General features: G+C 63.7%; 98 protein-coding genes and 1 tRNA gene (1 of these 99 running past the window's edge). 55 read left to right on the forward strand and 44 right to left on the reverse strand.

Going from position 1 to position 115,343, the window contains the following annotated elements:
• Positions 1-6 precede the first annotated feature (6 nt).
• Entirely contained in the window at positions 7-510 is a 504-nt protein-coding gene (locus tag LSO07_RS11330) for a DUF2199 domain-containing protein (RefSeq protein ID WP_151094205.1), read from the forward strand.
• A 59-nt stretch (positions 511-569) separates the two neighbouring features.
• Entirely contained in the window at positions 570-1,214 is a 645-nt protein-coding gene (udk, locus tag LSO07_RS11335) for a uridine kinase (RefSeq protein ID WP_070260278.1), read from the forward strand.
• A gap of 38 nt (positions 1,215-1,252) precedes the next feature.
• Here the strand turns inward: udk and LSO07_RS11340 are convergent, their stop codons facing one another.
• The 7 genes from LSO07_RS11340 to LSO07_RS11370 all read right to left on the reverse strand — a co-directional run bounded on the left by LSO07_RS11340 (position 1,253) and on the right by LSO07_RS11370 (position 16,149).
• Positions 1,253-2,422, reverse strand: coding sequence for an HlyD family type I secretion periplasmic adaptor subunit (locus LSO07_RS11340; protein WP_151094207.1), 1,170 nt, complete (start codon positions 2,420-2,422; stop codon positions 1,253-1,255).
• On the reverse strand, positions 2,419-4,563 hold the full coding sequence (locus tag LSO07_RS11345; protein ID WP_208672459.1) for an ATP-binding cassette domain-containing protein: 2,145 nt from the start codon (positions 4,561-4,563) through the stop codon (positions 2,419-2,421). Before LSO07_RS11345 ends, LSO07_RS11340 begins: the two co-directional genes overlap by 4 nt.
• Positions 4,564-4,591: 28 nt before the next feature.
• Positions 4,592-5,887: a TolC family protein gene (locus LSO07_RS11350; RefSeq protein WP_151094209.1), complete on the reverse strand. Its 1,296-nt coding sequence runs from the start codon at positions 5,885-5,887 to the stop codon at positions 4,592-4,594.
• Between the two features lie 110 nt (positions 5,888-5,997).
• Positions 5,998-13,143, reverse strand: coding sequence for a hypothetical protein (locus LSO07_RS11355; RefSeq protein WP_151094211.1), 7,146 nt, complete (start codon positions 13,141-13,143; stop codon positions 5,998-6,000).
• A 758-nt stretch (positions 13,144-13,901) separates the two neighbouring features.
• Positions 13,902-14,903: a hypothetical protein gene (locus LSO07_RS11360; RefSeq protein ID WP_151094213.1), complete on the reverse strand. Its 1,002-nt coding sequence runs from the start codon at positions 14,901-14,903 to the stop codon at positions 13,902-13,904.
• A complete protein-coding gene (locus LSO07_RS11365; RefSeq protein WP_151094215.1) occupies positions 14,900-15,772 on the reverse strand; it encodes an ABC transporter ATP-binding protein in 873 nt (290 codons plus the stop codon). Before LSO07_RS11365 ends, LSO07_RS11360 begins: the two co-directional genes overlap by 4 nt.
• Positions 15,769-16,149: a GntR family transcriptional regulator gene (locus LSO07_RS11370; RefSeq protein ID WP_034784016.1), complete on the reverse strand. Its 381-nt coding sequence runs from the start codon at positions 16,147-16,149 to the stop codon at positions 15,769-15,771. The genes LSO07_RS11365 and LSO07_RS11370 overlap by 4 nt, the downstream gene beginning before the upstream one ends.
• A 166-nt stretch (positions 16,150-16,315) precedes the next feature.
• Between LSO07_RS11370 and LSO07_RS11375 the strand changes: the two genes are divergently transcribed.
• Entirely contained in the window at positions 16,316-18,631 is a 2,316-nt protein-coding gene (locus tag LSO07_RS11375) for a hypothetical protein (RefSeq protein ID WP_151094217.1), read from the forward strand.
• Here the strand turns inward: LSO07_RS11375 and LSO07_RS11380 are convergent.
• The 4 genes from LSO07_RS11380 to LSO07_RS11395 all read right to left on the reverse strand — a co-directional run bounded on the left by LSO07_RS11380 (position 18,628) and on the right by LSO07_RS11395 (position 21,477).
• A complete protein-coding gene (locus tag LSO07_RS11380; protein ID WP_151094219.1) occupies positions 18,628-19,371 on the reverse strand; it encodes a DUF72 domain-containing protein in 744 nt (247 codons plus the stop codon). The two genes, LSO07_RS11375 and LSO07_RS11380, sit on opposite strands and share 4 nt — an antisense overlap.
• A gap of 69 nt (positions 19,372-19,440) precedes the next feature.
• Entirely contained in the window at positions 19,441-20,196 is a 756-nt protein-coding gene (locus LSO07_RS11385) for a UDP-2,3-diacylglucosamine diphosphatase (protein ID WP_151094221.1), read from the reverse strand.
• A gap of 86 nt (positions 20,197-20,282) precedes the next feature.
• Positions 20,283-20,774 (reverse strand): peptidylprolyl isomerase, encoded by a 492-nt coding sequence (locus LSO07_RS11390; protein WP_092610294.1) that lies wholly within the window; start codon positions 20,772-20,774, stop codon positions 20,283-20,285.
• Between the two features lie 73 nt (positions 20,775-20,847).
• A complete protein-coding gene (locus LSO07_RS11395; protein WP_174718096.1) occupies positions 20,848-21,477 on the reverse strand; it encodes a peptidylprolyl isomerase in 630 nt (209 codons plus the stop codon).
• Positions 21,478-21,755: 278 nt separating this feature from the next.
• On the opposite strand from LSO07_RS11395, the gene cysS reads away from it, so the two are divergent.
• From cysS to LSO07_RS11450, 11 genes are all read left to right on the forward strand, one after another.
• Positions 21,756-23,153 carry a cysteine--tRNA ligase gene (gene cysS, locus LSO07_RS11400; RefSeq protein WP_151094223.1) on the forward strand — a complete coding sequence of 466 codons (1,398 nt, stop codon included), beginning with the start codon at positions 21,756-21,758 and terminating at the stop codon, positions 23,151-23,153.
• Positions 23,153-23,872, forward strand: coding sequence for a DNA-3-methyladenine glycosylase family protein (locus LSO07_RS11405; protein ID WP_225317449.1), 720 nt, complete (start codon positions 23,153-23,155; stop codon positions 23,870-23,872). Before cysS ends, LSO07_RS11405 begins: the two co-directional genes overlap by 1 nt.
• Positions 23,873-23,926: 54 nt before the next feature.
• Positions 23,927-24,901: an acetyl-CoA carboxylase carboxyltransferase subunit alpha gene (locus tag LSO07_RS11410; protein ID WP_034756951.1), complete on the forward strand. Its 975-nt coding sequence runs from the start codon at positions 23,927-23,929 to the stop codon at positions 24,899-24,901.
• A gap of 145 nt (positions 24,902-25,046) precedes the next feature.
• Positions 25,047-26,465 carry a tRNA lysidine(34) synthetase TilS gene (tilS, locus tag LSO07_RS11415; RefSeq protein ID WP_151094225.1) on the forward strand — a complete coding sequence of 473 codons (1,419 nt, stop codon included), beginning with the start codon at positions 25,047-25,049 and terminating at the stop codon, positions 26,463-26,465.
• A gap of 196 nt (positions 26,466-26,661) precedes the next feature.
• Positions 26,662-27,909 (forward strand): aspartate kinase, encoded by a 1,248-nt coding sequence (locus tag LSO07_RS11420; protein WP_034784049.1) that lies wholly within the window; start codon positions 26,662-26,664, stop codon positions 27,907-27,909.
• A gap of 110 nt (positions 27,910-28,019) precedes the next feature.
• Positions 28,020-28,112: transfer RNA gene (locus LSO07_RS11425), tRNA-Ser, on the forward strand.
• Between the two features lie 339 nt (positions 28,113-28,451).
• Positions 28,452-30,497, forward strand: coding sequence for a multicopper oxidase family protein (locus tag LSO07_RS11430; protein WP_191909647.1), 2,046 nt, complete (start codon positions 28,452-28,454; stop codon positions 30,495-30,497).
• Between the two features lie 67 nt (positions 30,498-30,564).
• Positions 30,565-32,268 carry a tyrosinase family protein gene (locus LSO07_RS11435; RefSeq protein ID WP_191909648.1) on the forward strand — a complete coding sequence of 568 codons (1,704 nt, stop codon included), beginning with the start codon at positions 30,565-30,567 and terminating at the stop codon, positions 32,266-32,268.
• Entirely contained in the window at positions 32,265-32,624 is a 360-nt protein-coding gene (locus tag LSO07_RS11440) for a hypothetical protein (protein WP_070259248.1), read from the forward strand. The genes LSO07_RS11435 and LSO07_RS11440 overlap by 4 nt, the downstream gene beginning before the upstream one ends.
• Positions 32,625-32,671: 47 nt before the next feature.
• A complete protein-coding gene (locus LSO07_RS11445; RefSeq protein WP_151094231.1) occupies positions 32,672-34,858 on the forward strand; it encodes a LodA/GoxA family CTQ-dependent oxidase in 2,187 nt (728 codons plus the stop codon).
• Complete coding sequence (locus tag LSO07_RS11450) at positions 34,858-36,006, forward strand: FAD-dependent oxidoreductase (protein ID WP_151094233.1); 1,149 nt, start codon at positions 34,858-34,860, stop codon at positions 36,004-36,006. The genes LSO07_RS11445 and LSO07_RS11450 overlap by 1 nt, the downstream gene beginning before the upstream one ends.
• Positions 36,007-36,013: 7 nt before the next feature.
• Here the strand turns inward: LSO07_RS11450 and LSO07_RS11455 are convergent, their stop codons facing one another.
• Together LSO07_RS11455 and LSO07_RS11460 are read right to left on the reverse strand one after the other, a co-directional pair.
• Positions 36,014-36,322, reverse strand: coding sequence for a hypothetical protein (locus LSO07_RS11455; protein WP_151094235.1), 309 nt, complete (start codon positions 36,320-36,322; stop codon positions 36,014-36,016).
• Positions 36,319-37,149 (reverse strand): PoNe immunity protein domain-containing protein, encoded by an 831-nt coding sequence (locus LSO07_RS11460; RefSeq protein WP_191909649.1) that lies wholly within the window; start codon positions 37,147-37,149, stop codon positions 36,319-36,321. The genes LSO07_RS11455 and LSO07_RS11460 overlap by 4 nt, the downstream gene beginning before the upstream one ends.
• 172 nt (positions 37,150-37,321) lie before the next feature.
• Between LSO07_RS11460 and LSO07_RS11465 the strand changes: the two genes are divergently transcribed.
• The 7 genes from LSO07_RS11465 to LSO07_RS11495 all read left to right on the forward strand — a co-directional run bounded on the left by LSO07_RS11465 (position 37,322) and on the right by LSO07_RS11495 (position 42,550).
• Positions 37,322-37,939 carry a hypothetical protein gene (locus LSO07_RS11465; protein ID WP_151094239.1) on the forward strand — a complete coding sequence of 206 codons (618 nt, stop codon included), beginning with the start codon at positions 37,322-37,324 and terminating at the stop codon, positions 37,937-37,939.
• A 274-nt stretch (positions 37,940-38,213) separates the two neighbouring features.
• Positions 38,214-38,753: a DUF2325 domain-containing protein gene (locus LSO07_RS11470; RefSeq protein WP_170846451.1), complete on the forward strand. Its 540-nt coding sequence runs from the start codon at positions 38,214-38,216 to the stop codon at positions 38,751-38,753.
• Between the two features lie 58 nt (positions 38,754-38,811).
• Positions 38,812-39,648, forward strand: a complete 837-nt coding sequence (locus tag LSO07_RS11475) for a TlpA disulfide reductase family protein (protein ID WP_151094241.1) — start codon at positions 38,812-38,814, stop codon at positions 39,646-39,648.
• A 123-nt stretch (positions 39,649-39,771) separates the two neighbouring features.
• Positions 39,772-40,047 carry a metal/formaldehyde-sensitive transcriptional repressor gene (locus LSO07_RS11480; RefSeq protein WP_151094243.1) on the forward strand — a complete coding sequence of 92 codons (276 nt, stop codon included), beginning with the start codon at positions 39,772-39,774 and terminating at the stop codon, positions 40,045-40,047.
• A 10-nt stretch (positions 40,048-40,057) separates the two neighbouring features.
• Positions 40,058-41,023, forward strand: a complete 966-nt coding sequence (gene dmeF, locus LSO07_RS11485; RefSeq protein ID WP_151094245.1) for a CDF family Co(II)/Ni(II) efflux transporter DmeF — start codon at positions 40,058-40,060, stop codon at positions 41,021-41,023.
• Between the two features lie 91 nt (positions 41,024-41,114).
• The gene (locus tag LSO07_RS11490; protein ID WP_034784061.1) at positions 41,115-41,456 is read left to right on the forward strand and encodes a zinc ribbon domain-containing protein YjdM; all 342 of its coding nucleotides are present in this window, start codon (positions 41,115-41,117) and stop codon (positions 41,454-41,456) included.
• A 68-nt stretch (positions 41,457-41,524) separates the two neighbouring features.
• Positions 41,525-42,550 carry an RNA methyltransferase gene (locus tag LSO07_RS11495; protein ID WP_151094247.1) on the forward strand — a complete coding sequence of 342 codons (1,026 nt, stop codon included), beginning with the start codon at positions 41,525-41,527 and terminating at the stop codon, positions 42,548-42,550.
• 56 nt (positions 42,551-42,606) lie between these two features.
• On the opposite strand, the gene LSO07_RS11500 is transcribed toward LSO07_RS11495, so the two are convergent.
• Complete coding sequence (locus LSO07_RS11500) at positions 42,607-43,011, reverse strand: hypothetical protein (RefSeq protein WP_151094249.1); 405 nt, start codon at positions 43,009-43,011, stop codon at positions 42,607-42,609.
• 286 nt (positions 43,012-43,297) lie between these two features.
• Here LSO07_RS11500 and LSO07_RS11505 point away from each other — a divergent pair, with 286 nt between their 5' ends.
• The gene (locus LSO07_RS11505) at positions 43,298-43,975 is read left to right on the forward strand and encodes a phosphoribosylanthranilate isomerase (protein ID WP_151094251.1); all 678 of its coding nucleotides are present in this window, start codon (positions 43,298-43,300) and stop codon (positions 43,973-43,975) included.
• On the opposite strand, the gene LSO07_RS11510 is transcribed toward LSO07_RS11505, so the two are convergent.
• The 7 genes from LSO07_RS11510 to LSO07_RS11535 all read right to left on the reverse strand — a co-directional run bounded on the left by LSO07_RS11510 (position 43,972) and on the right by LSO07_RS11535 (position 52,986).
• The gene (locus tag LSO07_RS11510; RefSeq protein WP_151094253.1) at positions 43,972-44,880 is read right to left on the reverse strand and encodes a LysR family transcriptional regulator; all 909 of its coding nucleotides are present in this window, start codon (positions 44,878-44,880) and stop codon (positions 43,972-43,974) included. The genes LSO07_RS11505 and LSO07_RS11510 overlap by 4 nt on opposite strands.
• Before the next feature lie 198 nt (positions 44,881-45,078).
• The gene (locus LSO07_RS11515) at positions 45,079-45,594 is read right to left on the reverse strand and encodes a 4'-phosphopantetheinyl transferase family protein (RefSeq protein ID WP_191909650.1); all 516 of its coding nucleotides are present in this window, start codon (positions 45,592-45,594) and stop codon (positions 45,079-45,081) included.
• Between the two features lie 11 nt (positions 45,595-45,605).
• Positions 45,606-49,661: a Pls/PosA family non-ribosomal peptide synthetase gene (locus tag LSO07_RS11520; RefSeq protein ID WP_151094257.1), complete on the reverse strand. Its 4,056-nt coding sequence runs from the start codon at positions 49,659-49,661 to the stop codon at positions 45,606-45,608.
• 148 nt (positions 49,662-49,809) lie between these two features.
• Positions 49,810-50,517 carry an anaerobic ribonucleoside-triphosphate reductase activating protein gene (locus LSO07_RS11525; RefSeq protein WP_151094259.1) on the reverse strand — a complete coding sequence of 236 codons (708 nt, stop codon included), beginning with the start codon at positions 50,515-50,517 and terminating at the stop codon, positions 49,810-49,812.
• Positions 50,507-50,707, reverse strand: a complete 201-nt coding sequence (nrdD, locus tag LSO07_RS28355; protein ID WP_092712624.1) for an anaerobic ribonucleoside-triphosphate reductase — start codon at positions 50,705-50,707, stop codon at positions 50,507-50,509. The genes LSO07_RS11525 and nrdD overlap by 11 nt, the downstream gene beginning before the upstream one ends.
• The gene (locus LSO07_RS11530) at positions 50,704-52,452 is read right to left on the reverse strand and encodes a ribonucleoside triphosphate reductase (protein ID WP_151094261.1); all 1,749 of its coding nucleotides are present in this window, start codon (positions 52,450-52,452) and stop codon (positions 50,704-50,706) included. Before LSO07_RS11530 ends, nrdD begins: the two co-directional genes overlap by 4 nt.
• 123 nt (positions 52,453-52,575) lie before the next feature.
• Positions 52,576-52,986, reverse strand: a complete 411-nt coding sequence (locus LSO07_RS11535) for a hypothetical protein (protein WP_151094263.1) — start codon at positions 52,984-52,986, stop codon at positions 52,576-52,578.
• A 162-nt stretch (positions 52,987-53,148) separates the two neighbouring features.
• Here LSO07_RS11535 and ubiU point away from each other — a divergent pair, with 162 nt between their 5' ends.
• The 3 genes from ubiU to ubiT are packed head-to-tail and all read left to right on the forward strand — an operon-like array spanning position 53,149 to position 55,640.
• A complete protein-coding gene (gene ubiU / locus LSO07_RS11540) occupies positions 53,149-54,186 on the forward strand; it encodes a ubiquinone anaerobic biosynthesis protein UbiU (RefSeq protein ID WP_412101868.1) in 1,038 nt (345 codons plus the stop codon).
• A gap of 9 nt (positions 54,187-54,195) precedes the next feature.
• Positions 54,196-55,092 carry a ubiquinone anaerobic biosynthesis protein UbiV gene (gene ubiV, locus LSO07_RS11545; RefSeq protein ID WP_099388543.1) on the forward strand — a complete coding sequence of 299 codons (897 nt, stop codon included), beginning with the start codon at positions 54,196-54,198 and terminating at the stop codon, positions 55,090-55,092.
• A 20-nt stretch (positions 55,093-55,112) separates the two neighbouring features.
• The gene (ubiT, locus tag LSO07_RS11550; RefSeq protein ID WP_081345836.1) at positions 55,113-55,640 is read left to right on the forward strand and encodes a ubiquinone anaerobic biosynthesis accessory factor UbiT; all 528 of its coding nucleotides are present in this window, start codon (positions 55,113-55,115) and stop codon (positions 55,638-55,640) included.
• Between the two features lie 53 nt (positions 55,641-55,693).
• Here ubiT and LSO07_RS11555 read toward each other — a convergent pair whose 3' ends face one another.
• Complete coding sequence (locus LSO07_RS11555) at positions 55,694-55,957, reverse strand: heavy-metal-associated domain-containing protein (RefSeq protein WP_070259219.1); 264 nt, start codon at positions 55,955-55,957, stop codon at positions 55,694-55,696.
• A 248-nt stretch (positions 55,958-56,205) separates the two neighbouring features.
• Here LSO07_RS11555 and LSO07_RS11560 point away from each other — a divergent pair, with 248 nt between their 5' ends.
• The 9 genes from LSO07_RS11560 to LSO07_RS11600 all read left to right on the forward strand — a co-directional run bounded on the left by LSO07_RS11560 (position 56,206) and on the right by LSO07_RS11600 (position 67,846).
• Complete coding sequence (locus LSO07_RS11560; RefSeq protein WP_151094265.1) at positions 56,206-57,072, forward strand: substrate-binding periplasmic protein; 867 nt, start codon at positions 56,206-56,208, stop codon at positions 57,070-57,072.
• Between the two features lie 261 nt (positions 57,073-57,333).
• Positions 57,334-59,016, forward strand: coding sequence for an aspartate-alanine antiporter (gene aspT, locus LSO07_RS11565; RefSeq protein WP_151094267.1), 1,683 nt, complete (start codon positions 57,334-57,336; stop codon positions 59,014-59,016).
• Between the two features lie 56 nt (positions 59,017-59,072).
• The gene (gene aspT / locus LSO07_RS11570; RefSeq protein WP_151094269.1) at positions 59,073-60,761 is read left to right on the forward strand and encodes an aspartate-alanine antiporter; all 1,689 of its coding nucleotides are present in this window, start codon (positions 59,073-59,075) and stop codon (positions 60,759-60,761) included.
• A 56-nt stretch (positions 60,762-60,817) separates the two neighbouring features.
• Positions 60,818-62,428 (forward strand): bifunctional aspartate transaminase/aspartate 4-decarboxylase, encoded by a 1,611-nt coding sequence (locus tag LSO07_RS11575; protein WP_151094271.1) that lies wholly within the window; start codon positions 60,818-60,820, stop codon positions 62,426-62,428.
• Between the two features lie 177 nt (positions 62,429-62,605).
• Positions 62,606-64,015 carry a TolC family protein gene (locus LSO07_RS11580; RefSeq protein WP_225317275.1) on the forward strand — a complete coding sequence of 470 codons (1,410 nt, stop codon included), beginning with the start codon at positions 62,606-62,608 and terminating at the stop codon, positions 64,013-64,015.
• A gap of 2 nt (positions 64,016-64,017) precedes the next feature.
• Entirely contained in the window at positions 64,018-64,992 is a 975-nt protein-coding gene (locus LSO07_RS11585; RefSeq protein ID WP_151094273.1) for an HlyD family secretion protein, read from the forward strand.
• Positions 64,993-64,998: 6 nt separating this feature from the next.
• A complete protein-coding gene (locus LSO07_RS11590) occupies positions 64,999-66,180 on the forward strand; it encodes an ABC transporter permease (RefSeq protein WP_151094275.1) in 1,182 nt (393 codons plus the stop codon).
• The gene (locus tag LSO07_RS11595) at positions 66,177-67,325 is read left to right on the forward strand and encodes an ABC transporter permease (protein ID WP_151094277.1); all 1,149 of its coding nucleotides are present in this window, start codon (positions 66,177-66,179) and stop codon (positions 67,323-67,325) included. Before LSO07_RS11590 ends, LSO07_RS11595 begins: the two co-directional genes overlap by 4 nt.
• 2 nt (positions 67,326-67,327) lie before the next feature.
• A complete protein-coding gene (locus LSO07_RS11600) occupies positions 67,328-67,846 on the forward strand; it encodes a hypothetical protein (RefSeq protein WP_151094279.1) in 519 nt (172 codons plus the stop codon).
• On the opposite strand, the gene LSO07_RS11605 is transcribed toward LSO07_RS11600, so the two are convergent.
• Entirely contained in the window at positions 67,843-68,727 is an 885-nt protein-coding gene (locus LSO07_RS11605) for a LysR family transcriptional regulator (RefSeq protein ID WP_151094281.1), read from the reverse strand. The genes LSO07_RS11600 and LSO07_RS11605 overlap by 4 nt on opposite strands.
• A 99-nt stretch (positions 68,728-68,826) precedes the next feature.
• Between LSO07_RS11605 and LSO07_RS11610 the strand changes: the two genes are divergently transcribed.
• From LSO07_RS11610 to LSO07_RS11650, 9 genes are all read left to right on the forward strand, one after another.
• A complete protein-coding gene (locus LSO07_RS11610; protein WP_151094283.1) occupies positions 68,827-69,684 on the forward strand; it encodes an alpha/beta fold hydrolase in 858 nt (285 codons plus the stop codon).
• Complete coding sequence (locus LSO07_RS11615; protein WP_151094285.1) at positions 69,681-70,286, forward strand: glutathione S-transferase; 606 nt, start codon at positions 69,681-69,683, stop codon at positions 70,284-70,286. Before LSO07_RS11610 ends, LSO07_RS11615 begins: the two co-directional genes overlap by 4 nt.
• Positions 70,287-70,361: 75 nt before the next feature.
• Positions 70,362-71,942, forward strand: a complete 1,581-nt coding sequence (locus tag LSO07_RS11620) for an AAA family ATPase (RefSeq protein ID WP_070259207.1) — start codon at positions 70,362-70,364, stop codon at positions 71,940-71,942.
• A complete protein-coding gene (locus tag LSO07_RS11625) occupies positions 71,939-72,424 on the forward strand; it encodes a hypothetical protein (protein ID WP_151094287.1) in 486 nt (161 codons plus the stop codon). Before LSO07_RS11620 ends, LSO07_RS11625 begins: the two co-directional genes overlap by 4 nt.
• A 9-nt stretch (positions 72,425-72,433) precedes the next feature.
• Positions 72,434-73,405, forward strand: a complete 972-nt coding sequence (locus LSO07_RS11630; RefSeq protein ID WP_151094289.1) for a hypothetical protein — start codon at positions 72,434-72,436, stop codon at positions 73,403-73,405.
• Complete coding sequence (locus tag LSO07_RS11635; RefSeq protein ID WP_151094291.1) at positions 73,402-75,165, forward strand: vWA domain-containing protein; 1,764 nt, start codon at positions 73,402-73,404, stop codon at positions 75,163-75,165. The genes LSO07_RS11630 and LSO07_RS11635 overlap by 4 nt, the downstream gene beginning before the upstream one ends.
• 1 nt (position 75,166) lies before the next feature.
• A complete protein-coding gene (locus LSO07_RS11640; RefSeq protein WP_092610396.1) occupies positions 75,167-75,760 on the forward strand; it encodes a hypothetical protein in 594 nt (197 codons plus the stop codon).
• A 2-nt stretch (positions 75,761-75,762) separates the two neighbouring features.
• A complete protein-coding gene (locus LSO07_RS11645) occupies positions 75,763-77,124 on the forward strand; it encodes a capsule biosynthesis protein CapK (RefSeq protein ID WP_225317276.1) in 1,362 nt (453 codons plus the stop codon).
• Positions 77,121-78,164: an AAA family ATPase gene (locus LSO07_RS11650; RefSeq protein WP_151094295.1), complete on the forward strand. Its 1,044-nt coding sequence runs from the start codon at positions 77,121-77,123 to the stop codon at positions 78,162-78,164. Before LSO07_RS11645 ends, LSO07_RS11650 begins: the two co-directional genes overlap by 4 nt.
• Here LSO07_RS11650 and LSO07_RS11655 read toward each other — a convergent pair.
• Complete coding sequence (locus tag LSO07_RS11655; protein ID WP_151094297.1) at positions 78,121-78,699, reverse strand: TetR/AcrR family transcriptional regulator; 579 nt, start codon at positions 78,697-78,699, stop codon at positions 78,121-78,123. The two genes, LSO07_RS11650 and LSO07_RS11655, sit on opposite strands and share 44 nt — an antisense overlap.
• Before the next feature lie 166 nt (positions 78,700-78,865).
• On the opposite strand from LSO07_RS11655, the gene LSO07_RS11660 reads away from it, so the two are divergent.
• Positions 78,866-79,669: an SDR family NAD(P)-dependent oxidoreductase gene (locus tag LSO07_RS11660; protein ID WP_099388544.1), complete on the forward strand. Its 804-nt coding sequence runs from the start codon at positions 78,866-78,868 to the stop codon at positions 79,667-79,669.
• Between the two features lie 18 nt (positions 79,670-79,687).
• Here LSO07_RS11660 and LSO07_RS11665 read toward each other — a convergent pair whose 3' ends face one another.
• From LSO07_RS11665 to LSO07_RS11720, 12 genes are all read right to left on the reverse strand, one after another.
• Positions 79,688-80,680, reverse strand: coding sequence for an AraC family transcriptional regulator (locus LSO07_RS11665; RefSeq protein ID WP_208672477.1), 993 nt, complete (start codon positions 80,678-80,680; stop codon positions 79,688-79,690).
• A gap of 49 nt (positions 80,681-80,729) precedes the next feature.
• Positions 80,730-82,016 (reverse strand): O-acetylhomoserine aminocarboxypropyltransferase/cysteine synthase family protein, encoded by a 1,287-nt coding sequence (locus tag LSO07_RS11670; RefSeq protein WP_151094299.1) that lies wholly within the window; start codon positions 82,014-82,016, stop codon positions 80,730-80,732.
• Between the two features lie 94 nt (positions 82,017-82,110).
• Positions 82,111-83,022, reverse strand: a complete 912-nt coding sequence (locus LSO07_RS11675; protein ID WP_151094301.1) for a carbohydrate kinase family protein — start codon at positions 83,020-83,022, stop codon at positions 82,111-82,113.
• A complete protein-coding gene (locus LSO07_RS11680) occupies positions 83,019-84,698 on the reverse strand; it encodes an alpha-amylase family glycosyl hydrolase (RefSeq protein ID WP_225317277.1) in 1,680 nt (559 codons plus the stop codon). Before LSO07_RS11680 ends, LSO07_RS11675 begins: the two co-directional genes overlap by 4 nt.
• Positions 84,656-85,546, reverse strand: a complete 891-nt coding sequence (gene malG / locus LSO07_RS11685) for a maltose ABC transporter permease MalG (RefSeq protein ID WP_070259183.1) — start codon at positions 85,544-85,546, stop codon at positions 84,656-84,658. The genes LSO07_RS11680 and malG overlap by 43 nt, the downstream gene beginning before the upstream one ends.
• Before the next feature lie 10 nt (positions 85,547-85,556).
• Positions 85,557-87,068: a maltose ABC transporter permease MalF gene (gene malF, locus LSO07_RS11690; RefSeq protein WP_099393161.1), complete on the reverse strand. Its 1,512-nt coding sequence runs from the start codon at positions 87,066-87,068 to the stop codon at positions 85,557-85,559.
• A gap of 140 nt (positions 87,069-87,208) precedes the next feature.
• Positions 87,209-88,429 carry a maltose/maltodextrin ABC transporter substrate-binding protein MalE gene (gene malE, locus LSO07_RS11695; protein ID WP_191909651.1) on the reverse strand — a complete coding sequence of 407 codons (1,221 nt, stop codon included), beginning with the start codon at positions 88,427-88,429 and terminating at the stop codon, positions 87,209-87,211.
• A gap of 98 nt (positions 88,430-88,527) precedes the next feature.
• The gene (locus LSO07_RS11700; RefSeq protein ID WP_151094303.1) at positions 88,528-89,613 is read right to left on the reverse strand and encodes an ABC transporter ATP-binding protein; all 1,086 of its coding nucleotides are present in this window, start codon (positions 89,611-89,613) and stop codon (positions 88,528-88,530) included.
• 221 nt (positions 89,614-89,834) lie between these two features.
• Positions 89,835-91,472, reverse strand: a complete 1,638-nt coding sequence (locus tag LSO07_RS11705) for an alpha-amylase family glycosyl hydrolase (protein ID WP_151094305.1) — start codon at positions 91,470-91,472, stop codon at positions 89,835-89,837.
• 291 nt (positions 91,473-91,763) lie between these two features.
• Positions 91,764-92,777 carry a substrate-binding domain-containing protein gene (locus LSO07_RS11710; protein ID WP_151094307.1) on the reverse strand — a complete coding sequence of 338 codons (1,014 nt, stop codon included), beginning with the start codon at positions 92,775-92,777 and terminating at the stop codon, positions 91,764-91,766.
• A 312-nt stretch (positions 92,778-93,089) separates the two neighbouring features.
• Positions 93,090-94,307 (reverse strand): maltoporin, encoded by a 1,218-nt coding sequence (locus tag LSO07_RS11715; protein WP_034783044.1) that lies wholly within the window; start codon positions 94,305-94,307, stop codon positions 93,090-93,092.
• Between the two features lie 238 nt (positions 94,308-94,545).
• On the reverse strand, positions 94,546-96,120 hold the full coding sequence (locus LSO07_RS11720) for an MFS transporter (protein ID WP_151094309.1): 1,575 nt from the start codon (positions 96,118-96,120) through the stop codon (positions 94,546-94,548).
• A gap of 115 nt (positions 96,121-96,235) precedes the next feature.
• On the opposite strand from LSO07_RS11720, the gene LSO07_RS11725 reads away from it, so the two are divergent.
• From LSO07_RS11725 to LSO07_RS11735, 3 genes are all read left to right on the forward strand, one after another.
• Positions 96,236-97,162 carry a LysR family transcriptional regulator gene (locus LSO07_RS11725; protein ID WP_151094311.1) on the forward strand — a complete coding sequence of 309 codons (927 nt, stop codon included), beginning with the start codon at positions 96,236-96,238 and terminating at the stop codon, positions 97,160-97,162.
• 313 nt (positions 97,163-97,475) lie between these two features.
• Positions 97,476-98,597, forward strand: a complete 1,122-nt coding sequence (locus LSO07_RS11730; protein ID WP_052140181.1) for a patatin-like phospholipase family protein — start codon at positions 97,476-97,478, stop codon at positions 98,595-98,597.
• Between the two features lie 79 nt (positions 98,598-98,676).
• The gene (locus LSO07_RS11735; protein WP_151094313.1) at positions 98,677-100,323 is read left to right on the forward strand and encodes a methyl-accepting chemotaxis protein; all 1,647 of its coding nucleotides are present in this window, start codon (positions 98,677-98,679) and stop codon (positions 100,321-100,323) included.
• A gap of 247 nt (positions 100,324-100,570) precedes the next feature.
• Here the strand turns inward: LSO07_RS11735 and LSO07_RS11740 are convergent, their stop codons facing one another.
• The 5 genes from LSO07_RS11740 to LSO07_RS11760 all read right to left on the reverse strand — a co-directional run bounded on the left by LSO07_RS11740 (position 100,571) and on the right by LSO07_RS11760 (position 105,773).
• Positions 100,571-102,277, reverse strand: coding sequence for a serine hydrolase domain-containing protein (locus LSO07_RS11740; protein ID WP_191909652.1), 1,707 nt, complete (start codon positions 102,275-102,277; stop codon positions 100,571-100,573).
• Positions 102,278-102,326: 49 nt separating this feature from the next.
• Entirely contained in the window at positions 102,327-103,469 is a 1,143-nt protein-coding gene (locus tag LSO07_RS11745) for a nuclear transport factor 2 family protein (protein WP_151094317.1), read from the reverse strand.
• Positions 103,470-103,746: 277 nt separating this feature from the next.
• Positions 103,747-104,862, reverse strand: coding sequence for an AraC family transcriptional regulator (locus tag LSO07_RS11750; RefSeq protein WP_151094319.1), 1,116 nt, complete (start codon positions 104,860-104,862; stop codon positions 103,747-103,749).
• Between the two features lie 227 nt (positions 104,863-105,089).
• The gene (locus tag LSO07_RS11755) at positions 105,090-105,509 is read right to left on the reverse strand and encodes a hypothetical protein (RefSeq protein WP_151094321.1); all 420 of its coding nucleotides are present in this window, start codon (positions 105,507-105,509) and stop codon (positions 105,090-105,092) included.
• A 3-nt stretch (positions 105,510-105,512) separates the two neighbouring features.
• Positions 105,513-105,773: a hypothetical protein gene (locus tag LSO07_RS11760; protein ID WP_231773006.1), complete on the reverse strand. Its 261-nt coding sequence runs from the start codon at positions 105,771-105,773 to the stop codon at positions 105,513-105,515.
• Positions 105,774-105,890: 117 nt separating this feature from the next.
• Between LSO07_RS11760 and LSO07_RS11765 the strand changes: the two genes are divergently transcribed.
• The 6 genes from LSO07_RS11765 to LSO07_RS11790 all read left to right on the forward strand — a co-directional run bounded on the left by LSO07_RS11765 (position 105,891) and on the right by LSO07_RS11790 (position 110,489).
• Entirely contained in the window at positions 105,891-106,358 is a 468-nt protein-coding gene (locus LSO07_RS11765) for an SRPBCC family protein (RefSeq protein ID WP_225317278.1), read from the forward strand.
• Between the two features lie 272 nt (positions 106,359-106,630).
• Positions 106,631-107,401 (forward strand): creatininase family protein, encoded by a 771-nt coding sequence (locus tag LSO07_RS11770; protein WP_099393171.1) that lies wholly within the window; start codon positions 106,631-106,633, stop codon positions 107,399-107,401.
• 55 nt (positions 107,402-107,456) lie between these two features.
• Positions 107,457-108,728 (forward strand): YVTN family beta-propeller repeat protein, encoded by a 1,272-nt coding sequence (locus LSO07_RS11775; RefSeq protein WP_151094325.1) that lies wholly within the window; start codon positions 107,457-107,459, stop codon positions 108,726-108,728.
• A gap of 108 nt (positions 108,729-108,836) precedes the next feature.
• Positions 108,837-109,208: a VOC family protein gene (locus LSO07_RS11780; protein ID WP_170846428.1), complete on the forward strand. Its 372-nt coding sequence runs from the start codon at positions 108,837-108,839 to the stop codon at positions 109,206-109,208.
• A 26-nt stretch (positions 109,209-109,234) separates the two neighbouring features.
• Positions 109,235-109,570 (forward strand): hypothetical protein, encoded by a 336-nt coding sequence (locus LSO07_RS11785; RefSeq protein WP_151094327.1) that lies wholly within the window; start codon positions 109,235-109,237, stop codon positions 109,568-109,570.
• Between the two features lie 280 nt (positions 109,571-109,850).
• The gene (locus LSO07_RS11790; RefSeq protein WP_070279068.1) at positions 109,851-110,489 is read left to right on the forward strand and encodes a phasin family protein; all 639 of its coding nucleotides are present in this window, start codon (positions 109,851-109,853) and stop codon (positions 110,487-110,489) included.
• Positions 110,490-110,594: 105 nt separating this feature from the next.
• On the opposite strand, the gene LSO07_RS11795 is transcribed toward LSO07_RS11790, so the two are convergent.
• Together LSO07_RS11795 and LSO07_RS11800 are read right to left on the reverse strand one after the other, a co-directional pair.
• Complete coding sequence (locus tag LSO07_RS11795; protein WP_151094329.1) at positions 110,595-111,626, reverse strand: alpha/beta hydrolase; 1,032 nt, start codon at positions 111,624-111,626, stop codon at positions 110,595-110,597.
• Positions 111,627-111,731: 105 nt separating this feature from the next.
• The gene (locus LSO07_RS11800) at positions 111,732-112,622 is read right to left on the reverse strand and encodes a LysR family transcriptional regulator ArgP (RefSeq protein ID WP_099379669.1); all 891 of its coding nucleotides are present in this window, start codon (positions 112,620-112,622) and stop codon (positions 111,732-111,734) included.
• Between the two features lie 202 nt (positions 112,623-112,824).
• Between LSO07_RS11800 and LSO07_RS11805 the strand changes: the two genes are divergently transcribed.
• The gene (locus tag LSO07_RS11805) at positions 112,825-113,430 is read left to right on the forward strand and encodes a LysE/ArgO family amino acid transporter (protein WP_034785705.1); all 606 of its coding nucleotides are present in this window, start codon (positions 112,825-112,827) and stop codon (positions 113,428-113,430) included.
• A 4-nt stretch (positions 113,431-113,434) separates the two neighbouring features.
• On the opposite strand, the gene LSO07_RS11810 is transcribed toward LSO07_RS11805, so the two are convergent.
• Positions 113,435-114,862 (reverse strand): coniferyl aldehyde dehydrogenase, encoded by a 1,428-nt coding sequence (locus LSO07_RS11810; RefSeq protein ID WP_151094331.1) that lies wholly within the window; start codon positions 114,860-114,862, stop codon positions 113,435-113,437.
• Positions 114,863-115,009: 147 nt separating this feature from the next.
• On the opposite strand from LSO07_RS11810, the gene trxC reads away from it, so the two are divergent.
• Positions 115,010-115,343, forward strand: partial view of a thioredoxin TrxC gene (gene trxC / locus LSO07_RS11815; protein WP_151094333.1) — the 5' portion only. 119 nt of this gene lie beyond the right edge of the window; 334 of the gene's 453 nt are visible here — the first part of the coding sequence; its start codon is at positions 115,010-115,012; the stop codon falls past the right edge of the window.

Consider the following 115,343-nt stretch of genomic DNA (forward strand, 5'->3'; position numbering starts at 1 on the left):
TCCCACATGACTTTTTCCTTCCTGTGCCGCTCCTGCGGCGAGACCCACACGGGCATGCCCAGCTTCGGCGCCGACGCACCGTGGCTGTACCAGCAGATGGCGCCCGCCGAACGCGAAGCGCGCTGCCAGCTCGACAGCGACGCCTGCATCGTCGACGAAGCGCACTGCTTCGTGCGCGCCACCCTCGACATCCCCGTGCATGGCGCGGATGAGCCATTCAGCTGGGGCGTGTGGGTATCGCTGAGCGGCGACAGCTTCGACGCATGGGACGCCTGCTTCAACGATGCCAAACGGGCGCACATCGGCCCCTTCTTCGGCTGGCTCAGCACGCAGCTGCCCGTGTATCCCGCTACCCTGAACCTGAAGACCCGTGTGCACCTGCGCGACGATGGCATGCGTCCGGCCATCGAGCTGGAACCGACCGATCACCCGCTGGCGGTGGAACAGCGCGACGGCATCACGGCAGAGCGGCTGGCCGAGCTGTATGCACGACTGATGCATGGCGATTGACAGGCCCGGCTTTTCAGCCCCTCCCTGTCGGTCCGCGCACGTTTCCGGTATCATTCGGCATGAATACTATTTCCTTCCAACCGTTTGTTATTGGTGTCGCTGGCGGAAGCGGCAGTGGCAAGTCCACCGTATCCCAACAAGTGCTGGCGTCCTTTGGCGCCGACATGGTCTCGGTCGTGATGCAGGACGACTACTATTGCGACCAAACCCATCTCTCCCCTGAAGTGCGCAGGCAGCAGAATTACGACCATCCGCAGGCGTTCGAGTGGCCATTGCTGGTGCAGCACATCCAGGCATTGCGCAATGGCGAGGCGATCGAGATGCCCGAGTACGACTTCACGCTGCACAACCGCTCCGACAGGACCATCTTGGTCAAGCCGGCGCCGGTGATCGTGATCGAAGGCCTGTTTGCCCTGTATGACGAAGACTTGCGCAACATGATGTCGCTGAAGATCTTTGTCGACACGGCCTCCGACGTGCGCTTCATCCGCCGCATGCAACGCGATATCACGGAACGCGGCCGCTCGGTGGAAAGCGTCATCGAACAGTACCTGGAAACCGTGCGCCCGATGCACAAGCAATTCATCGAGCCGACAAAGCGCAATGCCGATGTCATCCTGCCGCATGGCGCCAACGGCCCCGCGGTCGACATGATCACGGCCAAGGTGGCCAGCGTCATTGGCCGATTGAAACCGGCCGGCTGAAGCCTGCCGGCTGAAGCAGGCTGACGCAGCCCGCTGCGTCAGCGTTCCCCCATCGACTCCGAGAACGTCTTGGTGATCGGTTTCGTCAGGTAGCGCAAGACCGTCTTGCGGCCCGTGTTGATTTCCACGGTGGCCGTCATGCCGGGCTGGATCAGGATCGGCTCGCCATTCTTGCCCATCAGGTTGCGCCCGCTGGTCTTGATCTGCACGCGGTAGTACGGCTGCTCGTTGCCCTTGTTGTCTTCACTTAAGGTGTCCGCGCTGATGTAGCTGACGGTGCCGCGCAGGCGGCCGTAGATGCCGTAGTCGTAGGCGTCGAGTTTCACGGCCGTGGGCAGGCCGGGCTTGATGAAGGCGATGTCGGCCGGCTTGACTTTCGCCTCGATGATCAGGTCATCGTCCGTGGGCACGATCTGCAGGATTTCCTCGCCCGGCTTGGCCACGCCGCCCAAGGTAGTGAGGCGCACGTTGCGCACGATGCCGTCGGTGGGCGCGTAGATGTCCGTCGAGCCCAGCTGCTCCTTGCGCTGCGTGACCGTCTGCAGCACGCCGGCCAGGTCTTCCTGGGCTTTCACCAGGTCCGTCTGGCTGTCCTGCAGGTATTTGTTGCGCCGGTTGGTGATCTGCGCCTGGATGTCGACCACCTGCCGCCGCAGTTTCAGCACTTCGGCGCGGCTGACATCGCCCGTTTCCAGCAGCGGCAGATTCATTTCCAGCTCTTCCTTGATCAGCTTCATGGCGCTTTCCAGCGAGCTTACTTCCGCCTGCACGGCACCCTGGCGCTTGCTGAACAGGGCCAACTGGTTGGCGCGAAATTCCGGGAACGCCTGCAGTTCGGGCGGGAACTTCGGCGCGCCTCCAAACACTTCCGCCTGCAGGCGCGCCACGGCCGCCTTCAATCCGGCTGCCTTGGCCGTGCTTTCCAGGTAGCTCGTCTCGGCCCGCGTGCGGTCGAAACGGGCCAGCAATTCGCCCTTTTTCACGATGCTGCCTTCATGCACGCGCAGTTCGGCCAGCACGCCGCCATCGGCCACCTGGATGATCTGGTTGCGCGAACTGGCGATCACCTGGCCGTTGGCGCGCGTGACCTGGTCCAGCTCCGCCCATGAAGCCCAGGCGATGACACCGGCCAGCGCCGCCGTGCAGCTCCAGATCAGCACCCGGCCCCGTTTCGCTTCTGCCCGCGCTTCGACCTTGGCCAGTTTCATGCGACCGCTCCTTGCGCCACCGGCGCTGCTTGCGGTGCCGGGGCAGGGGCGGGTACTGCTTGCGGCTTGCCCGACAGCTTGGCCAGCACGGCATCGCGCGGGCCGTCCAGCAGCACCCGTCCCGCCTGCAGCACCACCAGGCGGTCGAGCAGGGGCAAGAGGGCGTTCTTGTGCGTGGTGGCGACCATGGTCACGCCTTCGGCCGCCAGTTCGCCCAACAGCCCGACGATGCGCGCTTCCGTCTTCGCATCCATGGCCCCAGTCGGTTCATCGAGCAGCCAGATGCGCGGCTTGGCCAGCAGCAAGCGCGTGACGGCGATCAATTGCCGCTGGCCGCCCGACACGCCCCGTCCGCCTTCGGTGATGCCCAGCGCCAGTCCCCGTGGCTGGCCCAGTATCAGTTCGATCAGGCCCGTGCGTTTGGCGGCCGCCAGGATCGCTTCCTCGCCCGGGTCGGCCAGCCCCAGTAGCAGGTTGTCGCGCAGGGTGCCGCTGAACAGCCGCGTTTCCTGCGGCAGGTAGCCGACCATTTCGCGCACCACGGCCGGCGCCAGCAGGGCCATGTCGACGTCGCCCAGGTACACCTTGCCTTCGGCCGGCTGGTACAGGCCCGAGGCCAGTTTCAGCAGGGTGCTCTTGCCCGAGCCGATGGCGCCCACCAGGCCGACCCGTTCGCCGGGGCGGATGGCCAGGCTTTCCACTTCCAGCGCCACCTTTTGCGCGCCGCCATACGTAAAACGGATGCGTTCGAAGCGCAGGCCCGTATCGAGGCTGCGCGGCGTCAGCGCGAACTGCGCGTTGTCCGCTTCGTTGGGCAGGCTGATGACCTGTTCCAGGCCGTCGATCGAGGCGCGCGCATGCGCCCACTGCACCATCACGGCGGGCAGCTGCACGATGGGCATCAGGGCGCGGTTGCTGATGATGGTGCACGCCATCAGGGCGCCCATGGTCATCTGGTTCTCCGCCACGAACCACGCGCCCATGGAGATCAGCGCCACGTTGGTCAGCTGCTGGAAGGCGGCTGTGATGTTTTGCGACAGGGCCGCATAGTCGCGGATATTCTGCTCCGCGTGGCTGCTCTCGGCCACCAGTTCGCCCCAGCGCGCCTGCATCATCCATTCGGCGCTGCTGCCCTTGAGCGTTTCGACGCCGTCGACGGCTTCCACCAGCAAGCCCGCCTTGCGATTGCTGGCGTTGAGGTTCTTGCGCGTATGGCTTTCGATGGCGCGCTGGAACATCAAACCGCACACGAGGGCCAGCGGCAGGGCCACCAGCGGCACCACCACCAGCCAGCCGCCGATGATGGTGATCATGGCGAGAAAAATCACGGCGAAGGGCACGTCCGTCAGCACGAACAGCGATGTCGATGTCAGCACGCCGCGCACCATTTCAAAGCCTTTTACCTGCGCCGCCAGGGTGCCGACGGAAGCGGGGCGCGCCTCCATGCGGATGCCCAGCATGCGCTGGAAAAACCACTCGGACAGTTCATGGTCGACGTCATTGCACGAGTGGTCGACGATGCGGCTGCGCACCTGCTTGAGGATGAATTCCAGGCCGATCGACAGGGCCACGCCCACCACCAGCACCCACAGGGTGCTGAAGCTCTGGTTCGGGATCACGCGGTCGTACACCTGCATGGAAAACAGCGAAGTGGCCATGGTCAGCAGGGTCACCAGCGCGGTGGCCAGCACGGCGTCGACAAACACGCTTTTCTTCAGCCACAGGGCGTTGCGCACGAGGCCCAGGGCGCCGGGGCGGGCGCCGCTTTTTTCGCTGCGGCGCGGCAGGCCCACGCAAGCCAGGCCGGCCAGTGTCGCCAGCTGCAAGGCGCGCCCATCGATGCCTTCGCCGCGCCAGGCGCCGTTGGCACCGCGCGACTGCAGCAAGCCCCAGCCCGTGCTGGCGCTGTAGACGGCGAATGGCAGCTCGCCCGGCGTCGGCTCGTGCAGCGGACGCGCCGCGCCTTCCAGCCCGGCCGCCTGCCAGAGGGTGGTCAGCACCATGGCGGGCGCGCCGCTGTCGTCGGCGTCATCGAGCTGGCGCTGCAGATCGGCCAGGCGCGCGGTGGGCACGTGCTGGCCCGTCAGGCGGGCGGCGCGCTCGATGAGTGTCAGCAAGCCATGTTTGATGGAGGTATCCACGCTGTCTCCTGTGTGCATCATGTCGGTGTCAATTCGCGCGCGCCATGCCTGCCGGCGCCGTGCGCCCGGCCAGGGTGCCCGTTTGCGCGGCCAGGCGCAGGCTGGCGGCGATGGCTTGCGCGCGCGTGTCTTCCAGTGAAAACTGCGCCTGGGTCGCTTCGCGCACGGCATTGAGCACGTCGTTCCAGCTCTTGCGGCCGATCACGTACTGGCGCGCATACGATTCGAATACCTGCGTCGAGGTGGTGCTGGCCTCGCCCGCGTTGCCCAGGCGCTGGCGGCTCGCTTCGGCTTCGTTCCAGTCCAGGGTAAAACGCTCGCGCACCTCGCGTTCTGCCACGTCGTGCGCGGCGCGCGCGCCTTCGCGCCGGGCCACGGCGGCATCCACGCCAGCCTTGGCCGACAAGCCCGCGCCCGGCTGCGCCTGCAGCACCAGCATGGCGCGCGCGCGGTTGTCGGCATTGATGCCGCCGCCTGTGGGCTTTTCCATGCGCAGCACCACCTTCGGCATGTAGGCCGAGCGCTGCATGGTGATCTCGGAATCGGCTGCCTGCGCCTCGAAATCGAGGCGGTGCAGGGTGGGGGAATAGGCTATGGCCTGGCGCATGACCCGCTCCAGGCTGGCGTCGGGCAGCGGTTCGCCCACGCCGATGCCCGTGCCGCTGACGAGGCGCACGGGTTTGCCTGCCAGTTGCGACAGCTGCGCCAGCGCGTTTTCCAGCGCCTGGCGCGCATTCGATACGTCGTTGGCCGCCTGGTAGGCGCGCGATTCGGCCAGGCGCTGGTCCGTCTGCGAGCTGACCGACTGCACCACGCGGCGCTTGATCATGTCCAGCAGGCGCTGGTGCTCGGCCAGGCCCGCCTCCGCGGAGCGCACGCGCGCCGTCTGGCGCAGCGCTTCCGTGTAGGCGGCGATCACGCGCAAAGAGAGGGTCAGGCGTTCTTCCTCGATGGCGGCGCCGGCCGCATCGACCCGGCTGCCGGCGGCATCGATGCCGGCGTCGATGCGTCCGCCGCTCCACAGCGGCTGCTCGATGCGCACCACGCCGCCCGTTTCCTGCGAACCGGTGGGCACTTCTGCCGACAGGCTGGGAAAGCGCTGCCATTGCGCGCCATCGAGTTCGGCGCGCGCGGCAGCCTGCGCCGAACGCTTGCCCTGCACGGCGGGATGGCTTTGCAGCGCCTGCTGCAAGACCTGGTCGAAGCTCCAGGCGGTGGCGCCCTGGGCGCTGGCAAAGGACGATACCGATGCCATGGCCACGGCCGCCAGCAAGGCCGCGATGCGTGGCAGTGAGGATAGTGCTGGGAAACCGCGTAATCTCATCCCGTATTTTTCCGGCCCGAGGCCTGACGCATTTCAATGTGTGGCGGGAGCGCGCTGTCTTGCGCTCCCGCCGCCGTGCCAGGCGCGGCGCCTGGCGTGGGTGCCCTGCTTCAGACGACGAAGTTGGCCGCTGTCAGTTGCGTGATGTTCACCCCGCTCAGCAGCACCAGCGCCGTGTCGATGGCATTGGCGTTGCTCAGGTCACTCGAGTGATACACCGTCACGGCGCCGCTGTTTTGCGCATCGGCGATGACGATGTAGCCCTGGCCCGACAAGACGCTGTCGTCGGCTGCGATGGCGCTGGCCGCCGCGCCGATCGACACGGACGTGCCGTCGAAGATGAACAGGTTATTGTTGCTGAAGTCCGTGCCCACGTTGACGCCCACGGCCACCGACGCCGTCAGGTCGGCGATGGCCGACATGTCGATCACGTCGCCGCCGGCAGCCGGCAGGCCGGTGCTGAAGTCGGCCACCGTCAGCGGGTTGTGCAGGGCATTCTGGCTCAGCACGAACAGCTGGCTCGCGTCCGTCAGGTCGGCCTGGGCCTGGGCTGCCGCCGCTGCGGCGGCATCGGCATTCGCCGCCACCGTCAGCGAGCTGGCGTCCGTCAGGTCCGCCTGCGCCTGCGCCTGCAGGGCGGCGGCTGCTGCCGCATCGGCTGCCAGGTGCAGGGCATTGGCGTCCGTCAGGGCGGCTGTCTGCGCCGCTGCCAGCGCCGCTGCCGCTGCCGCATCGGCAGCCTGGGTGAGGGCCACGGCATCGGTCTGGTCGGCCAGCGCTTGCGCGGCGGCGGCGTTGGCGGCGTCCGCATTCGCCACGATGGCCAGGGCACTGGCGTCGGTCTGCGCGGCGATGGCGTTCGCCTGTGCCAGGGCCACGTCGGCAGCCTGCGCGTCGGCATTGGCCTGGGCCGCTGCCGCATCGTCCGCATACGCGGCACTCGCATTGGCGTGCGCTTGCGCCGCTGCCGCTGCCGCGCTGGCGGCGGCCGCATCGTCGGCTTGCGCCGCTTGCAGGGCAAGCAGGGAAGCGGCGGCCTGCGCCTGCGCCAGCGGCGCTGCCGCATCGGCCGCATGGGCGGCAAGTGCCGCTGCCGCCGCGTTGTTGGCGTTGACCGTGGCTGCCGCTGCCGCCGCATCGTCGGCCTGAGCCGCCTGGGTGAGCGCCAGCGAGATGGCGGCTTGGGTGGCGGCTGCGGCGGCCGCGTCGTCGGCGTTCTGCGCCGCCGTGGCTGCAGCCAGTGCGCTGGCCGCCGTTGCTGCCGTGCTGACGGCCAGCGCATCGGCGGCGATGGCGGCCGTGTGCGCGGCGGTGGCGGCGGCGGCATTGGCCGCTGCCTGATTGGCTGCCGTGTCGTCGGCCTGCGCCGCCTGGGCGGCGAGCAGTGATGCTGCCGCTGCGGCGGCGCTGGCGCTGGCGGCAGCATCCGCGGCTGCCGCTGCCGTGGCAGCCGTTTGCGCCAGCGCTGCCGTGGCGGCGGCATCCGCAGCTGCCTGGTCGTCGGCGACGGCGGCGTCGTGCGCTGCCTGGGCGTTGGCGGCATTGGCCGCTGCCAGCGCGGCTGCCGCGTCGTCTGCCTGCGCCGCTTGCGTGGCTGCCAGGGTGATGGCAGCGGCAACGGCCGCTGCCGCTGCCGCAACATCGGCATCATGCGCGTTTTGCGCCGCCAGCTGGGCGGCCGCTGCCGCGGCCGCGGTGGCGGCGACGTTGGCGTCCGCTGCCAGGGCTGCGTCCAGGGCCAGTTGCGCATTGGCGGCGGCCGTGGCGGCCGCTGCCGCGGTGGCGTCATCCGCCTGGGCATTGAGGGTGGCGGCCAGGGAAATGGCCGCTTGCGCCGCTGCCGCTGCCGCAGCGGCATCGGCGTTTTGCGCCGCGACGGCCGCCGCATGCGCGGCAGTCGCATTGGCGGCAGCGGTGGCAGCCGCCGCATCGTCGGCCTGCGCCGCCGCCAGCGCCGCATGGGCGGCAGCCGCATTGGCATTGGCCTGGGCCGCGTCATCGGCCGCACCCTGGGCGGTGAGGAGGAGGTTCAGTTTCAGCGTCCTGTCATTGTCGGCATCCAGGGCGTTGGTATCGGCCGTTACCGCCGCGTTCAGGTTGGCGATGGCCGCATTGAGCGCGGCATGGGCATTCAGGGCTGCCGTATCGGCCAGCTGCGCCGCCAGGGTGGCGGCCGCCGAAAGCGCTGCCGTGTGCGCGGCATTGGCGGCGGCATCGTCGGCGGCCAGCGCTGCGCTGGCTGCTGCCAGTGCATTGTTGGCTGCCGTTGCGAGCGCGGCCAGCCCTGCATCGGCCAGCAGCGCGGCATCGGCAATGAGCTGGGCCGCTGCCGCTGCCGCCGCCGTGCTTGCCGCCGTGGCGTCGTCGGCCAGGGCGGCATTCGTGGCGGCGAGCGAGGCGCTGGCCGTCAATATCGCCGCGTTGAGTGTGGTCGTGGCGGTATTCAGGGCCGCTTGCGCGTTGGCCGCCGCCGTGGCTGCTGCCGCGGCAAGGCTATCGTCGTTCAGGGCCTGGTTCAGCGCGGCCAGCGCGCTCGCCGCCGCTGCCGCGGTCGTGCCGACAGCCGCATCGGCGGCCTGCGCGGCCAGCGTGGCTGCCAGCGAGACGGACGCCGTGAGGGCGGCGGCGGCAGCGGCGATATCGTCCGCTTGCGCATGTTGCGTGGCGGCGGCCGAGATGGCTGCCACGGCGGCGGCCGCAGCGGCAGCTGTATCGGCGGCGGCAGCGGCAACGGCGGCGGCCGTTGCATTGGTGGAGTTCAGTACAGCCGCAGCGGCCGCGGCATCGTCGGCCAAGGCCGCATTCAGCGACGCCAGCGCGTTGGCGGCGATGGTGGCGGCGCTGGCGGCGGCATTGTCGGCCAGCTGCGCCGCTTGCGCGGCCGCTTGCGAGACGTTGGCGACAGTGGCGGCCGTCGCAGCGGCCAGATCGTCGGCGACGGCGGCGGCGGTGGCCGTACTCGCCGTGATGGCGGCGGCGGCCGTGGCGGCCGCATTTGCGTCCGCCTGCAGGGCCGCATTCAAGGCGGCCAGGGCGTTGGCCGCCGTCGCTGCCGTCGCGGCGGCGGCGGCATCGGCTGCCTGCGCCGCCTGTGCCGCTGCCAGCGAGGTGGCGGCCACGCCGGCGGCGGTGGCCGCCAGCGTGTCGTCCAGCGCCGCCGCGGTGGCCGCCGCCTGGGACGTCAGGGCGAGGGTGGCGGCGGCGGTGGCGGCACTGTCGGCCGCGAGCGCATTGTTCAGGGCTGTCAGGGACGCTGCGGCCGTAGCTGCTGTCGAGGCGGCGGCCGCATCATCGGCTTGCGCCGCCAGTGCGGCGGTGTTCGACAAGCCGGCCGTGGTGGCGGCGACGGTGGCCGCCAGCGCTGCCACCAGGTCGAACGGATGGGCGGCCGAATAGGCAGCCAGGGCGGCGGCATTCGCGGCATCGTTGTTGGCGACGGTGGTCAGGGCGGCGGCATCCGTCAAGGCGGCCTTGGTGGCCGCCACGGTGGCGGCCGTGACGTCGAGCGTGTGGGCGGTACCCAGCAGGACGGCGTCGGTGAGGCCAGCGACGGCGGCGGCGGCCGTGGAGGCGGTGGCATTGACGGTCGCTACCAGGCCCAGGGCGACGGCATCCGTCAGGTTGGCCGTTGTTTGTGCGGCGGTGGCGGCGGCCGCATCGACGGTGGCCGTCAAGCCCAGTGCGACGGCGTCGGTCAGGGCGGCCGTGGCAGCTGCCGTATTGGCGGCGGCCGTGGCGGCCGTCGAGACGGTGCCCAGCGCCACGGCATCGGTCAGATTGGCAACGGCGGCAGCGGTGCTGGCGGCCGTGTTGGCGACCGTCGACACGAGGCCCAGTGCCACGGCGTCGGTGAGGTTGGCCGTCGTTTGCAGGGCGGAAGCGGCGGCCGCGTCGGCCGTGGCGACCAGGCCCAAGGCTGTGGCGTCGGTCAGCGCGGCGGTGGCGGCTGCCGTATTGGCGGCGGTGGTGGCCGCTGTCGAGAGCGTACCCAGTGCCACCGCATCGGTCAGGTTGGCAACATTCGTCGCCGTATTGGCGGCAGCGGCAGCGGCCGTGGCGAGCAGGCCCAGGCCGGCGGCATCCGTCAGATTGGCCGTCGCCTGCAGGGTGGCGGCCAGGGTGGCGTCGGCGGTCGAGATCACGCCCAGCGCCGTGGCATCCGTCAGCGCGGCCAGGTTGGCGGCGGAGGTAGCGACCAGCGCATCGGCGTTCGAGATGAGGCTCAGCGCGATGGCGTCGGTCTGGCCGGCAGTCGTGACGGCCAGGGCTGCGGCCGCATCGGCTGCGGAAGAGGCCAGGCCCAGGGCCACGGCGTCGGTCTGATTGGCAACAAATTGTGCCGTGGTCAGCGCGTTTTGCGCCAGCGTATTGGCGGCCGTCAAGGTGGTGACGGCAGTCTGGGCGGCAAGTTCAGCGGCAGCGTCGGCAGTGGAGGCAATGCCCAGCGTGCCGGCATCGGTCAGCAAGGCTGTGGTGGCGGCCGCCGCGGCGGCCGCCTGTGCCGCGGCAGCTGCGCTGACGGCCGAGATATCGATCCCGCCCAGCAGGGCGGCCGTTTCCGCCGCCGAGACGGCAGCGGCCGCCGTGGCGATGAGCGCATCGGCATTGGTCAGGTCGGCGATGGTTTGCAGGCCGGCTGCCGCCAGCGCATCGGCGGTGGAGATGCCGGCAAGGATGGTGGCATCGAACAGGGCGGCAGAGATATCGGCATTATCGGCACCGATCTGCAAGGTATTGACCGTGGCCGTCAGATCGAGCACGCTGGTCTGCCCAGCCGTGACATTGGCGGCCAGGGCGGCGAGGTTGGCCAGATTGAACGCATTCAGGGCGACGTTGACGTCCAGCAGGCTGGCTTGCGAATTGGCGGCAGCCGCATCGGCGTCCGCCTGGTCGGCTGCTTGCTGCAAGGCGACGACATCGGTCTGGTCGGCCACTGTTTGCGCATTGGCGGCATCGCTGGCGGCGGCCGCGTCGGCAGCGGCCAGGGCGGCCGCATCCGTCTGGTTGGCCGTCGTTTGCGCGGCCAGCGCGGCGGCGGCATCGGCGTCGGAAATCACTTGCAGGGCGGCCGCGTCCGTCAATGCCGCTTGCGTGGCGGCGCCGGCGGCCGTGCTGGCTGCCGCATCGGCCGTGATTTGCAGGGCGGCCGCGTCGCTCAGGCTGGCCGTGACGACTGCATTCGCCGCCACGGTGGCGGCAAGGGCTGCGGCGGCGTCAAGCGCGGCGGCATCGGTACTGGCGGCAAGGGCTGCTGCGGCGGCTGCGGCAGCGTCGGCATCGGAAATCAGGGCCAGTGCGGCCGCATCCGTCAAGCCGGCCTGGAGCTGTGCTGCGTCCGACGCCGCGGTGGCGGCGTCGGCGATCAGGCCCAGGGTGGGCGCGTCCGTCATGTTCGCTTGCGTCTGTGCATTGGCGGCGTTCGTGGCGGCCGCATTGGCGGCAGCCTGCAGGGCGACGGCGTCGGTGGCGTTGGCGATGGCAGCGTCCTGGGCGGCAACGCCGGCGGCGGCGTCCGCTGCCATGCTCAAGGCGACGGCATCGGTCAGGCCCGCTTGCGTACTGGCCGCGGTGGCCGCATTCGCGGCGGCGGTGGCAGCGATGCCGAGTGCCGCGGCATCGCTGGCATTGGCAGCTGTCGCCGCATTCGCTGCCGCGGTGGCGGCCGCGTTCGAGGCGGCAGCCAGGGCGGCGGCATCGGTGGCGGCGGCCGCGGTGGCGGCAGCGGCGGCGGTGGCGGCATCCGCATCGGAGATCAATGCAAGGGCGGCGGCATCCGTCAGGCTGGCCTGGATGCCTGCGGTGACGGCGGCATTGGCGGCGGCGGTGGCCGCCAGGTCCAGCGCGGCGGCGTCCGTGGCATTGGCCAGCGCCGTGGCGGCGGCGGCAGCGGCGGCATCATTGGCGGAGATGACGCCCAGCGCTGCCGCGTCGGTCAGCGCTGCCTGGGTGTTGGCTGCGGCGGCGACCACGTCGGCCGCATCGGCGATGGCTTGCAATGCCGGGGCGTTGGTCTGGTCCGCCTGCGTTTGCGCCGCATCGGCCGCGGCGTGTGCGGCGGCGGCGTTGGCGGCGGCCGTGGCGGCAGCCGCATCAGCATTTTGCGCCGACGTGGCGGCGGCCTGGGAGGTGGCAGCGGCAGCGGCAGCGGTGGCTGCCGCGCTGTCGTCATTCGTGGCGGCGGTAGCGGCCGCTTGCGCGCCGGGGACGACGGCTGCCGTGCTGGCTGCCAGCGTATCGTCGCTGGTGGCGGTATTGGCAGCGAGCAAGGCTGCTGCCGCTGCGGCGGCAGCCTGTGCCGCCAGTTGATCGGCCAGGATGGCGGCATTCGCCGCTGCCAGCGAAGCTGCTGCCGTGGCTGCTGCCGCGGTGGCGCTGGCGTCATCGGCCAGGGCGTTGCTGGCGGCAGCCGCCGCTGCGGCGGCGGCCAGCACGGCCGCGTCGGTCACGACGGTGGTGGTGGATTGATTTCCCGCGCCGCCCTGGCCGCCGGTCGAGCCGCCCGTTCCTCCGGTGCCGCCCGTGCCGCCAGTTCCCGTGCCACCCGTGCCCGTACCGCCTGTACCCGTGCCACCCGTGCCCGTACCGCCTGTACCCGTGCCACCGGTGCCCGTGCCACCGGTGCCTGTACCGCCCGTGCCCGTGCCGCCCGTACCCGTACCGCCCGTGCCGGTACCTCCCGTCCCCGTGCCACCCGTACCCGAGCCGCCAGCTGCGGCGCCGCCTCCGCCGCCACCGCCTGCCGCGGCGGCAACCAGGCCAAGTCCGCCGAGCGCGCCCAGCACGCCAAGTCCGCCCAATCCGCCTGCTGCGCCGGCACCCGCGCCCGCGCCAGCCGATGCCCCGGCGACATCCACGACACTGCCGCTGGGGATCCCGGCGGCGCCAGCCCCCGCGCCTGCCGCGCCGCCATTGTTGTCGCTTTGCGGCGTGCCGAGATCGGCGCTGCCGTTGCCGGCCTGGCCTGCTGCGGCGCCGCTGCCACCGCCACCGCCACCGGCTGCCGCGGCGGCTGCCGCTACAGCGGCGGCCGCGCCCAGGGCGCCGGCATTGCCCGTATCGGCGCTTCCCGTGACTTCGACGACATTTTCAGGCGGCATGCTTTGGCTGGCATCGGCCCCTTGCACCAGTTCATCTTCGTCATACTGCTTGCGGTCGCCGTTTTTCGGGTTGGCGACTTTTTTTGCGGGTGTCGCGACCTTGGCGCCAAGGCCTTCGGCATTGACGGGAACTTGTGCTGGATTTTGGATGGTGGCCATTTTAAAGTCTCCGGAAGAGGTTGGATATTCGTTCAATTTTTTAAGATATTAAAAAATCAATAATGTATTTCGTTTCCTTGGTTACTCCGGCGTGGCTTGGGCCGTGGTCGAACTCTGGTGTTGCCGATGTTGGTAGTGGCAAGTAAAACATAATTGGAAAAAAATCGCTGGCGTAAAAGAGCGCTTGATCCTTGATATTAAAAATACTAATTTTGCATTTGTTTTGCATGGCGCTTATTTCTCGTATTTTGCTTCGCCCGTAACTGGCTTGCTTTACGATACACACTGGCAGGATGGCATATTTACAGGACGTCCGCACCTGCCCTCACTCTGATGGTAATTTCAATTTTGAAACTTTCAATTTCATTTTGATCATTTTCCATGACTCTATTCTGTCAAGCTTTGCGCAAGTGAATAATCACGTATTGTCACGAAACAGGGCTTTCCGGATGAATCTGCTGCCATGCGCCAGCATTTCTGCGCCTTTCATCTCAAAAATCGTCTCGCTATCGATTTGCTAGTTGTTGCTTTTTTGTCCGGTGATTATCAAATTTGATTGGTAATAAAATACGATAGGAATAATTATTTGTAATTTTTATATCTAATTAATGCTATCGAATGAATAGTCTTTATTTGGCGAGGGGATTTGTTAATAATCACTATCAGCACGATAGTGATTATTTTCGGCGGCGTAACAGGGAAAAATGAAAACGCCCCGGCGGGCGGGGCGTTTTTTACGGGGATGCGGTGGCGCGCTGTCAGCCTTCCTCGCGCCAGCTTCGCAGGCGGATGGCGGCGTAAATCAGGGCCGCGCCTGCCGCTGCGCCCAGCCAGACGGCTGGCAAGGCCAGGCTGGACCAGGAATTGCTGAACACATCGATGCGCGTCATGTGCGATCCTCCCTCTGCCAGGGCGTGCATGCGTGGCAGCAGTTCCGGTTCGAACAGATACCAGCTGCCGGGAAGAGTGCCCAGCAGGGCGCGTCCGATGACATTCATCTGTATCCAGCTGACATCGCTTTCCGTCTGCGTCAGCTTGCCGGCCCAGACTGTCAGGATGAGCAGCAGCAGCGGTACGCCGACGGCCCACAGGAAGACTTTCGACTTGGCCCAGCTCGATACCATCAGCAGCCAGCCCACCGTCGGCAAGGCCCACAGGCAATACACTGGCAGCAAGCCGAACACGCGCAGCGGTCCCAGGTAGAGGCCGGAAGAGCCCAGCAGTTCGGCAAACACGTGGATGCCGTTGACCGCCAGCACGCCGCTGAGGATCAGGATCAGGGCCAGCGACGTCAGGCTGGCGGCAGCGGCCACGATCAGCGGCGCGACCAGCAGGGCGATGGCCGCTTTCGACAGCACCGTCTGCGCATCCGAGATGGGCAGCGATTTCCAGAACAGCACGCTGCGGTCGCGGCGGTCGTCATGCAGGGCGCTCAGGCAATAGAAGAACACGAGGAAACCCAGCGCCAGGAACAGCGGCGCAGCCGCATACGTATAGTTATTGGCGACGGCGTCGATGATTTCCGTGCGGCGCGGACCAAAGGTGCGCGTATTGAAAACGGTGCTCCAGGAAATTTCCTCGCCATTGACGATGAGCGCCGTGTGCATTTTGGTCTTTGCGACGGTCGCAGCCGCCATCAGGGCGCCCAGCACCGTCATGACGACGCCGATCACGGCAGGCGTCCACAGCAGCATGCCCTTGTGTTCCCACAACTCGCGCCGGAGCAGCCATTGCATCTTGTTTACCGGGGAAATACTCATTGGTACGATCCTTTCATGGTCGCGACAAACAGGTCAGCCAGGGCGGGCGTGCGTATTTCGCCGAGGGCGGCCAGCTGGGTGCGGGCGACGCCGTCGAACAGCATCACCGACTTGCCGAACACGCTGCGTTCGCTGATCGGCTGCAGGGCGCGCGCCGGATTGACGTGCTGCGGGCCCACCATCACCTCGATGTAGCGCTCGCCCACTTCTTCCATGCTGGACGCCAGCACAATCTTGCCGTCGCGAATGAACATCAGGTCGCTGAGGATGTGTTCCACTTCCTCGATCTGGTGCGTGGTGATGACGATGGTCTTGTTTTCATCGAAATAGTCTTCCAGCAAGTTCTGGTAAAACTGCTTGCGGTACAGGATGTCCAGGCCCAGGGTCGGCTCGTCGAGCACCAGCAGTTTGGCGTCGATGGCCATCACGAGCGCCAGGTGCAGCTGCACCACCATGCCCTTCGACATGGCCTTGACCTTCATCTTCGGCGACAGCTTGGTGTGGGCCAGGTAGCGTTCGGCCTTGCTGCGGTCGAAACGTGGATGCACGCCAGCAACGAAATCGATGGCGTCTGCCACGCGCAGCCAGCTTGGCAGGATGGCCACGTCGGCGATGAAGCACACGTCTTCCATCAGCGCATCGCGCTGCACGCGGGGATCGCGCCCCAGCACCGACAAGTCGCCATCGAAGCCCGTCAGGCCCAGGATGGCTTTCAGGGTGGTGGTCTTGCCGGAACCGTTAGGGCCGATCAAGCCGACGATGCGCCCCGGCGCGATATCGAAGCTGATGCCGTCGATGGCCACCTGCTTGCCATATTGCTTGCGCAGGCCGCGCGCGCTGATGACGCTGTCCTTGTTCAATGCATTCATGCGTTCTCTCCGTGTGCGCCGGCATCGCGGCTCGCTTGCAGCAGTTGATCGAGGTCAAGGCCCAGGCGGGTGATGTGTTCCAGCAAGGCTGGCCATTCCTCGCGCAGGAAGCGCTCGCGTTCACTGGCCAGCAATTTGTCGCGGGCACCTTCCAAGACATACATGCCGAGTCCTCTGCGTTTTTCCACCAGGGCATCGTCGACCAGTTCCTGATAGGCGCGCGAGACCGTGATGGGATTCAATTGATAGTCGGCCGCCACCTGGCGCACCGAAGGCAAGGCGTCGCCGGACTGCAGCACGCCATCGAGCATCATGCCTACCACCCTGGCCTTGAGCTGCCGGTAGATGGGGCTATTGTCGTTCCATTCCGCGCTCATGGGATGCGCTCCCACAAGGGCGGGACGGCGCGGCGCATAAAAAGTGCTGTAGGCATCGAAGCTCCGTGATGTATTGAGTTGGTGTTGTAGTTAACTATAACAGTGAAAATATAAATGTCAACAGTTCGATGATTTCTAATCATGTGGAAACTATAATGTTGCGTGTTTGAAAAAATTATTTGATAGCTTCTGGCGAATATCGTCGCCACTGACCATGAAAGCAGCAATGATCAATCGATATGACGAGTTGCAAAACCTGTTCAGACGCGCCAGCTGTGGCATCGCCCTGCTGGCCGGACTGAGCGCCTGTGGCGGCGGTTCCGGCGGCGGCACGGCCACGCCCGTAGCACCTGTCGAAACGCCACGATACCTGCTGGGCGGCACGGTCAGCGGCTTGCTGCCTGGCGCCAGCGTCGTGCTGGCAAACGGCGCGGATAAAGTAACCGTCACGGCCAACGGTCCCTTCAGCTTTGCCGGCAAGCTGGCGGCGGGCACCAGTTATGAAGGCAAGGTCGACAGCGCCTCCGAGGGGCTAGGCTGCAGCATTGCGCAAGGCTCTGCGACGATGGGCAATGCTGACGTCACTACGCTCGCCGTGCGTTGTCTGCCCGTCGTGCTGGCCGGGATGCAGGAGAAAATCCAGCTGCTGGCAGGTATGGTCAGCGATGCTACTGGGAACTACTATATCGCCGATGCGGGCAATCAAGTGATCCATAAACTGGGTGCCGATGGCACCTTGAGCGTGTATGCAGGCGTGATGGGCAAGCGTGGCGTAGATGATGGCCCGGTGTCGAGCGCCACGTTTTCCTTTATCGCAGGTTCTCGATTGGCAATTGATCGCCAGGCGAATCTCTATGTGAGTGACTACTGTCACGCCGTCTTGCGCAAGATCACGCCAGCAGGCATGGTTAGTACGGTTGCCGGCCAGCGGCGCAGCAGTTGTGAGGTTGATGATCTTGAGCCGGCCTCTGCGTATGTAGATGGACAGAAGGAGCAAGCCCGTTTTGGCTTGCCTGGCAGCATGGCCATCGATGTGAACGGTGATGTACTGCTGGTCGATGCACACAAAAATACCATACGCCGCGTCACGGAGAACGGCGTGGTCAGCACTTTGGCGTGGGCATTTGCTCCCATGCCTGAAGTCAACAGCAACTATCAAAGCGTGGGCCGATTGGCGATTGATCCTGCTGGAAACGTGTATTTTAGCGATGTGACTGGAGGTTATTTATTCCGCATCCAGAATGGCATGGCGGTCAAGGTGGCGGGGAATCGCTCGCAGAATTCTTCTGTCGACGGTATCGGTGGCGCTGCCAGCTTTTCCCGCATTCGCGGCATGCAGTTCAACCGCGATGGCGAGTTACTGCTGGCCGATGGCGGCAGCATTCGGAAAGTGCAGGCAGATGGCAGGGTGAGCACCGTGCTCGGTGCTGGCATGCCTGATGCGAACGGTCAGGCACCAGGCTTCAAACAGCTCACTGAAATGGTGCTGGAGCCTTCCGGTGCCATGGTCGTGTATGACCTGGGCCGGCATATGCTGCGCAGGCTGGATCAGGATGGAAAGCTGTCGACTCTGACAGCCTTGCCGGGACATATCGGCCTCGTCGATGGCGTTGGCGCTGCCGCGCGCCTGACGTTGGGCTACGCGAGAGCCGTCGTGGCCGATGGAGCGGGGAATGTCTACCTGGCCGATGATGTCAACAAGGTCATCCGTCGCGTGACGCCCGATGGCCAGGTCAGTATCTTTGCGGGTATTGCGGGAAAAGACGGCCGGGTCGATGGCGGGCGTGGCACCGCGACCCTGGATGGACCGGTGGCCATGGTCTTTGACAAGGATGGCAACCTGTATTTTGCTGACCAATACCATGGCATGCCGTGGCTTGTTTTACGCAAGATTAACAAGCAGGGTGAGGTATCCAGTATTGCGGAATTGCCAGTTTCGCATGGTACGCGCTTCGCGCTAGCGGTTGACCAGCAAGATAATGTTTATTGGGTGCACAATGTCGGCGACGGCATCTATCGGCGTCCGCCGGGCGGCGAGTTCACCTTGTTGTTACCCTTCGCGAATGCCATGAAGGCATTGAATGGAAAGATTGGCACGCGCGACTATATTTCAGCCGCCAGCCTGGCCGTCGACCGCCGCGGAGCGCTCTACTTTGAAGACATCGAGCATCATGTGATCTTCAAGGTGGCGCAGAATGGGGATGTCAGCCATTTTGCCGGCACCTCCTTGCGGAGCGATGGCAAAGATGGTCCGCCGGGAACCGGCAGTCTGATGGCAGGTGACTATTTCCCATTGGCAATAGACGCCAATGACAATCTGTACACGGGGAGCCAGGACGCCATACGCAGAATCGACACGGCCGGTGTTATTTCTACGCCGAAACTGGGCTGGGCTTCTCCTGTACTGAGCACCTTCGCCGTCGGCAATGGCGTGGTATATGGTTTTACCGCCCAGGCAGTGATCCAGACGCCCTTGCCCTAGGTGCGCAGCTGTGCGGCTGGCAAGCCCATCAGCCGCGCCTGCAAATCCAGCGCATTGAACAGGGCGGCCCCGGCCGCCGTATTGTCGAAGATGCACCAGCTGTCCACATGCGCTGGTGTGTGCAATTCAGCGGCCAGCGCCCTGAGGTAGTCGGCCCGGTAGTCGGAATAATATATTTTCGGGCTGCCGTGCAGGCGCAGGTAGGCCACGCTGGTCGTCGGTATGTGCGGCCCCGGCTGTCCCGCAGGCGGATCGGCGCGCACGCGCGTGATGCGCTGCATCGTTAACAGCTCGGTTGCGTCTGCCTCGAACCAGCTGGGATGGCGCGCTTCACACGCGAGCATGCCGTCGAAGCGCTGGCGCAGGGTAAGGAAAAATGCGGCGGCCACGTCCGCCTCGAAACGCAGGCTGGGCGGCAGCTGCACCAGCACGCAGCCCAGTTTATTCCCCAGTTGCATGACCTCTCCCGCAAAGCGTTCCAGTTCGGCTGCACAGTCGCGCAAGCGCCGCTCGTGCGTGATGCTGCGTGGCAATTTCACGCTGAAACGGAAATGGGCGGGCACGCTGTCGGCCCAGCGCGCGTAAGTGGCGCTCTGGTGCGGTCGATAGAACGAGCTGTTGATTTCCACGCAGGGCAAGACCTGGGCATAGCGCTGCAAATGGCTGCCATCGAGGGGGAAGTGGCTGGCGGCGGCGCTGGACAGGCTCCAGCCGGCCGTGCCGATGTAAACAGTGTGCATGGCGCCATTACAGCAGGGCCAGGCGGGCGCGGCTATCGGACAAACGCCCGTGCGGCAGTCGGCGCAAGCCTAGTCGATGATGTCGCCGTTCAGGTCGTGGCGCGTGATGTTGCCGCGCGCATCGATGGCGATCCATCCGCCGCGCGGCTGTTGCGGCGGCGTCACGTCGCATTCCCAGTCGGGCAAGACATAGCGCAAGGTATTGTCGACCTGGTGCAGGGCAGGGCGGTGCGTGTGGCCGTGGATCATGACGGTACTCGCGTGTTCGGCAAATACTTGCGCGACAGCATCGGGCGTGACATCCATGATGTCCATGGATTTTTCGCCATTGTGCTGGCGGCTGCTCTGACGCAATCCGTCGATGATGGCCTTGCGTTGCGTCAGCGGCATGGACAGGAACTGTTTTTGCCAGGCGGGCTGGCGTACCATGGCGCGAAACTCCATGTATTGGACGTCTTTCGTGCATTCGGCGTCGCCGTGCAGCAAGACGATGCGCTGGCCGGCAATCGTGGCCACGTGCGGTTCGCTGAGCAGGGTGGCGCCGGCGGCGGCGGCAAAGCCGGAGCCGACGAGGAAGTCGCGGTTGCCGGCGATCCAGTAGACGTGCACGCCCGCATCGCTGACGGCGCGGATGGCGGCCGTCATGCGCGCATTGAACGGGTCTTCCAGGTCATCGTCGCCGGCCCAGTATTCGAACAGGTCGCCTAATAGATACAGCGCCTGCGCATATTGCGCATGGTGTTCCAGGAAAGAAAGAAACGCCGCGCTGGTGCGCGGGTGCGAGCTCTGCAGATGCAGGTCGGAAATAAAGAGTGCGGCAGGCATTGTCATCGTTCAACGCTCCCAAAAAGTGAAGTGCATGGAGAGGCGAAAACGCTGCAATGCCTGTTATTCATGGTGCAGTGGCCGAATTAAACTGCTTCGACTTTTTCGATGATGACATCGGTGACTGGCACGTCGGCGAACATGCCGGCGCGCGAGGTTTTCACGGCGCGGATGGCGTCGACGACTTCCTTGCCGTCGGTGACTTTACCGAACACGGCGTAGCCCCAGCCGTCCTGGCCTGGATAGTCGAGGAAGCTGTTGTTCTTGATGTTGATGAAGAACTGGGCCGATGCCGAATGCGGATCCGACGTGCGGGCCATGGCCAGCGTGTAGGTATCGTTTTTCAGGCCGTTCTTGGCTTCGTTTTCCACGGTGGTGTCGGCAGGCTTTTGTTTCATGCCTGGCTCGAAACCGCCGCCCTGGATCATGAAGCCGTCGATGACGCGGTGGAAAATCGTGTTGTCGTAGTGACCGGCTTTCATGTAGGCCAGAAAGTTGGCAACCGTTTTCGGCGCTTTCTCGGCGTCCAGTTCAGCGGTGATCTTGCCCAGATTGGTGGTGATGATGACGGAGGTCATGATAATCCTTAATAAATTGGATGAATAATTGATTCAGTGGCGCCAGCCAGGCCGGCGCCGCAAAAACGCTATTTTACAGTTTTGCGGGCGCGGACTTGAGTAAAGTCGCCGATTCGATCACCACGGGGGTGACCGGCACGTTCTGGTGCGGGCCCTTGTCGGCTACCGGCACGGCCTTGATCTTGTCGACCACGTCCATACCGCTGACGACTTTGCCGAACACCGTGTAGCCGAAGCCGTCGCGGCCAGGGTAGTCGAGCGCGCCATTGTCGTTGACGTTGATGAAGAATTGCGCGGTGGCCGAATGCGGGTCTCCCGTGCGCGCCATGGCGATGCTGTAGGTGACGTTTTGCAAGCCGTTTTGCGCTTCATTCTTGATCGGCGCCTTGGTGGCTTTCTGTTTCATGTTCTTGTCGAAGCCGCCGCCCTGTATCATGAAGCCGTCGATGACGCGGTGAAACACGGTGCCCTTGTAATAACCGCTGTTGACGTACTGCAGGAAGTTGGCCACGCTTTTCGGTGCTTTTTCCTGGTCCAGTTCCAGCACGATCTCGCCCATGCTGGTTTTCAGGGCCACGTGCGGCGTTGGGTCGAGAGCGGTCGCCGGAGCGGCTGCCACGACGGCGCTGCCCAGGGTCAGGCCGGCAAACAGGGTGCAAAAGCGGGCCAGGAAAGACAGGCGTTTCGATTTGATTTCTTGCATGAAGGCGTCCTTGATCGTTATTTTTCTTTAAACTTGCGTTGTTGCCAAAAGAAGTGAGTTTCGGTTGAACATCGTAAAAACCTGATTCATATCGGGCCAGTATGGTTTTTATCAATGTTATACTTGACCGCTAACGCCCTAATTCTAACAAACAAGAACAACAATATAGCGGGTCGTACAGTCTCGGCGCACACGGCAGTTCAGTGGCGCGGCACCCCTGGTGTCCGCGCCTGTCTGTCGTTTTGCCAGGCTGGCGGCCGCTCCACTTGCAAAGCACGATGAGCAATCTAAAGATTTACAACACCCTGGCTCGCGAAAAGCAGGTATTCGTCCCGATGGAAGCAGGCAAGGTACGCATGTACGTTTGCGGCATGACCATCTACGATTATTGCCATATAGGCCATGCGCGCATGATGATGGCGTTCGATGTCATCTACCGCTGGCTGAAGGCGTCCGGTTTCGATGTCACCTATGTGCGCAACATTACGGACATCGACGACAAGATCATCCGCCGCGCCGTGGAAAACGGCGAGACGATTTCCCAGCTGACGACGCGTTTCACCCGGTACATGGATGAAGACACGGCCGCGCTGGGCATCCTGACGCCCGACCACACGCCGCGCGCCACCGAATACGTGCCGCAGATGCTGCGCCTGATCGAACAGCTGGAAGCCAAGGATCTGGCTTATCAGGGCGCGGATGGCGACGTCAATTACGCCGTGCGCAACTTCCCCCACTACGGCAAGCTGTCGGGCAAGTCGCTCGACGACCTGCGCGCGGGCGAACGCGTCGACGTGAACACGGGCAAGCGCGATCCGCTCGACTTCGTCCTGTGGAAGTCGTCGAAAGAGTCCGAGCCGGAAGAAGTGAAATGGGATTCGAAGTGGGGCAAGGGCCGTCCGGGCTGGCATATCGAGTGCTCGGCCATGTCCTGCGCCTTGCTCGGTGAACAGTTCGATATCCATGGCGGCGGCGCGGATTTGCAATTCCCGCATCACGAAAACGAGATCGCCCAATCCGAAGGCGCGTTCGGCCATACCAGCGTGAATTACTGGATACATAACGGTTTCGTGCGCCTGGACAATGAAAAAATGTCCAAGTCGCTCGGCAACTTCTTCACCATCCGCGAAGTGCTGCAAAAGTTCGATGCCGAAGTGATCCGCTTCTTCATCCTGCGCGCGCACTACCGCAGCCCCCTGAATTACTCGGACGTGCATCTCGATGACGCGCGCCTGTCCCTGACCCGCTTGTACACGGCGCTGGCCGACGTGGCGGTGGAAGAGGGCGCCATCGACTGGAGCGAAGCGCATGCCGTGCGCGTGCGCGAAGCCATGGACGACGATTTCAACACGCCGCTGGCCGTGGCCGCCCTGTTCGACCTGGCAACGGAAGTCAACAAGCACAAAACCCCAGCCCTGGCGCGTCAACTGAAGGGCCTTGCAGGCGTATTTGGCTTGCTCGAACGCACGCCGCAGCAATTCCTGCAAGCGACCGTCGGCGCTGCCGCCGGTGGACAGGGCGAGGCGGCCGGCATCGAAGCGGCCATCGCGGCGCGCAGCGCGGCGAAGAAGGCGCGCGACTTTGCCCAGTCCGACAAGATCCGTGCCGAGCTGCTGGCGGCGGGCATCATTCTTGAAGACAAGCCTGACGGCTCGACCAACTGGCGCCGCGCATGATGCCAACGTCCAGGGAAAACGGGGAAGCGCCCAAGGTGACGGAATTGGCGCAAGTGATCCAGGTGCCGCACTACTGGGAAGAGGCGAAGATCGAGCTGATGAAGCGCGACCGCATCATGAAAAAGCTTATCCCGCAATTTGGCGACCTGCACCTGGTCGGCCATAGCGACCCGTTTACCACCCTGGCCCGTTCGCTGGTGGGGCAGCAGATCACGCCCAAGGCGGCTGATGCCGCCTGGAAAAAGCTGTTGCTGGCTTGCCCGAAATGCACGCCCTCGCAAGTGTTGAAGGCGGGCGCCGAGCAGCTGTCCGCCTGTGGCTTGTCCAAACGCAAGACCGAATACATCCTCGACCTGGCCGACCATTTCAAGGCCAAACGCGTGCACGCGAGCCAGTGGGACCAGATGGATGACGAAGCCGTCATCGCCGAACTGGTGCAGATCCGCGGCATCGGCCGCTGGACAGCCGAGATGTTTCTGATATTTAATCTGCTCCGGCCGAATGTCTTGCCGCTCGACGACCCCGGTTTGATCCAGGGCATCAGCGTCAATTATTTCTCCGGCGAACCAGTTTCCCGCAGCGATGCGCGCGAGGTTTCCGCCAATTGGGAACCGTGGCGCACCGTGGCGACGTGGTATTTGTGGCGCAGTCTCGACCCTGCAGCCGCCCCTGCCGCATCCGATGCAGCCCCCGGCGCACCAGCCGGTACGGTAAAATAAACATAGATGACGCCGCGCGCCCTGGCGCCGTGGCCTGTAAAACCTGGAGGTACAATGACTAAAACGACTTTCCTCAATTTTGAACAGCCGATCGCGGAACTCGATTCCAAGATCGAAGAGTTGCGCTTCGTGCAAGACGATTCGGCCGTCGACATCTCGGAAGAGATCGACCGCCTGGCCAAGAAGAGCCAGCAGCTGACCAAAGATATCTACGCCAAGCTGACGCCTTGGCAAGTGGCGCAGATCGCGCGCCACCCGCAGCGCCCCTACACCATGGATTACGTGAATGAAATCTTTACTGATTTCCACGAATTGCATGGCGACCGCAGCTACGCGGACGATCTGTCCGTCGTCGGCGGCCTGGCCCGCTTCAACGGCCAGCCGTGCATGGTCATCGGCCACCAGAAGGGCCGTGACACGAAAGAGCGCGCCATGCGCAATTTCGGCATGCCGAAACCGGAAGGCTACCGCAAGGCCATGCGCCTGATGAAAGTGGCTGAAAAGTTCAACTTGCCCATCTTCACCTTCGTCGACACGCCGGGCGCCTTTCCCGGCATCGATGCGGAAGAGCGCGGCCAGTCGGAAGCCATCGGCCACAACCTGTACGTGATGGCCGAACTGAAAGTGCCGCTGATCGCCACCATCATCGGTGAAGGCGGTTCCGGCGGCGCGCTGGCCATCGCCGTGGGCGATGCCGTGCTGATGCTGCAATACTCGACCTATGCCGTGATCTCGCCGGAAGGCTGCGCCTCGATCCTGTGGAAGAGCGCCGAGCGCGCCTCCGACGCGGCCGAAGCGCTGGGCCTGACGGCGCACCGCCTGAAAGCCATGGGCCTGATCGACAAGATCATCAACGAACCGCTGGGCGGCGCCCACCGCGATCCGAAACAGATGGCCACCTTGCTGAAACGCGCACTGGCCGACACCCTGCGCCAGTTCCACGGCATGAAAACCAAGGACTTGCTGGCCGCGCGCCATGAAAAACTGCTGAGCTACGGCAAGTTCAAGGAAACCACGCCGAGCGAGTAATCCATCGCCGGTCGGCGTAGGTCGGCTTAGCGCAGCGTAAGCCGACAAGACGTAAGCCGACAAGACAGTAAAACACCAGGGACAGTCCGCTAAACGACACCATCCGTTTAGCCGCCTGTCCCTCTTTGCATTCCCGGAGTCCACATTGAAAAAGCAACAAACCGCCACCGTCGCCGATATCTTTGCCAGCGCGCTGGAAACCTGCGGACCGCAAGCCGGCGAGACGGTCGGCATCGCCCTGAGCGGCGGCCTCGATTCCTCGGCCCTGCTGCACTTGGCGCATGCCTGGGCGCAAGAGCATGGCGTGGCCTTGCACGCGTTTCACGTACACCACGGTCTGAGCCCGAATGCGGATGCCTGGCTGGCCCATTGCGAGCAATTGTGCGCCGGCATGGGCATCGCTTTCGAAGCGCGCAAGGTCACCTTGGAAAAGAATGCGAAAACGGGCACGGAAGAGGCGGCCCGCAAGCGCCGTTATGCGGCATTGGGCGAACTGTGCGCCACGCATGGCGTGCGCCTGCTGCTGACGGCCCACCACCAGGATGACCAGGCTGAAACCGTGTTGCTGCAATTGCTGCGCGGCTCCGGCACGGCGGGCTTGTCCGGCATGGATGGCGCCAACAGCGCGCCCGAGCTGCTGGCCAACCCGGACCTGGTGATGGCGCGCCCGCTGTTGCCCGTGTCGCGCAGGCAGCTCGAGGTCTATGTGGCGAAACATGCGATCGCGCACATCCACGATGAATCGAACGACGATCCCCGCTTTGCCCGCAATGCCTTGCGGCACCAGGTGATGCCCGTGCTGGCGCAGGCCTTTCCCGGCTTCCAGGAACGTTTTGCCCGCAGCGCCCAGCACGCGCAATCGGCGCAGCGCCTGTTGACGGAACTGGCGACGCAGGATTTGGCAGCGTGCCTCGATGGCGATTGCATCGAACTGGCGAAATTGCGCGCGCTGAGCGCTGACCGATGCTACAACCTGCTGCGCCACTGGTTCGGCACGCGCGGCTTGCGCATGCCGTCGACGGCGTGGCTGGCGGAAATGCTGGCGCAGCTGCTGGAAGCGCGGCCCGATGCGCAATTGCTGGTCACGCATCCCGAATGCCACGTGCGGCGCCACCGCGACCGGCTGTACCTGACGCCGAAGCTCGATGACCTGGCCGGCATGCGCGAGCGTGACGATGCGGGCATTCCCGGCCTGGAAAAAGCCAGCCAGCAATTTACCTGGCAAGGCGAAGCCAGCCTGGCCTTTCCCGCGTATGGCGGCGTGCTGCATTTCGATGCGGTGGAAGAGGGCGGCCAGGGCATCGATATTGCTTGGCTGAAAGCACAGACCTTGACCATCGATTTCCGCCAGGGCGGCGAGCGCCTGAAACTGGCCTTGAACCGTCCCACCAAGAGCTTGAAATACCATTACCAGGCGTTTGACGTGCCCGCCTGGGAGCGCGAACGCCTGCCCCTTGTCTGTGCGGCGCAACAATTGCTGTACGCGGCTGGTATTGGCCTCGACTGCCATTGCCTGAGCCTGCTGGACCGTCCCCGCGTCGCCTTGCGCTGGCTCTCCTGCTGAGCGTAAGGGCAGCCGCCACGGCCACTCCCGGGGTAGCCGCCAAGCGGCTGTTCAAGCCAGCTGGACTGCATGGATTGGTTATTTCCATATGCGCAATCGGTATGAGCTAATGCGCTTTTTAGCTTGTTATTTTGCATTGCGGCATGTAGAGTAAAGCCCTCCTTTTTTATTCTTCTTGAGCGGAAACTTCACTCTTATGGCTTTAATCGTCCACAAATATGGCGGTACGTCGATGGGCTCGACTGACCGTATCAAGAATGTCGCCAAGCGCGTTGCCAAGTGGCACGACGCTGGGCATCAAATCGTGGTGGTGCCATCCGCCATGTCGGGCGAAACCAACCGCCTGATTGGACTGGCCAAGGAAATCATGGATCAACCCGATCCCCGTGAACTTGACATGATCGCCTCGACAGGCGAACAAGTGTCCGTCGGCCTATTGTCGATGGCACTGCTGGCGATCGGCAAACAAGCCGTATCCTATGCTGGCTGGCAAGTCGCGATCAAGACCGATTCCGCCTTTACCAAGGCACGCATCCAGTCGATCGATGACGAAAAAGTCAAACGCGACCTCGATGCGGGCAAGATTGTCATCATTACCGGTTTCCAGGGCGTCGACGAACACGACAACATCGCGACCCTGGGCCGCGGCGGTTCCGACACTTCGGCCGTGGCGATCGCCGCCGCCATGAAGGCGGCCGAATGCCTGATCTTCACGGACGTCGACGGCGTCTACACGACCGACCCGCGCGTGGTCTCCGAGGCGCGCCGCCTGAAGACCATCACCTTTGAAGAAATGCTGGAACTGGCTTCGCTGGGTTCCAAAGTGCTGCAAACGCGTTCGGTGGAATTTGCCGGCAACTACCGCGTTCCCACGCGCGTGCTGTCGTCGCTGACCGACCCGATGTTGCCGCTGGAAATAGAAGCCAATTCAGGCACCCTGATTTCGTTTGAGGAAGATACAAACATGGAACAAGCAGTCATCTCCGGCATCGCCTTCAACCGCGATGAAGCCAAAATCACCGTGCTCGGCGTGCCCGACCGCCCAGGCGTGGCGTACCACATCCTGGGACCGGTGGCGGACGCGAACATCGAAGTCGACATGATCATACAGAATCAGTCGGTCGACGGTAAAACGGACTTCACCTTCACCGTCTCGCGCGGCGAATACGCGCGCGCGCTGGCCGTGCTGGAAGCGAACCGCGAATCGCTGGGCGCGGCCAGCATCACGGGCGACGCGAAAGTGTCGAAACTGTCCGTCGTCGGCGTGGGCATGCGCAGCCATGTTGGCGTCGCATCGCAAATGTTCCGCACCCTGTCGGAAGAGGGCATCAACATCATGATGATCTCCACTTCCGAGATCAAGATCTCCGTGCTGATCGATGAAAAGTACATGGAACTGGCCGTGCGCGCGCTGCATAAAGCGTTCGAGCTGGAAAAAGCTTAAATATCCAAAAATATTGCCCCACGCCCTTGACCAAAGGGGGGGCAATCGATATTATGACGTTCGTCGCTGCAGCGCAGTTAGCTACAGAGACATAGTTGAGTAATCAGCTAGGAGACGTGGCCGAGTGGCCGAAGGCACATCCCTGCTAAGGATGCATACGGCTTATACCTGTATCGTGGGTTCGAATCCCACCGTCTCCGCCAGAATCAAATAAAAAAGCCTCCCCTGCGGGAGGCTTTTTTATTTGTCTGGACGGAACGGTGGGATTCGAAGGGCTGGGCCGTGCCGGCCCAGCCCTCTCCGAATCGCCCAACCACCGCGCTTCGCGCGGCACGTTGGCCGCGCAGCGGCCAACGCCGTCCCCCCATCTCAGGCTTCAGCAGCCAGCTCCCCCGTCGGCCCCAGTTACCTCAGCAATAAAAACAACAAGTGACTTAGTGTGAGTATTGACTCTTTGTCATTATGGATAATAGCAATGTTACTAATAAAAAATACGCATGCCCAGCCATGCTTCCATTGCCGAGTCCAATCAAGGAGTTGTCATGTCCAATCGCCTTCCCCGCAGCTGTCTGTCGCTGTGCCTGGCCGCCATGCCGTTCGCCTGCGGTGCCGCCTTCGCTGCGGAAACCACGGTGAATATGAATCTCGACCTGAACCTGAAGTCCGTGCCCAAACTCGAGCTGCGCCTGCTGCAGGAGCCGCCGAAACTGAAGGCCCGCGCCAGGCCCGCCAACCGCGCGGCAAGCAAGCGCGATGAGTACGAGAAAGCGTACGACCTGTACATCCGCTACGCCAACGGCAGCATCTATAACCCGACCACGGCCAAGCATGACAAGGTGCGCCTGCGCTCCTACCAGCAGACGAGCGGCCTGGCGCTCGATGGACGCGACGAGAATGCGGCCACCTTCATGGCGCCCACCGTCGTGATGGCGCCGGGGCAAACCGTGCGCTTCAGGTTGTACAACCAGTTGCCGGTGCTGCCGGCCGAGCAGTGTGCGACGGACGATATCAATGCGCCGCGTCCGCCTGGCTGCTTCAACGACACCAATCTGCACTCGCATGGCCTGTGGGTCTCGCCTTCGGGCAATAGCGACAATGTGCTGATATCGATCAAGCCTGAGGTGGATTTCGAGTACGAATACAATATTCCCATCGACCATCCGGCCGGCACGTTCTGGTATCACCCGCACCAGCATGGCGCGACGGCGATGCAGGTCGCCAGCGGCATGGCCGGCGCGCTGGTGGTCGAAGGCGACCGCTATCCGACCGACAAGGCAAATGGCGACCTCGACGTCGTGCTGAAGCAATTCCAGCCCGACGATGGCAGCGGCAGCGCCGGCGAAGTGATGCTGCTGCAGCAAATTCCCTATGACTGCCCCAGCAACAGCCTGACGCCGCTGAAGCCGTGCGACAAGGAGGCGGTGGGCATGCTCGAGGATTTCAAGCAGGTCAAGGATCCCGATGCCTGGCTGATGTCGGGCCGCTATACCTCCGTCAACGGCAAGGTGCAGCCGGTGATGAAGATGGACACGCAGCGCCTGTACCGCTGGCGCCTGATCGATACGGGCTTCCAGGCTTCCGTGGTGCTGCGCATCCGCCGTGCCAACGATCCGCAAAAGCTGTTGCAGGCGCTCAGCGTGGCCAACCAGGACAAGGACGTGATGGAATTGTGCGATGGCGAGGACGTTACGCAATTCGAAGTGGCCAGCGACGGCCTGACGCACGACAGGATCATCCCCAAGACCCTCAATTACCTGCAGCCGGGCTACCGCAGCGACATCCTGTTTTCGCTGCCGAAGGCCGGCGCGTATTGCGTGTATGCGGAAACGAACCTCAATAACATGACGACGATGCATGACGTCAACAACACGCGCCTGATCAGCGTGATCACGGCCAAGACCAGCGCCAAGGCTGCCGCGCGTGCCAGGGCGGGCGAGTCGCCGCGCGATTTCCTGCTGGCCGAGTTGCGCAATGCCGTCAAGCGCCTGCCCGTTGCGCAGTTGCCCGACAGCGTCAAGGGCACCATCCTCGGCGATCTGGAGAATGGTCTCAAGCTTGCCAAGTTCGTCCCGCATGCGGGCTTCAGCGCAGAAGCAAAGGACGCGATGCGCGGCAAGAAGAAGGAGTATGCCACCTTCAATATTGCCAAGTTGGATGGCAAGACCCGCTTCATGGTGGAAGGCAAGCCGGAAGACTCGCCGGTACCCGAGCTGAAGTATGTCTATGATCCGCACCGCGTCGACCACACGCTGGTGCTGGGCACCGAGCAGATCTGGGAGCTGGCGTCGAAGAATGGCAGCCACCCCTTCCATATCCACGTCAACCCCTTCCAGATCATCGGCATCACCCGTACCGACGGCGGCGCGGTCGATGCGCAATACAAGGATCTGCTCGGCACGTGGAAAGACACCTTGCTGGTGATCCCCAATCACAAGATCGAGATCGCCACGCGTTACCAGCGCTACATCGGAGAGTACGTGCTGCATTGCCACATCCTCGAGCATGAAGACCAGGGCATGATGCAGAACGTCAAGGTGGTACTGCCGGATGGCAAGGGTGGCGGCGACATGGGCGGACATGGACACTGACCGTTCCTGGCGGGAGCGTGCCCGGCGCGCTTCCGCCCCTCCCAACCTGCCTCTGGAGCAACTGCCCATGTTACGCATGAAAACTTCCCTTCTTCCCCTCCTGGCCGGCCTGCTGTGCGCAGGCGTCTGTAGCGGGGCGCAAGCGCAGGCGGCCGTATCTTGCCGCCCGGAACTGCTGGCCCAGGCGGAGCCGGGCGGCGCGCGCGTCGTGCGCTACCGCAAGAATATCGATGAACTGACCCCGGCCGAGCTTGATGCCTTCAAGCATGCGGTGAGCGAAATGAAACGCAAGAGCCAGGAAAACGTGTACGACCGGCGCGGCTTCCTGTGGCAAGCGTGGGTGCATAACTGCACTTCCGTCGACGTCTTCAATGACCGCCAGGCGGCCTTGCCAGGCGACAGGCTGAAGCAGTTGCTGGGCGATCCCACGCGCAACAGCTGCGACATTGCCTATTTTCTCGACAAGGTGGCGACCGAGGACAATGCCCACGAGGAATTCCCCGGCGAGTGCGAGCACCAGAAAAACACCTTCCTGCAATGGCACCGGGCGCAGCTGTATTTCTATGAGCAAGCCTTGCAGGCGGCCGACCCGAACGGCGAGCGGGGGCCCAGCACGCGCAATGTCGCGCTGCCGTACTGGAACTTCACCCGCAAGCCTTCCGGCGTGCGCTATCCGAAAGCCTTCGAGGACGTCGATTCGCCGCTGTACGACGCCACGCGCAAGAAGGAGGGGCTCGACAGCTCGCTGGCCACGGCTTCGCCCAACTTGCTGGCCTACCAGATCTACTACATGGATTGGGCCGATTTCGGCGGCGACGAATACGGCAGCCTGGGCGGCGGCAACCTGGAAACGAAGATCCATAATCACATGCACGCCACCTATATGGGCGGCAACATGGGCGACAACGTCACGGCCGGCCTCGATCCGCTGTTTTATGCTTTCCATAATTTCCTCGACTACAGTTTCGAGAAGTGGCTCGACGAGCATGGCGATGCGGGCATACGCGGCAGCGGGCGCACGGCGTTCATGCGCAGCGAGCAGGACGCCAGCCTGTCCCGGCCCGTCGGCTGGAGCGCAGGCAGTGGCGATGCCCAGCGCGGTGATTCGGGCGACTACACGGCCAACATGGGCCAGGCGAACCTGTACTTCGACACGATCCGGCAGGGCTATGGCTTCCAGCCGCGCTATGGCGGCGAGTTTGCCCGCAAGAAGGATATCCAGGCCCTGATCGACCGGCACCAGCAGGCGGGTTTCGTGTTTGGAGACAACCAGAAAAGCCTGTTCGCCGCCTTGCTCAGCGACGATGCGGCCGATGGCGCGGTTGCCAGGCCAGACCTGACCGTCACGGGGGCCTACAAGATCCCGGCGCGGCGGGTCGCCAGCGACAAGCGGGCCAACATGGTGCTGGACCGCGCCCATGCGGACGAAGACTACAGTTTTCAGGCCGATATCTACCTGTATCCGGCCAACGTGGCCGCGCGCATCGGCGACAAGTCGTTCCGCGACCGCTACCTGGTGATCAGCACCAGCCACTGGGCCTTGTCCGGCCATCACCAGCATGACAAGTATGTCATCGAAACGGATATCACCGGCATCGTCGACAGCCTGGTTCCCAAAAAGCGCAGGCAGACCTGGCGCATCACGGCGGCCATCACCACCAATGACAAGGGCCGCGGCCTGATACGGCAAGGCGATTTTTCCACGCCCGTGATCCAGCTTGTCGACCGGCGCAAACTTGCCGAACCCACGTATGAGGAGAGCAAGCCATGAGCGAACTAACCAGCTTCAAGCGCGATGTGCAGGGCCTGTTTTCCCGCTATGTGGCCGACATGAACAAGGTCAAGCTGTCGAACCCGGATTCGACGGGCGTGCAGCGGCTGTATCTGAACGACTATGCGAGCGTGAAGGCGTTTGCGTGGCAGATCCAGGTGGCCATCCACGGTTACGACTATGACAGCCGCAAGGAAAAATGGCTGGTGGAGGCTGGGCACCGCCTACGCGCGCCGGGAGGGCGGGAAGGCGAGTATGTCAAGTCCGCGCCGCACCCGATGCCGCCCGACGGCCCGATGCCGCAGGAGGGCATCGATATCTTCGACCAGTGGGTCAGGGACGGCATGCAGCCGTGATGCGTTGGCCAACCGGCACAGACACCCTTGATGATCAGGAGTTCAGCATGGCATACACAGGTTTGAGAATTCACCCGGCCATCGGCATTGCCCGCGTCGGCAACAGCGAAGAATACTATCTGGGCCCGGAAAGCCAGGCCGGCATGCCGCTCGATGGCCAGGATGGCACGGGCGGCTTGCCGATCCGGCCCGGCACGGAAGACACGGCAATCGCCAGCACCGAATTGCGCGACGCCAGCGGAAAGCTCAAGCGGCAGGCGGCCCGCTTCCGCATTTACCAGTATGCGTTCGACGCGGCGGACGGCGTGGAAAGCTACCCGCTGGGCCGGCGGGGCGCGGCGGCCGAAGTGGCCATCGGCAGCATGGTCGATGGCAAGATCGTCAAGGACATCGTCTGGACCGTGCACCTGGCCAACAAGAAAGCCAATAGCTGGGAGGGCGGGGACGGCGTGGCGCCCTTCCAAAACAATGGCGCGCCAGCCCTGCGCAATCCGCACTTTGGCGAGCCGGGCTCGCCGCATTTCGGCACGCCGGCCGACCCGCTGCGCCTGAAGCTGCTGGTCATCGACCCCGGACCGCGCAGCGTGCAAGCCTCGCGCCAGTCGGTGCAGCAATTCGACGCCGCCACGTCGCCGTCGTGCGCGGAGGCGGCCAGCGGCGCCGTGCGCAGCCTGCCCGACTACCCCGTGTCGTTCCCGCGCGGCGGGCAGCCTGGCGCGCCGGCGCAGGGCCCTGGCGCCATCATCGCGTCGCTGGGCGCCATCACGACGGAAAAGAATGGACGATTGCTGGTGCTGGGCGGCTATGGCAAGGCATGCGGCTTCGACGCGCAAGGTAATTATTCGGCCACCGCCATCCTGGACGACAATGTCAACAACGACAACTGGTTCGATGATGTGGCCGATGGCCCCGTCACGGCCATGCTGCTCTTCGCCGACGGCACGGCGCGCAGCGTCGAGGGCAGCGCCTGGGTGATATCGAGCGACCCGTCGTATGCGCCGCAAACGGCGAACGTCGTGTCACTGTGGGACGACCTGTATTGCACCTGGCTGGAAAAAATGGCGCTGCGGCCCGCCGTGTATGCGGATGGCAGCTACCAGGCGGGCTACCGGAGCAACTTCAGCACCGACGTCCAGCCCATCCTGCGCGCGGCCTCGCTGCAGCGCTGGACGACCAGCTTGCCGCCCAGGGCGATCAAGGAGCACGACTTGCTGGGCAAGATGAAGGCGGCAGGCCTGACCTACCCGATCATGAATTTCATCCGCCATCCCGACCAGACGGGCGCGCCGTCGCTGAAGCCGCAAATGCCGCTGTCGCTGGGCGATGCGGGCAGCAGCCTGCTGACCCTGACCCGTGCCCAGTATTTTTTCATGGATCAATGGGCGCATGGCCGGTATGTGGCCGACAGCGGCGATTTCCTGCTGGGCGCGGGCGAAGCGCTCGACCGTACCGTCCTGTTCAACTGCCTGGGCGGCCGCTACAGCCCCGGCATCGAGATGGGTTTTATCGTGCGCGACCCCGGCCTGTACCGGCAGGCGTGGCGGCGCCATGATGGCGGTGGCCCGTTCCGTATCAATGCACAGCATCTCGATTACCCGGCCGCCGTCAGGGACCGGCCTTTCCTCGGCGCCGGCTATATGCCGCTGCGCGGCGGCGAGGTGCAGCCCGGCGACGTGTCGAAGTTCATGGCCTTGCCGTGGCATACCGATTACAACTCGTGCGCCACGCATCTGCCGGACCCGAATCCCGGCGGCACGGTGCGCAATAACCAGCAGGCGATCGATGCGGCCACGGCGATCAAGGGCAATGGCTACAATACCTTGCTGTACTCCTCCTGGCCGGCGCAGCGGCCCGTGGCCGTGTACACGTACGACGACGTCGTCGCCAACGGCGGCGAATTGGCGACGCCGCGCTACTCCGTGCGCGGCAAAGGCACGCGGGCCGATGGGGTGCCGTCGACCACCCCGGAAAATGCGGAAATCGACCGGCCCGCCATGCATGTGGGCCGCTACCAGGACCGCGCGCAGTTCCTGCTGAACTGGCACCGCATCGGCGTGGTCGTGCAAAGCACGGCGATTGCGCGCAAGGCGGGCGAGAAGGCCATCTGCAAGGATTACTACCTGGAAGTCGAGAGCCTGTTCGACAGCGATGAAAGCAACCTGGTCGAGTATTGGCGCAACACGGCCATCGACAAGGTGTACCGGCCGAAGCCGCAGCCGAAACCGAAGCCCTGATGGCGGCGGTAACAGACAGTCCCGGCGCGGTAGCGCCATCGCGGCAGCGCTACCGGGTCGCCATCATCGGCGGCGGCCCGGCCGGCTGCGCCTGCGCGCTGGCGCTGGCGCAGCATGGCGTGCACGACGTGCTCGTGATCGAGGCGGGCGACTACGCGCAATTTCGCATCGGCGAGAGCATTCCGCCCGAAGCCAACCGCCTGTTCCAGGCGCTGGGCATTGCGCAGGAATTTTTCGCCGAAGCGCATGCGCCTTGCCATGGCAGCTGTTCCTGGTGGGGCAGCGCCAAGCGCGGCTACAACGACGCGCTGCTGCATCCGCTGGGCCACGGCTGGCACCTGGAGCGGTCCCGCTTCAATGGCTTCCTGGCGTGCCAGGCGCGCCTGCGCGGGGCGGAAGTGCTGCTGCGCGCCAGCCTGGCCGCGTCGGCCCCGGAGCAAGGCGGCGGCTTTGCCCTGGAATTGATGCTGGGCGATCCGGCGCACCCGCGCCCGGCCAGCATCCATGCCGACCTGGTGGTCGACGCCAGCGGCACGCGCGCCGTCTTCGCGCGCCAGCGCGGCAGCCGCAAGGTGGAAACGCTGCCGCTGGTCTGCCTGGCCATGCGCTTCGCGGCGCCCGATGGCCCCCGTTCCGGCCTGACGCACCTGGAAGCCGTCGAACATGGCTGGTGGTATGGCGCCCACCTGCCCGACGCCACCTTGCTGCTGGCGTTCTACAGCGATGCGGCCACCGTCAAGGCGCGGCGCCTGCAGCTTGCCGGACACTGGCTGGCATGGCTGGCGGCCGCGCCCAACACGGCCGCGCTGGCCCGCGGCGCGGTGCCGCTGGCAGGCGGCGTGCAGAGTTTTCCCGCGCCGTCCTACTGCCTCGACCAATTGCATGGCGACGGCTGGCTGGCCATCGGCGATGCCGCTTCGGCCTACGATCCCGTCACCTCGCAAGGCATCGTCAAGGCGCTGGCCAACGGCATGGCGGCCGCTGGCGCCATCGCCGGCCACGCCACCCTGGGCGCGGTGGCGCACACGGTAGCGCAGCGCCATGCGCAGTACCTGGCGCAGCGCCAGCAGTATTACGGCTGGGAGCAGCGCTGGCCCGCCGCGCCGTTCTGGCTCCGCTTGCATGCCGGCGCGCAGGTGCCGGCCTGAACAACCGTCATGGCGCGCGGGCCGCTGCAGTGGCTTGCTGGTCGCACGCCGCCAGGGTGCCGCTGCATGTGGAAAACGTTTCCAGATAGGTGATGGATTTTTCGTACTCGTCAATCAGGTAGCGCAGTTGATATGCCCCGTCGGCAGATTCCCCGGTGGTCTTGTCCTGCAGCCTGTACATATCTTTCAAAAAGCGTTTTTGCCGCGCCAGTTCCCCAGTCAGGCGCGCCTTGCGCTCGGCGGCACGCGACAGCGCGGGCAGGGCGAAGTAGAGTCCTGCAACCACGGTGACGGTGACGGCGGCGACGGCTTTCATGCGCAGGGGCCGATCCCTTGTATCCGGCAGAATGCCGCCAGGTCGGCCGGATAGAAGGGCGCGTCGCGATAGCTGCTGTCGTCGATGCCGAGCACGCAGGTGATGGCGGCCGCTTCCCACGACCAGTAGCCCCAGAACGACGTATCGCGCTGGTGGCTGTCGTAATAGGGCTCGCGGCGGCTGGCGTCATACCATTGCCGCAGGTACTCCTGCATCAGCGCGGGACGCGCATCTTTTTCTGCCGCGAATATCTTGAGTGTGTTGATGTAGGGCCGGTGGCGCGTGCATGCGGGCCAGGCGCTATCCCTGCCGGCGACGAAGCAGGCCAGCAGCCGTTCCAGCAAGCCATCCTTTTCATGGTTGTTGAAATCGATGACCGGCGCCAGCTTGGGCAGCAAACTGCCCCAGCCGAGCAGAATGCCGAGGCAGACCATGCGGTTGACTTGTTCATACGCGTCGCCGGGCAGGGCGAAGTGGGGAAATCCCTGTTCGGCTTCGCTGGCCTGAGCGTCAAATATCATGTCATACCGGGCAAAGGCCAGCCAGTAGCCGAGTATCGTGGGATATGATGCGCGCAACTCGTCGAGCGGGTGGCCGGCGCTGTAGGCGAGGGCGAGCTGGTCGATCCCATCCCAGGCCCGCTGGCGCGTAGCCGTCATGAAGTTTTCTGGTGGAATATTTCGCAGCACTTCTTCCGGCTGTTGCAAGCCGGCTTCCACCATGTCGCAGCCCTCGTCCTGGCTTTCCTTGCTTTCAAGATAGATGGCATATGACAGCCGCGGTTCCCTGCGCCTGGCCAGAAAATCCTGTTCGTCCAGCGTTTGCATTCTTGTTCCTTGTGTTTGCAAGATTACACCGTAGAAAGAGTGATCGAACAAGCGTGATTCAATTGAATCGTGTGCCAGAAAGAAATATACAAAATAGCTACTATGAGCGACAAGATGGCGCGCCCTGGGTATTTGTCGGCTGCCATCGTCTTCCACATGAATCGGAGCAAGCATGAGTATGATGAAATGCGCGATGCAATGCGCGGCCGCCGCGGCCCTGTGTGCCACCCTGTCGCCCGCCATGGCGGCATCCGCGCCGGCCGCACCCCCGTTTCTTGACGTGCTCGTCTATCAGTACGCCAATTGCGTCAAACCTTCCTACCATCAGGCTGGCCTGCTAGTGCAGGACGGGACGGGGCGCTACCAGATCGACGTCAAGGGCGAGACGTACACGGTCGAGCTGCAGCAACGCATGGGATTTTCGCTGCAGGCGGGCATTGACGGTCCCGTGGCGGCCGTCGTCAAGCTGGACCGGCCTCCAGAGGGGCAGTTCGAGGAGCAGGCGCGCTGGCGCGAACGCTGGCTGCGCGATGTGGCCGAGCGCAGCGGCGTGGCGCTGGACGAGCGGACGCTTGCGGGCGGCGCGCGCATTCTGACCGTCAACAAGGGCGAGATCAAGGGGCATTATGTAGGGCAGTCCCTGCTGATCGATCCGGCACGGTTGTTGTTCATCGATATGGCGTGGCCGAACACGCTGGGAATCTATCGTGGCCCTGACGGCCTGCGGCATGTGCGGCAGGTGCAGGATGACGTATGGCAGCGCCTGCTGTCTTGTCCACCGGCTGTGTGACGCTGGCGGCCACCCGATACCCCTACTGCGCGCACGCGCATAGACAAATAATAATGATTCTCATTTATAATGCGGCTCAATGGGGTGGCGATGGGCCGGCGCCATGGCGCCATGCATGGTGAGGGAGGGCATGATGGGCAGTATGTACGGCAATGAGGATTTGATCGCGCATGAGCATCGCGTGCTGATGGGCGAGTATGGGCGGGCGCAGGCCCGCTGCAGTGCGCAGCTGGCCGCGCAGGCAGCGCGCATCGCGCAGCTGGAATCGGAATTGATGCGCGCGCGGGCGCAGGTCGTGATCCGCGATACGAAGCTGGCGCTGGCGCGCGACGAATTGGCCGAACTGGCGGCTGCGGCACCGGGCCTGCCCACGCGGGCACGGCTGGCGCGCAAGGTCGAGTGGCTCGGTGAGCGCGTGCAGGACCTGATGCGTGAATTGCTGCGCCTGCAGTGGGTGCCGTCGCCCGCCTTGCAGGCCGACGTGCGCGAAAAGGCCGTGCTATATGTGGGCCACTATTCAAGTCTGGAGCCGGGCCAGGATGCGGGTGGCGCCAACGCGGCGCAACTAGCCATCGAGCAGGCCGGCGGGCGCTTCCTGCATCACGCGGGCGGCGATGATGGCGCTGACGATGCGGCGGCGCTGGAAGCGGGCCTGGTGGCGGCCGACCTGGTGATTTGCCAGACGGGCTGCGTCAGCCACGACGCCTACTGGCGCGTGCATGACCACTGCAAGCGCACGGGCAAGCAGTGCGTGCTGGTCGACCAGCCGCAAGCCATGCATTTCGTGCGCAAGGAAGCGTTGGCCGCTTCTTAACGCCCGCTTAATCCGCATGGGCCACAATGGCCGTCCCTCGACGTTCCTGAAAGCGCCCATGCTGTCCCTGCAAATCGGTCCCCTGGCCCTGCCCACGGGCCTCGTCCTGCTGTTCGTTTTCCTGTGCGTCGCCTACGGCGTGGCGGGCTGGCTGCGGCGCTATCGCCAGCTGCCGGATGCCGGCCCTCTCGTTTCCGACATGCTGATTGCAGGCCTGCTGGCGGCGCGGCTGGCATTCGTCTTGCGCTGGCACGAGCAGTATTTCAGCTCCCCCTCGGCGGCGCCCTGGTCCATCATCAATATCCGCGATGGCGGTTTCATGGCGCCGGCCGGCATCGCGGCTGCCCTGGCCATCGCCGCGTGGCGCTGCCGGCGTCCCGCCATGGCGGCCATGCGCCGTCCCCTGGCCATCAGCGTCGCGTCCGGCGCGCTGGCCTGGGGCGTGCTGAGTGCAGGGATCTCGCTGGCCTACGACAAGCCGGTAGCCTTGCCGGCCGTGGCGCTGCGGGCTATCGGTGGCGCGCCGGTGACCCTGGCGGCGCTGGCCGGCGGCAAGCCCATGGTGGTCAACCTGTGGGCCAGCTGGTGTCCGCCATGCCGGCGCGAGATGCCCGTGCTGGCTGCCGCGCAGCAGGCGCGCGCCGACATCGTCTTCGTGTATGCGAACCAGCGCGAGGATGCGGCGGCGGCCAGCGCTTTCCTGGACAGAAGCGGTGTAACCCTGCGCAATGTGGTGCTCGACAGCGAGGCGGCGCTGGGCAAGGCGGCCGGCTCCTCGGCCCTGCCCACCACCCTGTTTTATGATGCGCAGGGGCGACTGGTCGATACGCACCTGGGCGAATTATCCGATGCCTCGCTGGCCAGCAAGCTGCAGAAGATCGCCCCCGCGCCCTGACGAGGACACGCCTTCTTGACGGAGCCGCCATCGTTCGCGCGATGCGCGGTTTTTTTGCGCCTGGCCGTGGCCGTAGCGGTTTCTGATAGTATACCCCCCTATAGTATTTATTGAGGTGAAATCATGGGACACACGGCGCACAACAAGACCAAGTTGCTTAATCGCGTCAAGCGCATCCGCGGCCAGGTCGAGGGCCTGGAGCGGAGCCTGGAAGAGGGGCGCGACTGCGGCGAAGTGCTGCAGCTGATCGCCGCCGTGCGCGGCGCCGTGAACGGCCTGATGGCCGAAGTGATCGAAGAGCACTTGCGCGAGCATGTGGCCAGTCCCGATATCTCCGGCGACGAACGGGCCAGGGGCGCCGACGACATCGCGGGCATCCTGCGCACCTACCTCAAATAAGGAGAATGCCATGAAAGCGCAATCCCTCGGCGAAGACCTCTCCGCCTGGCAGCACGAACACGTTTTTGACAGCAGCAATGGCAGGGCCGAACGCCGTGCGCGCATCGTCATGTGGATCACCCTGGCCACCATGGCGCTGGAAATCGTCGCCGGCTGGTGGTACAACTCCATGGCCCTGCTGGCCGATGGCTGGCATATGAGTTCGCACGCGCTGGCCATCGGCCTGGCCGCGTTTGCGTATGCGGCCGCGCGCCGCTATGCGCGCGACCCGCGCTTTGCCTTCGGCACGTGGAAGATCGAAGTACTGGCCGGCTACACCAGCGCCATCCTGCTGCTGGGCGTGGCCGTGCTGATGGTGGCCGCTTCCGTCGAACGCCTGTTCTCGCCGCAGCCCATCCACTATCCGCAGGCGATGGCCGTGGCGGCCTTCGGCCTGGTGGTCAACCTCGTGTGCGCGCTGATCCTCGGCGGGCACGATGACCATGACCATCACCATGGTCACGGCCACGACGAGCATGACCATCACGGTCACCACCATGGCGAAGACCTGAACATGAAGGCCGCCTACATCCACGTGCTGGCCGATGCCGCTACGTCCGTGCTGGCCATCCTTGCGCTGGGCGGCGCGTGGGCTTACGGCTGGCGCTGGCTCGATCCCGTGATGGGCATCGCGGGCGCCGTGCTGGTGGCGCTGTGGGCGAAAAAACTGATGCAGGAGACGGGCAAGGTCTTGTTGGACCGCGAAATGGACCATCCGGTGGTGGCTGAAATCCGCGAGGCGGTGGAAGTGGAAAGCGCCGGCGACACGCCGCGCATCGTCGACCTGCACGTGTGGCGGGTCGGCAAGCAGCTGTATTCGTGCGCCTTGTCCGTCGTCAGCCGCGATCCCGCGCTGACAGGCGCCGAGCTGCGCGCGCGCATCGGCATCCACGAGGAAATTGTCCACAGCACCATCGAGATTATTCGCCGTCCTTGACAATGATGGCGAAAAAAGCGCGCTGATGCGGGGCGTAGGCACTATACTGTCGGCTTTTACAGCACGCGCTGTTCACCAGACAGAGAATAAAATGAGCACATTACCACCATGCCCGCAATGCAAGTCCGAATTCACGTACGAAGATGGCAGCCAGTTGATCTGCCCTGAATGCGCGCATGAATGGTCGGCCACGGCTGGTGAAGCGGCGGAAGAGGGCGCTCGCGTGTACCGCGATGCGGCCGGCAATATCCTGCAGGACGGCGACACGGTCAGCGTCATCAAGGACTTGAAACTGAAGGGCGGCGGCGGTGTCGTCAAGATGGGCACCAAGGTCAAGAACATCCGCCTGGTCGACAGCGACCACGATATCGACTGCAAGATCGACGGTTTCGGTTCCATGAGCCTGAAAACCGAGTTCGTGAAAAAAGTCTAAGCTCCTCCTTGCCATCCGCGGCGCGCCTCGCATTCCTGCCGGCGCGCCGTTTTTTTATTTCAGACGCCATGCAAATCGACCATCTCCGCCAGCGCCTGCGCGCCCTGGGCGCCAAGCCCCTGCACGAACAGCGCGTGCTGCGCGACTGGATACAGGGCCAGCCGCACGACCAGGGCCGGCGCCGCGCCGAGGATTTTTTGCCGCTGCCCGTGCGCGAGGCCTTGCCTGCGCTCGATCTCGAGCTGCAGGGCATGCTGAAATTGCTCAGCACCCATCCGGGCGCCGACGGTTCGGCACGCCTGCTGGTGGGACTGCACGATGGCCAGACGGTGGAAAGCGTGCTGTTGCCGCGCGATGGCTTGTGCGTGTCCAGCCAGGTCGGTTGCGCCGTCGGCTGCCAGTTCTGCATGACGGGCCGCGATGGCTTGATACGGCAAGTGAGCAGCGGAGAAATTGTCGCGCAGGTGGTGCTGGCGCGCACCCTGCGCCCCGTGAAAAAAGTCGTCTTCATGGGCATGGGCGAGCCGGCGCATAACCTCAACAATGTGATGGAAGCGATCGAGCTGCTGGGCACCGAGGGCAATATCGGCCACAAGAACCTCGTGTTTTCCACCGTGGGCGACCCGCGCGCCTTCGAGCGCCTGCCGCAAGGTCGCGTCAAGCCGGCGCTGGCCCTGTCGCTGCACACCACCAAGCCGGAGCTGCGCGAACAGTTGCTGCCGCGCGCGCCCAGGCTGTCGCCGCGCGAACTGGTGGACTTCTGCGAGTCGTATGCGCGCCTGACCGGCTACCCGGTGCAGTACCAGTGGACACTGATGGAAGGGGTCAACGATGGCCAGGACGAGATGGATGGCATCGTCGCGCTCCTGCAGGGGAAATATGCGGTGCTGAACATGATCCCGTATAACACCATCGACGACTTGCCGTTCAGGCGCCCCAGCTGGGAAAAGGCGCGCGCCATTGCCGCCGGCCTGCACGCGCGCGGCGTGCTGACCAAATTGCGCGATTCGGCCGGGCAGGACGTGGAGGGCGGCTGCGGGCAGTTAAGGGCGCGTGAAGCGAAGGGCAAGGTCATTCCCATCCGCACGGCGTAGGTCGGATTAGCGGGAACCGCGTAATCCGACACGGCCAGGCCAACAATGATGTCGGCTCACACCCCACCCAGCAAATCGTTTTCATTCAAGATCGCAAACGCGATCTCGGGATGTGCGGCCAGGCAGCGGCGCACGGCGGCCGGAATGGCGGCGCGCGTCTTGCGGCACAGGCCGGGCCGCTCCAGCAGGCGGATCTGGAAGCCGCGCACGGTGCGCACTTCGCCGCTGCCCGGTGCAATCTGCAAGTCCACGCCCAGGTTGCTTTTCAGCAGCAGTTGCAGCTTCTGCAACTGTGCATGGGTGGCGATGCCCTCGATGTGCGCCAGCAGGCGCTTTTCTTCCGTCAGGTTCAGGCGCAGGATGGCAAGGTCCGCCTGCGCATCGTCGAGCAGGCGCTCGCGTTCGCAATCGCACAACTGCGGCGGGCACTCCTTGCGGACTTCAAAGTCGACGATACGCATGCTGCTGTTCCAGTGACGTTCCAATGGCGATTCCGGATAAAGCAAGTATCGTCCGCCGCCTGGCGCATGTCAATCAGCGCGGGCTGACGATCAGGCGCCAGAGGAGCGGCCCCTGCCCGCTGCCGCGCTGGTGGTGGTGTTGCGGCGGCATGGCGTGGCCTTCCGTCGAGACGAGGTGGGCGCGTCCCATTCCGGCACACAATCGTGCGCGGCCTTGACCGCGTGTCTTGGCGCGTGTGCCGCCCTGTGTTGTAATGTTGATCATCCCGACTGATTACGCAAGGCCATGAGAACCCGCATCAAGATCTGCTGCATCGCTTCCATCGACGAAGCGCAACTGGCCATTGCCGCCGGCGCCGACGCGCTGGGCCTGGTGGCGGCCATGCCATCCGGCCCCGGCCCGATTCCCGACGCGCGCATCGCGCAGATCGCCGCCTGGACGCCGCCGCCCGTGGCCACGTTTCTGCTGACGTCCGAGACGACGGCGCAAGCCATCGCCGAACACGTGCGCGCCACGCAGCCGTCCACCGTGCAGATCGTCAGCCATATCGACCCCGGCGAAGTGGCGCAGCTGGCGAGCTTGCTTCCGCACGTGCGGCGCGTGCAGGTGATCCACGTGGAAGGGCCGCAGGCGCTGGAGCTGATCCCCGCCTATGCGCCCCATGTGCATGCTTTTTTGCTCGATTCGGGCCGCCCCGGCGCTGCCGTGCCTGAACTGGGCGGCACGGGCCGCACGCATGACTGGAGCATCAGCGCGCGCTTCGTGCGCGCCAGTCCCCGTCCCGTTTTCCTGGCAGGCGGGCTGGACGACACCAACGTAGCCGACGCGCTGCGCCAGGTGCGCCCCTACGGCATCGACCTGTGCTCGCGCGTGCGCACGGATGGCAAGCTCGATGTCATGAAACTGGCCTTGCTGATGGCGGCCGTGCGCGACGTGGATGCGGCGCTGTATGCGGAGGGTTAATCCGCCGCTGCCAGCGCATTCATCTCGCGCACGAACGCCTCCGTAAACGCGGCCACCATGCCGCTGGCGGCGCGCGGCGAGATCAGGCCGACGACGGAATGCGATTCCTCGTCCGGCAGCGCAATAAAACGCACGCCGGGCGGCGCCACCAGGCGCATGCTGTCCGGGACGATGGCGATGCCCATATTGGCTTCGATCAGGTTCAGCTGCGATGTCTTGCGCGACAGGGCGCGCGCCGCCTTGGGGAAAAAGCCCTGCGCCAGGCACAGGCCCGCCACCAGGTAGCTCAGGCCTCCGCGGTCCTTGTGCGGAATCGAGACGAAGGCTTCGTCGCGCAATGCGGCGATGGTCGTGCGTTCCAGCGCGGCCAATGGCGACGTCGCTGACACGGCCACCACCAGCTTTTCTGTAAACAGCTCGCGCACGACGATGTTGGCCTGCTTGCGCAGGGTGGGCAGGCGCACCAGGCCCAGGTCGGCGCGGCCTTCCTCGATGTCGGCGGCCTGGTTTTCCGATGACCCTTTTGATACATCGAGCGAAACGCCGGGAAACTGCGCCAGCAGGCGGTTCAGCACCGCGCCGATGGCGGGCGTGAGGGTGACGGAGCTCGAATGCAGCAGGCGGACGATGCCTTGCGCCCCTTGTCCCACGTGGCGCGTCTGGCGCACGGTTTCGTCGATGTCTTCGAGGATGCGCTTGGCCCGCTCATAAAAGACCTGTCCCGCGGGCGTCAGTTCGATATGGCGCGCGTCGCGCGTGAGCAGCAGGGCCTGTACTTCACCTTCCAGCTCCTTGATTTGCCGGCTCAGGGCCGACTGCGCGATGTACAGCTTTTCCGCCGCGCGCGAGTAGCTGCCCGCATCGACGACTTCGACAAAATAGCGGAACTGTCTGATGGAAATCAATCGTATGCCTTTTCGAGATCGGAGACTGCCTGATTTGATATTAGCCTGGCCCCGGGGTTCGCGTTACAGTGGGCTGGTCTGCTGTCACTGCAAAGGAATGGCCATGCTGGAATTGATCGGGGTACTGGGATTGCTCGTCAGTATTATCGTAAAACTGATTTTCGTCCAGATCGGCGGAGCTGGCAAAGGGAAGGAAGACTAATATGCCAGGGTCGCCACATGCGGCGCCGGCAACGCAAAGGCGTGCAAGCGGCAAGCCGGTGCTACCCCGTTCCACTCCGTCAGTGGCAAGCCCGCACGCTTGAGCGCCGCCTCGCGCGCCGTCCACGCCTGCGCCAGGGTCAACGGGCGCTGGTCGGCGGAGCAGGCGCTCAGTTCACCAGCCACCTGCGGCCCCAGATAGTCGCGCGCCAGCTCAAACCAGTCGGGAATCTCCTGCACCCGCATCACGTCGATGCCGACAGGGCCATGCAGGCCGATGGCGGCCAGCGAGATTCCCTCGTCATGGCTGAACGACAGGCTGGCCGTGCTTCCGGCCAGCAGCAAGCGGGGAGGGGTGCCCGGCGTCGATGCCACCGAAATCGCCCCGATACTGACATCCAGCCAGCGGGCCGCCGCCTCGCGCACGGCGGCGCGGATGCGCCACCGGGCTTCGGCGCGCGGCAGCACGGCGGCGATGCCGATCACCAGCACACCGTCTCTTGAGAAGAGCACCTTATCATCCATCAGCTGCGCAGCGGCGCCGCCGGGCAGCCGGCCCAGTTGCTGCCGGCGGGGATGTGCTCGCCCTTCATCACCAGGGTCAACGGTCCCAGGCGCGCGTTGTCGCCTACCTTGGCGCTGTACAGCACGGAGCTGCGCGGGCCCATGTAGACGCGCTGGCCGATTTCCACATGGTCGATCTTCATCACGCGGTCTTCGAACAAATGCGTTTGCGGGCAGGTCAGCGCGTTCAATTCGCTGTAATCGCCGATGTGCACGCAGTCGAATTCCGTGATGTCGGTCGTATCCATGTAGACGCCGCGGCCGATCTTGCAGCCGAACAGGCGGAAGGCCAGCGGCAGCCACGGCGTGCCGCGCAGGTAGCGCATGAAGTTGGGTACGGCGATGCCTTCGTACAGGTTGGTCACGCCTTCCGAAATCCACACGAACGGCGTCCACATGGGCGCTGCGTGCTTGCGGTAGCGTCCCAGCAGCAGCCACTTGAACAGCACGACCACCAGGAAATTGCCGATGCCGTAGGCCAGGCCGGCAATCGCCAGGTCGCCCACCACTTCGCCCCAGCGTCCCGCCCCCGCGATCGGCATCACGTCCAGCACCAGGGTGTAGCCGACGGCGATCACCACCGCGTGCGGCGCGACGATGCGGAACGCTTCGATCAGGCTGCGGCCCAGGCGGCGCAGCAAGGATGGCTTGAAGGTCAGGTGCTCGGCAAAGCCGCTGACTTGCTCGCGCGCGGGCAAATGCATGGGCGGGGAGCCCAGCCAGGTGTCGCCACTGTGCATCTGCTCATTGCGCGGCGCATGCGTGTGCACGCCGATCAGCACGTGTTCGGGCAGCGTGGTGCCATCCGGGATGTAGCTGCCATTGCCGACGAAGCTGCGGTGCGAGATGACGGTGGGGCGCATGGTCATCCAGCCGCCGTCGATCTGTTCGTCGCCCAGCATGACGGCGTCGGCGATGAAGGTGTCGTCGCCCAGGGTCAGCATGTCGGGCACCACGCCCAGCGCCGTGGAAATCTCGGCGCCCTTGCCCACCTTGGCGCCCAGCAGGCGGTACCAGTATGGCGCGTACACGGTGGCGTAGATGCCGTGCAGCACGTTCAGGCTCGATTCCTGGATATGGCTGACCAGCCACTTGGCGCAATAGATATTGCTGTGCACGGGCGAGCTGCCCGGCTTCAAGCGGGGCAGCGCACCCCAGCGGATGGCGGCCGACAGCAGGGCCGTGAGCACGATCAGCACGGCGCTGGCGGGGAAGGCCAGCAGGAAGTAGCGGGCCAGCTGGGTCGTCACGTCGCGTCCCTGCAGCCACGGCATCATTTCGCGCTCGTCGAACCAGTCGATCAGCACGAAGCTGGGGAAGACGGGCATGAAGAACAGCACGGCGATCAAGACCATGCCGAAGCAGAAGAACACGGTTTCGCCCGTCAGGCGCAGGCGCGAGACGGCGGGGCGCGGCGGCTGGCTGGCAACGTCAAACGCGCCTATGTCGCGCGCGGGGGAACCCGTGTACACGCGTCCGGCGGGTACCGCCGCGCCATCGGCCAGCGCTGACTGGCCCTCCAGGTGGCCGAACGCGCCCACGCTGGTATTGCCTTCCATGATAGCGTAAGAGCTGATGCAGGCATCGTCGTCGATGCGGATCTGGCCCAGCAACAGGCGGCCCCGCTCGACCCTGGCGTTTTCAAAGTTGACGGCATTGCCCACGCTGACGTTGTCGCCGATGGACAGCAGGTCGGGCGCGCGCAGGGTCATCGAACCGATGACGACTTCCTTGCCCACTTTCGCGCCGAGCGCGCGCAGCCACCAGCTATTCAGGGACGAGCCGCTGAGCAGGTAGGCGGGCGCCGATTCGACCAGGCGGTCGGCCAGCCACCAGCGGTAATACGTGACGCCCCACAGCGGATAGCTGCCCGGTTTCAAACGTCCGGCGATCAGCCACTTGCCGGCAATCGCAATGGCAAATTCGGCCAGGGTCGCCAGCAGGAACACGCCGATCGAGGCGGCGATGGCGCGCGGCACGGTATCTCCCGTGTCGCCCGTGAAGAAGTGGTAGGTGAAGAAGGGCGCCATCCACTGCGCCATGCGCAGGGTGACGAGGCCAGGCACGGCTGCCGCCTGCGCGGCGCCGCAGATCCAGCGCTTCAGGGTGGACGGCGGCGTCCACTCCGCCTCCGGCGTGGCCAGCGCGGGCGCCTCGCTCAAGACGGCGGCGATCTTGTCGATCTGCCGGTTCTGGTAAATGTCGCGCACCGTCATGTGGGCGTAGGCCGGATCCGCGCGCAGGGCGGAGGCCAGGCGCGCGGCCAGGAAGGAGTGGCCACCGAGGTCGCTGAAAAAGTCCAGCTGGCGCAAAATCGCCTGGCCCGGGAACAGCTTGGCCAGGGCCGCGAACAGGGCCGCTTCGGCCGGCGTTTCCGGCACGTCCGATTCGCCTGCCTCGCCTGCCGGCGGCGCGGACAATGGCATGGCCTTCAAGTCCTTCCTGTCGATTTTTCCCGAGGTCAGGCGCGGCATCAGCGGCAGCAATTCAAAACGGCCCGGCACCATGTAGGGTGGCAAATGCAGGTTCAGGGCCGCGCGCAGGGTCTTTGCCGCCAGGGCGTCCTCGGACGCCTCCTCGCTGCCGACGATGTAGGCCACCAGTTGGTCGATGCCGTCATCCTTGCGCAGCAACACGGCCACCGTGCCCACGCCCGGCTGCTGCGCCAGCACGGCTTCGATCTCGCCCAGCTCCACGCGGAAGCCGCGAATTTTCACCTGGTCGTCGGCGCGGCCCAGGCACAGCACCTGGCCGTCGGCATCGATGCGCGCCAGGTCGCCCGTGCGGTACAGGCGCGCATCATCGTCGCTGGCCGCCCATGGATTGGGCAGGAATTTTTCCACCGTCAGGTCGGGCCGGCCCAGGTAGCCCTCGGCCAGGCCGGGGCCGATGATGCACAATTCTCCCGTCTCGCCCCTTGGCAGCAGGGCCAGGGGACGGTTTTCTCCCGCTTCGGCCACCTGCAGCACCAGCAAGCCGTAGTTGGGCAGCGGCGTGCCGATGGTCACCGGTTCGCCGGGCCGCAACCGCGCCAGGCTGCACGAGACGGTCGCCTCCGTGGGGCCATAGGTGTTGAACATGGCGCGGCCAGGGCGCGACCAGCGCTCGACCAGGGACTCGGGGCACATCTCGCCGCCCAGGTTGATCAGGCGCAGGCTCGGCACTTCCTCGGCGAACAGGGCCAGCAGGGTCGGCACGGCGTGCAGCACGGTGACCTTGTTTTCGGCCAGCGCGCGCGGCAAGGCTTCAGGGTCGCCCGAGATATCCTTGGGGCCCAGCCACAGGGTGGCGCCCACCAGGTAGGCGATCCAGATTTCCTCGAACGACATGTCGAAGGCGACGGAAAAGCCCTGGTAGACGGTGTCGTCTTGCGTCACTTCCAGCACGGCGTTTTCGCTGCGCAGGAAGTGGCAGATGCTGCGTTGATTGATCAGGATGCCCTTCGGTTTGCCCGTGGAGCCGGAGGTGTAGATCACATAGGCCGGGTGTTCGGGCAGCACGGCGCCGCGCGCGGGCAGCACTTCGCTCGGCGCGGCGGGCGCCAGCAGGCTTTCCGCCGTCCACACGGGACGCTGGACGCCGGCATCAAACAGGCGAGGCGCGAACTGCTGGCAGCTGACGACGCCGGCACCGCTGGCATCATCGAGGCACACTTGCAGGCGCTCGACGGGCGTGTCTTCATCGACGGGCAGCCAGGCGGCGCCCGCCTTGGCGATGGCCGCCTGCATCAGCAGCAGATGGGCGCCGCGTGGCAGCCACAGGCCCACGATGTCGCCCGGCTTGACGCCGGCCGCCACCAGGCGCGACGCCGCCAGGCCCGCCTGCGCATCGAGTTCCGCATACGTGATGCGGCGCGCGCCATCGATCAGGGCGATTTGCTGCGGGCAGCGGCGTGCCGTCGCTTCCAGCAGGTCGGCCAGCACTTCCTCGCGCAGCAGATCCGGTCGCGGCGGGCCGTACAGGATGTCGGCGTGGGTGGAGGGAGTGCCTGGGCTGACTGCGGTGAAATCGTTCATGGATGACGCTTATCTGTAATGCGGAGTGAAGAATCTGATGGGCTGCGCATGGCGCGCGGCACAGTTGATACATTACAGCACGCAAGACATTTCAGCGTTGCAGAACGGGGAATTTTGTAGAGCTTTCAGCAATTATGTGGCGGCAGGATCAACCGCCATGATTACGGAATGTAAATCGCGGAAACATGGCGCCGATTTGCGCCAAGGTATGCGCCGCCGGATAGCCGTGCAGGGGGCGGCCGGACAGCGCCGCGTCCGCGCAGCCTTCGGCGCGGAATTGCTGCAGCACGTAGTTGTCGACGCCTTTCGCGGCCAGGGTGGTGGCCAGGGACAGCAACTGCTCGTCCGGCAGCAGATCCGGGTGGGTGGTGGTGCGGCATTCGTAGGCGACGCCGCTGGCGAGGATGGCGTCCAGGCAGGCGCGCGCCGGGTCGCCGCTGCCGGCCACGCGGGTCACATGACGATAGTCGGCAAACGGCGCCTTGATGTCGAAGCCGACCCAGTCGACCAGGGGCAGCACTTCCTGCAGGCGCTGCGGATAGATGCAGGCCGTGTGCAGGCCGATGCCGAACCCCAGTTCCCTGACGTCCTGCATGGCCCGCCCCAGCGCCGGGTCCATGCACGCTTCGCCGCCGCTGAAGACGACGGCGTCGACCAGGCCTATGCGGCGGCGCAGCCAGGTCAACACGTCGTGCCAGGGCATGGCGCCTTCCGGCGTGCGCGCCTGCAGGTGAGGATTGTGGCAATAGCCGCAACGCCAGGGGCAGCCCTGCACGAACACCACGGCCGCCAGCTTGCCAGGGTAGTCGGTGGCGGAAAAGGGCGTCAGGCCGCCCACTTTCAAATCAGCCGCCATGGCAGGCGGGCTGGCCAACCCGGGCGCTCGCTTCCGTAAAGTACTGGCGCTCGTGGAATTCGCCCTGCTTGCCGATGTTGAACGAGGCGACGGGGCGGTGATAGCCCATCACGCGGGTCCAGATTTCGCAGCGCTGGCGTTCGGTGTCGAGCAGGGTGATGGCGGGAGTGAAGTCGGGACGTGCGTTCATGGCGTTTCCTTGAGTGGGTGAGCGAGATCGGACTGCTTGCGCGCGATCAGTTCCGCGTCGCAGGTGGGACAGAATTCATGTTTGCCGGCCAGGTAGCCGTGGCGCGGGCAGATGGAAAACGTGGGCGTGACCGTGATGTAGGGCAGCGAGAAGCGGCTCAGGGCGCGTTTCACCAGCTCGCGGCAGGCATTCGCGTCCGACAGCGCTTCCGTCATGTACAGGTGCAGCACCGTGCCGCCCGTGTACTTGCGCTGCAGCGCGTCCTGCAATTCCAGCGCCTCGAACGGGTCGTCCGTATGGCCGACGGGCAGCTGCGACGAATTCGTGTAGTACGGGTTGTCGACCGTGCCCGCCTGCAGGATGGCGGGGAAGCGCTTGCGGTCTTCGCGGGCGAAGCGGTAGGTCGTGCCTTCGGCCGGCGTCGCTTCCAGGTTGTACATATGGCCCGTCTCTTCCTGGAATTGCACCATGCGGGCGCGCACGTGGTCGAGCAGGCGCACGGCCAGCGCATGGCCCTCGGGACTCGTGATGTCATGGGCGTCGCCGCTGAAATTGCGGATCATTTCGTTGATGCCGTTCACGCCCAGGGTGGAGAAGTGGTTGCGCAGTGTGCCAAGGTAGCGCTTCGTGTACGGGAACAGGCCTTGCTGCATCAGTTCCTCGATGGTGCGGCGCTTGATTTCCAGGCTGGTCTTGCCCAGTTCCAGCAGGCGGTCCAGGTCCGCCATCAGGGCTGGCTCGTCGCCGCGCCATCGGTGGCCCAGGCGCGCGCAGTTGATCGTCACCACGCCCAGGGAACCCGTCTGCTCGGCGGAACCGAACAGGCCGTTGCCCCGTTTCAGCAGTTCGCGCAAGTCCAGCTGCAAGCGGCAGCACATGGAGCGGATCATGTTCGGCTTGAGTTCCGAATTGATGAAGTTCTGGAAGTAGGGCAGGCCGTAGCGGGCCGTCATCTCGAACAGGCGTTCGGCGTTTTCGCTATGCCAGTCGAAATCCTCGGTGATGTTATAGGTGGGGATGGGGAAGGTGAAGACTCTGCCCTTGGCATCGCCCGCCATCATGATCTCGATGTAGGCGCGGTTGATCATGTCCATCTCCACCTGCAGCTCGCCATAGCTGAAATCCATCTCCTGGCCGGCGATGACGGGAATCTGCTCGCGCAGGTCGTCCGGGCAGGCCCAGTCGAAGGTGAGGTTGGTGAACGGCGTCTGCGTGCCCCAGCGCGATGGCACGTTGAGGTTGAAGATCAGCTCCTGCATGTACTGGCGCACGTCTTCGTAGCGCAGGCTGTCCTTGCGGATGTAGGGTGCCATGTAGGTGTCGAAGGAGCTGAACGCCTGCGCGCCGGCCCACTCGTTTTGCAGGGTGCCGAGAAAATTGACGATCTGGCCGATGGCGCTCGACATGTGCTTGGGCGGACCTGATTCGATCTTGCCCGGCACGCCATTCAAGCCTTCGTGCAGCAGGGTGCGCAGCGACCAGCCGGCGCAATAGCCGGCCAGCATGTCGAGGTCGTGGATGTGCAGCGCCGCTTCGCGGTGCGCCGCGCCCACTTCCGGCGGATAGACCTGGTCCAGCCAGTAGTTGGCGATGACCTTGCCCGACACGTTGAGTATCAGGCCGCCCAGCGAGTAGCCCTGGTTGGCGTTGGCGTTGACACGCCAGTCGCGCCGCTCCAGGTATTCATTGATGGACGCGGCGACATCGACTTGGCCGCGTGTGGGGGAAACTGCATTTGTCGTCATGAAACCTCCAATAAACACAACATGCGGTGTTTTTATGGAGATTAATCACTAAATATAGTGGCGTCAAAGGGCGCGTGCTGTTGCGTGACGAATCCTTGATGCAGGTGAAAAAAGCGCCCCCGTTTACTTTTTCGCGCGGCCCTGGCGCAGGATGAAGCAGCTCAGGCCAAAGTACGCGGCGGCGCAGACGGCGATGCTGATGACGGAGGCGGGCAGCACGTGCGCCCAGATTTCCAGCGGCGAGAAGGTGCTCCAGCTGGCGACGCGGATATCGAAGGTGACGTAGTTCGCCAGCAGCCAGTAGACGGCCAGCAGGCCCGTGCTGATGGCGGTCTGGCGCGGCACCGGCATGGCGCGGCGCGCGAAGACGGCTTGCAGGAACAGCAGCAGCACGCCCGGATACGCGCCCAGTATCTCGGGCGACAGGATGGAGAGCTTTTCTTCGACATAGCCGTCGGCGGGCGCGGCCCACTGCACTTGCAGCACGGTGAGGAACAGGGTGAGCAGGAAGATCAGCAGCGGTTTGCGGGGCATGGCGGGCAGTCGAAGAGGGAGAAAAGTGGGGCATTTTACAGCCAGGTCAAGCAAGTTGAACGCGCGCCAGCCATGCATGCATTCCTTCACCTGCGTCAAGGACTGGGCAGCATGGGCGGGGCTATAGTCTGCACCCTGAGCCGATACAGGACTGTGAATATCATGATGCTTGAATCAACCACCGCCACCCGCGTGGCCGGACCGCTGGAACTGGTCTGCCCCGCCGGCAGCCTGCCCGCCTTGAAAGCAGCCGTCGACAATGGCGCCGACACCGTTTACCTGGGCTTTCGCGACGCCACCAATGCGCGCAATTTCGCCGGCCTCAATTTCGACGAGAAGGCCATCGCCGAGGGCGTGCGCTACGCCCACCAATATGGGCGCAAGGTGCTGCTGGCGCTGAATACCTATCCGCAGCCGCACAACTGGGCCGTGTGGCGCAGCGCCATCGACCGCGCCGCGCAGGCCGGCATCGACGCCATGATCGTGGCCGATCCGGGCCTGATGGCCTACGCAAGTGAGCATCACCCGCAGCTGCGCCTGCACCTGTCCGTGCAGGGCTCGGCCACCAACTACGAGGCCATCAATTTTTACCATGAGCACTTCGGCATCGCCCGCGCCGTGCTGCCGCGCGTGCTGTCGATGGCGCAGGTGGAGCAACTGATCGCCAAGACGGAAGTCGAGATCGAGGTCTTCGGCTTCGGCTCCCTGTGCGTGATGGTCGAAGGGCGCTGCGCGCTGTCGTCGTATGCGACGGGCGAGGCGCCGAATACCCATGGCGTGTGCTCGCCGGCGAAATCCGTGCGTTGGCTGGAAACGCCGAACGGCCTCGAATCGCGCCTGAACGGCGTGCTGATCGACCGCTATGCGCCCGGCGAAAACGCCAGCTATCCCACCCTGTGCAAGGGCCGTTTCGAAGTCAATGACGAAGAGTATTACGCCATCGAGGAGCCGGCCAGCCTGAATACCCTGGCGCTGCTGCCGCAACTGATCGCCATGGGCGTGCGGGCCGTGAAGATCGAAGGACGCCAGCGCAGCCCCGCCTACGTGGCGCAGGTGACGCGCGTGTGGCGCGAGGCGATCGACGCCTGCCGCGAAGGTAATGCGCGCTACGCCGTCAAGCCGGGCTGGATGGCGGCCATGGACAAGCTGGCCGAAGGCCAGCAGCACACATTAGGTGCTTACCACAGATCTTGGAAATAGAGGATGAACATGCTGAAGCTTTCACTGGGCCCCTTGCTGTACTACTGGCCGCGCGCCACCGTCTTCGAGTTTTACCAGCAGATCGCCGGCACCGCCGTCGATATCGTGTATCTGGGCGAAACCGTCTGCTCGCGCCGGCACGAGGTGCGTCTGGCCGACTGGCTCGATATCGCCGACATGCTGGCCGCCGCCGGCAAGGAAGTGGTGCTGTCGACGCAGGCGCTGATCGAGGCGGGCGCCGAACTGGCGACCCTGCGCCGCATCACGGGCAATGGCCGCTACGGCGTCGAGGCCAACGACATGGGCGCCGTGCACTGCATGGAAAAGGGTACGCCCTTCGTCGCCGGCCCCCATTTGAACCTGTTCAATGGCCCCAGCCTGCAATTGCTGGCGCGCCTGGGTGCGCGGCGCTGGGTGATGCCGCTGGAAATGGGGCAGACGGCGCTGGCCGAGATGCAGCGCCAGAAGCCGGAAGGGCTGGAGACGGAAGTCTTCGCCTACGGTCGCATGCCGCTGGCGTTTTCCGCGCGCTGCTTCACGGCGCGCAACCGCAACCTGCCGAAGGACGATTGCGGCTACAGCTGCCTGGAAGAGCCGGACGGCCTGCTGCTGCGCACGCGCGACGAAGTGCCATTCCTGGTACTGAATGGCACGCAGACGCAGTCGGCGCTGGTCTACAACCTGGTGCGAGAACTCGACGCCATGCGCGACATGGGTGTGGCGGTGGCGCGCATCAGCCCGCAAGCCATGCATACGGAACAAGTCATCGCCATCTTCGACCGCGCCCGCCGCGGGCAGGTCAGCGGCATCGGCGCCCAGGCCCAGCTGGCGGCCTGCCAGCCGGCAGGCGCCTGCGACGGCTACTGGCACGGCCAGCCCGGCATGGAACAGCACGCCGCACATTGAACGCATCGAAAGGAAGCACCATGCAAGATCAACTGGAAAGATTGCCGATCCCGGCCAAGCCTCCCATGAGCAAGCCCGGCGTGTCGTACCGCTTGCCGGAACCGCTGGCCGAATTGCTGTCCAAGCTGCCCCCGTATCCCGCCTCCTGGCTGTTCGTGCAAGGCTTGAACCGACTGCTGGCGCCGCAATTGCCCGACGACGTGCGGCGCAGCCTGGAAGGGCGCAGCCTGCGTTTGCGGCTGCTGGACGCGGGCATCGCCTTCGATTTCGAGTGGCAGGGCACGGTGTTCGTGGCCGAGCGCTATGTCGACGTGCCGGACCTGTGCATCGCGGCGAGCGTGCATGATTTGATGCTGCTGGCGCGGCGCCACGAAGATCCGGACACCCTGTTCTTCAGCCGCCGTTTGAGCCTGGAGGGCGACACGGAACTGGGCTTGCTGTTCAAGAATACGCTCGACGCCATCGAGTTGCCGCCGTTCGACCTGCAGGCGCTGGGACCGCGCCGCGTGCTGGCGCATCTGCGCGACCGGGGCGCGCGCGAAGGCTGAGCTGGAAAAGGGAGGGCAGGCGCTCAGTGGCGCTCAGTGGCGCTCAGTGGCGTTCAGTGGCGGCAGTGGCCGCAAGCGCCGCTGCACGATGCCAGCTGTTCTTCATCCGTCGCTTCGCCCATGAAGCCGGCGTCGTTGACGGCGGCCAGCAGGCGTTCCTGCGTGGCCAGACGTTCGTCGAACTGCACCGTGGCGCCATGCCGCGCCAGCGAGACGCACACGGTGCTCACGCCCGTTACGGCTTCGAGCGCGCCCGTCAGCCTGTCGGCGCAGCCTTCGTGATCCATCCCGATAATATTCAAGCGCGCTGTCTGCATGTGTTCCTCTTGTTTTTCAAATAAAAAAACAGCGTAGGCGAGGGGCGCGCATGCCGTCCAGAGCAGCACGCAAGATTTATTTCCTATTTGCGGTTTTGTTGATCTGGATTAACTCCAGCCTCTCTGCTGCAGTCTGAAACTGCTGTTGTTTTGTACACAGTTGCCGTATTCCAGTCGACAAGCGTGCTCTGCTGCGAGATACTGTCATTCTGATAAGAACGCTATGAATGCGCTGGAAAGGAGGGGCCATGCTGCGCCGCCCCCTGCTCAAGCTTGCCGCCCTGTGGCCGTTGGGCGCGGCCATCGGCGCGGTGCCGCCGCTGCCGCTCGTGTATCCGCGCCATCAGGCGCTCGACGATCCGCAGCAAGGCTATGTGACGGCCTTGCTGCAGCAGGCGCTGGCCCGTTCGGGCCAGGCCTATGTCTTGCGCCGCTCCGCACTGCGCATGGTGCAGACGCGCGCGATGCAGGAAATCGCCATGGCATCGGGCAGCGTCGATGTCGTCTGGGCGATGACGAGCCGCGCGCGCGAAACGCAATTGTTGCCAGTGCGCATCCCCATCGACCGCGGCCTCATCGGCTGGAGAGTGGCATTGATCCAGGCGCGCCGGCCGCAACTGCTGCGCGGCGTGCGCAGCATTGCCGCCCTGGCGCGACTGTCTGCCGGGCAGATGCGCGACTGGCCCGACTCCGCCATCCTACAGGCGAATGGCTTGCGCCTCGATACGTCGAGCACCTATGAAGGCCTGTTCCAGCAACTGGCGGCGGGGCGCATCGATTACTTTCCCCGTTCCGTGATCGAGGCGCAAAGCGAGCTGGCCAGCCACGCGCAATTGCCGCTGGCGCTGGACACTCACCTGGTCATCCGCTACCCGGCCGCGCTGTACTTTTTTGTCGGCAAGCACCGGCCGGAACTGGCGCGCCACATTGAAACGGGACTGGAAACCATGCTTGCCGACGGCAGTTTCGCGCAACTGTTCCAGCGCCATTTTGGCCGCCTCGCGCAGGGCCTGAATCTGTCCCGGCGCCACGTGCTGGAGCTGGCCAATCCCGACTTGCCGGAAGAGACACCGCTGGCGCGCAAGGCACTTTGGTATCGTCCAAAACATTACTAATGGTTTTGTTGATCGATGTCAAACAAGTGCTTCAATCGTGCGCAGGATGTTTGATGAAAAGCAAAGCAAGTTCAACAGAACACCTGTTGACACTTGTAAAATTTTCACCGAACATAATTCCTCGTAACAACATTTCTCCGGCGCAAGCGTTTATCGCAAGTGCCGTGCAGGATCCGTGCGCCCGTTCAACAGCCAGCTGCCGTCAGCCGCCGAACGCTCTGTTCTCTTGTAACCATCCGTTATCTTTTCGAAGGTTTGTCCATGCTCGATTCGATCACGTCCATATTGCACCAGGTGCCGGAACTGGCCCTGTTCCTGGCGCTGGGGCTGGGCTACGCGGTAGGGCAGATACGCTTCGGCCCGATCCAGCTGGGCGGCGTGTGCGGCACCCTGATCGCCGCGCTGCTGATCGGTCAGTTGGGCATCACCCTGGACGCCAGCGTCAAGAATGTCTTTTTCATGCTGTTCATCTTTGCCCTCGGCTATGCGGGCGGTCCCCAGTTCTTTGCCAACCTCAACGCCAAGGGCTTGCGCCTTGGCCTGCTGTGCCTGATCGAAGTGGTGGTGGTGCTGGCGCTGGTGCTGCTGGCCACGCGTTTCCTGGGCCTGGACCAGGGTACGGCGGCCGGCATGATGGCGGGCGCGGCCACGGAATCGGCCGTCGTCGGCACGGCCACGGACGCCATCTCGAAACTGGCGCTGCCGGCCGCTCGCATCGCCGAGCTGCAGGCCAACGTGGTCACCGCGTATTCCATCACCTATATCTTCGGTCTGATCGCCATCGTCATCGTCACCAGCCAGATATTTCCGCTGTTGTTGCGCGTCAACCTGCGCGAGGAAGCCGATAAATTGTGGGAAAAGATGGGCGGCGCGCAGACCGATGGCGACGGCGTACAGGCGACGCCGGAAATGGTGGGCCGCGCCTACCGCATCAGCCGTGGCGCGGGACGCCGTCTCGATGCCTTGCAGCATATTTTTGCGGGCCGCGCCAGCATCACGCGCGTGCGCCGGCACGGCAAGGTATTGCCTTTGGAACCGGAACTGCGCTTGCGCAACAACGACGAAGTGCTGGTGATAGGCCACCGTCCCGCGCTGGTGGCGGCCGAAGCCATCCTGGGTGAGGAATTTGCCGACACGACGGGCTTGAACATGGCTGTCTCGGCCGTCGAAGTGGTCCTGCAGCAAGCATCGCTGGTGGGCCAGCCCTTGCGCCAGCTGGCCTTGCCGTCCGGCGTGCACGTGGCGGCCGTCGTTCGTGGCGAACACAGCATGCCGCCGCTGCCTGATCTTTCCTTGCAGCGCGACGACGTGCTGCGCCTGTATGGCACGACGGAAGGCCGTGAGCTGAACACGGCGCTGGCCGCCATCGGCAAGCGCGTGCCCACGGGCGACCGCAGCAATATCGTCTACGCCAGCATCGGCATCGTGCTGGGCGTGTATATCGGCGGCTTCAGTGCCAAGCTGGGCGGCATCCCGTTTTCGCTGGGCACGGGCGGCGGCGCCTTGCTGACGGGCCTTGTGTTCGGCTGGTACCAGGCGCGCAAGCCGGGCATGCAAGGCATCCCGCCCAGCGCGCTCGACATGATGAAGGATATCGGCCTGGCCACCTTCATCGCCTGCGTGGGCCTGGCCTCGGGGCCGCAGGCGATCGACCTGATCCGCCAGTACGGGCTGTCGTTGCCGCTGATGGGCGTATTGATCGCCGTCATCCCCGCCTCGCTGTCGCTGCTGGTGGGGCACTTTTTCCTCAAGCTGGAAGCGCCCGTGCTGCTGGGCGCCATCGCCGGCCAGCAGTGCAGTACGCCGGCTTTGTCCGCCGTGCAGAACGCGGCCGGCAATTCCACGCCCTTGCTGGGCTACACGATTACGTATGCCATCTCGAACGTGGTGCTGCCCCTGCTGGGGCCGCTCATCGTGGCCCTGGCCGGCTCCGTCCACGCATGAGCAGCCGGCAAGGGCACACGCAGTAAAGAATTCCTTCAACACGAAAGGCGGTCCGCATGGAATGGTTGCATGAGTTATTCAAGAAGTCGCCCGAAATTGCCTTGTTTCTCTCCCTGGCAGTGGGTTACTACATCGGCAAGATCAAGTTCGGCTCGTTCCAGCTGGGCGGGGTAGCCGGTTCACTGCTGGTGGCGGTACTCGTCAGCCAGGTGGGCGTCGCCATCGATCCCGGCGTCAAGTCGGTGCTGTTTGCCCTGTTCATCTACGCCGTCGGCTATGAAAGCGGGCCGCAATTCTTCAATTCGCTGGGGCGCCAGTCCGTGCGTGAAATCATCCTGGCCGTCGTGCTGGCCGTGACGGCGCTGCTGACGGTGGTCATCCTGGCCAAGGTGTTTGGCCTGGACAAGGGCCTGGCAGCGGGCGTGGCGGCGGGCGGCTTGACGCAGTCGGCCATCATCGGCACGGCCGGCGACGCGATCACCAAGCTGGGCCTGGCGGCCGACGAAGTGGCGCGCCTGCAGGGCAACGTTGCCGTCGGCTATGCCGTGACCTACGTGTTCGGCTCGTTTGGCGCCATTATTGTCTGCGTCAACATCTTGCCAAAGCTCATGGGCCGCACCATCCGCGAAGATGCGATCAAGGCGGAAACGGCGCTGCAGGCGGGTGTGCAAGTGCTGGGGCCGGGCCAGACGCCGGCCGCGCCTGACTTGATCGGCCGCATCTACGACGTGGGCCCCGGTGCCGACCGCTCCGTGGCGGACATCGAAAGCGCCAATCCGAACACGGCCATCACCATCGAGCGCGTGAAACGCAATGGCCAGATCATCGACGTCAGCCCGGATCTGGTGCTGGCGGCCGACGATATTGTGCTGCTGGTGGGTCGCCGCGAAGCCATGCTCAGCGTCTCTTCCCAGCTGGGCAAGGAATTGCTGGCCGTCGAAGGCATGGAACTGGTGATGCAGCGCCGCGACATGGTGCTGACCAACAAGGCTTACCACAACAAGACCGTGGGCGAGATCCGCAGCGCCACGGCGCCGGGCGTGCGCCACGGCATCTTTGTCGTGCAGCTGAGCCGCATGGGCAAGATCCTCCCCATGCAGGCGGAAACTGTCGTGCAGACGGGCGACGTGGTGACCATCTATGGTGCCGAGCAGGACGTCAAGCGCGTGGCCGCCGAAGTGGGTTACATGATCGTGCCGAGCGCCAAGACGGACTTCGTTTACATGGGCGCCGGCCTCGTCGTCGGCCTGCTGGTAGGCTTGCTGGTGGCGCGCATCGGTTCGATTCCGCTGACCCTGGGCAGCGGTGGCGGCGTGCTGCTGTCGGGCCTGGTATTCGGCTGGTTCCGCGCCAAGCGCCAGACGTTTGGCTACATGCCCAGCGGCGCCGTGCAAATCCTGAAAGACCTGGGCCTGGCCGGCTTCGTTGCCGTCGTCGGCCTCACGTCCGGCTTGCAAGCCGTGCAAACCGTGCGCGAACACGGCCTGACCCTGTTTGGCGTGGGGGTGGTGGTGACCATCCTGCCGATGATCTTGACCATGCTGATCGGCCGCTACATCTTGCGTTATGACAACGTGGCCGTATTCGCGGGCGCCTTGTCCGGCTCGCGCAGCGCCAATCCCGCGTTCGGCGAAGTGCTGAATGCGGCGCAAAACTCGATTCCCACCGTACCGTTTGCCATCACGTATGCCTTGGCCAACGTTTTCCTGACCCTGCTGGGGCCGCTGATTGTGGCCTTCGTCTGAGTCTGCATGTATGTGCAAGAACCCTGAACATTGTCAGTCTATAAGGAGTAGCAAAAATGGATTTCAGTAACCCAAGCAAACTCGCCCTGTTGAGCCCATTTGAATTGAAGGATGCGCTGATCCAGACGGCCAAGCAAAGCAACCGCCTGATGCTCAATGCGGGCCGCGGCAACCCGAATTTCCTGGCGACTACGCCACGCCATGGCTTCTTCCAGTTCGGCCAGTTCGCCATGACGGAAGCGGAGCGTTCCTATGTGTACATGGACGACGTGGGCGGTTTCCCCACGCGCGACGGCATCGAGGCGCGCTTCGAAATCTTCGTGCGCCAGCATGCTGAGACGCCGGGCGTGCACTTCATCGAGGCAGCCGTGTCGTATGTACGCGACCAGCTGGGCTTGAGCGCTGGCGACTTCATCTATGAGATGTGCGAAGCCATCCTCGGCTGCAACTATCCCGTGCCGGACCGCATGCTGCGCCTGTCCGAGAAAATCGTCGGCCAGTATATCCACCGCGAAATGATCGGCGACCATCCATTCGTCGGCAACTTCGACATGTACGCCGTCGAAGGGGGCACGGCGGCCATGACGTATCTGTTTGCCAGCCTGAAATCGAACCACATCATCCAGGAAGGCGACACGATCGCCCTGGGCATGCCGATCTTCACGCCCTACATCGAAATTCCCCAGCTGAACGATTACAAGCTGAATACCGTGCATATCGATGCGCCGCAATCGAACAACTGGCAATTCACCAAGAAGGAGCTAGACAAGCTGCTCGATCCGAAGGTGAAGGCTTTCTTCCTCGTCAATCCGAGCAATCCGCCATCCGTCAAGATCGATGACGAAACGCTGGAATACATCGCCAAGATCATCAAGAAGCGCCCGGACTTGATCATCCTTACCGATGACGTGTACGGTACCTTTGCCGATAATTTCGTCTCGCTGTTCGCCATTTGCCCGTTCAACACCATCCTCGTGTATTCGTTTTCGAAATACTTCGGCGCGACGGGCTGGCGCATGGGCGTGGTGGCCACGCATGAAAACAATGTGCTTGACGCCAAGATTGCCAAGTTGCCGGAAACCATCAAGAAGCAGCTCGATGCCCGCTATCACTCCATCACGACGGAGCCGCGCGAGCTGAAATTCATCGACCGCCTGGTGGCTGACAGCCGCACGGTGGCGCTGAACCACACTGCCGGCCTGTCCACGCCCGTGCAGGCGCAGATGACCTTGTTCTCCCTGTTCTCGCTGATGGATGAAGAGCAAAAGTACAAGCAGTCGATGAAACGCATCGTGCTGCGCCGCAAGGAAGCGCTGTACCGCGAACTGGGCTTGCCGATGGTGCACGACGCCAATTCCGTGCGCTACTACCACCTGCTGGACATGGAGTCGCTGGCCGCGCAGATGCATGGCGTGGAGTTTTCGCAGTGGCTGCTGAAAAAGCTCAAACCGAACGAAGCCCTGTTCCGCCTGGCCGAGGAAACGGGCGTCATCCTGTTGCCGGGCCGTGGCTTCGGCACCACGCATCCGTCCGGCCGCGTGTCGCTGGCCAACCTGAACGAATACGACTACGCCAACATCGGCCGCGCCATCCGCAACATGGCGTCCGAGTTCTTTGCCGTATTTGAAAAGGAAAAGGAGAAGGGCGGCAAGAAGGCGAAGAAGTAATTCGCCGGGTAACTGCTTGAGCTCAACGGGCGCCCCGCAAGAGGCGCCCGTTTTTATGTGTCGGCTCCGGTAACCAATAGTGCAGGCTGGAATAGACATCCGTAGATATAATTGCTATTGTGAAAGTATAAACATGGCAACCCCGTGCTTTCCCCTCATTCATTGACTGGACGCTACATGGGCAGATTGCAAGGACACTTATCATTATTGCTGGCGGGCGCGCTGGGCGCGGCCCTGCCCGCCCTGGCGGAACCGCTGACATTCAATGAGGCGCTGCAGCAAGCGGCCAAGGCTTCGGGCGCCGTGCAGGGCGCCGCGCTCGACGTGCGCGCGAAAACACTGAAGGCGGAAGCCTTGTCGAATATCGATGGCCCTTCCGTGGACTTGACGGCGTTTCGCGGCCGTCTGTCGACGGACTTGAATATCGATACGAGCGGTTTGTCCGGCGTGGTGGGCGGCATCGAATCCGTGCTGCCGCCGATTCCCGGCTTGCCCACGCCGCATATTCCCAATTCCCTGAACCGCGAAGTGGTGACGGACCTGACCTCGTTCGGCTTGCTGGGCATGTGGCCCATCTACACGGGTGGGCGCCTGGATGCCGTCAAGGGCCTCGCTTCCAGCCTGACCCTGGCCGCGCAAGCGGAGCGCACGGAAGCGGAAGAGCAGCTGGCCACCCTGGTGGCGCAGCGCTATTTCCAGCTGCTGCTGGCCAAGCGGGTGGTGGCCGTGCGGGCCGAAGTGACGGCCGGCGTGACGCAGCACCAGCGCGACGCGGCCAAGCTGGAAAAGGGCGGCCTGATTTCGCGCGCGGAACGCCTGCGCGCCGACGTGGCCCTGGACAGCGCCCGCAGCGAGGAAGCGCAGGCGCGCAGCGACGAGGAAATCGCGCAAGTGGCGCTCGACCGCTTGCTCGCCGTCAACACGCAAGTGCTTCCCAGCACGCCGCTGTTCGTCAACAGCTTGCCGGTGGGTACTTTGCAATCGTTCATCAGCACGGGCATGCGCGAGAATGCGAACTGGAAAAAGATCGACAGCAAGCGCGTGCAGGCCGAGCAAGCCTTGAAGCTGCACGGCAAGGAATACGCGCCCACCGTCTTCGCCATCGGTAACTACAATTTGAATCGTGGCAATGAAAAACTCGTGCGCTCGAACTGGGCCATCGGCCTGGTCGTCTCCGTGCCGCTCGTGCACCGCATCAATACGGGCAAGATGATCGCCGCCGCCAAGCTCGACCAGGAACGGGTGGAAGTGGTGGCGCGCCAGGCCGAGCGCGACATTCCCACCCTGATCGAAAAGAACTGGCGCGCCCTGGAAAACGCCCGCATCCAGTACCTGTCCACGGCCTCGTCGGTGGAACTGGCGCGCGAGAATATCCGCTTGCAAACGGTGGCTTTCCAGCAAGGGCAAGTGACGTCGCTGGAAGTGGTCGATGCGCGCCTGAACCTGGCCAAGGTCGAGACCCAGCGCGCGCAGACGGCCTATAACTACGTGATGGGGCTGGCGCAATTGCTGGAAGCGACAGGCGAGACGCAACGCCTGGGCAGCCTGGCGGCAGCGGCCGATATCCAATTACCTGTGGACAAATAATAATGAGTACCTCCAAAAAACCCTTGGCCATAGTCGCCGCAGTGATCGTCCTGGCCTTCGTGGGCTGGGGCTTGTACCAGGCATTCCAGCCGCAGCGCCTGCCTTTGCAGGGACAGATGGATGCGCAGGAAGTCAATGTCTCGTCGAAAGTGCCGGGCAGGGTGGGCGAGCTGTACGTCAAGCTGGGCCAGACGGTGCCGAAAGGTGAGCTGCTGTTCCAGCTGACGAGCCCGGAAGTGGATGCGAAGATCGCGCAAGCGACGGCCGCCACGCAAGCGGCCGACGCCGTGGCGAAAAAAGCGGAAGCGGGGGCGCGACCGGAAGAAATCGCCGCCGCCAAGGCGAACTGGGAGCGGGCGCAAACGGGGGCCACCATCGCCAAAACCACGTACACCCGCGTCAACAATATGTACGAACAAGGCGTGATCGCCCAGCAGAAACGCGACGAGGCGCAAGCCCAATGGCGCGCGGCCGACCAGCTGGCGCAAGCGGCCCGCGCGCAATATGACATGGCGCAAAAGGGGGCCCGTCCGGAAGACAAGACGGCCGCCGCCGCCCAGGCGCGCCAGGTGGGCGCCGTGCTGACGGAAGCGCAGATCGCCCTGGCCGAGACGAAGATCGCCGCGCCTGTGGCGGGCCAGGTCAGCAAGATCCAGATACAGCCGGGTGAACTGGCGCCGCAGGGCTTTCCCGTAATTACCCTGGTGAACCTCGACGACGCCTGGGCCGTGCTGCAAGTGCGCGAAGATGAAATGGCAGTGTTTGGCATGGGCAGCACGCATACGGCCAATGTGCCGGCGCTGAAACAGCAACTGAGTTTCAAGGTCAGCTCCGTGGCCGTGTTGCCGGACTTTGCCACGTGGCGCGCGGCCCGTCCGGGCGGCACGGACTTGCGCACGTTTGAAATCCGCTTGCGTCCCGCCATCAAGGTCGAGGGCTTGCGCCCGGGCATGTCGGTCGTGTTCCCACCGCTCTGATAAGCGATGAACGAAGCGGATAAAGAGCCGGTTTCAGCGCTGGCACGCGAGTGGCGGCGCTTGCGTGGCGACTTCTGGGATATCGGCATGCTCAGCTGGATTCCGGTGGTGCTGTGCGGCATGTTGTGGCTGGTATTTTCCGCCGGCATCGCGCGCGACTTGCCCATCGTCGTCATCGATAACGACAATTCCACCCTGTCGCGCCAGCTCACGCGCTGGCTCGACGCCTCGCCCGGCATCGAGGTGGCGGCGAAAGTGGCGTCCAGCGACGAAGCCCTGCACCGGCTGCGCGAGCGCACGGCGTTCGGCTATCTGCTGATCCCGAACGATTTCGAACAGAAACTGCTGGGCGGCCGCCAGGCTACCGTGCAATGGCTGTACAACGCGCAGTTTTCCTCGCACGCGGGCGCCTTGCTGCGGGACGTGCGCACGGTCAGCACGACCTTGTCGGCCGGCATCGAGATGACGGCGCGGGTAAAGAAAGGCATGTCGGGTGTGCAGGCTGCGGCCCAGTTCGAACCGATACGCACGACCTTGAACAGTTTGTATAACGAAAACATCAGCTATGAAGCGTTTCTGACCCTGGCCCTGATGCCGGCCATGCTGCAGATTTTCATCGTCGTTGCCGTCGTCACCAGTATCGGCCGCGAGTTGCGCGACGGCACGGTGCCGCAATGGCTGGCCTCGGCCGATGGCAGCTGGCTGCGCGCCATCGGCGCCAAGTTGCTGTTTCCCCTCGTCGCCTACTGCGCGCTGGCGCTGCTGTACTTGCTGTTCTTCAGCCTGGCGCGGGGCTGGGCCGTGGCGGGCAGTTTGCCGGCCTTGCTGCTAAGCATGCTGCTGCTGGTGCTCGCGTATTGTGGCCTGGCCACCTTGCTGATCGCCGCCACCCTGTCCCTGCGTTTGGCGCTGTCCGGTGCCGCCTTCATCACGGCGCCGGCCTTTGCGTTTGCGGGCCAGGCCTTTCCCCTGATGGCCATGCCGGCGCCAGCGCGCGCCTGGGCGGAAGCCTTGCCGCTCACGCATTATCTGCAGCTGCAAACGAAATACTGGCTGGCCGGCGCGCCGTGGCGCTATGGCGTGCAGGAAATGCTGATACTGGCCGGCTTTGCCATCGGCTGCGTCGCCGTGGGCGCGTTCCTGCTGGCGCGCCGCGCGAATGCGCCTGCCGCCTGGGGACGCACATGATCTGGCCAGCCTTCGTCGCCACCTGGCGCGCCATGCTGACGGACAAGGGCGCGCTGACCCTGCTATTCATCGGCGGCATCATTTACTCGTTCTTCTATCCGCTGCCGTACTCGACGGAAATCGTCCAGCGCGTGCCGGTGGCCGTCGTCGACCAGGACCGCAGCGCCATGTCGCGCCAGCTGACGCGCTTTGCCATGGCCCACCCGTCGCTGCACGTGGTCGCCGTCACGCCGGACCTGCCCGTTGCGCAAGATTTGCTGTGGCGCGACAAGGTCATGGGCGTATTGATCATTCCCGATGGTTTGCAGACGGACGTGCTGGCCGGCCGCGCCGCCCACGCGCAAGTGGCGGGCAATGGCTTGTATCTGATGCTGAACAAGGTGGCCCTGAACGGCCTGGCCGAAGTGGTGGGCACGGTGTCGGCCGGTATTGAACTCAAGCGTTTGGGCGCGGGCACGCCATCCGCCATCCAGGCCAACCAGCAGCGCTCGCCCATCGCCTTTGACGCCGTGCCCCTGTTTAACGTCAAGGAAGGCTATGGCGCGTATGTCGTGCCCGGCGTGGCGACCTTGATCGTGCAGCAGACCTTGCTGATTGGCATGACCATGCTGTTCGGCACCTGGTACCAGCGCAAGGCCTTCCCCGTGGCGGGCACGCGCACGGCGGGTGGGTATATGGGCATGCTGCTGGCGTTCGCCTGCGTGGCCTTCTTGAACTGCTGCTATTTCTTCGGCTTTGTCTTCTGGTTCCAGGATTACCCCCGTGGCGGCAACTTTGGCGGCATGCTCTTGCTGCTGGTGCTGTTTTCCTTGGCGGAAGCGGCCTTCGGCATGCTGCTGGGCATGCTGTTCCGCACGCGCGAGCGGGGTACGCAGCTGATGATCGCCACCTCGATGCCGGTGCTGTTCCTCGCGGGCCTGACCTGGCCCGTGTCGTCTATGCCCGTCGTGCTGCAATGGCTGCGCTGGCTGCTGCCATCGACGGCCGGCATCCAGGGCTTTGTCGCGCTCAACCAGATGGGCGCCTCGCTGTATGAAATCCGCCATGAAGTAGCGGGGCTGCTGACCTTGCTGCTGGCCTGCGTGGCGCTGGGCTGGTGGCGCTGGCGCGCCGAGGCGCCGGCACCCGTCATCAAACAAGGATGAGCATGAAATCAGAGCAAGCGCTGGAGCCCCCACTGGCTGTGGCGGAAGAAAAATATGCCACGATTTTGGCATTGATACTGGCTTATACGCAGTTCTGTGATGAACATGGCGACGACGACAACGCCGAATACGACAGACTCGCGGATCAATTGCAGGCACTAAGCGGAAAGGATATTTCCCGCTTCAATTTGCGCGAGTGGTGGGAAGAGGAGGGCGCGGAAGTGCTGGCGTTCAGGATCGCCTTGCCCGATCCCGTGAAACTCGACGGCGTCAGCAGGACGGACATCGCGCACATCGTTGCCAGGTTAGGCAGCTTCGAGCTGCCCGAAAAAGACGCCAGCGAACCACGCTTCCAGCAGATATTCAGCGCTTTTCTTGATGACTACTACCACGCCTGGCTGAAGCTGCACTGCAAGACCTACAACTACCAGAAAATATTCGGTGTGCACAAGGACAAGGACGGAAAGCGCTGGTGGCTGAGCGACGACGAGAAGGTTGATCTGCTCTGGCCGCATCGCTAGCGACGGGATCCATCGTTCCTCTTGTTCTGCAATGCTGCCAGCAGCAGCTGGCAAAAACCGTCACGCACGGGGTCGGGCAGGTTGTCATTGATCCGCAGCAGGCTGGCGACACGGGGTAGCGGCGCCAGCCGTTCCAGTGCCGCATGCCGGTGCACGCCCTGGCCCAGGTTGCGTTCATTGACCACCGCCATGCCCAGGCCGGCGGCAATCGCGGTCAGCACGCCCGCCACCGACGGGCATTCCAGGCCCACGCTCCAGGCCATGCCGGCCTGGCCCAGCTTTTCCTCGGCCAGCCGGCGGTAAAAGCAGAGCGGCCCATAGGTGATCAGCTTGACGCTCTCGCCCGGCAAAGTCTGCTCCGCCGTGGCAGCGCACCAATGCAGTGTTTCTGTCCATAACAGCGTGTCGGCCGGCGCCGCCATGCCGGCAAAATCCTGATGCAAAATCACATCGAACACGCCGTCGGCAAAGCGTTCGCGCAATACCTGGCTTTGCTCCACCACCAGTTGCACGTCCACCTTGGGGTGGTGATGCGAGAACTGCGACAGTACCGCGCACACGTCCGTCAATGAAATCTGCTCCGTCACGCCGATGCGCAGCCGGCCATGCATCGCCGATGGCGAAAAATGGGCGACGGCGTCATCGTGGGCATCGAGTATGTTGACGGCATGCCGCAGCAGCACTGCTCCCTGGTCGGTCGTGCCAAACAGCCCGCCGCTGCGCGCCAGCAGCTGGCAATCGAGCTGCTGCTCCAGTCGCTTGATTTTCCAGCTGACGGCCGACTGGCTCAGATGGAGCAGGCTGGCGGCCTGGCTCATGCTGCCGGTTTGTACCACTGCCCTGAACACACGCAGGGCATCGACGGATAGGCGCAAATTCATGGATCATGACAAAAGTTGGATTGAAGGTCAAAAGAATGTCACTGGCGTCATGTCCAGTCAAGCCTTAGCCTGGAGGTTCCGCAAAAAAAAGGACATCTGATGACGAGTCAAGAACCGCTGTTGAATGGCCACGCCCTGATCCACGGCCACCGTATCGCCACCGGCATGCATGGCGCAGGCACGCCGTTGGTGCTGGTGCATGGCACGCCGGCGCACAGCATTATCTGGCGCGAACTGGTGCCGCTGTTCGTCGATGCCGGTTTCCAGGTGCACCTGTATGACTTGCTGGGCTTTGGACGGTCGGAGCGGCCCGTCGAGGCGGATACCTCGGTAGCGGCGCAAGTGACCTTGCTGGCGGCCTTGCTCGACCACTGGCAACTGCCGACCACCCATTTTTTCGGCCACGATATCGGCGGCGCCATTGCGCTGCGCCTGGCGTTCGACCACGCGTCGCGTTTGCGCAGCTTGAGCATCGCCGACGCGCCCAGCTACGATTCCTGGCCGTCGCCCACCTGGAAGCATCTGCGCGATGATTTCGCCCGGCGTGCCTTGACGCCGGCCGGCGAGCATCGCGGCACGATGGCGCGCCAGCTGGGCATGGCCGTTTTTCACAAGGACAGGATGCAGGGCGAGCTTCTGCGGTGCTACCTGGAGCCGCTGTGCGGCGTGGTGGGCCAGCCCTCGTTCTACCAGCACCAGGTGGCGCACTATAACGCTTGCTATACGATGGACTTTGCCGAAAGACTGCCGCAGTTGACAGTGCCGGTACAGGTGTTATGGGGCCAGCAGGACGAGTGGCAGCCGGTGGCTTACGGCCATCGCCTGCAGCGCGATATTCCCGGCGCCACCTTGCATCTGTTTGACGAGGCCGGGCACTTCCTGATGGAAGACGCGCCCTTGCCCGTCGCGGCGCAAGTCATCGCGTTTATTCAGCAGATGGAGAGGAGAAGGCCATGATATTGATCGGCATGCTCGATTCGCCCTACGTCAGGCGCGTTGCCATTGGTATGAAAGTGCTGGGCCTGGAGCACGAACACCGGCCCCTGTCGGTGTTTTCCGATGTCGACCAGGTACGGAGCATCAACCCGGCCGTCAAAGTGCCGACCCTGGTCACGGACGACGGCCAGGTGCTGATGGACTCGACCCTGATCCTGGCGTATCTGGAGGAACTGGCCGCGCATGCTCCCCACATCAGGCCGGAGCCGGGTCCGGCTCGCCTGCGCGCGCTGTGCCAAACCAGCTATGCTTTGGCCGCCTGCGACAAAGCCGTGCAGATCGTCTATGAACGGCGCTTGCGCCCGCAGGAAAAACAGCACCAGCCCTGGCTGGACCGCGTCCAGCTGCAGTTGCATGGGGCCTGGGCGCAGCTGGAGGCGTCATTGCGCGAAGAGGCGCCAGACTGCTTGAGTATTGCCGGCATCACCATTGCGGTGGCCTGGAGTTTTGCTCAGCAGATGGTGCCCGACGTGATGGCAGACAGCGATTATCCGGCCGTGGCCGCTTTGACGGCGCTGGCCGAGCAGCAGCCGGTGTTTTTGGCCACGCCGATGGCGGGCTGAGTTGCTTGTCATCCGAACCGGTGCTTGCAGGTGGCTTGTGCAATAATTTCATTTCCTTAATGGAAGAATATTGCCATGCCGTCTTTTAACCTGTTCCAGCGCCTGTCCCAGGCCCCCACCAAACCCAAGTCCGCGCCCGCCGCGCGGCAGTTCGACGTGGCGGACCTGTACCAGGGCCCCATCGCGCTGGGAGCGGAAGGCGAGGCGCAAGCGCGGCCGTTCGATGAAAAGCTGCGCCAGGCATACTTTTGGATCGTCAACCACGCCATCATCAGCCCCCATTACGACATCGAATACAACGATGGCCCGTCGCAGACGTATTCCGTGGGCGATAGCCGCCGCACCCTGAATCTGCCGTCGGCGCAAAGCTATTCCAGTTTTATTTTGCTGCCTCTGCTGACCTTTGCCACGCGCCGCAAATGCCTGTTCGTCGGCGGGCCGGGGCGGGGCAAGACGGCCAGCGCCCTGCTGATGGGCGTGCTGGCCGGCTCCACCGTCAAGGAAGTCAAGCGCGCCATGCAGCATGGCCACCCGCAGATGACGGTGGCCGATTTGCTGGGCAATCCGCTGCCGGCGGACCTGGTGAACGCGCAAAGCATGGACGATATCCGCATCGCCTGGCGCGCCTGGCTGGGCATGCGCGTGAAGATCGTCGATGAATACAACCGCATCCCCACGCGCACGCAAAGTGCGCTGCTCACTGTCATGGGCGACAATTACGCGGAAGTGCTGAACCATATTTACGAATGCCCGGAAGCGGCCTGGTATCTGACGGCCAACGACGACCAGGGCGGCGGCACGTACCAGGTGATCGAAGCGCTGCGCGACCGGGTCGACGTGACGGTGCAGGCGCTCGCTTTCAACCCGCGCTTCCTGAACGAACTGCTGCTGCGCGTGGAAGAAAACGTGCGGCCCGAAGAGCTGGTGCCGCCCGATATCATCTTCACGGAAGGGGAGGTGGATCAGATCGGTGCATCCATCCGCCAGGTGGCCATACCCGACGCCGTACGCCGCCGCCTGGAATTCTTTGCCAGCCAGTTCGAGCTGTTCGAGACGGCCGGCGGCCAGTTTGAATACATGACCAAGGATACGGCCCGCCTGGCCGGAGCCGACCGGGGCGCCGCGCAGGCGGCCGACAATGGGCGCGACCGCCTGAAAGACCTGGGCTGCCAAACCTTGAACGGCATTTCCGTGCGCACCCTGATGGCGCTGATGATCTACGCCAAGGCCATGGCTTATTTCCGCGGCAATGGCGAGGTGGCGCTGGAAGACTTGCGCCAGGTGCTGCCGTTCGTCCTGCATAACAAGCTGCAGCCGGACCCGGATGCGCCATTTTTCGCGCTGCCGGAAAACGCCGCCTACCGCAGCGACAGGCTGGGCTGGCTGCGCCGCCTGTTCGATTTGTCGAACGATGAATTCAACCGCCTGGATCTGGACCGCGATGATCCTGTCGGCGTGCTGTCGGCCGAATTCGACCTGGGCCTCGATGGCGTCAGCGAGCGCGAGACCCTGGCGCGCCTGAACCGCATCGAAAAGCTGATCGGCGAACGCACGAAGGGCAGAAAATTGTACGGTCCCCTGTACGACGACCTGCTGAAGCTCAAGTATCTGCACCAGCGCTATACGAACTACCGCACTTGGCTGCGTTCGCAATGAATTACGCTCTGAATATCGATCATTGCCGCGGGTTTCTCGATGCGCTGGCCATGTTGAACAGCGAGGCCAGCGACCTGTGCGCAACTTACGAGCTGCAGCGCCTGCCCGACGCGCCTGACCTGGCCAAGGCGCTGGGCTTGCGCATCGAAGGTTATGCCTTGACCGTCATCGAACCCGCGCGCGACTTGCCGGCGGCCTTGTGGCAGATCGCGGCGGTGCCGTGCGGGCGCGCGCAGCTGCAGCAGCTATGCCAGCGCTGGTTCTTCTCGTCGGATCACATGCGCACGGCGCCGCCCGGCCGTTTTCGCGCCTGCCTCGTCGACGGCTTCCTCGAAGCGCTGGACATATCGCTGGCCGGATTCAGCGTGCACGCCGTGACGATGACGCCGCCACCTGGTGTCTGGTACGCGATTCACTGGGACGAGATCGCCTTCGAGTCAGGGGATGAGCGCTATCTGCTGCACTTTTCGCACAGCGATTGACAGGCTGCGATGATTTCTCCTGCCTTTGCCTCGATACTTGCCAGCGGCCGCGCCCAGTTCAACGCGCGCGCCGTGGAAGCGCGCCGGCGCTTTCCCGCGCTCGACATGGCCGCCTTCAGCGCCTTCCTGCACGACGGCGTCGATCCGCTGGTGGTGGCCTTGGCCGCCGCCGCGCCCGAGCGCGTGGGCGGCGCTACCTTTGCCGCCTATGACATGGCGCTGGAACTGGTGGGCCATGGCCTGGCCGGGCCTGCCGCGAAAAATCCGTTCCTGAATACCGTCTGGCGCGAACTGGCGCCCTCGTTTGCGCCGTTGCTGGCCACCGCGCCCGTGGATGTATTGGGCATGCTCAGCAACGCCGCCATCCACATTGGCGCCGTGGCGGGAGCGCGGCCCGCGCAGTGGCAGGCCGGGATGGCTGCCGTGGCGCCGCAAGTCGGCAGCGTCGCGCAGCTGCGTGCCGTGGGCCAGGTGCTGGCCTGGCGCGCCGGCGTCGCGCATTTCCGCCTGGGCGCGCTGGCTGCCGCCGACACCTTGCCACAAGCGCTGGCGCTGGCCGCTTTTGGCGAGCCGGGCGCGCAATGGCCGCAGGTGCATGCGCAGTTGCTGGCGAATCCCTGGCGCGGCAATGCCGAGGGCAGGGCGTTCGGCAGCTTCAGCGGCCTCGGTGGCGACTTCGGCACACCGCCGCAAGTGCGCGCGACAAAGGACGGTTTTGTCGTGTGCAGCGCCGAGCGCCACTACCTGCTGGTGGCCGACGCCTATGGCGCCGTGCTGCACAGCGCGACGGCGCAGGAGTTCGAGCAGGCGCCAAGTGCCATGCCGGCGTCCGTGCGCCTCGAGGGGGCGACCGTGCATATCGGCGCGCGCAGCATCGCGCTCGACCTGCCGGCCGGTGATATCGCGCTTGCCGCGAATGCGCATACGCTCGCCGTCACGTCGCCGTGGACGCACGCGATCCGCCTGCTGCCGCTCGCATGAAGAACGATGCCGACTTGATCGACCGCTGGCGCGCCGCCTGGCCCGAGGCCCTGGCCGCGTGGAGCAAATTTACGCGCCTGCGCGACCCGAACCTGTGCGCCAGCCGCGTCGAGGCCAGCAGGCAGGGCTTGTCCGGCAGCTTCGCCATGATCCGCTTGCTGGACCAGAGCGTGGTGGTGGACTTGCCGCTGGTGACGGAGCTGGGCCTGGACGACTATGCGCTGGAAGTGCTTGCCCATGAAATCGGCCACCACATCCTCGCGCCGGGCAGTGCCAGCGACCAGTTCCGCCTGCTGGCGCGCATGCGCCGCGCCTTGCCGACCCTGGAGCAGCATGCGCCCATGGTGGCCAACCTGTACACGGACCTGTTCATCAACGACCGCTTGCAGCGCCAGGCGAATTTGCGCATGGCCGATATCTACCGCAAGCTGCAGCAGGGGCGCTCTGCGCAAGCCGATGCCAAGGGTAGCGGCGGCGTATGGACCCTGTACATGCGCATCTATGAAAACCTGTGGCAGCTGCAAAAGGGCGAACTCGGAGGCGGTAGTGCAGACGAACGCCTGGACACGGATGCCTGGCTGGGCGCGCGCCTGATCCGTGTTTACGCGAACGATTGGATGCTGGCGGCGGGCCGCTTCGCCACCTTGCTGCTGCCTTATCTGGTGGAAGACACGGATGCCTTGAGCCCGAGCCGCTATCTGCTCGACACGCGCGACGCGGCCCGTGGCTGTCAGACCTATGGCGCGCAGCAGATCGAGGATGACGAGGCGGACGGCGCCATCCACCCGGTGCACGACAAGCGCATTTCCGGCCTTGATGGCGAGGAACCTGTGACCGAGGCGCCCGCCAGGCAGGGCGGCGGACAACTGCGCGAACCGTTCGAGCTGGGCGATATCTTAAAGGCGTCGGGCGTGAACCTGAGCGACCATGAAATCGCCATCCGCTATTACCGCGAACGGGCATTGCCGCACCTGGTGGCGTTCCCCAGCCGCCCCGCGCCCGAGTCGCAGGAACCGCAGATGGAAGGTCTGGAAGCATGGGAAATCGGCGACCCTCTGGAAGACATCGACTGGCTGCAATCGGTGATGCAATCGCCGCGCCCCGTGCCGGGCGTGACCACCGTGCGCCGCGTGTACGGCCGCGAACCGGCGCGCGCCACCGATGCCGTGCCCGTCGACCTGGACATGTACGTGGACAGTTCCGGCTCCATGCCGAACCCGCAGGCGCATACCTCGTTCCTGACACTGGCTGGCGCCGTGATCGCCTTGTCCGCCCTGCGCGCCGGCGCGAAGGTGCAGGTGACCCTGTGGAGCGGCAAGAACGAGGTGATGCAAACGCCAGGCTTCGTGCGCGATGAAGACATGATCCTGGGCGTGCTGACGGAATTTTTTGGCGGCGGCACCTGTTTCCCCATCCACCGCCTGCGCCAGACCTATGCGGCCAGGCGCGAACGGCCCGCGCACATCCTGATGATTTCCGACGACGGTATCACCACCATGTTCGACAAGGATGAACTGGGCAACAGCGGCTGGGATATCTCGGCGAAAGCGCTGGCGCAGGGCGGCGCGGGCGGCACCATGGCCCTGAACCTGGAGCGCGACTGGGATGGCGCGGCGGCCCATAAGTGGCTGCAGCAGACCTATGACGATCTGAAGCGCGCGCGCCGCGAGCAGGGCTGGGATATCCACGCCGTCGAGCGCTACGAGGACTTGCTGGACTTTGCGCGGGCGTTCAGCCGGCGCCACTACATACAACAATGACATGCATACTCACGGTCCCCACCTCGAAACCCTGACCCACCGCCTGGCCGACACCCCCGTCGAATTCCTCGCCGAGCCGCGCATCGCCGGCGTCGCCAATGCGCAGGCGGTGGCGGTGGCCGCGCTGGTCAACGACATTTTGCTGCTGCATGGCGCGCGCGCGCCGGCCGCATCCTTGCAGGGTTTTATCGGCGCGCAGGTGAAGGCGGACCGCAACCGGCTGGCGCTGGCCATGATCCTGTGCTGGCTGCTGGCCGACGACTGGTTCATCGGCCAGCAGTTGCCGCAGCACGATTTGTTGCAGGTGCTGGGCGAGGCGGCGCGCGAACTGGCCGCCAGTACGCCGGCCCACCAGTTCACGCAAGACCCCGAGCGGCGCGAGGAACTGGCGCGCATCGTGCTGGCGCGCCTGGGCTTTCGGCCCCGCGACGAAAGCGTGGCGCAGGCCACGGACCGCTTGTCCGCCATCAGCGGCACGGAGCGCCGCCGCCTGCTCGAAGCGAGCCGGCTGGCCGAGCAGCGCGCGCGCGAAATCCGCGAAGCGCTGGCAAAGAAGGCGGCCGAGGAATCGGCCGACAAGTGGTCGCGCGAATGAGCGTGGACGTCAATTTGCCGGGCGGCGCCTGGGAATCGGACTGCGACTACTGTCCCACCCTGACGCAGGCGGGGGCGCGCATGCTGGAAAAACTGCGCAGCCATCCCGCGGCACCCCGGTACCGCAACCGCAGCGGCAACAAGCTGCTGGCCGGGGAGGTCGAAGCGCTGCGCGCCTACGAGCAGGAAGTCATGCAGGCGGAGATCGGCTGGAGCAAAGACGCGCCGCCGCCCTGGCTGGCGGATTTTCTCAGGACGACTTACGCCACCGTGCCGCATTACCGCGCCTGCGGTTCGCCGCCCGCGCGTCTTGCGGACGTGGCGCCCATCAGCCGCGCCGAACTGGCCCACGACATCGCCGCCTTCGTGCCCGACGACGCGGACCTGGCGCGCATGATCAACTTCCAGACGACAGGCACGACTGGCCACCCGCTGCTGATCGCCTCGCACCCGCTGGTGGCGGGGCGCTACCTGGCCTTCCACAAGCGTGCGCTGCACCGCTTCGGCGTCACCTTGCACCATGGCGCGGGCCAGGTGGGCGTGATGCTGCTGGGGCATCAGCGCCGCTGCTTCACCTACGTTTCCGTCACGCCGGCGATGAACGAATCGGGCCTGGCGAAGATCAACCTGCACGAGGACGACTGGCGCGACCCGGACGACCGCGCGCGCTACCTCGATGCCATGGCGCCCGAGCTGATCGCGGGCGACCCCATCTCGTTTGCCGAGTTGCTGACCCTGCCCATGGGGCACAAGCCGGCCGCGCTGCTGTCCGTGTCGATGATGCTGTTGCCCGGCATGCGCGCGCGCCTCGAAGCGGCGTTCGGCTGCCCCGTGCTCGACATCTATTCGCTCAATGAAGTGGGCCCCGTGGCCGTCTACGACGAGCAGGCGGGTGGCCACGTGCTGCTGCAGCACCGGCTGTACGTGGAAATCCTCGATAGCGCGGGCCAGCTCGTGCCGGATGGCGCACGCGGCGAAATTACCGTGACGGGCGGCTTCAATTTTTGCCTGCCGCTGGTTCGCTACCGCACGGGTGATTACGCTTCGCTGGCGCATGGCCCGCACGGTCCCGTGTTGATGGGCCTGGCCGGCCGCAGTCCCCTGCGCTACAGGACGATCAATGGCGAATGGATCAACAATATCGACATTACGCATGCCCTGAAACCGTTGGCCATCGCCCTGTTCGGCGTGCACCAGCATGGCGACGGCGCTATCGCGCTGCGCCTGGCGCCGAACGCCATGCCGCAGGCTGACCGGGCCCGCGCCTTGCTCGCGCCTTTTTTCGGCGTCATCGCGGTCGAGACCTTGCTGGCGGAAGACAAGATCATTCAATACACCTCGGATTTGCAGGAAGCAGTGGCATGAACCTTTATAAACGCGGCCTCGTGGTCGGTAAATTCTGCCCGCTGCACCAGGGCCACGAACTGTTGCTCCATCGTGCGCAAGAGGCCAGCGAAGAACTGCTGGTGGTCAGCTACACCAAGCCCGAATTTCCCGGTTACGAGCCGGCGCGCCGGGAACGGTGGCTGCGCGCGCAATTCCCGCAGGCGCGCATCGTCGTGCTGGACGATGCGCGCCTGGCCGCCCTGTGCGCGGCGCGCGGCGTGCCGGCGCGTACGCTGCCGCACAACGACGACGATGGCGACGCGCACCGCCATTTCATGGGCTGGCTGTGCTGGACAGTGCTGGCGCTGCCCGTCGACGCCGTCTTCACCAGCGAGGACTATGGCCCCGGCTTTGCCCAGGTGCTGGAACGGCATTATGCCGGCGGGCCGGTGGCGCATGTGAGCGTGGACCAGGCGAGAACTGTGGTGCCCGTGTCCGGCACGCGGGCCAGGCAAGACCCGCATGCACACAGCGCCTTCCTGTCGCCGATTGTGCGCGCCGATTTTGTCACGCGCGTGTGCGTGCTCGGCGGCGAATCGAGTGGCAAGACGACCTTGGCGCAAGCACTGGCGGCGCATTTCGAGACGGCCTGGGTGGCCGAATATGGCCGCGAGTTGTGGGAAAGCCAGGATGGCATATTGAACTATGACGATCTGCTGAAGATCGGCCGGGAACAGCTGCGCCGCGAAGCGCAGGCGCTATTGGCTGCGCGGCGCTGGCTGTTTTGCGATACCTCGCCCATGACGACGTATTTTTACTGTGTCGAGATGTTTGGCAGGGCCGAACAGGAATTGGCGCAGCTGGCAGAACACCGTTACGATCTGGTGCTGCTGTGCGCCCCAGACTTCCCCTTCATCCAGGATGGCACGCGCCGCGACGAGGATTTTCGCGCGCGTCAGCATGCGTGGTACCAGGACGAGCTGGCGCGGCGGGGGATCGCTTTTATCAATGTGTCCGGCACGGTGGCCGAGAGGGTCAGGCAGGTGGCGCAGATGTTGGCGGTGCGAACGTGGCGCTGACTGCCGCCAGGATATCATCGGAAAGCGCGGCATCGTCGACGGCGCGCGCCAGCGCCACGGCGCCCACCATGGCTGACAGCATGACGATGGCTTCCTGTTGTCGGTTGCGCTTTTTCTGCCACGGAAAATGCGTGGCCAGCTTGCCGATGATGGTTTTCAGGTGGACGGTGAAGGCGGGGCGCACGGCCGGCTGTTTGCGCGCGTCGCCGGCCAGGGCGGCCAGCAAACAGCCATCGCCCGGCGCGTCTCGGTGGGCCGCGCTCACGTAGTCTCGCACATACTGGCGCATGGCTTCCGGGCTTGCCGTTGCCGCATCGAGCGCCACGCGCGAGTGTTCCGAGCCGTGCAGGGTGCTTTCCGCCATCAGCGCTTCCTTCGAAGCGAAGTGGTTGTAGAAGGGGCCATGCGTGAGCCCCGTCGCCTGCATGATCTGTCCCACGCTGACGCCGTCATAGCCCTTTTCACGGAACAGCCGCGCCGCTTGCGTCAGGATGCGCTGGTGCTTTTCAGCGGTTTCTTCGGCGGGATAACGCATGGCAGGCTCCTGATCGCGCTTCAAAAATAATGGTTGACATCATACATGATGTTCGTCATGCTTCAACACATTAAACATGATGACCGTCATATTTAATGTGTTGAAGCATGATGGCTGTCATGTTTGATGACGCCAGTCCACCCCCTATATTGAAGAAGGAATGATCATGAATGCAGTTACTACCCAAGGCACGGCCCTCGTCACCGGCGCATCGTCGGGCTTGGGCGCCGTGTATGCGGACCGCCTGGCCAGCCGTGGCTTCGATTTGATCCTGGTGGCACGCCGGGTCGAACGCCTGGGCGTGCTGGCCAAGTCGCTGGCGGAAAAGTATGGCGTGTCCGTGCGCGCCATGGCGGCGGACCTGTCCGCGCCGGCCGATCTGCAGCGCGTGGCCGATGAACTGGCCAGCAATCCGGCCATCACCATGCTGGTCAATAATGCGGGCGCCTCGACCCTGGCGCCCGTCGTCGATACGCCGAAAGCGGGCATCGCCACCATGGACAAGGTCAACGTGACGGCCGTGGCGGAGTTGAGCTACGCCGTGCTGCCGCAGTTCAAGCAGCGCAACAGCGGCACCATCATCAATATCGGCTCCGTGCTGTCCTTCCACATCTTGCCCGTCAGCACGATCTACAGCGCCACCAAGGGCTATGTGATGAATTTCACGCGCGGCTTGCAGCAGGAGCTGGCCGGCACGGGCATCGTGGTGCAGCTGGTGCTGCCCGCATCGACGGCAACGGAAATCTGGGAATTGAGCGGCGTGCCGCTGGCGCAGCTGGACCAGGCCACCATCATGCGCGCGGAAGACTGTGTCGATGCGGCGCTGGCGGGCCTGGACCAGGGCGAACTGGTGACCCTGCCTTCCGTCGAAGACCAGGCCTTGTGGCAGCAGTTTGACTCTGCCCGCCTGGCCCTGTTCGCGGGCGCGATGCGCGGCAAGCCGGCATCGCGTTATGGTATCGCGGGCTGATACACGCGAAAGAGGAAGCTACAGGGGCCGCACGGGGATGCAGATGTCGCAAGAGAATTCGCCGGTGGCCGGGTCCAGCGCCGTGGCCGCGGAAAAGCGCTCGAAGCACGGGCGCTCATCCCACTGCAGGCCGCTGGCCGGCAGCCATTCGCGCGTCATGCGCGTCCATGTTTCGGCAATGGCGCTGGATGGTCCCTTGAATTGCGCCACCGCATAGCGCCCGCCCGGCAGGGTGGTGATGCTGGCCCGGCCGCCTGACTGGAACGCATCGGGCACGGTGACGCAGGCGTCGTAGCGGCATTTGTCTGGCGGCGTGATGCTGGGATCGTCATGGCCGATGCCGTAGCACGTCGCGTCGCCCAGGCCGTGCGACTGCATCCATGGCGCGACGGTGTCGCGCCAGAAGGCGCCGATGGCGGGACCGTAGGGGCCGATATGGCGCTGGCACGCCACCGTGGCGGGCGGCAGGTCGAGGATGGTGACTTGCATGGGACTCTCTCTATGAAGTGGATTGGAGTGCCCATGGTGCTGGAAGTTCGGCCCGTTTTCCTGACCAGGATTGCGCATGGCCTGATCCGGATTGCTATCTTGCCGGTGCAGGCGCATGGCTGCGAGCATGGCAGCGTTTTTTGCGGCGATGCCGGCGCGCCAGGCCGTTGGCGTGCAGCCGAATTTCAGCTTGAAGGCGCGCGCAAACGCTTCGCCGGAACCGAAGCCCGTCGCCAGCGCGATGTCCAGTATCGTTTCGTCGGGGCGGCAGGCCAGCCGCAGGGCGGCCGTTTCCAGGCGCCGGCGGCGCGCATAGTCGCCCAGCGTCTCGCCCATCCAGGCGGCGAATACGCGGTGAAAGTGGAAACGTGAAAAATGCGCGACGTCGGCCAGCTGGGCCAGGTCCAGCGGCGTGTCGAGGTGGCGGTCGATATGGTCAAGCACGGCATTCATGCGCCGCGCGTATTCGGCGCGGAAATGGCCGGATGCCGGCTGCTCAGGGAGAGTAGGAGGGGAAGACATGCCGCCGATTATGGCATGAAGTCCCCTCCGGGCGGCGTGGAAAAGAGGCTTACGCCGCGTTCAAGGCTTGTTCCAGGTCTTCGCGCAAGTCGTCGATATGCTCGATGCCGACGGACAGGCGCAGCATGTCTTCCGACACGCCTGCCTTTGCCAGTTCTTCGGGATTGAGCTGGCGGTGCGTGGTGGAGGCAGGGTGCGTGGCCAGCGACTTGGCGTCGCCGATGTTGACCAGGCGCGTGAACAGTTGCAGGGCGTCGAGCACGCGGGCGCCGGCCGCGCGTGGATCCTCACCAGCCGCCAGTTTCAGGCCGAACGATAAAATGCCCGAGGCGCGGCCATTCATGTATTTCTTCACCAGCGCGTGGTCCGGGTGGTCTTCCAGGCCCGCGTAATTGACCCACGCGACCTTCGGATGCTGTTTCAGGTGCCTGGCCAGGGCCAGCGTGTTGTCGCAAATGCGGTCCATGCGCAGGGCCAGCGTCTCGATGCCCTGGATCAGCTGGAAGGCGGAGAGTGGCGAGATGGCCGCGCCCATATTGCGCAGCGGGACGACGCGCGCGCGGCCGATGAAGGCGGCGGGTCCGAACGCTTCCGTGTAGACGACGCCGTGGTACGACACGTCCGGTTCGTTCAGGCGCTTGAAGCGTTCCTTGTGTTCGGCCCACGGGAATTTGCCGCTGTCGACGATGGCGCCGCCCACGGTGGTGCCGTGGCCGCCCAGGTATTTGGTCAGCGAGTGCACGACGATATCGGCGCCATGCTCGATGGGACGGAACAGATACGGACTGGGTACCGTGTTATCAACGATCAGCGGGATGCCGTGCGCATGCGCGATCTCGGCCAGTTTCGCTACATCGGTGACATTGCCCAGCGGGTTGCCGATCGATTCGCAGAAGATGGCCTTGGTACGCGCGTCGATCAGGGCGGCGAAGGTCTCGGGCTGGCGCGCGTCGGCGAAGCGCACTTCGATGCCGATCTGCGGCAGGGTGTGGGCAAACAGGTTATAGGTGCCGCCATACAGCTGGCTGGCGGAGATGAAATTGTCGCCCGCTTCGGCGATGGTCTGGATCGCATAGGTGATCGCCGCCATGCCCGACGCCACGGCCAGCGCGGCCACGCCGCCTTCCAGCGCCGCGCCCCGTTTTTCCAGCACGTCCTGCGTGGGGTTCATGATGCGCGTGTAGATATTGCCGGCGACCTTGAGGTCGAACAGGTCGGCGCCATGCTGGGCATTGTCGAAGGCGTAGGCCACCGTCTGGTAGATGGGGACGGCGGCGGCCTTGGTGGTCGGGTCGGGGGTGTAGCCGGCGTGCACGGCCAGGGTTTCGATTCTCATGTGGTCTCCGGTTGCTATGGTATGCGGTGGTGAAATCCGCAGCCATTGTGCCATGCGCCCGTTAGCTCGTTGCTACGCTTGATAGAATTTTAATTCATAAGCTAGTGCTGTCTTGATATAAGTCATGCAGCTCTGCCAGTCCGATGAACCGTTCATGCGTGCCGTTCTGCGCGCAGGCAAATGCGCCGCCGATGGCGCCGCGGCGCATGGCATCGTCCAGGCCCGCGCCGCCCAGCCAGGCATGCAGGAAGGCCGCCACGAACGAGTCGCCGGCGCCATTGGTGTCCACCACGGGCAGCTTCAAGCCTGCCGTCGGCGTGTGACGCACGGTCTCGCCGCCCCGTTCCAGCAGGTAGGCGCCATCCGCTCCGGCCATGGCGATGACGGCCTGCGCGCGGCCTTCCGAGATAATGGCGCGCATGACGGACTCCGTGCGCTCGCCCAGCGCGGCCGTGCTGAGGAAGACCAGGTCGGCGCGCAGCGCAAAGACCTTGTGGTGCGGGTTGACGCCATCCCAGTCGTGCAAATCCGTCGACACCGTGGTGCCGCACATTTGCGCATCGTCAAACAGCTCGGCCACCCAGCCCATGATGGAAAAGTGCGCATGGCGCGCCGGGCCCAGGTAGGGAAGATAAAAAGCGGCCGGCATGCGCACGTCTTCCGGATGGCGGCCGTCGTACAGCGACAGCCGGCGCCCTTGCGGGTCGACCAGGTTGACGCTGCGCCGCGTGCCCGAGGGTTCGACAAGGTGTGAAAAATCGAGCCTGGCTTCCTTGTAGCGCTGCAGGATGGCCGCGCCCTGCGCATCGTCGCCGATGAAGTCGATGAACTTGCAGCGCAATCCCAGCGCATGGCAGCCCAGCGCCACGCCGTTGCCCGTGTGCGCCACGTAGTCGCGGATGGGCGGCACGTGCAGCGAATCGGCGACGGGCAATTGCAGGTCGGGGACGCGCACGATCGTGTCGATGCCGGCGCCGCCGACCACTAAAATGTCATAGGTACTCATGGTGCAGCTCTCTCCAGCAGGACGGTGCCGGCCGCGTTCACCGCGACGGTGCCGTTTTTTACGATATAGGTTTGATTCGTGTAAGCGTCGCGCAGACTGGTGCCGTCGGCGAACACGCCGTGCACTTTCAGTTCGAGCGGGCCTTGCGCCTCGGGCACGGCGATGGTGGCGTCGTCCTGTGTCACGCGGGCGAATGCGTACGGCTTGTCGTCGACGAAGCGGTGTTCGCCGCGCGCCAGGGCAGGGTGGCGCAGCCGGAACTGACCCAGCTTGCGCGCATGCGCGAGGGTGGCCCCATCCATCGAGCTCCAGTTCATGTCGGAGCGGGTGGCCTGCTGTTCGTCGCCAACGGGCGCCGCGCCAGGCTGGCGCGCGCTTTCATCGCCATAGAACAGCTGCACGCCGCCCGGCGCCAGCAGCAGGGCGGACAAGCCATGTTTCAGCCGGTCGCGCGGGAACAGGCTGGTGTCGTGCGACGAGATATACGACAGGATGTCGTAGCGGGGGCCCGGGCCCTTGCCCAGCAAGCCCGCGTACTGGCGGTAGACGCCATCGATGCTTTTCCAGTCGCCGCCAGCGCGGCTTTGAAAGTCGAAATTGATCATCGAATCGAAACCGGCGTCATGCCAGCTGCTGCGCTCGGGGCCGTGGCCCCACGCTTCGCCCGTCATCCAGAACGGCGCGTCATCGATCTTTTGCTGCGGATGGCGCGCCTTCCAATCCTTGAGGGCATCGGTGGCCGCCGCGCGCAGGGCCAGCCAGCTTGCCGGCTCCACGTGCTTGACGGTGTCGGCCCTGAAACCGTCGACGCCGAATTCGCGCACCCAGTCGGCCAGCCAGCTGACAAGGTAAGTGCGGACAGTCGCATCGGGCAGGGCCACGGCGCGCGTGTCGGCCTTGCGCTGCAAAATCGGCGGCAAGCCCACGGCCTTGCTGCTCTCCGTGCGGAAGTCGGGCAGGTAGGCCAGCTGCATGGTGAAATCATCCTTGCCGCCGTCGGCGTAGCCGGGCAAGCCGGCGCGCACCCAGTCCGGACCCCACCACTGCTTGAATTCGAAGTTGTTGTAGTCGATGAAGCTGTGATAGTCGCGCAGCACGGCCTGCTCATGGCCTGGCCACAGGACCGGCACCTTGTATTCGGACAGGGTGCGCAAGTCCGCGTAGCCGGGATGGTTCAGCACCACGTCGAACAGCACGCGGATGCCTTGCGCATGGGCCGTGTCTATCATCTCGCGCAGTTCCTCGCGCGTGCCCATGTTGGCATCCATGGTCGTGTAGTCGAGCGCCCAGTAGCCGTGGTAGGCGTAGTGCTGGAACTGCTGCTTGCCGCCCACCACCCAGCCGTGGATCTGCTCGTACGGCGCCGTGATCCACAGGGCGTTGACGCCCAGGTCGCGGAAGTAGCCGGCTTTGAGCTGTTGCGTGATGCCGGCGATGTCGCCGCCGTGAAAGCTGCCCACATCGCCGCCTGCCGGGTCGGCGGCGCGGCCATAACTGTGGTCGTTTCCAGGATTGCCGTTGGCGAAGCGGTCCGTCACGGCGAAGTAGACGATGGGGTTGTCCGCAAAGCTCCCTGCCTGCGCCGAAGCGCTGAGTAACAGGGCGGCCAGCGTAGTCAGGGCGCGGCGCATGGTCAGCCCTTCACGCCGCCAGCCGTCAGGCCGGAGATCATCCATTTCTGCGCCAGCAGGAATACGGCCGTGATGGGCAGGCCGGACAAAATGGCTGCCGCGGCGAAGTCGCCCCACAGGTATTTTTGCTCGTACAGGAACAGTTTCGAGCCGACGGCCAGGGTCAGGTTGTTCTGTTCATGCAGCAGCACGGAGGCGATCGGGTATTCGATGATGGCGCCGATGAACGACAGCAGGAATACCACCATCAGGATGGGCACCGTCATCGGCAGCAGCACGTAGATGAACGCCTGCCATTGCGTGGCGCCGTCGACCTTGGCCGCTTCCTCGATTTCGATGGGGATGGTTTGATAGTAGCCTTTGATGGTCCAGATATGCAGGGCGATGCCGCCCGTGTAGGCCAGCACCAGGCTGCCGTGGTGGTCGATGCCCAGCCACGGCACGTAGCTGCCCAGCACATCGAAGATGGCGTAGATGGCCACCAGGGCCAGCACGGCGGGGAACATCTGCAGCAGCATCAGCGCGGACAGGGTTTGCGACTTGAAGCGGAACTGCATGCGCGCGAATGCGTACGCGCAGGTGGTCGACAGCAGCACGGTAACGGTGGCGCTCATGCTGGCCACCTTGATGGAGTTCCATAGCCACAGCAGCACGGGGAAGTCCGGCTCGACCAGGGTGCCGTTGGGCGCCTGGTAAGACATGCCCAGCGCCAGGCGCCAGTGCTCGAAGCTGATCTCGGGCGGTATCAGGCTGCCCGAGGCGAAGTTGCCAGGGCGCAAAGAGATCGACAAGATCATCAGGAAGGGGAACATCACCAGCGCGATCAGCGCGATCACGGCGACGTGGGCCGCCAGGATGCGCCAGCGGTTGGAACGGTCGACAACGATAGCCATATGCTGTCCTTTATGCTTTGTTCATGCGCGTCAGGCGCATGTTGACCAGCGAAATCGCGGCCACGAGGAAGAAGATCAGGGTCGAGATGGCGGCGGCCAGGCCAAAGTTCTGGCCGGAATCCTCGAACGCGATGCGGTAGGTGTAGGACACGAGCAAGTCCGTCGTGCCGGCCGGCAAGGTGGTGTCGAGGAAATCGGGACGCCCGCCCGTCAGCAAGCTGATCAGTACAAAGTTATTGAAGTTAAAACCCAGGCTGGCCACCATCAGCGGCGTCAGTGGCTTGATGATCAATGGCAGCGTGATCTTGAAGAAATTCGTCAGCGGTCCCGCGCCGGCCAGGGCCGAGGCTTCGTACAGGTCCGACGGGATCGCCTTGATCAAGCCCATGCACACCACCATCATGTAGGGGTAGCCGAGCCAGGTGTTGACGATCAAAATCATGGCCTTGGCCAGCGTGGTGTCGGAGAACCAGGCGGGCTTGATGCCGAACAGGGCGTCGAGCACGAGGTTGATTTCGCCGAAGTTATTGTTGAACAAACCTTTGAAGACCAGGATGGAGATGAAACCCGGCACGGCGTACGGCAGGAACAGCAGGGTGCGGTACAGGCCGCGGAAGCGCAGCGCATCCCAGTTCAGCAGCACGGCCAGCACCATGCCCAGGCCCGTCGTCGTGGCCACGCTGATCAGGGCGAAAACGATGGTCCACACGAAAATGCGCAGGAAGGGGCCGCGGAACGCTTCATCGGAGAAAATCTTCACGAAGTTGGCGAAGCCGACATTGACCTTGAAGCCCGGTTCCAGCTTGGTACCGTCCGGCATTTCATAAAAGCCCGTCTTGAAGTTCGGTGTCACGAGCTCGCCCGTGGCGATTTTCTTCAGGGTCTTGTCGGGCAGTTGTTTGTAGACATGCGCGACAGGGCCGAATTCGCGCAAGCCCACCATGCGCAGCTCGATCCTGTTCGGCATGACCAGGGTGAGCAGCTTCAAGTCCTTTTGCAGGGCGATGATGTCCTTGATGGGCAGCGGCGCGGCCAGCACGGGCGCCTGCACGGGATCCAGCGGCGCCACTTCCACGTTCAGGGGGACGGCGCGCTTGAGGGCCAGCGGCTGCGTCAAGAGCACTTCGCCCGTGTCCGGGCTTTCCAGGCGCAGGCGGTATTCCTTGTTGTCGGCATGTACGGTCATGGCATAGCCGGCGCTTTCCACGCGCTGCGTCTCGTCGAGCAGGTATTGCGTGGCACGCTCATAGGTGAGCAGGTTGCGCGAACTGAAATTGGTAAAGCCGATCGACACCGTGTACACCATCGGCAGCAGCACGAAGACGATGACCGCCGTAATGCCGGGAAATAGATAACGGTAGGCATAGGCGCGCGGCGACGTGAAGACAAACGTCGTCAGGGTCAGCAAGCCGAGGAAAACGGCGGCCAGCATGGTCTGGCCGGAAATGTACAACATGAAGAGCAGATACAGACCCAGCGCCATGCTGATGGTCAATACCGTAGGGCCGATAAACTTGCGCACGATGGATACCTGTGAAGATGGAGTGATACGAGATGGCGTAGGTCGGATTAGCGGCTATGCCGCGTAATCCGACAACATTGTTGGCTGCTGGTGTCGGATTACGGCCCTTCGGGCCTAATCCGACCTACGCCTTGACCTGCTTAATTGGCGGTCGTAATCCGCTTCGCCGCCGCATCCAGGCCATCCTTGGTCGTCTGGCGGCCTTGCGTGATGTTTTCCAGCGCCGATTGCATCGACGACCAGAAGCGGCCCATTTCCGGGTTGTTCGGCATCGGACGGCCCGCTTGCGCGCTTTCCATCGTCGCCTGGATGTTCGGATTGGCTTTCAATTCCGCGAACAGCACCTTGTTCGCTGGCGTGCCCAGCGGGACGTCGGCGTTGATGGTTTTCAGGCCATTGATCTGCAGCATCTGGTTTTCCAGGAATTCCGTGGCCAGGTCCTTGTTCGGGCTAGCCTTGGAAATCATCGCGCCCAGCACGCCCACGAACGGGGTGGCCGTCTTGCCTGCCACAGTAGGAATCGTTGCCACGCCGAAGTTGATCTTCGACTTGCGCGCATTGTCCCACGACCATGGGCCGTTGATCATCATGGCGATCTTGCCCTGGTTGAAACCGGCTTCCATTTCCGCGTAGCCCGCGCCCTTCGGCATGGCGCCGCTGTTGATCAGGGTCATCAGCGCATTCACGCCAGCCTGCGAACCGGCATTGTTCACGCCCGTTTTTGCCGCATCGTAGCGGCCGTCGGACTTGACTTCAAACGGGAAGCCGCCGCCCGCGCCCAGCAACGGCCACGTGAAATAGGTGTTCGTGTAATCCCACAGGATGGCTTTCTTGCCCTGAGCGGACAATTTCTTGTCCAGCGCGGCGATTTCCTCGAAGGTTTTTGGTGGCGTCGGCACCAGGTCCTTGTTGTAGACGAGGGCGACGGCTTCGATGGAGATCGGGTAGCCCCAGGTCTTGCCGCCCACCGTGAAGGCGTTCCAGGCCAGCGGCAGGATGGCGGCGCGGGCTTCCTTGCTTGGCGTCAATGGTTGCAGCAAGCCGGCGTCGATCCAGGTGCCGATGCGGTCATGCGGCCAGATCCAGATGTCCGGACCCTTGCCGGCGGCCGCTGCTTGCTGGAATTTGTTTGGCGCATCTTCCGGATGCTCGACGACGACCTTGACGCCCGTCTTCTTGGTGAATTCCTCGCCGACCTTGGCCAGGCCCTTGTAGCCCTTGTCGCCATTGATCCAGATCAGGAGGGTGCCTGCTTCGGCCGCGTTTGCCATGCTGACGGCGGCCAGGTTGCCGATGCCGGCCAGGGCGGCGGCGATCAGGGTGGTTTTGATGAAGCTGCGTTTCGCGTGTGTGAAGGACATGTCAATCTCCAGTGTCTTTTTTTATGTTAAGTATCAAGGCTGAGACGATACAACCAGGCCAGGCGGCGCCTGTAGCGCCTGGCCCTTTAAATTCGGAATCAGGTACGGGTCTGGCCATGCTCGTCGAACACGTGGACGCGGGCGGGCGCCACCTGCAGCGCCACGGATTGGCCAATGGCCCAGTCCGTTTCCGCATCGGCGCGCACCACCAGCGGCTCGTCGCCGCCCGGTACCTGCACATACAGATAGCTGATGTCGCCCAGTTTTTCCACCGCCTGCACGGTGGCCGTGATGGCGGCAGTGGCGCCGGGCGCGCATGCTTGCACGTGTTCGGGACGCGCGCCGACGGTGACGGGGGTGCCGCTGGCCAGCGGCTGCGTCAGGACGGCCTGCAGCATGCCGCCCGCGTTGGTGGCGATGGTGGCCACGCCATCGGCATAGCTGTGGATCTTGCCTTTGAGGAAGTTCATGCGGGGCGAACCGAGGAAGCCGGCCACGAACAGGTTGGCGGGATGGTGGTACAGCTCCAGCGGCGCGCCCACCTGTTCGATGCGGCCCGCGTTGAGCACGACGATGCGGTCGGCCAGGGTCATCGCTTCGACCTGGTCATGCGTGACGTAAATCATGGTTGAGCGCAATTCGCGGTGCAAGTTCGCCAGTTCGATGCGCATCTGCACGCGCAGCGAGGCGTCCAGATTCGACAGTGGTTCGTCGAACAGGAAAACGTCGGGCTTGCGCACGATGGCGCGGCCGATGGCCACGCGCTGGCGCTGGCCGCCCGACAAGTCCTTCGGTTTGCGTTCCAGCAAGGGTTCGATGCGCAGGATTTGCGCGGCGCGTTGCACGGCGTCGGCGATCTGCACGCGGCTCTGTCCGGCCAGCTTCAAGCCGAACGCCATGTTCTGCGCCACGCTCATGTGCGGGTACAAGGCGTAGCTCTGGAACACCATGGCGATGCCGCGCTTGGCGGGCGGCACGTCGTTCATGCGGGTCTTGCCGATGAATAAATCGCCGCCGCTGATCTCTTCCAGGCCGCAGATACTGCGCAGCAAGGTGGATTTGCCACAACCCGACGGGCCCACGAACACCATGAATTCGCCATCGGCGATCTCCAGGTCGATGCCGTGCAGGGTTTGCACGTCGCCATATGCCTTCTTCAGGCCTGTTAACTTCAGTCCAGCCATGTCTGTCGTCCTCAATCTCACTGAATGTGCCTGGCCAAATCTACTGCGCGTCGAACTTGCGGCTGGCGATGCTCACTGTGCATTCGCACAGCTGCGCTTCTCAGCCACAACTTTCATCCGCTCGCTACGATTTTTCCAGGCACTGATACGCTGTTGTTCGGCCCCGCTGATGCGCGGGGCTCGTTATTGTAATTGGCGGCATGGCCGCCAAAGCCTGCGATTTACGCCAGGGTGCCGAACCAGCCGCCATGCGGAGGCAGGCTGAGCTGCTGGCCATCTTTGCTACCCGGCAAGCCGTGACCGGCCAGGTCGGCCGCTGGCGCTGCATCGGGCCAGGCGAAGGTGACCGCTTGCGTGCCCAGGTTGAAGGCGGCCAGGACGGACGGTTGGCCGGGCAAGTCGCGGCGCAGGGCCAGCACGGGTTCCGGCGCATCGAAGAAGACAATATCGCCGCGCAGCAATTGCGGCAGGGTGCGGCGCCAGGCGAGGATATTCTGCGCAAACTGCAATGGCGAGGCGGAATCGTTTTCTTCGACATCAACGGCGCGCGCCAGATGCTCGGGCGGCACGGGCAGCCAAGGTTTGGCATTGCTGAAGCCGCCATGCGGCGCCTCGGCCACCCATGGCATCGGCGTGCGGCAGCCATCGCGGCCCTTGAACTGGGGCCAGAACGGGATGCCGTACGGGTCTTGCAGCGCCTCGAAAGGAATGTCCGCTTCCGTCAGGGCCAGCTCGTCGCCCTGGTACAGGCAAGGCGTGCCTTTCAGCGCGGCCTGCACGGCCAGCACCACCTTGGCCAGCGATGGCGACGGGTTTTCGCCACCCCAGCGCGTCATGACGCGCACGCTGTCGTGGTTGCCCACGGACCAGGAAGCCCAGCCGTCGGCCACTTGCGCCTCGAACTCTTCCACCTGGGTGCGGATGTGCGCGGCCGAAAACTCCGCCGTCAGCAAGTTGAAACTGTAAGCCATGTGCAGCTTGTCGGCGCCCGTGTAGGCCGCCATGGTGGCCAGCGCATTGTCGTCGCCCACTTCGCCGATGGAAATGGCCTGGTATTCATCGAGCACGGCGCGCACGCGCTGCAGGTAGGCGATGTTTTCCGGCTGCGTCTTGTCGTACACGTGCGCCTGCATGCCGTACGGGTTGATGGCCGACACGCTGCTCGCGTCGCGCTGCACGGCTGGTGGATTGTCGCGCAGCAGCTGGTCGTGATACGGGAAGTTGCAGGAATCGAAGCGGAAGCCATCGACGCCGCGCTCGAGCCAGAAACGCAGATTGTCCAGCTGGGCCTGCTGCACGGCCGGATTGTGGAAATTCAGGTCGGGCTGGCTGGCGAGGAAATCGTGCAGGTAATACTGGCCGCGGCGCGGCTCCCATTGCCAGGCGGAACCGCCGAACACGGACAGCCAGTTGTTCGGCGCCGTGCCGTCCGGCTTCTGGTCGGCCCACACATACCAGTCGGCCTTGGCATTGTCGCGGCTGGAGCGGCTTTCCACGAACCACGGGTGGTTGTCGGACGAGTGCGACAGCACCTGGTCGATCATCACTTTCAAGCCCAGTTCATGGGCGCGCGCCACCAGGCGGTCGAAATCGGCCAGGGTGCCAAACATGGGGTCGACGTCGCAGAAGTCGGCCACGTCGTAGCCGAAGTCTTTCATCGGCGACGTGAAGAAGGGCGAGATCCAGACGATGTCGGCGCCCAGGGCGGCGATGTAATCGAGCTTGGAGGTGATGCCAGGCAAGTCGCCGATGCCGTCGCCATTGCTGTCGAGGAAGCTGCGTGGATATACCTGGTAGATGACGGCGCTGCGCCACCAGTCGGCGGGCAGGTGGGCGAGATTGTTCTGGATGGTCGGCATGAATGATTTCTTAAAAGTTGCCTGTAGCCGTGGCTATCAGGGCGGCGCTGCTGGTTGGTAGGCGAACGTCTTATTTTAAAATTCAAAGCGCTTTGGGTATGAAATGAGTATAGTTCAAAGCGCTTTGAAAAGTAAAGCGATACACGTGCCAGACATACGATTTTTTTATGAGGGTGATTCAGGGAGGGGATGTTCATCCCCTGGCCGAAGACGAAACCCTATGCAAGGGCTGGGGTCAGACCCTGAGGGTCTGACCCCGGTATTTCGCGGGTTGCGCGGTGAGAGGCTGAATTATGCGTGTATTACGGGCCCTGCCGACTCGCCCGGCAGCAGTTCGCACGGCCACAGTTCCTGCAAGTCGGTGACGGGCGTGCCATCCATCAGGGCCAGCAGCATGTGGATCATCTTCGCGCCGGCGCCGCGCGGGTCGGGCTGGACGACGGTGGTGACGTTGTGGCCGGCCAGGGAATCCTCCATCACGCCCCAGACGATCAGCGACATTTCGCTGCCGATGGCGATGCCCGCGTCGAGCAGGGCGCGCACGGCGCCCACGCCCGACATGTGATTGTCGACGATGACGGCCGTGGGGCGGGGCGAGCGGGCCAGCAGGCGCTGCATGGCCTGGTAGCCGGCGCGGCGGTCGTGCGCATTGTCGACCAGATTGTCCGGGTCGACGGCCAGGCCGCCCGCCTGCATGGCGTGCTGGAAACTCTCGACGCGCTGGCGCACGAAGTTCAGGTCCGGCGTGGCGCTGATCAGGCCGATGCGCTGGTGGCCCAGCTGCGCCAGGCGCTCGACGGCCAGGCGCATGCCCGCCTCATTATCGTAGTCGAACCACGCGTGCGGCTGGTTCAGCTGCGTGCGGCCATGGGCGACAAACGGCATGCCCTGCTGCGCCAGGTAGGCGATGCGCTCGTCGAACGGTTTCGTGCGTCCGACGATCAGGCCATCGATGCGGCGGCCCTTGACCATGCGTTCATAGGTGTGGAATTCGTTGCCGGCCGAGGCGGGCGCGATCATCATGTCCATCTGCTGGGCTTCCAGCGCTTCCGACATGCCGCCCACGATGTCGATGAACATGGGGTCGGCCAGGTCGTTCGGCATCAGCGGGTAGATGATGCCGACGATATTCGTGCGTCCCACGGCCAGGCTGCGCGCCATGGGATTGGGACGGTAGCCGGCCGCCTGCGCGGCGGCCAGCACCCGCTCGCGCGTGCGTTCGCTCACTTCCGGATAGCCATTCAAGGCGCGGCTGACGGTGGTTTCGGATATTCCTAGCGTTTTGGCGAGATTTTTGAGGTTCATGGATGCTGCAGTTGGGGTCTATCCAGGGTGGGTCGGGAGCGATGCGGTGCGATGACGGGTAGTTTATCTGATAAATGCCGGAATGATCAGGGGTATGACAAGCGGCGGCAGCGCCCAAAAAAATACGCGGGCAAACCCAGGGGCGCCCGCGCTAAAAGAGGATACTGCTGAATCACTACATTGAAGCTGCCGGCCATCGCGTGCAGCGGCGAAATGGTGGGTCCGGATATTACTTGCCCCTGGATAAGCGGGCGGTGTTGCTGCCACCGGCAAGCGTCCGGGGACGCTTGCCAACGTTCTAGCGGCCTGCGATTACCACCAGGATTCCACTTGGAAACCGACGGAGCTGCCGTTGGTCTTGCCACCGAACACGCCCGTCGACGACAAGGCCGATTCCGCGGCGGCGGCCGACTGGGCTGCCTTGTTCCATTTGGCATAGGTGTAGAAGGCGCGCAGCACGGGACGCGACCAGAAGCTGTTGCCGGCCGACAGTTGCGGCGCGAAGGTCAGCTTGGTCAGGTTGCGGCTTTCGCCGCCTTCCGGCTTGACGATGTCGTGGCCCAGTTCCACGGCCAGGCTGTAGTTGTCCGTGAAGTGGTAGACGGGGCGCGCGCCGATCGATGTCCACTTGCTGCTCACGCCTGCCGTTTCCTTGTCTTCATAGACGAAGGTGCCCATGCCCGACCAGGCGCCCTTGGGCTGGATCATGATCTGTTCCGTCAGACGCACGACCTTGTCATCCTTGCCGGCGCCCAGGCTGAAGCCGCCCGTGTTGGCGGCGCTGCCCTTACCGTACTGCAATGCCACCTTGTTGAAGCCGCCCAGCAGATTGCCTTGCGTATGCATGATGGTCAGCAAGTGGCCGCTGGCGATGGGGGCCGCGCCTTGCGCATTGCGTTTCTGGTTGAATTGCAGGCCCAAGGTCAGTTCGCCATCGGGATTGACCTTGATGCCGGAGAAGCGCAGGTCGTGGGACAGGCCCATGCGCTTGCTGTCGCCGTCATCGGCCGTGCGCACGACGGCGTAGGCCAGCTTGGCGGCGCCCAGGTCGATGTTTTCCAGGCCGGCGCCAGGGCCACTGTTATTCCAGAAGTAGTAATCGGTGATGTGCACGTCCTGGCGGTCGTAGTAGCGCTTGCCGACCCAGGCGCGCGCTTCGGCGAAGGCGCCCGTGCCGATCTTGTCGGCGACCACGTTCATTTCGCGCCACGACGGGTCCGATTGCTCCCAGTCCTGGTTCTGGTTGACGGAAAACGCCACCAGGGTATTGATGCGGAAGGTGGTGCCGTTGGCTGCCTTGAAGGCTTCGCCGCCGAATTTCAGCTCGCCATAGGTTTCGCACTCATTGCCCAGACGATACTTGGACGAGGCGCCGGCCAGGCCGAAACACGCTTCCTTGCCGCCTTCGCTGCTGGTGCCGAAGCCCGAGCGGATATAGCCGCCGAAGTCGATCGGCAGGGCGGCCTGGGCCGACGCACTCAAGGCCATCAGCACTGCCGCTGGCAACGCTTTCAAGAAAAATTTGTTCATTGTGTCTCCAGTGTTTTTATAGGTGTGGGATCGGCGCGCATCAATTTGCGAAACCAAAGCGCTTTAACTATGCCTCAAAGCGCTTTGAGTATAGTTCAAAGCGCTTTGATAAGTAAACTCGTTTTGTTCTTGAAAACTTTTGAGGTGTTGCAGAGAAACATCAAAGGCGGGCGGCGGCGCGTGGGCGCCGCCGGGTATGGCGGGGCAGGGGATGGTTGCCGCGGGAAAGCCGGGCGGCTTAGTTTGGCGCCTTGCAGGCGGGCAGGGCGGCTGTGTCCCGTGCGGCATCGGCCGCATTCGCCGGATGGCGCAGGAAGGCGAGGATCAACAGGGCCGATGCCGTGGTGATGCTGGCCAGCACATATAGCAGGTGGCGGAAGGCCGTGCCATACGCTTGCGCCAGCTCGGCGGCGGGAGCGTGTGGCAGCAGGGTGCTCGCATGGCTCAGCTCGCCCAGCGCCAGGAAGGGGCCGGCATGCGCCGCCTGCTCCGCGCCGATGCCGGCAATGCCAGCGTTGCCCAGCGCCGCGACGGTGAGCGTGCCCAGCAGCGCGCTGACGATGGCCAGCGCCAGGCCTTCGCCCGCCACGCGCGTCGTATTGAAGATGCCGGCCGCCATGCCGGCCCGCTCGACAGGCACGACGCTGATGGCCAGACCATCCATCAAGCCCCAGGGCAGGCTGATGCCGCAGCCGATCAGCAGCAGCGGCCCGATCAAGGTAGCGGGCGCTTGCCCTGACGCGCAGGTGGAGAGCCACAGCAAGCCGCCCGCCGCCAGCAGCAGGCCGCTGGCGCAAATGTGCGCCGCGGCAATGCGTTGCGCCGCCATGCCGGCCAGGATCGGCAGCACCAGCATGGGGGCCGACAGGGCGATCATCATGCGTCCCGCTTCCAGCGCGCTGTAGCCTTCGATGCCGATGAAGCGGGCCGGCAGCAGTACCAGCAGCACGACAAAGGAAAACGCGGGCGCGGCGGCCAGCAGTTGCACACCGGCAAAGGCTGGCAGGCGGAACAGCGTCAAGTCCAGCATGGGCCGCGCCGCGCGCCGCTCCACGCGGATGAATGCGCCCAGCAGCAAGGCCGCGCCACCGAGCAGCCCCAGGCTGGCAGCACTGCCCCAGCCGCTGTCGGGCGCCTGCAGCAAGCCATAGGTGAACAAGGAGAGGGCGCCGGTAAACGTCAGGGCGCCGGGCCAGTCTACGCCCTGCGCCTGCGGGTCGCGCGATTCGCGCATGGCGCGCGCGGCGGCCAGCAGGGCGGCCAGGCCGGCCGCGGCAGTGGCGACAAAAATGGCGCGCCAGCCCGTGTGGGTGATCAAGGTGCCGGCCAGGAAGGGGCCGAAGGCCAGGCCCACGCCGAAGGCCGTGCCGATCAGGCTGAAGGCGCGCGCGCGGGCGGGGCCGTCGAATTCCTGCGCCAGGGCCGCCAGTCCGCTCGACAGGGCCATGGCGCAGCCCAGGCCCTGGACGGCGCGCAGCACGTCGAGCCACAGGATGCCGGGCGCGGCCGCCAGTGCCAGCGCGGCGGCGGAAAACACGCCCATGCCCAGCAAGAACACGCGCTTGCGGCCATAGCGGTCGGCCAGGGCGCCGGCCACCATCAGGCAGCCGCCAAAGCTGAGCATGAAGGCGTTCGTGATCCATGCCAGCGCCAGCGGCGTGCCGTGCAGGTCGGCGGCGATTGCTGGGATGGCGATGGCCGGTCCCGTAAAACTGAGTGGCATGCATAGCGCGGCCAGGCAGACGGCGGCCAGCACCAGCGTGCGCCGTGCAGTCGCTTGGTCCGGGGCTTGCGCGGGAAGATTCGTATCCATGGGAATGATTCCAGAAAGAGGGAATCCGATGATAATATGGGCGTAATCAATGAAAAAGTGGCTGAAAATCCACTCATAACGGACAAATATTCCCTAATCGAGATGGCGAGATGGCATGGATAATCTGAATGGCATTGCCGCCTTCGTGCGCGCGGCGGAAACGCGCAGTTATGTGGCGGCCGGGCGGCTGCTCGGCGTGTCGGCCTCGGCCGTGGGCAAGAGCGTGGCGCGGCTGGAAGAAAAGCTGGGCGTGCGCCTGCTCAACCGCAGCACGCGGCGCATCAGCCTGAGCAACGAGGGTGCGCTGTTTTACGAACGCTGCCAGCGCATCCTGGCCGACCTCGGTGATGCCGAGGCGGAACTGTCGCACCTGGCCGAGGCGCCGCGCGGCAAGCTGCGCGTCAGCCTGCCCGTGATCGGCTACCGCATCATCCTGCCCCTGCTGGCCGAGTTTACGCGGCGGTACCCGGAGATCGAGCTCGACCTCGATTTCAACGACCGCCTGGTCGACGTGGTGGCTGAAGGCGTCGACGTGGCCGTGCGCAGCGGCACCTTGACCGATTCGCGGCTGATGGCGCGCGAGCTGGGGCCGTTTGCTTTTGCCATCGTGGGCGCTCCCGCATATTTCGCCCGTCACGGCGTGCCGGCCACGCCACGCGCGCTGGAAGGGCACGCCTGCGTGCGCTATAAGTTTCCCACCACGGGCAAGCTGCAGGAATGGGCGCTGCAGCGCGCCGAGGGCGACAGCGGCGGCGAGTTGCGCTTGCCTACCGCCTTGACCTGCAACAATATCGAGGCCTTGATCGGCGCCGCCACGCAGGGCGTGGGCCTGGCTTACCTGCCTGACTTTATCGTGCGCGACGCCATCGCGCGCGGCGAACTGCAAGCCGTGCTGGCCGATTGCCTGTTGTACTCGAGCAAGTTCTGGGTGCTGTGGCCGTCGAGCCGTCACCTGTCACCTAAAATCCGCGTCTTTGTTGACCATTTGTGTACCCACCTGCATTTTTCTCCGCCCCCTCCCGACCCTGCATCATCCCTTTGATGGCCCTGGCCGCCGCGCTGGCGGCTGCTTGGGGAATATTCCTACCCCAAAACGATTATTCCTAACGCCGCTGGATTTATATTTGCTGCGCCGCATCACGCCATGCCGCACGGCATCAACTTATGGCCTTCCTGAATACCCGTCATTCGTTATGGAAATTGCCATAAGGAATTTATTTATGTTAATTTCATATCTGTTTCTGCAACATTGCATCAGCTGGTCGCTTGCGGGAACATGTGCAGGATTAGGCGCCATAAGCGTGTAGTAACCAACAATTAAGGGATGGTAACCCCGTTCCGTTCAGGGAGTGTGCATGAAGACAGTCACTACGACGCCGCAGGATCCGGCGCCAGCCACGACAGCGAAACCGGCCCGCAAAACGGGTTTGCTGCTGGGTGGCGGCGCACCAAATTCCACCTTGATCGCCGGCGCCCTGGCTGCTTTCCTTGACGAGGGCATCGAGTTCGACGTTATTTCCGCCTCGGGCGCCGGCGTGTTGATGGGTTTGCTTTACACGACGCCGCACGAGGCCGCGCCGCGCCAGGCCTTGCAAAGCTGGGCCGACACGGGCGTGGCCGACAGCATCTACAAGATGATTCCGATCAACTACAAGGTATTCCAGAAGCCGGGCATGCACGCGAGCACTTTCCGCGACGCCTTCCAGCCGCCGGCCAACAATCCTTTTTTCCAGGCATTCCAGCAAACGTTTGCGGGCGTGCCCACGGCCTGGTCGGACTGGGGCAAGCTGATGGTGTCGTCGCTGTCGCCGTCGGACCTGTCGGCGAAAAGCCTGGGCCTGTGCGCGCACTTGCCCTTCCTGGAAAAAGCCGTGGATTTCTCGGGCGTGGCCCGCATGCGCCCCGATTTCTACATCAATGCCTACAACCTCAGCGAGCACCGCATGCAAATCTGGGGCAAGCACGAAATTGAACCGATCCATGTGCGCGCGGCCCTGTCGTTTCCCTTCCTGTATGCGCCCACGACCATCGCCGGCGACGACTACATCGAAGGCGCGGCGCTCGATACGCTCAATTTCGACCCGTTTATCGAAGGCAAGGGCGAGCACCATGACGCCGATACGCTGGTCATCCTCGACATCCTCGGCGACGAGCGACTGCTGCGCAAGCCGCGCAACCTGTACGACGCCTGGGTGCGCTCCATCATCACGCCGCTGGTGAAAATTTCCAAGAGCGAGCTGCGCCTGTTCGAACTCGAACACAACACGGATGCGCGCACGGGCCAGCCCAAGCGGCGCCTGCTCAAGCTCGACTTGATGGGCGGCATCCCGGAGCAGCACTGGCCCGATACGCTGGACTGGTCCAGTTCGAACATGCAGTTGCTGTTCGACGTGGGCCACAAGGCGGGCCTGGCATTTTGCCGCCAGCATGGCGACTTGTTGCGCCGCGCGCCTGAGGCTTCCCCGCTGGCGGCCTAGCAACCGATCCCCGGCCACCTGATCGGCAGCTATTTATCCTGCCTGGCCTTGCCAGGCTACCTTTTTACTGTGACACACCATGAATATCACCAAGCAATTAATTCTGACCCTGACCATCGCCTTGCTGGCCCTGCTATTGCTGGGCGCCGGTGGCGCCATCCAGCTGCAGCGCGCCCAGGAGCGTTTTGATACCGTGCAAAACCGTATCATTCCCAGCATCCAGGGCTTGAATGCGGCCAAGGGTTTCCTGGCCGACTCGCGCCTGGCCGGCTACCGCCTGTCCGTATTCTCGAACCTGGCCGACAAGACGGCGCTGGACAAGGCCGTAGCCGATGCCAACACGAATTTTGACAAGGTCATCGCCACCTACCGCGCCGAGCGCCTGTATGACGCGACGGACAGCAAGATGCTCGACGCCGACCAGGCCGCGATGGACGCCTACCGCCGCGCGCTGGCGCCATTCTTTGCCGCCGCCTACGCGGGCGACATGGATGGCGTACGCGCCACCTTGCTGGCCGGCACGCCGCTGGCCATCACAGCCGCCGCCGCCAAGAAAAGCATGGATGACCATATCGCCTACAACAACAAGCTGGTCGACGACGTGAAGGCCGAAAGCCTGGCCGCCTACGATACGGCGTTCAACACCATGCTGGCCGTGCTGGGCGTGGCCGTGTTGCTGACGGGCGCGCTTGCCTGGCATATCTACCGCACCATCAGCGGCGGCCTGGGCAATATCGAACACACGCTGGAGCGTGTCAGCGCTTCGCTGGACCTGTCCGCCGTCATGCCCGTCGAGCGCATGGATGAAGTGGGCCGCACGGCCACCGACTTCAATAAATTCCTCGAGCGCATCGTCGGCGTGATCGCCACCGTGCGCGCCTCGGCCGATACGGTCAGCGTGGCGGCCGCGCAGATTTCCGCCGGCAACGCGGACTTGTCGGTGCGCACCGAGCAGCAGGCGTCTTCCTTGGAAGAAACGGCATCCAGTCTGGAGGAGCTGACCTCGGCCGTGCGCCAGAATACGGACAATGCGCGCCAGGCGAACTCGCTGGCCGTGTCCGCCTCGGACGTGGCCCGCAAGGGCGGCGCCGTGGTGGCGCAAGTGGTGGGCACGATGGGTTCGATCAACGAATCGGCGAAGAAGATCGCCGACATTATCGGCGTGATCGACGGCATTGCCTTCCAAACCAACATTCTGGCGCTGAACGCGGCCGTGGAAGCAGCGCGCGCAGGCGAGCAGGGCCGGGGCTTTGCCGTGGTGGCCACGGAAGTGCGCAACCTGGCGCAGCGCTCGGCGGCTGCCGCCAAGGAAATCAAGGGCTTGATCGAGGATTCCGTCGACAAGGTCAATATGGGCAGCGCGCTGGTCGACCAGGCGGGCGCGACGATGGAAGAAATCGTCGCCAGCATCCGTCGCGTGACGGACATCATGGGCGACATCGCCAACGCCAGCCACGAGCAGAGCGCCGGCATCGAGCAGGTGAACCAGGCCATTTCGCAAATGGACCAGGTCACCCAGCAAAACGCGGCCCTCGTGGAAGAGGCGGCCGCCGCGGCTTCCTCGCTGCAGGATCGTGCCGTGGAACTGGTCGACGTGGTGGCCGTGTTCCGCCTGCGTGGCGACGCCCAGGGCAAAGCGCTGAAAGTGGCGGGTGGCTTGCCGGCCCCGGCTTCAGCCTCAGCCAGCCGGCGCCTGGCGCTGCCTGGCCGCAGTGCCCGCGCTTAAGTTTAGTCATTGAATTGCCCCGGTACGCCGGGGTTTTGGTGGTGGCGCTGTCCAATGGGGAGCGTTGATGTTCGGCACCTGGGGCGAATGTCAGTCAAGTTGCCGGGCTGGCAGGGGCGGCGACGGTGCAGGCGCCGCCCGGCTCCGTGCTCGTCAGGGAGTCTACCTTTCGCGCGCGTGAGTCAGTTACCTCGCCTTGAAATCGCTGGAGATTGAATTGATCAGTACTTTCCCAAGCGCGCCCCAGTCAAGTCTCGCAAACTAGGCTATCGTCGATGCGCATCTTCTTGAATTCCAGATTCCGTACCTCGTCGACGACAACCTGAAATCCGATAATTTGATTTCTGCTATTACGGTTGAATTGAATACCGCCCATGAAAGATTTATTGCCGGAAAATACATCGATATTAACGGGCTTAAAAGTGACGGAGCCCACACGCACATTGTTGGCCGTAAGCTGGCCGCTATTGACCACAAAAACGAAAGAGGAATTGAGCTCTTCGCTATAAAACGTTCCCGTGAACTTGGCCAGTTCATTTTCTGCGTAGGAAACTGCCTTATACGGTTCAAAAACAATGGGATCGCTTTCCCCCATGCTGAAGTGCATATCCATTCTTCCTTTCTTATCGACGAATTTAATAAAATAATGATCGTCGCCGTCAATTTTCATTTGGAAGGTCGAATCGCTTAACGGGATCAGTACGCGGCCATCGGCTTCCGTCCGCGTGTAATACAAGACATCATTTTTAACGTGCACTCTCGCAGCAAGCGCCCGTTCACGGTTCCAGTACACGCCTTCGTATTTCTGACTCTGCGCACGGCTCAGCTTCACGCTTTTGATCTTGGAATAATCGATGGTTTCAGGCTCGAGGAAATGATTTTCCAACATCGTGGCGGCAATCCGCATGCCGTACATTCCGTTGTACGCCAGGCCGGAACTCAATACGACGGCAGTGATTTCCTGATCGGGAAAACGGAAAATCGAGCTCGCGTACCCGCCAAAACTGCCTATCTGGTAAATCTTTGCAATGCCCCGTTCCTTGCCGGCGTGTTGCTGTCCGTATGTCGAAATGCTGGCGATATCCTTGATGATTTCGCCGCCATCAAGCTTGATCGGTGCATTGAGTTTAGTGGCCAGCGCGTTCCCACCGAGCGCGTCGGATAAAATGGCGGAGCGCCAAATTGCGAGGTCGCGGATCGAACTGTAAAGATTGACGGGGCCTGGAACGTTTCCGCTGCCATAGTCGATTTTATAGGCGCCTTTGCCGTTATCGCGATACGGCACGGCCGTGTTTTCCGGCGGCACATCGCCGTAGAGGAACGCGGTGTTCGTCATGCCGAGCGGTACAAAAATATTATTTTTGCAATACTCGTCGAATGGTTTGCCCGAGGCGACTTCGACGATCTTCGCCAGCAGTATCAGCCGTGTATCGCCACCCGGCGAAAAGACGTCGCCGGGTTTGAAGTTCAATTTCTTTTGGCTTTTCACGAGTTCCAGTACGGTATTGTGCTGTTCGGCCCCTGCCGGCTCCCAGCCTGACAGCGACTTCAAGACCTTGTATCCGTGCAAGCCATCGGTCGAGCTCAGCAAATGATTGACGGTGATTTTCTTGCCGAAATCCGGCAACCCCGGCACATACATGCCGATATGGTCATCTAATTTTATCTTGCCCTGTCCTTCGAGCTTCAAGACGGCGTACGCGATAAATTCCCAGGCAAGTGTATCGATCTGGAATTTCGTATGAACCGTGGCGGGAATCTTGTATTCGAGATTGGCGCTTCCGAAAGATTTCTCGTATATCAATTTTTCTTTCTTGAAAATAGCGACCGCAAATGCCGGTTTGTTCGGTGAATTGAGTTCGCTGACGATCTGATCGAACTTCTCTATCGGGATTGATTCGACGACGGTGTTCGCGCTTGCCGAAAACGGAAGCAATACAAGGAGTCCCAGCATGAAATATGCTGCTTTTAAAGTTCGGATGTTCATTGTCAGTCCCTGTCTTTTAATGGCGTCGCTGGAGATTCCTGATCACTTCCTGCGCCACGGAAGCAGTGGCTGTCGGATCTTGACCCGTGATGATGTTGCCGTCGACGATGAAGAAGTTGTCGCCCCATTTTTTGGAATAGACAAAATTTCCGCCGTTCTTGCTGACTTCCTTATCGATGGAAAATGGAAATGCCTTGTAATATTCGGCTTTCGTGTCTTCGAAAATATCGGGGAATCCGGTAACTTTCTTATTCGCGAAGATGAACGTACCATCTGGATTCTTCAGGTTGACAATGCCGGCCGTTCCGTGGCAGATAGCCGAGACGACGCCGCCATTTTCATAGATGGTGCCGGCGATATTCTGGATACTTTTATTTTCTGCAACACCAAACATGGCCGCCCCGCCGCCGCTGTAATAGACGGCCTGGTACTCGCTGGCGTTGATTTGTTCGGGCTTCAGCGTATTCTTCAGCAAGGCCATGAAACTGGCGTCATACAGGTGTTCCTTTTGCGTCGGATTCGACGTATCGACGTAGCCCACTGGAATTGCACCGCCGTCGGGACTGACGAAATCCACGGCATAGCCATTTTTCCTGAAAACGTCGTAGGCAATGACTATTTCCTCGAAATGGTTGGCCGCGCTGATCTTTGTATTGCCATAGGTATGCTGGTTCGACGTGACGAACAAGATCCTGTTTTGCTGCTTGGGCACCGCTTTCCAGGTGTAACTCTTTTGCACGATTTTCCAGGAGTCCGCGTATTTGAGAAGCAGGAAATAATCGGTGTAAAGCCTGAAATTGGGCATTAGTATTTCAACCTTTGCGGTGGCCGCATTGTTCTCGACGTCTATCGATACGATGCGTCCGATGCGCTTCATTTTTTCGCCCGATTTGATTTCCGCGATGTACTGTTCGCCGGAACGTATCAGCAACTCATTGTCTTCCGTTACCGTGTATAACTTGAAATCAGGATGGAACGCCTGTTTCAATTTGGCCGGTTCGCCATTGGCCGTTCCATCCATATAGTCCGTCAAAGTTTTTGTGATCCGATCGCGTTCCGCGTTCGCTGCGGCAGGCGCCGTGGCAGCCATCGTCTGCCCCGTCATGCAAAACAAGAAAAAGATCTGGAGAATGGCGCGCAAAAGAATATATTGATTCATACATTACCTAAAGTTCACTATTACCTATTCGCCGAAGGTAAATACGGTTGTTCGCGCGGCTATCGGATCCGCACTCTGTGCGACGAAGCGACGCTGCCGAATGACACGTTAGCGCGAACGGGGAAGCCCATGGTCGCAAACCACAATTTAGGACTCCGGATCCATAATTCGAGAGGGATTGCAACGATGGGCGTGAGGGGGGCAAGCGCAAGTTCAGGCAGGCTGCACACGGGGCTGACCGGCGCCAGCGGCCGGTCGCTGCGTGCGACGCGGTATGTCAGGAATCGCTGGTGACGCGATGGCGTTGCGATGGCGCCGGTGCACGGTCGGCGCCATCGCCACAAGATGAGGGCGGCACCGACGCAAAGACGGCTCGGTAGCTGGCAGGCGTTTGCCCCGTAATCTTCTTGAACGCGGAAAAAAATGTGGAATTGGAATTGAAACCGCTGCGCTCGGCAACGAGTTCCATATTGAGGTGGGATGCCGTGATCAACAGGTTTTTTGCATGCTGAATGCGAAACTCGTTGATATAAAGGTTGAAACTTTTATTTAGATTTTCATTGATCGCCTGGGAAACCGTCGTTTGCAGGTTGCCGACTTTCTTCGCCAGCATCGCCAGGTTCAAGGTCGGATTCAAATACAGCTGCTGCTCGCACATTACCTTATCGATGGAATTGAGCAATGCGCGGACATCGACGTCGCTCATTTTTTTATTGTGGTATTTCTCCTTCTTGCCTGCCACGTCCACCGCTTCATTTTTCATGATATACGTCAAGATCGTGATGTGGATAGAAAAAGTAAACGAGAGCGCGCCGATAATATATGACGTGAATGGCGTGCTGACGTAAGCAACGAGTATCAGGAGGCTACTGAAATAAACGCTGAGCAGGAGCACCGTTTGACGGGAAAACCGACCATCGACGCGGCCTAATACGGCGCGCGCCTGCCATAGCTGCCTGCCCGCCAATAGCAAATAAGAAAACCAGTAAGCATGGATGCCGCAAATTGCATAGAACCAGGTGTCCGTATTGCGCGAATACGGGAATAGCAGGGCGATGCCGATTAAGCATAAGGGCAGCAAAAGATGCGAGCGCCAATGCTTGCTGACGGCACTGTCGGTCACGTCGGCCAGATGGCAATGGACATACAGATATGTCAGCGGCCCGATCAGCAGGCACGCCGACAGGCCCAGTTGAATAAACGCGACCGCAAGGTCGGGATTAAAGTAGTAGAACGCCGATTTAACCGTGCGAAAACCGATCGCCAGCAGCAATGCGCCGAGCATGGCATGCGTCAAGCGATGGGGGCGGCGGCTGAAGAAGTAAAACGCCAGGAATATGCCATTCACCGAGCCCAGGGCGCTAAAGAGAAATAGTAGTTGGCTTGAGATCACTGGTCGGTTGGTGACGTTTGACTGCGTTATGGGCCGGGGCCCGTAAAAAATCGAAGGCGGCGCACATCAGCGCGTAGTCGCTCATCGCTGAGAACGCTTCCCCGCGATGCCTTCGACTATACGCTGTCCGGCGAGGCAAGCCGGTAGCCGTATGTCCCGAATCCCCGCTGCGCGCCGTGAGTGCCTTCCGGGAGTGCCTTGTTTGTTCCAATGGCCGAAGTCTGTGTTTAATCAAAGACTCTCCGCTGCCCCACCTCGATTTCATTTTCATGACAATAAAACAGGATAAGCGGTGTGTCGTGCGAATAGATCATCGCGTCGTCACGTGATGGGACAAAAATATCCGACCAATTCTCGACCAGGAACACACTGCTGCACAAGAAACATTCGTCTTCTCCAAACACCACTACGATCTGCTGAGTTCCAGGCATACGGGCGCGTAACCATTTTGTTGCGGTGGCCGCATCATTTCCGAATACGAGGCGCTCGATTGAGTCAACGGTGTTAACGTTCAGGCCGAAATGGGTCTTTGAGTCGTGAAGGCCTGCTACCTCATAGGCGCGGCGGGCGTCTTCGGCATTCAGCCAGGCGATATCCGCTGAGTGATGCTGTAGTTCCTGAACCCGCCAATGTGCTGTGTTCATCATTTCTCAAAGTTTCATATGCTCATGGTCATGGCGAGCAGCAGCTTGCGGTCGAATCCGGAGCATCCCTTGATCCTGGCGCCAAACAAGGCTGTCATCGTGGCCCGGCTTTATCTGCGACCAGTATAACCAGAATATGATTCTATTTGCATGATAAAAAAACAGGGTATCCTGCAATTTCAGCGGATATGTTTTTTGTCGAGGCAAAGAAAAGGCTGCGGCGTTTGTTCCTGCTGGCGGAGTATCTTTGAATTGGCGCAATGGCATGGCGATACTGCGTGATGAATGCTATGCCGCGGGCCAATATCCCCAATTTCCATATGCTGCGCGACGCCGGATAACAGGCCCAGTTACTTTCACACAATGATAGGGAGATCCCCCAAATTGGCGCAAATTGAAGAAAGCATCCACATTGCCGTCCCGCCCACGGTCATCGACCAGATTTGGAGCGAGGTCGACCGCTGGCACTTGTGGGATCCGGATACAAAGCAAGCCCGGCTCAATGGGCCGTTCGCGGTGGGAACACAGGGCAGGATAGTTCCCAGCAAGGGGATGGGTATTGCGATGCTGGTCACGGAGCGCTCGGCAGGCCGCTCGTTCACCGTCGAGGGCTACATCCCTTGGTTCCGCATCCACTTCGAGCACACGGTTGTTGCGGCAGAGGGCGGATCGCAAGTCGTTCACCGCGTGCGGTTCACTGGAGCCCTTGCCTTTCTGTTCGGGCCAGGCGTTGCCAGACAGGTCCGGGACGGGCTTCCCAGGACGATGCGCTCGCTGAAGGCCTATGCCGAGAAGCGCAACGACACTCGCCACAATGCCGAGGAGGGCGGAGCTAACGCGACAACAGCCTGATAGATAGTTTCCCCTCGTCAATTCCTTGCAAACTGCCCCGTCAAATTAACGTGCCGTTCCCGTCATGATGGAATACAATTCCTGCGTGGCAGCCAGCTTGCCTGGCAAGGCCGGGCACGGCGCCTTTGACCTCGGAAAGATGTTGGCTTATGACTCTGCAGTTCCCTCAGCGAACGGCGCCTTGCGCGCCATCCACGCTCCGCATTTCACGCAAGCCCCCCGTTTCCCTGTTCGTCCTGACATTTTCGTGCCTGCTGGTCACGGCGCCCGTCATGGCGGCTGCGCCTGCCAGCAGCAGCGTCCTGCTGGAAGAACTGACCAGCACGGAATTGCGCAGCCGTATCGACCACGGCGCCACGACCGTGCTGGTGCCGATTGGCGGCGTCGAGCAGAGCGGGCCGTATATCGCGCTGGGCAAGCACAATGTGCGCGCCGGCCTGCTGGCGCGGCAGATTGCGCAAAAGCTGGGCAATACCATCGTCGCGCCCGTCGTCTCCTACGTGCCGGAAGGCGCGGTTTCTCCGCCGGCCGGCCACATGCGCTTTGCCGGCACGATCTCGATTCCGCCTGCCGCCTTCGAAGCCGTGCTGGAAGGGGCGGCCGCCAGCCTGCGCCAGCATGGTTTCCGCGACATCATCTTTCTCGGCGACCATGGCGGCTATCAAAAAAACGAGCAGAACGTGGCCAACAAATTGAACCGCGCCTGGGGCAAGGCTTCCTCCGGCAAGGATGCGCGCGCTTATGCCTTGCTCGACTACTATGACATCACGCAATCGGCCTATATTGCCGAGTTGCAGAAACGCGGCCACAGCAGCGCCGAGATCGGCCTGCACGCGGGCTTGGCGGACGCGGCCTTGATGCTGGCGACGGACCCGTCGCTGGTGCGCAGCGACGCCATGGCCCACGGACCCAAGCCCGGCGTGGCGGATGGCGTGCGCGGCGACGCGACGCGCGCCACGGCTGAACTGGGCCAGATCGGTGTCAAGCTGCAGGTGGATACCTCGGTGGCTGCCATCAAACAGCTGCTGAAACGTAATAAATAACTTCCGCTGGAAGTGCTGAACTTCCGGCTTTTGCAACGAAACGACGCGAAATCACATGAAAAAATCTCAACGACGCACCATCGTCACCTTGTCCGCCCTGGCTGCCGCACTGGCCGGCTTGGGCGTGGCCAGCCAGGTCACCGGCGCCAGCACAGCGGCTCCAGCCGCCGTCTCGCCGGCCGCCGCCTATTCGCCGCTGCCGGGCATGCCGCCGCTGGTGGATCCGAAAAACGTGTACGGCAGCATCGCCAGCAGCAATATGAGTCCCGTCGTCAAGGATCATTTGCGCCGTGTCTACGTGCCCAACCTGCGCTCGAACGATGTCTACGTGATCGACCAGGAGACCCTGAAAGTGGTCGACAAGTTCAAGGTCGGCAGCGGCCCGCAGCACGTGGTGCCGTCGTGGGACTTGCGCACCCTGTGGGTGGCGAACAATGCCGAGCGCACGGACAAGGGCAGTTTGACGCCTATCGACCCTTTGAGCGGCAAGCCGGGCAAGGAAGTGCCCGTCGATGATCCCTACAATATGTATTACACGCCGGACGGCAAATCGGCCATCGTCGTGGCCGAAGCGCGCCACCGCCTCGATTTCCGCGATCCGAAGACCATGGCGGTGCAGTATTCGATCGACACGCCCCAGTGCGGCGGCATCAACCATGCCGATTTCTCCAATGACGGCCGCTACGCCATGTTCACCTGCGAGTTCGACGGCACCATCGCCAAGATCGACCTGGTGGGCCGCAAGGTCGACGGCTACCTGAAATTGCAGATGCCGGCCAAGCGCTTTGCCGAATCCGGCCCCGTGGGCGGCCCGGCAAATGAAATCTGCAGCGTCAAGAAGGGCATGCCGCAAGACATACGCATCTCGCCGGATGGCAAGAAATTCTATATCGCCGACATGGACGCCGACGGCGTGCACATCGTCGATGGCGCCACCCTGAAGGAAATCGGCTTCATCCAGACGGGCGTGGGCGCGCACGGCTTGTACCCTAGCCGCGATGGCAAGAAATTATACGTGGCCAACCGCGGCACGCACCGCATCCACGGCAAGCCCAAGGGCAAGGGCAGCGTCAGCGTGATCGATTTCGCCACGGAAAAAGTCGTGTCGAACTGGCCGATACCTGGCGGCGGCAGCCCCGACATGGGCAATGTGTCCGCCGATGGCAAGTACCTGTGGCTGTCCGGCCGTTTCGACGACGTGGTCTACCGTATCGATACGAACAGCGGCGACGTTGCCAAGGTCAAAGTTGGCCAGGAACCGCACGGCTTGACCGTATGGCCGCAGCCGGGCCGCTATTCGCTGGGCCACACGGGCAACCTGCGCTAGGCTGGCGCATGGCGTTTCCTGAGCAGCTGGATTCGCAGTTGTGGTTGCTTAAAAGGCAATGTTGGCGCATACTGTACTTCCATTTCACTATCGTCAGGGAGCGCCATCATGATTCTTGATCACATCGGTTTGAATGTCAGCGATGCACAGGCCAGCAAGGCCTTCTTTTCGGCCGCCCTGGCGCCCCTGGGCGTCGCGGTGGTGATGGAAGAGCAGGGTTGGGTCGGCCTGGGCAAGGATGGCAAGCCCGATTTCTGGTTCGGCGTGGGCGGCACGCCGCATGCCGGCATGCATCTCGCCTTCGCGGCGGACAACCGTGCCCAGGTGGACGCCTTTTACAAGGCCGCGCTGGAAGCGGGCGGCAAGGATAACGGCGCGCCAGGCATCCGCGCCCTGTATCACCCGAATTACTATGGCGCTTTCGTGCTGGGGCCGGACGGTCACAATGTCGAAGCCGTTTGTCACCATCCCGAGCCCTGACACCGTTATTTCCTGAAGAGAGCAGCATGAAGCACAGCGCCACCCTGTTTGCCGACGATGCCGGCCGCTATGCCTACGTCAAGGCGGGTTTTTCCTGGCCGGCCCTGTTCCTGGGCTCGTTCTGGGCCGTCGCCAAGCGCCGCTGGTGGCTGCTGCTGCTCATGCTTGCGATGGATGCGTGCCTGTGGTTTGGCAGCCATCTGGCCACCGAACTGCGCATCGGCCCGATGATGATGCTGATGGCCGTCTCGGAGCTCAGTTACCTGCTGGCGCGCGGCTGGTATGGCAATCGCTGGCTGGAAGCGTCGCTGCGCAGCCATGGCTACAAGCCCGTCGTGCCGGGCGCGGGCGCCGCTTGTTGAGCTTGCCTGGCACAGATTTTCCTTCCCGTCACTGACGTTTGCCAAAGGCAAGCCGTCCAGCCAAAACTTTCTGCGCAGCCTAGCGCACCTTTGATCCAGATCATCCCTCGCCAGCGGTGCTCACGTAGCCTTGGGACTCGCGTTGCAAAGCATCGTCCCACCAACCGGATATGTTTTTTCGCGTTTCGTGGCGTAGCCTGGCCGTTTGCCTCACCGTTCGACTGCCGGTGGTGTCGCCATTTGTTTGTGTCCACCCAACCGCTATTTAATGAGGAACTCCATGTATCCATATTCCCGTAGTGTTACCCCTGCCGCCAAAAACCACCTGGAAGCCCAGCTGGCTTTCTTCAATGGACTGTCGAAGTCGCTGTTCCAGTCGGTGCAGCACTTCAGTGACCTGAACATGCAGCTGGCGCAAGGCTTGCTGGAAGAAACCACGGTCACCGGCCAGAACCTGCTGACGGTCGAGCGCGCTGAAGATGTGTTCCAGGTGGCTGCCGCCTCGGGCCAACCAGCCGCCGAGCAATTGCGCAAGTACCAGCAACAGGTAGCGCGCCTGGCAGCCGATACGCAAGTCGAACTGGCCAACGTGGCAGAGCGGCATGTGAATGAAACGAGCCGTACTGCCAAGGCCCTGGCCGAAGAAGTGGCCCGTACTGCTTCGGAAGAAACGGAGAAAAACGTGCGCAAGCAGCAGGAAGCCATGCAGCGCATCGCCGAACCGTTCCAGGCCTATCATCAGAACGGCGCCAGCCGCGACCAGCAGCGCGGCGCGCAAAGCCGTGACGGTCAAAGCCTGCAAAGCGGCAGCCACCAGGGTAGCCAGCAGTCGGCCGGCAGCGAAAGCTCGGCCAGCGGCAGCGTCTCGCAAGCGGGCTCCGCACAAAGCAAAAGCAGCAGCGCCAGCCGTAAAGAGTAAGCGGGCCGCTGCAGTCAACTGAATCCGCATTCGGGGGCCGAGCCTTGAGGTGCGGCTGGTTGACACGCAGCGTTGCGCGCAGTGGCCAGGCAGAGCGCCCGTCCCTCAGGGGGCGGGCGTTTTGTCGTGGACGCGCGCCGCGGCAGCCTGCGTGGCGGTGCCCTGTGCCATTGCCGGCTGCTGCGGCGTGGCCGGAGGCGTTGGCCTGGTGTCTTGCGGCGTGCCTCCGTTGTTTGCCGTGTTGTCCGCCGCCTTGTCAGTCTTGCTGTTGGCGTCGATAAAGGCGCTCACGGCGTCGAGCGTGGGCGCCAGCATGCGCAAGGGGCTGGCCAGCGAGGCGACCAGGGTGGTATGGCTGACCTTGTCGAAATACGTTTCCGTCACGGGCCTGGCAAGCGCCCGCAATGCCCTGGCCAGGCCACCCGTGTTGCGTTGCGGATCGACCAGCTTATCCTTGCCGGGCGCCGGTGCGATCAGCAGGGCGGGCGGCGCTTCTGCAGTCACGTGATGGATGGGCTGCGAAGCGGCGGGTGTGTCCGGGTAAAAGAAAACGGGGCGGGTGATGGTGTTTTCTATTGGCAGGAAATCATAGGGGCCGGCCAGGCCGATCCAGCCCCGCAAGTCGTGCGGACGCATGCCGTGGCGCGCCAGCAGGCTGGCGTCGAGCGCTAACATCGCCGCATTGTAGGCGCCGGCGCTATGGCCCATGACGAACAGCCGCGCCGGGTCGCCGCCATGGCGGCTGGACTCCATCGCGGCCCATGCCACGGCGCGGGCCGCATCCTGCAAGATTTCGGGATAGTGCACGTCCGGATACAGCCGGTAGTCGGCGATCACGGCCAGATAGCCGCGCGCCGCGAGCGCGTGACCAACGAAGGCATAGTCGGCGCGCTCGCCCGTTGTCCAGTTGCCGCCGTAAAAGAACACCACCACGGGCACGGGCCCCGTACGGGTCCTGGGGGCGTAGACATCGAGCTTTTGCCGTGGCAGAGGGCCGTAGGCCAGGCCGCGCGTCACTTGCGAGGCGTTGCCGGACGACAAGGCATTAATGGCTATCAAGGGCGAGCAGGCGGCCAGGCCGACAGCCAGCGGGATGGCCCCCAGCAAACCGAGCAGGGTGGTGCGCAGGATCGTCATGCTTGCTCCTGATGGTGATGGCTGATGCTTGCAGTGTAGGCCAGGCAGGGCTGGGCGCACACGGAGAAGTTGCTGTTTGGCATAGATAAATGTTGCATGCGTCAATCAGTCCTGTAACAGCCATTTGCGCGCCGTGGCGATGACAGCGTCCGACAGGGTGCGCGTGAGCGGGGTCTGGATATCCCAGGCATGCCAGGTCAGGGGCACATCGAGCGCCTGCCCGGCCGCCACGTCGACCAGCCTGCCGGCGGCCAGCGCCGTTTCCGCCTGCAGCAAGGGCACCATGCCATAAGCATAGCCCGCTTCGATGAAGCGCACGAAGTCGCGCGCCGAACCGAGCACATGGTGTGGATAGCGGCCCGTGTAGCCGAGGCGGTGCTGCAGGTAGCGTTCGTGCAGTGCATCCTTGCTGCCAAACGTGATGGCCGGCGCCTGGCTGACGGCTTCCACGGTAAAACCATGGGGAAACCATTGCTGCGCGAACGCGGGCGAGGCTACGCACAGGTAGCGCATGCCGCCCAGCGGCGTGGCCGTGGTGCCGGCCACCAGGTCGTTGGCGCTGGTGACGCAGGCAAACACGCGCCCTTCGCGCAGCTGGCTCAGGGTGTGGTCCTGATCGTCGAGGCGGATATCGAGCAGGCACGACGGCGGCGACAGCAGCGGTCCCAGCGCTTCCGGGATCCAGGTGGCGGCGCTGTCGGCGTTGACGGCGATGGCCAGCTCCGGCAATTGCGTGGTGGGGCCGGGCTGGGCGTCGAGCGCCGCTTCGAGCAGCTTGACTTGCCGGTAATGGGCGATCAGGCGCTGGCCCGCTTCCGTGGGCAGGGGTGGGTGGCTGCGGATGATCAGCAGGGTGCCTTCCAGGTTTTCCAGGGTGCGGATGCGCTGCGACACGGCCGGCTGGCTGATCGCCAGCGCCTGCGCTGCCTTTTCAAAGCTGCCCAGGCCGATCACGGCGTCGAGGGCGGCCAATCCACGGTAATCGACGACGCGCATAAGTTTCTCTTATATATGGTTAGAATCATTCATTATACTTATATTTACTTTTTCTTTACACTGTTGAAATAGGGTAACAACTCCACTCTCCCGCGCGGTCCTGCTGGTACCGCTACACCCTCCACCTACCTTTGATGACTTTGCCGTTGCCGGCAGAGCGTGGGCGGCCGTGCGCGTGATGGAAAGCAATAAAGGAATCGATATGGACAGCGCAATCTTCTTGAAAGGCATGGGGCTCGGAGCGAGCCTGATCGTGGCCATCGGCACGCAAAACGCTTTCTTGCTCAAGCAGGGCTTGAAGCGCCATTACGTGCTCACCTGCATTCTGGTCTGCCTGGTGTGCGACGCCATCCTGATCACGGCCGGCGTGGCCGGCATGGGCACGTTCATTGCCGACAATCCCAATTTCCTGCTGTGGGCCAAGGCCGGCGGCGCCACCTTCCTGATCGCGTATGGCTTGCGCGCCGCCAAGTCGGCCTGGCGCCCAACGGCCTTGACGGTGTCGGCCGCCAAGTCGCCCGAAGGCTACTGGGCCGTGATCGGCGCAGCGCTGGCGTTCAGCCTGCTGAACCCGCACGCCTTCCTCGATACGGTCATCCTGCTCGGCTCGATCGGCGGCCAGCATGAAGGCGTGGGACGTTTCTACTTCGCCGGTGGCGCCATCATGGCTTCGGCCCTGTGGTTCTTCCTGCTGGGCTTTGGCGCCCGCTACCTGGCGCCCGTGTTTGCCAAGCCCATGGCCTGGCGCGTGCTCGACGGCATCATCGCCCTCGTCATGTGGGCCATCGCCGCCTCGCTGTTCCTGTAAAGCATCAACGCGTCAGGAAGGCCAGCACGCGGCTGGCCAGCTTGCCATACGGTGGCCACAGCAGTTTCAGCACACTGTAGCGGGCCTGGTAAAACACGGGCCGCAGCTTGCTGAAGGTGTGGAAGCCTTCCACGCCATGGTAGTGGCCCATGCCCGACTCGCCCACGCCCCCGAAGGGCAGATCGTGCTGGCCAACGTGGAAGAGGGCGTCGTTGACGGACACGCCGCCCGACATCACGCGGTCGATCAGCAGCTGCACCGTGTCTGCCTGGTTACTGAACGGATAGATGGCCAGCGGGCGCGGTCCCGCGTTGATGCTGTCGATCACGGTGTCAAGGTTCGCATAGCCGCGCAGCGGCAGGATGGGACCGAAGATTTCCCGCGTCAGCAACAGGCAATCTTCGGGCGCGTCGAGCACGATGTGTGGCGCGATCTTGCGCGTGGCCCGGTCGTACGCTGGGCCCGGCAACAGCGAAATCACTTGCGCGCCCCGTTCCCGCGCCTCGTCGAGCGCCAGCAGCAGGCGCTCAAAGGCGGCCTCGTCGATGATGGAGGTGTAGTCGGGCGTGTCCAGCCGCGGGTAGCGCGTGGGCACGATGGCGCGTGCATGCGCGACGAAGGCGGCGATGCTGGCTTCGGGCAGCCAGGCGTGGTCGACGCTGGTGCAGATTTGCCCCGCGTTCAGGTACTTGACGAACAGGATGCGCTCGGCTGCCGTGCGCACGTCGAAATCGGCGCAGACGATGGCCGGCGCCTTGCCGCCCAGCTCCAGGGTGACGGGGCACAGATTGCGTGCGGCCGCCGCCATGACGGCGCGGCCCGTCTGGCCGGAACCCGTAAACAACAAGTGGTCGAACGGCAATTGTGAAAATTCCATACCCACGCCGCCTGTCTCGTCAAAAAACTGCAGTTTTTCCGGCGGAAAGTAGGCGGGCATGGTGTCGATCAGCAGCCGCGCCAGGTGGCGCGAGTTTTCGCTCATCTTGACCATGGCGCGGTTGCCGGCGGCGAAGATGTAGGTCAAGGGCACCAGGCTCAGGTTCACGGGAAAATTCCACGGCACGATCACGCCCACCACGCCCAGCGGCTGCGGCATCACGCGGTTGCGGGCGCCAGGAAAGCTGCGCCAGTCCACGCCGCGGCGCTGCGGCCGCATCCATTTTTTCAAGTGTTTTAATACATGGGCTATGCCGTCGATGGCGGGAAAAATCTCCGCCAGCAAGGTTTCGTGCCGGGAGCGGTTGCCATAATCGGCACTGATCGCTTCGCATAGCGCGTCTTTATGCTCGCGGATGAAGCGCTGCAGAGTCTGCAGGTCGCGTTGGCGCTCGGCCAGGGTCGGCACGGGGTGGGCCAGGCAGGCGGCACGCTGCATGGCCAGGGCGGCAGCGAGTTCGGTGCTCAATTCCATGTTTTCTGCGACATCAGGCATTGTTTTCCTTGGCCGGCCCGGCAATGTGCGCGCCGTTCCAGCACACTATAGTGGACTCTGCGGATAAGCGCCGCCAGCGTGCCGGCGGCGTTGTACGATACACCGTAAAATGTCCATCAACTTGACACTACGTTTTCCAGGAATGCCATGACCTCGATCCCGCCAGACTCCCTGCACATCGTGTGCCCCCATTGCGACGCCGTCAACCGCTTGCCGGCAGCCCGCCTGATTGAACAGCCCACGTGCGGCAAGTGCCAGAAGGATTTATTTACGGGCCAGCCCGTGGACCTGGCCAGTGCCCGTTTCCTCAAGCATATCGACCGCAGCGATATTCCCGTGCTGGTTGACTTCTGGGCGCCGTGGTGCGGTCCATGCCGCAGCATGGCGCCATTCTATGTGCAAGCCGCCAAGACCCTGGAACCCGTATTTCGCGTCGTCAAGGTGAATACGGAAGCGTCGCCGGACCTGGGCAGCCGTTTCA

It is taken from the genome of Janthinobacterium sp. PLB04 (genome assembly GCF_021165895.1).
GTDB lineage: Bacteria > Pseudomonadota > Gammaproteobacteria > Burkholderiales > Burkholderiaceae_D > Janthinobacterium > Janthinobacterium lividum.

Excerpts from the sequence above, each read along its gene's own strand:
- ubiU (WP_412101868.1), top strand. The coding sequence starts at position 53,149 with ATGATGCTTGAATCAACCACCGCCACCCGCGTGGCCGGACCGCTGGAA.
- LSO07_RS11585 (WP_151094273.1), top strand. The coding sequence starts at position 64,018 with ATGAGTACCTCCAAAAAACCCTTGGCCATAGTCGCCGCAGTGATCGTC.
- LSO07_RS11405 (WP_225317449.1), top strand. The coding sequence starts at position 23,153 with ATGCCAACGTCCAGGGAAAACGGGGAAGCGCCCAAGGTGACGGAATTG.
- LSO07_RS11520 (WP_151094257.1), bottom strand. The coding sequence starts at position 49,661 with ATGAACGATTTCACCGCAGTCAGCCCAGGCACTCCCTCCACCCACGCC.
- LSO07_RS11735 (WP_151094313.1), top strand. The coding sequence starts at position 98,677 with ATGAATATCACCAAGCAATTAATTCTGACCCTGACCATCGCCTTGCTG.
- LSO07_RS11420 (WP_034784049.1), top strand. The coding sequence starts at position 26,662 with ATGGCTTTAATCGTCCACAAATATGGCGGTACGTCGATGGGCTCGACT.
- LSO07_RS11785 (WP_151094327.1), top strand. The coding sequence starts at position 109,235 with ATGAAGCACAGCGCCACCCTGTTTGCCGACGATGCCGGCCGCTATGCC.
- LSO07_RS11790 (WP_070279068.1), top strand. The coding sequence starts at position 109,851 with ATGTATCCATATTCCCGTAGTGTTACCCCTGCCGCCAAAAACCACCTG.
- LSO07_RS11605 (WP_151094281.1), bottom strand. The coding sequence starts at position 68,727 with ATGAATTTGCGCCTATCCGTCGATGCCCTGCGTGTGTTCAGGGCAGTG.
- LSO07_RS11730 (WP_052140181.1), top strand. The coding sequence starts at position 97,476 with ATGAAGACAGTCACTACGACGCCGCAGGATCCGGCGCCAGCCACGACA.
- LSO07_RS11780 (WP_170846428.1), top strand. The coding sequence starts at position 108,837 with ATGATTCTTGATCACATCGGTTTGAATGTCAGCGATGCACAGGCCAGC.
- LSO07_RS11710 (WP_151094307.1), bottom strand. The coding sequence starts at position 92,777 with ATGAACCTCAAAAATCTCGCCAAAACGCTAGGAATATCCGAAACCACC.
- LSO07_RS11625 (WP_151094287.1), top strand. The coding sequence starts at position 71,939 with ATGAATTACGCTCTGAATATCGATCATTGCCGCGGGTTTCTCGATGCG.
- LSO07_RS11525 (WP_151094259.1), bottom strand. The coding sequence starts at position 50,517 with ATGGCGGCTGATTTGAAAGTGGGCGGCCTGACGCCCTTTTCCGCCACC.
- LSO07_RS11800 (WP_099379669.1), bottom strand. The coding sequence starts at position 112,622 with ATGCGCGTCGTCGATTACCGTGGATTGGCCGCCCTCGACGCCGTGATC.
- LSO07_RS11705 (WP_151094305.1), bottom strand. The coding sequence starts at position 91,472 with ATGCCGACCATCCAGAACAATCTCGCCCACCTGCCCGCCGACTGGTGG.
- LSO07_RS11760 (WP_231773006.1), bottom strand. The coding sequence starts at position 105,773 with ATGCCATTGCGCCAATTCAAAGATACTCCGCCAGCAGGAACAAACGCC.
- LSO07_RS11395 (WP_174718096.1), bottom strand. The coding sequence starts at position 21,477 with ATGCAAGAAATCAAATCGAAACGCCTGTCTTTCCTGGCCCGCTTTTGC.
- LSO07_RS11350 (WP_151094209.1), bottom strand. The coding sequence starts at position 5,887 with ATGAGATTACGCGGTTTCCCAGCACTATCCTCACTGCCACGCATCGCG.
- LSO07_RS11535 (WP_151094263.1), bottom strand. The coding sequence starts at position 52,986 with ATGCCCCGCAAACCGCTGCTGATCTTCCTGCTCACCCTGTTCCTCACC.
- LSO07_RS11600 (WP_151094279.1), top strand. The coding sequence starts at position 67,328 with ATGAAATCAGAGCAAGCGCTGGAGCCCCCACTGGCTGTGGCGGAAGAA.
- LSO07_RS11445 (WP_151094231.1), top strand. The coding sequence starts at position 32,672 with ATGGCATACACAGGTTTGAGAATTCACCCGGCCATCGGCATTGCCCGC.
- LSO07_RS11440 (WP_070259248.1), top strand. The coding sequence starts at position 32,265 with ATGAGCGAACTAACCAGCTTCAAGCGCGATGTGCAGGGCCTGTTTTCC.
- LSO07_RS11680 (WP_225317277.1), bottom strand. The coding sequence starts at position 84,698 with ATGGATGATCTCCGGCCTGACGGCTGGCGGCGTGAAGGGCTGACCATG.
- LSO07_RS11410 (WP_034756951.1), top strand. The coding sequence starts at position 23,927 with ATGACTAAAACGACTTTCCTCAATTTTGAACAGCCGATCGCGGAACTC.
- LSO07_RS11700 (WP_151094303.1), bottom strand. The coding sequence starts at position 89,613 with ATGGCTGGACTGAAGTTAACAGGCCTGAAGAAGGCATATGGCGACGTG.
- LSO07_RS11480 (WP_151094243.1), top strand. The coding sequence starts at position 39,772 with ATGGGACACACGGCGCACAACAAGACCAAGTTGCTTAATCGCGTCAAG.
- LSO07_RS11380 (WP_151094219.1), bottom strand. The coding sequence starts at position 19,371 with ATGCACACTGTTTACATCGGCACGGCCGGCTGGAGCCTGTCCAGCGCC.
- LSO07_RS11775 (WP_151094325.1), top strand. The coding sequence starts at position 107,457 with ATGAAAAAATCTCAACGACGCACCATCGTCACCTTGTCCGCCCTGGCT.
- aspT (WP_151094269.1), top strand. The coding sequence starts at position 59,073 with ATGGAATGGTTGCATGAGTTATTCAAGAAGTCGCCCGAAATTGCCTTG.
- LSO07_RS11490 (WP_034784061.1), top strand. The coding sequence starts at position 41,115 with ATGAGCACATTACCACCATGCCCGCAATGCAAGTCCGAATTCACGTAC.
- LSO07_RS11495 (WP_151094247.1), top strand. The coding sequence starts at position 41,525 with ATGCAAATCGACCATCTCCGCCAGCGCCTGCGCGCCCTGGGCGCCAAG.
- LSO07_RS11620 (WP_070259207.1), top strand. The coding sequence starts at position 70,362 with ATGCCGTCTTTTAACCTGTTCCAGCGCCTGTCCCAGGCCCCCACCAAA.
- LSO07_RS11385 (WP_151094221.1), bottom strand. The coding sequence starts at position 20,196 with ATGCCTGCCGCACTCTTTATTTCCGACCTGCATCTGCAGAGCTCGCAC.
- LSO07_RS11355 (WP_151094211.1), bottom strand. The coding sequence starts at position 13,143 with ATGGCCACCATCCAAAATCCAGCACAAGTTCCCGTCAATGCCGAAGGC.
- LSO07_RS11675 (WP_151094301.1), bottom strand. The coding sequence starts at position 83,022 with ATGAGTACCTATGACATTTTAGTGGTCGGCGGCGCCGGCATCGACACG.
- LSO07_RS11630 (WP_151094289.1), top strand. The coding sequence starts at position 72,434 with ATGATTTCTCCTGCCTTTGCCTCGATACTTGCCAGCGGCCGCGCCCAG.
- LSO07_RS11595 (WP_151094277.1), top strand. The coding sequence starts at position 66,177 with ATGATCTGGCCAGCCTTCGTCGCCACCTGGCGCGCCATGCTGACGGAC.
- LSO07_RS11435 (WP_191909648.1), top strand. The coding sequence starts at position 30,565 with ATGTTACGCATGAAAACTTCCCTTCTTCCCCTCCTGGCCGGCCTGCTG.
- LSO07_RS11575 (WP_151094271.1), top strand. The coding sequence starts at position 60,818 with ATGGATTTCAGTAACCCAAGCAAACTCGCCCTGTTGAGCCCATTTGAA.
- LSO07_RS11795 (WP_151094329.1), bottom strand. The coding sequence starts at position 111,626 with ATGACGATCCTGCGCACCACCCTGCTCGGTTTGCTGGGGGCCATCCCG.
- LSO07_RS11670 (WP_151094299.1), bottom strand. The coding sequence starts at position 82,016 with ATGAGAATCGAAACCCTGGCCGTGCACGCCGGCTACACCCCCGACCCG.
- LSO07_RS11635 (WP_151094291.1), top strand. The coding sequence starts at position 73,402 with ATGAAGAACGATGCCGACTTGATCGACCGCTGGCGCGCCGCCTGGCCC.
- LSO07_RS11655 (WP_151094297.1), bottom strand. The coding sequence starts at position 78,699 with ATGCGTTATCCCGCCGAAGAAACCGCTGAAAAGCACCAGCGCATCCTG.
- malE (WP_191909651.1), bottom strand. The coding sequence starts at position 88,429 with ATGTCCTTCACACACGCGAAACGCAGCTTCATCAAAACCACCCTGATC.
- nrdD (WP_092712624.1), bottom strand. The coding sequence starts at position 50,707 with ATGAACGCACGTCCCGACTTCACTCCCGCCATCACCCTGCTCGACACC.
- LSO07_RS11590 (WP_151094275.1), top strand. The coding sequence starts at position 64,999 with ATGAACGAAGCGGATAAAGAGCCGGTTTCAGCGCTGGCACGCGAGTGG.
- ubiT (WP_081345836.1), top strand. The coding sequence starts at position 55,113 with ATGCAAGATCAACTGGAAAGATTGCCGATCCCGGCCAAGCCTCCCATG.
- malG (WP_070259183.1), bottom strand. The coding sequence starts at position 85,546 with ATGGCTATCGTTGTCGACCGTTCCAACCGCTGGCGCATCCTGGCGGCC.
- LSO07_RS11725 (WP_151094311.1), top strand. The coding sequence starts at position 96,236 with ATGGATAATCTGAATGGCATTGCCGCCTTCGTGCGCGCGGCGGAAACG.
- LSO07_RS11330 (WP_151094205.1), top strand. The coding sequence starts at position 7 with ATGACTTTTTCCTTCCTGTGCCGCTCCTGCGGCGAGACCCACACGGGC.
- LSO07_RS11665 (WP_208672477.1), bottom strand. The coding sequence starts at position 80,680 with ATGTCTTCCCCTCCTACTCTCCCTGAGCAGCCGGCATCCGGCCATTTC.
- aspT (WP_151094267.1), top strand. The coding sequence starts at position 57,334 with ATGCTCGATTCGATCACGTCCATATTGCACCAGGTGCCGGAACTGGCC.
- LSO07_RS11755 (WP_151094321.1), bottom strand. The coding sequence starts at position 105,509 with ATGATGAACACAGCACATTGGCGGGTTCAGGAACTACAGCATCACTCA.
- LSO07_RS11810 (WP_151094331.1), bottom strand. The coding sequence starts at position 114,862 with ATGCCTGATGTCGCAGAAAACATGGAATTGAGCACCGAACTCGCTGCC.
- LSO07_RS11580 (WP_225317275.1), top strand. The coding sequence starts at position 62,606 with ATGGGCAGATTGCAAGGACACTTATCATTATTGCTGGCGGGCGCGCTG.
- LSO07_RS11360 (WP_151094213.1), bottom strand. The coding sequence starts at position 14,903 with ATGAGTATTTCCCCGGTAAACAAGATGCAATGGCTGCTCCGGCGCGAG.
- LSO07_RS11530 (WP_151094261.1), bottom strand. The coding sequence starts at position 52,452 with ATGACGACAAATGCAGTTTCCCCCACACGCGGCCAAGTCGATGTCGCC.
- LSO07_RS11450 (WP_151094233.1), top strand. The coding sequence starts at position 34,858 with ATGGCGGCGGTAACAGACAGTCCCGGCGCGGTAGCGCCATCGCGGCAG.
- LSO07_RS11505 (WP_151094251.1), top strand. The coding sequence starts at position 43,298 with ATGAGAACCCGCATCAAGATCTGCTGCATCGCTTCCATCGACGAAGCG.
- LSO07_RS11610 (WP_151094283.1), top strand. The coding sequence starts at position 68,827 with ATGACGAGTCAAGAACCGCTGTTGAATGGCCACGCCCTGATCCACGGC.
- LSO07_RS11740 (WP_191909652.1), bottom strand. The coding sequence starts at position 102,277 with ATGCTGGGACTCCTTGTATTGCTTCCGTTTTCGGCAAGCGCGAACACC.
- LSO07_RS11640 (WP_092610396.1), top strand. The coding sequence starts at position 75,167 with ATGCATACTCACGGTCCCCACCTCGAAACCCTGACCCACCGCCTGGCC.
- LSO07_RS11805 (WP_034785705.1), top strand. The coding sequence starts at position 112,825 with ATGGACAGCGCAATCTTCTTGAAAGGCATGGGGCTCGGAGCGAGCCTG.
- LSO07_RS11390 (WP_092610294.1), bottom strand. The coding sequence starts at position 20,774 with ATGACCTCCGTCATCATCACCACCAATCTGGGCAAGATCACCGCTGAA.
- cysS (WP_151094223.1), top strand. The coding sequence starts at position 21,756 with ATGAGCAATCTAAAGATTTACAACACCCTGGCTCGCGAAAAGCAGGTA.
- dmeF (WP_151094245.1), top strand. The coding sequence starts at position 40,058 with ATGAAAGCGCAATCCCTCGGCGAAGACCTCTCCGCCTGGCAGCACGAA.
- LSO07_RS11475 (WP_151094241.1), top strand. The coding sequence starts at position 38,812 with ATGCTGTCCCTGCAAATCGGTCCCCTGGCCCTGCCCACGGGCCTCGTC.
- LSO07_RS11500 (WP_151094249.1), bottom strand. The coding sequence starts at position 43,011 with ATGCGTATCGTCGACTTTGAAGTCCGCAAGGAGTGCCCGCCGCAGTTG.
- LSO07_RS11340 (WP_151094207.1), bottom strand. The coding sequence starts at position 2,422 with ATGAAACTGGCCAAGGTCGAAGCGCGGGCAGAAGCGAAACGGGGCCGG.
- LSO07_RS11465 (WP_151094239.1), top strand. The coding sequence starts at position 37,322 with ATGAGTATGATGAAATGCGCGATGCAATGCGCGGCCGCCGCGGCCCTG.
- LSO07_RS11370 (WP_034784016.1), bottom strand. The coding sequence starts at position 16,149 with ATGAGCGCGGAATGGAACGACAATAGCCCCATCTACCGGCAGCTCAAG.
- LSO07_RS11560 (WP_151094265.1), top strand. The coding sequence starts at position 56,206 with ATGCTGCGCCGCCCCCTGCTCAAGCTTGCCGCCCTGTGGCCGTTGGGC.
- LSO07_RS11365 (WP_151094215.1), bottom strand. The coding sequence starts at position 15,772 with ATGAATGCATTGAACAAGGACAGCGTCATCAGCGCGCGCGGCCTGCGC.
- LSO07_RS11770 (WP_099393171.1), top strand. The coding sequence starts at position 106,631 with ATGGCGGCTGCGCCTGCCAGCAGCAGCGTCCTGCTGGAAGAACTGACC.
- LSO07_RS11470 (WP_170846451.1), top strand. The coding sequence starts at position 38,214 with ATGCGCGCGCGGGCGCAGGTCGTGATCCGCGATACGAAGCTGGCGCTG.
- LSO07_RS11455 (WP_151094235.1), bottom strand. The coding sequence starts at position 36,322 with ATGAAAGCCGTCGCCGCCGTCACCGTCACCGTGGTTGCAGGACTCTAC.
- udk (WP_070260278.1), top strand. The coding sequence starts at position 570 with ATGAATACTATTTCCTTCCAACCGTTTGTTATTGGTGTCGCTGGCGGA.
- LSO07_RS11615 (WP_151094285.1), top strand. The coding sequence starts at position 69,681 with ATGATATTGATCGGCATGCTCGATTCGCCCTACGTCAGGCGCGTTGCC.
- LSO07_RS11715 (WP_034783044.1), bottom strand. The coding sequence starts at position 94,307 with ATGAACAAATTTTTCTTGAAAGCGTTGCCAGCGGCAGTGCTGATGGCC.
- LSO07_RS11650 (WP_151094295.1), top strand. The coding sequence starts at position 77,121 with ATGAACCTTTATAAACGCGGCCTCGTGGTCGGTAAATTCTGCCCGCTG.
- LSO07_RS11460 (WP_191909649.1), bottom strand. The coding sequence starts at position 37,149 with ATGCAAACGCTGGACGAACAGGATTTTCTGGCCAGGCGCAGGGAACCG.
- LSO07_RS11555 (WP_070259219.1), bottom strand. The coding sequence starts at position 55,957 with ATGCAGACAGCGCGCTTGAATATTATCGGGATGGATCACGAAGGCTGC.
- LSO07_RS11430 (WP_191909647.1), top strand. The coding sequence starts at position 28,452 with ATGTCCAATCGCCTTCCCCGCAGCTGTCTGTCGCTGTGCCTGGCCGCC.
- LSO07_RS11660 (WP_099388544.1), top strand. The coding sequence starts at position 78,866 with ATGAATGCAGTTACTACCCAAGGCACGGCCCTCGTCACCGGCGCATCG.
- LSO07_RS11745 (WP_151094317.1), bottom strand. The coding sequence starts at position 103,469 with ATGAATCAATATATTCTTTTGCGCGCCATTCTCCAGATCTTTTTCTTG.
- ubiV (WP_099388543.1), top strand. The coding sequence starts at position 54,196 with ATGCTGAAGCTTTCACTGGGCCCCTTGCTGTACTACTGGCCGCGCGCC.
- LSO07_RS11720 (WP_151094309.1), bottom strand. The coding sequence starts at position 96,120 with ATGGATACGAATCTTCCCGCGCAAGCCCCGGACCAAGCGACTGCACGG.